The sequence below is a fragment of the Amycolatopsis sp. TNS106 genome, from assembly GCF_019330265.1.
GTDB lineage: Bacteria > Actinomycetota > Actinomycetes > Mycobacteriales > Pseudonocardiaceae > Amycolatopsis > Amycolatopsis lurida.
In genome coordinates this window covers 1,593,096-1,705,551 of record NZ_CP024972.1, presented here as the reverse complement: position 1 = coordinate 1,705,551, position 112,456 = coordinate 1,593,096, and the positions used below count along the sequence as shown (strand labels likewise).

Below are 112,456 nucleotides of genomic sequence, written 5' to 3'. Positions count from 1 at the left end.
AGGAAGGGTCCTGCCGGCTCGGTGGCGAAGAATCGCTCCCCTGCCCCGACCACGACTCCTCGCTCACGCGCAGCGCGGGCGAGGGCGTTCGGATCGCTCCCCGCCGGTAGCCGCACCCACAGGTGCAGGCCACCGGTGGGGAGCCGCGCGATTGTCCACTCAGGACACTTCGCCGCCAGCGCCGCGGCCGCTTTCGCGCACCGCTCCCCCAGCTCGGCACCGAGCCTCCGGACGTGACGTTCCCAGGACGGCGCGCTGAGCAGTTCGAGGGCCGCTTCCTGCAGCGGGCGGGCGACGAAGAAGTCGTCGACCTGCCGGATCGCCTTCATCCGGTCGAGGACCGGCCCGCGTGCGATCAGCGCGCCGATCCGAAGGCTCGGCGCGCTGGCCTTGGTCACCGACGTCAGATGGACGACCGTGCCGTCGCGATCGTCGGTGATCAGTGGACGTGGCGTGGTCGCCCCGTGGGAGAGATGACGGGCGAAGTCGTCCTCCAGGACGAACGCGCCCGCCGCCCGGGCGATGTCCAGTACCCGCGTGCGCCGTTCGGCCGCGAGCACCGTGCCGGTCGGGTTGTGGAATGTGGGCTGGCAGTAAAAAAGCCTGGCGCCCGTCATCGCGAACGCCTCGGCCAGCAGATCGGGACGGACCCCGTCGCCGTCGAGCGGAACCGGCACCGGTCGGAGGCCTGCCGCCCGGGCGGCGGCGAGCGCTCCCGGATAGGTCGGCGATTCGACGAGGACCGGGCTTCCGGGCGCCGCGATCGCCCGGAACGCCATGGACAGCCCACTCTGCCCGCCCGCGGTGATCAGGACGTCGTCCGGCGACGCACCGGCAGGCCCCGCGAACACCGACCTCAGCGCGGTCAGCCCGGCGGCCGGCGCGCGATCCCAGGCGTCCGGGCGGCGGCCCGCCCGCGCCAGCGCCGCGGCCAGGAAGCGAGTCGCCTGCAGGGATCGGTGCGGATAGCCGCCGTCGAGAAGGATCGCGTCCTCCGGGGCGGGACCGAGGGCGCCGGTGAGGGATGTGGTGTCGACACTGCGGTCGGTGAGCGCGACCGTCTGCCACGCCGTGTCGAGCGGCTCGCCCGCCCCCGACGGCTTCTTCGCCACGTACGTCCCGCTCCCGGGGCGGGTCACGACGATGCCTTCCGCCGCCAGCAGGGCGATAGCGCGAGAGACCGTTCCCGGGCCGACCCGATAGCGCTCGATGAGTTCCCGGCTGCTGGGCAACCTCTCCCCCGCGGCCGCCGTGCGGACAAGCGAACGCAGCTGGGCGACGAGCGCGGAAGTGCTACTATCCGACATGAAGCAACATGATAGTGCTACTGACTCTTCGGTGGAATCACTACTGGATGTCCGGGCCCTCCGAGCCGATACCCCGGGCAGCGAGAAGGTCGTCCACTTCAACAACGCGGGCTGCGGGCTGCTGGCGAAGCCGGTACTCGCGACGATGCTCGATCACCTGAATCTCGAAGCCGAAATCGGCGGCTACGAAGCCGCCGCCGCCCGTTCGGCCGAGGTCGAGGGCTTCTATCGTGAAATCGCCGCGCTCATCAACGCGAGGCCCCGCAACATCGCCTTCGCGGCGAGTGCCACCCACGCCTATTCGACGGCGTTGTCGTCGATCCGGTTCGAACCCGGCGACGTCGTGCTCACCACTCGCAACGACTTCATCTCCAACCAGATCGCGTTCCTGTCGCTGCGGAAGCGGTTCGGCGTCGAGGTCGTGCACGCGCCGGACTCGCGGGAAGGCGGTGTGGACGTCGAAGCGATGGCGGCTCTGATGCGCACGAGGAAGCCGAAGCTGGTCGCCGCCACGCATATCCCGACCAACTCGGGCCTCGTCCAGCCGGTCGCCGAGATCGGGCGGCACTGCCGGGAGCTCGGCCTGCTCTACCTGGTCGACGCCTGCCAGTCGATCGGCCAATACCCCGTCGACGTCGAAGAGATCGGCGCCGACATGCTCACCTCGACGTGTCGTAAATTCCTGCGCGGTCCGCGGGGTTCCGGGTTCCTGTTCGTCTCCGACCGGTTCCTCGACGCCGGGCACGAGCCGTTGTTCATCGACATGCACGGTGCCCGCTGGAGCGCGCCCGGCGCGTACGAACCCGCGAAGTCCGCGTCCCGGTTCGAAGAGTGGGAATTCCCGTACGCCACCGTTCTCGGCTGCGCCGCCGCCGCGAGGTACGCCCGTGAGGTCGGCTTGGAGGCGATCTCACGGCGCAGTCCCGCGCTCGCGGCGAGGCTGCGGGACGGACTCGGCGCAATCCCGGGCGTCGAAGTGCTCGACCGGGGCCCGGAATTGGGCGCGTTGGTGACGTTCTCCATCAAAGGCTGGGAAGCGGTGCCCTTCAAGGAGGCGATGGACGCCCACCGGATCAATTCGGCGCTCAGCTACCGGGAGTTCGCGCAGTTCGACTTCGGCGACAAGAACGTCGACTGGTGCCTGCGGCTGAGCCCGCACTACTACAACACCGAACGCGAAGTGGACGACGTGGCCGCGGCCGTCGCCGAACTGGCCGCCTGAGCGCGGTTCCTCCGCCTGGACACCGGGGGTGTCCGGGCGGAGGAACCGTCAGGAGGTCAGGCGCCCGCGAGGCCGCGCCGCTTCAGAAGCGGCTCGATCTCCGGGTCGCGGCCGCGGAACGCGCGGAAGGCCGCCATCGGGTCGACGCTGCCGCCCCGGCCGAGGAGTTCACGGCGGAAGTGGTCGCCGTTCTCCCTGGTGAGCCCGCCGTTCTCGCGGAACCACTGGACGGTGTCGGCGTCGAGGACCTCGCTCCAGATGTAGGAGTAGTACCCGGCGCTGTAGCCACCGCTGAAGATGTGCGCGAAGTACGTGGTCCGGTAGCGCGGCGGCACGGCTTCCAGCGCGACACCGGCCTTGGTCAGGGCCTCGGCCTCGAACCGCTGAACGTCCTCGACCTTGTCCTCGGTTCCCAGCGCGTGCCACGCCTGGTCGAGGAGGGACGCCGCGAGGTACTCGGTGGTCGAGAAGCCTTCGCCGTACTGCTGCGACGCCAGAAGCTTGTCGATCTGCTCCTGCGGCAACGGCTCGCCGGTCACGTGGTGCTTGGCGTAGTTGGCCAGGACCTCGGGCCAGAGCATCCACATCTCGTTGACCTGCGAGGGATATTCGACGAAGTCACGCGGGACGTTGGTGCCCGAGAACATCGGGTACTCGACGTCCGAGAGCAGTGAGTGCAGGGCGTGCCCGAACTCGTGGAACGCGGTGACGACCTCGTCGAAGGTCAGCAGGGTCGGCTCCCCCGCCGGCGGCTTGGCGACGTTGAGCACGTTCACCACGACCGTCTTCGTACCGAGCAGCTTCGTCTGGTCGACGAAGTTGTTCATCCAGGCGCCGCCGCGCTTCGAGTCGCGGGCGTAGTAGTCGAGCAGGAACAGGCCGAGTTCCGAGCCGTCGGCGTCGAAGACCTCGAAGATCCGGACCTCGGGGTGGTACTTCGGCAGGTCTTCCCGCTCCGTGAAGCTCAGGCCGTACAGGTTGGACGCGGCGAAGAAGACGCCGTCGGTCAGCACGCGGTTCAGCTCGAAGTACGGGCGCAGCGCCGCGGTGTTGACCTCGAACCGGTCCTTGCGGACGCGTTCGGCGTAGAACGCCCAGTCCCACGGCCGCAGGACCGCGCCGGGGATGTCGGCTTCGAGGTACCGCTGCAGCTCTTCGGCCTCCGCCTTGGCGTTGGCGACCGCGACGGGCGCGAGCCGCTCCAGGAGGCCGACAGCGGCCTCAGCGGTCTTCGCGGTCTCGTCCTCGATGACGTACGAGGCGTGGTCGGGGAAACCGAGCACGGCGGCCCGTTCGGCGCGCAACCGGACCAGCTGGGCCACGATCTCGTTGTTGTCGAACTCGTTGCCCCGGTTGCCGCGGGAGACCGACGCGGTGAAGATCCGCTCACGCAGCGCGCGATCCTCCAGCGAGGCCAGCGCGGCTTGCGCCGTGGGCAGGGTCAGCTTGAGGACGTACTTGCCCTCCTCGCCCGCGGTTTCGGCGGCCGTCGCGATCTCGTCCTCGCCGAGACCCGCGAGTTGCGCGACGTCGTCGACGACCACGGCCAGTTCGTTGGTGTCCTTGAGCAGGTTCTGCTGGAACCGGGTCGACAGCGTCGAGATCTGCTCGTTCAGCTCACGCAGGCGCTTCTGGTCGGCTTCGGGAAGACCGGCGCCGGCGCGGCGCACATCGGTGTGGTGCCGCTCCAGCAGGCGCAGCGACTCGGTGTCGAGGCCGAGTTCGTCCCTGCGCTCGAACAGGGAGTTGATCCTGGCGAACAGCGCGGGGTTCAGGTTGATGGCGTCGGCGTGCGCGGCCAGTCGCGGTGCTATCTCGGCCTGCACACGCTGGATCTCGTCGTTCGCGTTCGACCCGGCGAGGTTGAAGAACACGCTGGAGACGCGGGACAGCAACCTGCCGGATTTCTCGAGCGCGACGATGGTGTTCTCGAACGTCGCCGGCTCGGCCGAGCCGGCGATTTCCTCGATTTCGGCGGCGTGCTCGGCCAAGCCCGCTTCGAAGGCGGGAAGGAAGTGTTCGTCGGCGATCCGGTCGAACGGCGGAAGGGCGTAGGGCAGCTCACTCGGCGCGGCGAACGGGTTGTCCTGCGAAATCATCGGTGTTGCTCCCGGGTCGTCGAATCTGCTGGTCTGGCCACCTTACGGGCAGCGAGGGGCCGGTGGATGCCGTCCGTGGCGGTGACGCCACCGACGGCGGTGGTCACGCTCCGGTGGTACCGCCCACCACCGCGTCGGAGCTGCGTTTTCCCTTGCCGCGCTTGGCTTTGGCCTTCGGTTCGGGTGGGGCGACACCGGCCAGGTCGCCGCCGTTGTCGTTGACGCGCAACACGAACGGACGAGTCTCGGTGTACCGGACGACCGAAACCGACGCCGGATCGACCACGATCCGCTGGAAGGAGTCGAGATGCTGGCCGAGTGCGTCGGCGAGGATCGCCTTGATCACATCGCCATGACTGCATAAGAGCCACACCGCGTCCTCGCCGTACTTCGCGGTGATCCTCGCGTCGTGCGCGCGAACGGCGGCGACCGCCCGCGCCTGCATCTCGGCGAGCCCTTCCCCACCGGGGAAGACCGCGGCCGAGGGATGCGCCTGCACGACGCGCCACAGGGGTTCCTTGAACAGATCCTTGAGCGCCCGCCCGGTCCATTCGCCGTAGTCCACTTCGGACAAACCGGGCTCTTTCAGCTTGTCCAGACCGCGCGCCTCGGCCAGCTTCGCGACCGTCTGGCGGCAGCGAAGCATCGGCGAGACCACCAGTTCGGCGAGGGGGACCGGCGCCAGGCGCTCGACGAGCGCGGCCGCCTGCGCCCGGCCGGTGTCGTCCAGGCCGACCTTGGGCGTGCGCCCGGCCAGGACGCCCGAACCGTTCGCCGTGGACTTGCCGTGGCGCAGAAGGATCACAGTACTCACGTGGCCCACCCTACGTGTCGTGCTTTGCCCTGCTACGCAATTCGGCACCTGCTTGCGATCGTTGCGTGTGCATCTACCGCAAGCAGGTGCCGAATTGCGTGGGGGTTACAGGTGCGGACCCGCGCCGGGGTCCAGGACACCGGTGAAGATCAGCACGAACAGCAGGACCCCGAGCACGAGCCGGTAGATCACGAACGGCACGAAGCTCTTGGTCTTGATGTAGGACATCAGCCAGGCGATGACGGCGTACCCGACACCGAACGCGACCAGCGTCGCCAGGATCGTCGGCCCCCACTGCGCCGGGGCGCCGTCCTTGCCGATGTCGGTCAGCTTGTACAGCCCCGACCCGAACACCGCCGGCAGCGCCAGGAGGAACGAGTACTCCGCCGCCTCCGCGCGGGTGTAGCCGAGCAGCAGCCCGGCGCTGGTCGTGCCACCCGAGCGGGAGACACCCGGGATCAGCGCCAGCGCCTGGGCGAACCCGAAACCGAGGCCGTGGGGCACGGTCAGGTGGTCGAGGGTGCGCTGCTGCTTCCCGATGCGGTCGGCCACCAGGAGGATCAGGCCGAAAACGATCAGTGTGGTCGCGGTGATCCGCAGGTCACGGAAGGTTTCGTCGATGGCGTCCTGCAGCAGCAGGCCCAGCACCACGATCGGCAGCGAGCCGACGATGATCAGCCAGCCCAGCCGGGCGTCGGGGTCCTGGCGCCAGTCCTTCTTGTAGATGGAGAAGAACCAGGCGCGGAGGATCTTCCCGATCTTGGCCGAGAAGTACAGGATGACCGCGAGTTCGGTACCGATCTGAGTCACCGCGGTGAACGCGGCGCCGGGGTCGTCCCAACCGGCGAGTGCCGCGGTGATCCGCAGGTGCGCGCTGGAGGAGATCGGCAGGAACTCCGTCAGGCCCTGGACGAGACCGAGGACCAGCGCTTCGAACCAGCCCATCAGGCGACACCGGCCGTTTCGATCGCCTCGGCCGCGATCTCGAGGGCGCGTGCGGAACCCTCCTGGTCCGGCATGGCGGGTGCGACGGTCAGCGTCGTGGCGCCGGCCTCGGCGAAGGCCTGCATCCGTTCGGCGATGCGCTCCTTCGGGCCCAGCAGCGACGTCGCGTCGATGAACTCCAGCGGCACGGCCGCCATGGCGCCCTCGTAGTCCCTGCCCAGGTACTTCTGCTGGACGTCGGCCGCTTCGCGCTCGAAGCCCATCCGGCAGGCGAGCTGGTTGTAGAAGTTCTTCTCCCGGCTGCCCATCCCGCCGATGTACAGCGCCGCGTACCCGCGGACGGCGTCGGCGCAGGCCTTCCAGTCTTCGCCGACCACGAGCGGGACGGACGGGACGACGTCGAAGCCGTCGAGCGAACGCCCGGCCTGCTCCGCCCCGGCCTTGATGAGCTTCAGCTGCTCACCGGCGTGTTCTGGCGAGAAGAACACCGGCAGCCAGCCGTTCGCGATCTCGCCGGTCAGTTCGAGGTTCTTCGGGCCGATGGCGGCCAGGTACACGGGGATCTCTTCGCGGACGGGGTGCACGGTCAAGGTCAGCGCCTTGCCGGGCCCGCCGGGCAGGGGCAGCTGGAAGTGGTCGCCGTCGTACCGGACCCGCTCACGGCCCAACGCCTTGCGGACGATCTCGACGTACTCGCGGGTGCGGCCGAGCGGTGACGCGAACTTCACGCCGTGCCAGCCCTCGGAGACCTGCGGACCGGAAACACCCAGGCCGAGGCGGAACCGGCCGCCCGAAAGCGTGTCCAGGGTCGCGGCGGTCATCGCGGTCATCGCCGGCGTCCGCGCGGGGATCTGGAGCACCGCGCTGCCCACATCGATCCTTGAGGTCTGCGCCGCCACCCACGAGAGCACTGTCGGCGCGTCCGACCCGTAGGCCTCCGCGGCCCACACGACCGCGTAGTCCAGTTCGTCCGCCTTCTTCGCCAATGCCAGGTTGGCCGCGTCGTTCCCCGCGCCCCAATAGCCCAAGTTCAGTCCGAGTCGCACGGCGTGAATGTATCCATCGGAGTGTCACTCCTCCGTTCAGGGTGTTGACACGGCGATGACCCGCACGGTGGTACTCGATCACGACACGCTCACCTGCTCCGCGACCCGCACTTGCCTTCCGGCTAGGCTCGCCCGTCGTGGAAAAGCGACAGCTCGGCCGGTCGGGACTTCGGGTCTCGCGGATGGCCCTCGGGACCATGACGTGGGGTGGCGACACCGACTCGGAGGAGGCGGCCAGCCAGCTGGTCGCGTTCGTCGACGCCGGGGGCACCCTGGTCGACACCGCCGACATCTACGGCGAGGGCGAGAGCGAACGCGTCCTCGGGGCGCTGCTCGGCGACCTCGTCCCCCGGGACGACATCGTGCTCGCGACCAAGGCCGTCGCCCGCCGCACCGACGGCCCGTTCGGTGGCGGTGCCTCGCGTGGCGCGCTCTTGAGCGCGCTGGACGGCTCCCTGCGACGGCTCGGCACCGACCACATCGACCTGTGGCAGCTGCACGCGTGGGACACCACCGTGCCGGTCGACGAGACCCTCGCCGCCCTCGAGTACGCCGTGACCAGTGGCAAGGTCCGCTACGTCGGGGTCTCCAACTACTCGGGCTGGCAGCTGGCGACCGCCGCGGCCCGCAGTTCCGCCGTCGCTCCGCTGGTCTCGACGCAGGTCGAGTACTCGCTGCTGGAACGCGGCGTCGATCGCGAGGTCGTCCCGGCCGCGGAGCATCACGGCATCGGGCTCCTGCCGTGGGCACCGCTCGGCCGGGGCGTGCTCACCGGCAAGTACCGCAGCGGGACACCCGCCGATTCGCGTGGCGCTTCGAGTGTTTTCGCCGGCTATGTCGAACATCACCGGACCGATCGCGCGGCCCGGATCGTGCAGGCGGTCGCGACGGCCGCGGACGGCCTCGGGACGTCGCCGCTGGCCGTCGCGCTGGCCTGGGTCCGAGACCGGCCCGGAGTGGTCGCGCCCGTGGTCGGAGCCCGTGACACGGGTCAGCTGACCGGTTCGCTCACGGCCGAGGAGATCACGCTCCCGCCCGCCATCCGTTCGGCGCTCGACGACGTCAGCGCGATCGAGGTCGGATACCCGGAACGCGGCCTGTGAGCCGTCTCGAATACTGGATCAGGTGACTGTTGGGTGACGCGGACGTGACGTGGTGGAGTTCCTGGAGGATGCTGGACAGGTCCGTACAACGAGTAGCAGGTGGAGGCACCAAGGTGGGTCGGCTGTCCGCCGTTTCCCGGATCGCGATCCCGCTCGCCGGTGTCCTGGTGCTCTCGTCCTGCAGTACGGACGACACACCGAACGACACCTTGCAGATCGTGCAGAACCCCGTCGCGGCGACCGCGGCGGTCTCCCCCGCGGTGACGGTCAAACCCGCGGGGTCGGTGTTCGCGACGCCGGGTGTGAAAGCGCTGGTGACCGACGAGGCGAGCAAGACGCTGGTCGTCGCGGTTTCGGAGCCGCCTTCGCTGCGTATCTACGATCTCGCCGCCCTCGACGCCCCCAAGACGACCGTGGCGTTGCCCGGTCCCGCCGAGCGGCTCACCGTCTCCCGTTCCCAGGTGCTCGCCAGCGTCCCCGGCAAGAGCCTGCTGGCGAAGGTCTCGCTGCCCGGCGGCGCGCTGGAGACGGTCCCCGTCGCGGGACAGCCCTCCGCCGGCCTCGCCGACGGTGACGCGACGCTGGTCTCGGTGCGGGACCGCAAGGCCGTGGAGGTGCTGTCGAAGAACGCGGGACCGAGGACCATCACCGGCCAGATCTACAGCGCCGACGACGTGCTGAACACCGGTGACGGCGTGGTCGTGCTCGACAAGCTCCGCACCGCCCTGTTCGCCGTCGACCTCGCCGAAGGAAAGATCGGCGAGGGCCTCCGGGCGGGCGACGGCGCGGCCAACGCCGTCACCGACGATCTCGGACGCGTCTTCGTCACCGACGCGCGGGCGGGCGCGCTGCTGGCTTTCTCCACGACGCCGTTGCTGCTGCGCCAGCGCTATCCCGTTCCCGGCGGGGTGTACGGCATCGCCTACGACCGCACCCGTGGCCTCGCCTGGGTCACGCTCACCGAACGCAACGAGGTCGTCGGTTTCGACGTCCGCGGCGGAGAACCGATCGAGAAGCACCGGTTCCCGACCGTGCGGCAGCCAGATTCGGTCACCGTCGACGAGCAGAGCGGCCGCGTGGTCGTCGGCTCGGCCATCGGAGAAGGGATCCAGGTGATCACGCCATGACAGTGGTGGACGAGGCGGTGGTCGAAGGGGATTGGGAGTACCGGCGGTTGCAGCTTCCGCCCGGTGTTTCCCGGCGTGCGGCGGCGACACAGCTGTCGATCCACGCCGAGTTCGCCGGCTGGGAACTCTCGACCGTCCGGCTCTACTCCGATGGGACCAGGAGGGTGTGGTTGCGCCGCAAGCGCACCGCCACTCCCCTGCCCGGCCTCATCACTTGATGCTCATAGGAGCGGGTCCGCGCGCGCGGGTCGTGAGTGATAAGGCGCGTTAGAACGACACTTACCACTCACGACGCGCCAGGTGCGACGACGAGCCCTTTCGTCACTTGAACACCCGGCCGAGCCACTCGGCCCAGAGCGCGTCCTGTTCCGCGGAGCCGACATCGCCGAACAGGTGATGCATCGCGCATATCGGCCCGGTGAAGCCGCGGACGAACCTCAGTAGCGCGTCCGGCGTCCGGATCCCGACCGTCTGGGCGTTCGCGAAATAGACCTCGCCGTCCACAGTGGACAGCGGTCCGGTTGACAGGCGGACCCGGTCCCCCGCTTGCGGCCGCCCGGCGAGGCCGAGTTCCCGGCCGAGCGTCAGCCACGCACTGTCCCAGTCCTCGATCATCGGCCCGAACACCGTCACCGGCACAGCTTTCCGGCCGGCGAACCGGTTGAGGTACTCGACGAGGGTGCGGAGGAACAGCTCGCCGCCCGCGGTCATCGCCTCGAACTCGTCTTCCCAGTCGTCGCCGGGCAGGAAGCCGCTCGTCACGGTCCGCAGCACGGTACTGCCACCAGAGCGGCCCTCGATGAGGAACTCGTAGGCGACGAAGCGCCCGTCCGGCGCGGGTTCCGTGCCGTAGACGAGCCGTTCCAGCGGGTCCCACGACGTGATCGCCGAGGTGGGTTCGAAGCCGCCGAAAGCGGTCTTCACCGTGCCACCGACACCTCCGTCGACCTCGTTGCGCCCCATGAACCAGGACGTGATCCCCGGCCCGGTCGCGATGGCGTCCCAGACCTGTTCCGGGGTCGCGTCGACCTCGACGCGGTCGGTGATCTCGAATTCGTGGCCCATTCAGCGCTCCTCGGGCTCGGTGCGGACGCTCGGGTGGACGGCGACGACGATCCGGTGATCTCGGCCCTGTTCGGCGCCTTCGTCGTGGTACTTGCTCACCAGGTTCGTGATCGCGACGGTCAGCTCTTCGGCGAACGCGGCCCGGTCCACCGCGGAGGAGAACCGCACCTCGCCGTCGATCGCGAAGGTCGCGACCCGTTTGCGCGCCTTGGTCGCTCCGGTGATCAGGAGGCCGACGTCGCGCACTAGCCTGCCCGCCACGGCGAGCAGCCAGCGTGCGGACAGGCGGTCCGGCGACTGGGCGGGATCGGGCTGCACGGCCGAGAGCGCCGTCGGCGAGATGACGTACGACGACGCCGTCGCGCGCATCATGCGCTCGGTGACGTTGCCCTTCCGCCGTTCCTCGACGAGCTCGACCAGTCCGTGCTTCTCCAGCGCGCGAAGGTGGTAGTTCACCTTCTGTCTCGGCAGGTCCACCCGCGCGGCCAGCATCGTGGCCGACGCCGGTTCGGCGAGTTCGGCGAGCAGCCTGGCCCGGACCGGATCCAGCGACACTTCGGCCGCTTCCGCGTCCTCGATCACCGCAACGGAGAACATGGCGAAACGGTGTCACCGAAAACAGATTTTGTCAAGAAAGTCAGGATTGTCGGCGAGCCTGGTTCGCCAGGGCCAGAAGGCGGGGAATCACCTGCGGGGCCGCCTCGAGGGGCACGACATGCCCGACGCCGGGCAGCACCACAGCCGTGCCGTTCTCCACCGCGCCCGCCAGCTCCTCGACGTCCGCCGTCGGCACGAGCTTGTCGCGCTCCCCCACGATCGCCGTCACTGGCACCGCCCCGACCTGCGACAACGCCGACTCCCGCGTGTAGGCGTCCAGCGCGGGGCGGAACGCGGACACCGTCTGCGGCCAGTTGCCGCGGATCATCCGCACGGTCAGCTCGACGTCGGCGGGCACCGGGTCGTCGCCGAACAGCCACCACCGCAGCCCGGCGGTCACCGCCTTGCTCGTATGCTCCCGCACCAGGCCGATCAGCCTCGTCCCGAAGACGATCTCCAGGTCCCGCCCGAGTTTCCCGAGCGCGTTCGGCCAGATCGCGTCCGGCGTGACGCCGCCCGCCGACATGGCGAGCAACCCGAGTCCCGCCACCCGCGCCGCGAAGACGTCCGGATGGCGCTGGGCGAGCGACAGGATCGCGAGCCCGCCCATGTCATGGCCGACCAGGACCACCTTGCCGTCGGGGACCACCTTGTCCAGGACCTCGGCCAGATCGTCGGCGAGTTTCCCCATGGTCGCCGACGAGGCCCGGACCTCACCGGATTCACCGTGGCCACGCTGGTCGTAGGCCACTACCGCCAGCGGTTCCTCCGGGGACGCCTCGGCCAGCACTGGCGCGATGGCACGCCAGCTTCGCCTGTCGAGGGCGTACCCGTGCAGGAGGACCACGGTCACCGGCGCCGACGGATCACCCCAGCGGTCGAAGTGCAGGGGTGTGCCGTCGGCGGCCAGCAGACCGGGCATCAGGCAGAGCGGAGGAAGCGGTCGAGCACCCGCACGCCGAACTTCAGCGCGTCGACCGGGACCCGCTCGTCGACCCCGTGGAACAGCGCGGAGAAGTCGAGGTCCGCGGGCAGTTTCAGCGGGGCGAACCCGAAGTTGCGGATCCCGAGCGACTGGAACGACTTCGCGTCGGTGCCGCCGGAAAGCATGTACGGGAGCGTGCGGGCGCCCGGGTCCTCGGCGAGGACCGCGTTGGTCATCGCGTCGACCAGTGCGCCGTCGAAGGTCGTCTCGACCGGCGGCAGCTCCATCCACTCCTTCTCGATGTCCGGGCCGAGGATCTCCTCCAGTTCGGCGTTGAACGCTTCGAGCCTGCCGGGAAGGATCCGGCAGTCCACCGAAGCCTCCGCGACGGACGGGATGACGTTCGACTTGTAGCCCGCGGTGAGCATCGTCGGGTTCGCCGTGTCGCGCAGCGTCGCGCCGATCATCCGGGAGATGTTGCCGAGTTTCGCGACGGAACCCTCGATGTCGTCCTCGGGGAAGTCCCAGCCGGTGATCTCGGTGACGCCGTCCAGGAACTCGCGGACGGAGTCGGTCATCACCAGCGGGAAGCGGTGGTTGCCGAGCCTGGCGACGGCCTCGGAGAGCTTGGTGACGGCGTTGTCGCGGTGGATCATCGAGCCGTGACCGGCGGTGCCGCGCACCCGCAGCTTCATCCAGCGGATGCCCTTTTCGGCCGTCTCGATGAGGTACGCGCGGACGTTGTCCTTCAGCGTGATCGAGAAGCCGCCGACCTCGCTGATCGCCTCGGTGACACCCTCGAACAGCTCGGGACGGTTCTCGACCAGCCACTGCGCGCCGTACTTGCCGCCCGCCTCTTCGTCGGCGAGGAACGCGAACACCAGGTCGCGCGGCGGGACGATGCCGTTGATCTTGTAATGGCGGGCCAGCGCGAGCGCCATGCCGCACATGTCCTTCATGTCGACCGCGCCGCGACCCCAGACGTAGTCGTCCTGGATCGCGCCGGAGAACGGGTGCACCGACCACTCCGAGGCGTCGGCGGGAACGGCGTCGAGATGACCGTGGATCAGGAGCGCGCCGCGCGACGGGTCCGCGCCCGCCAGCCGGACGATCACGTTGTGGCGGTCCTTGCCGCCGGACTCGACGTAGGTGATCTCGTAGCCCGCGTCGGTGAGCTTCTCGGCGACGTACTCCGCCGCGGCGCGTTCACCGACCAGCGTGTCCGGGTCACCCGTGTTGGTGGTGTCGATGCGGATCAGTTCACTGGTGAGGGTGACTGCCTCTTCGGCGGCTGCTTCGATCAAATTCGGTTCGGTCACCAGGCATTCCTACCATTGGCGGAGCCTGCCGACCCGCTGCCACCGCGTGGTGGACGGGGTGTGAAGACCCACTTCCCCGTCATCTGTCGTAACTGGGCGGCCACTCGAAGGCATCCTCTCGAGGAACGAGCGCCTCCAGGAACGCACGACAGCTCCCCCTGACGCCGGACTACACGTCGTCGGCGTGCGCGGGCCTCGGTTTGATGTTGTGGTTGCCCGCGAAGACGTTCTCCGGGTCCCAACGGCGCTTGGTTTCGATCAGGCGCTCGGTGTTGACGGGTGCGTAGACGCGGTGCGTGAACGGATCGTCGACCTGGTCACGGAAGTTGCCGTAGCTGCCGCGGCCGGCGCTGATGGCCGACCACTGCTCCTCGATCCGCACGATGTCCTGCGGTCCTGAACCTGGTGGCAGGATGCCGGTGAAGATGACCAGGGCCTCCGTATCGCGCCAGCCGAACGCTGTCGCCGTGGGGGGCACCCGGTTGACGGCTCCGATCATGCTGCGAATGCTCAGGATCGAACCCGGCGCCTGCACGATCAACTCGGCGAGGCTCGCGATCACTCCGTCGTCGAGAACGACGAACGCGTTGTGCTCGTCAGACACGACATCGTCGATGTACGCGTCCGGCTCGGGCGCGTCGACCGAGACGCTTTCCAGGATGTCCTCCAAGGCATCGGGCTCGCCGCCGTCTTCGAGCACCGACACGTAGGGGCGAAAGTCGAAGCTGGTGTGGAGGATTCCGGGGAGTTCCAGCAGCGGGGCGATCGCCGCCCGAGCCTCGTCCTCGTCGTCGCCACCCCAGAGGACGAAGAACTGGCAGTTCGCCGGGGACCGCTCCTCGGGGGGCATGACGAAGACGGTGGAGTTCAACCGCTCATCGGCTGTGTGCAGAACGTCGCGCCATCGGCCGAGCAGCTCGGCCATCCCCGTGGCGGTGGACGGCTTGGCCGTCGTGATCGTGCCGTAGCGGACGGTGCCGGGCAGAGGATGGGCCTGGAACGTGAACCGGGTGACGATCCCGAAGTTGCCACCGCCACCGCGGATCGCCCAGAAGAGATCGGCGTGGTGCTCGGCATCGATGGCGAGAACCTGGCCGGACGCGGTGACGATCTCGGCGGCGACCAGGTTGTCCAAGGCCAGGCCGTGGCGGCGCACGAGCCATCCGACGCCACCGGTGAGCGTGAGTCCACCGACCCCCACCGAGCTGGTGTCCCCAGAACTCAGGGCCAGCCCGTGCGGCCGTAGCGCGTGGGCGACCTGTCCCCAGACCGCGCCACCGCCGACCTCCACCTGGCCGTCGTCGTGGACCCGTACCTCGTCGAGCGCACTGAGCAGGATCAGCAAATCGCCATCGCCGACAGCGAAGGGTCCGTGCCCACCGCCGCGCACGGACACCGGCAGGCCATGCTCGGTGGCAAAGCTGACCGCTCGGCCGACATCACCCGCCGTGGCAGGGCGCACGATCACAGCCGGCGTGGCAACGACCACGTCCTCTGCGACGATCTGGTCGAAGCCGGGGTCCGCGGACACGAGAACGTCCCCCGTGCTCTTGCTCCGCCACGCGGCCAGCTCGGCCGGCGCGAGGGAGGCAGAACGGTTCTTCGTCATGGCGATCGCCCTTTCTGGCTCCGCACGGAGCGCGCGCAAGGTCCATCAGCCAGCCCGAGCATACATTGTAAACAAGCACGTGTCGCGTTACCGTCGGTGATGGTGGTCAGCTTTCGCTGCAGCGCCCACCGGATCCCAGGGCTCGCGACCTCATACCAGGCCGAGTCCCGCGGTCAGGGGCCCGTAGAGCGTCCGCACGTACGAGTCCGTGAGGTGATTGTCCCGGTACACCACGACGTTACCGACGACAGCCGGGCACACGTCGCCGACACAGAGCCAGGGCGTCAGGTCGACGACCGTCGTGCGTGGCACGCGTTCGGCGGCCTCCACCAACGGATCCTTGTCCTGGCCGAACGCGTCACCAAGGGCCGTGTCGCATTCCGCGTGCCGGCCGGGATTGCTTTCCAGGCAGCGCGGGGTGTTCTTGGCCGGCCGGGGCACATCGCGGATCACGCCGGTCCGGATACCAGCGTCCGAGATACGCCGCAACATCGTCTCGTAACCGTCCACGGTCTGCGCACGCGATTCCCAACGCCATTTCAGGTCCTTGTCATAGGACTCAGGGGACATCGCGGAGGTCACCACGAGTTCCGGCTTCATGGCGAGGATTCCGGCGAGTTCGAGTTCGTTCTGGTCGGAGCAGACGGTGAGACCGGCCGGTGCGACGGCGGTGAAGGGGCAGCCGTTGCGCAGCATCATCTTCACCCGCCACTCCGGATGCTCGCGCACGAACCGCGCGAAAACGGTACTGAACATCGCCGCGTGCGAGTCACCGACCAGCACGATCGTCTTCGGCGCGGTCGCCGCGCCGTAGATGCACTTGTCACCGGTGGGCGGCCAGTTCTCGATGTCGTACACGGTGCAGTTGACGGACAGGTCCCTCAGCGGCCAGTCCTGCGTCGCCACTGCCGGGTCAGGAGTCAGCGGGACACCGTCCGGTGTCGCCCTCGGGTTGTCCTTGTCGAGCGCGAGAGCGCCCGGGTGGCCTTCATCGAGTCTGGCGGCCGACGCGAGGCGCTCGAGCTCCGCCGAGGCGTACTGCCACGGTACCGTCGCGGCGACCGCCGTGACCGCGACCAAGGCCGCTCCGAGCAGGTATGCGCTGCGGAGCCGGGGTGTGCGGCGGCGGAAAGGCGTGGTCCTCCCGCCGCGGAAGGCGTCTTCGACCAGGTGTTTGCTCACCATGGCCAGCGCCAGACTGAGCACGAAGACACCCACCGCCTGCCGCCGCGTCAGTTCCGTGCTGCCCGCGAGCTGCAGGACCACCACGATCACCGGCCAGTGCCAGAGGTACAGGCTGTAGGAGATGTCGCCGAGATAGCGCAGCGGCGGGAGCCCCAGCACGACCGAGACTTCCGGGCGCGCCACTCGCTGGTCCGCGGCGACGGTGCCGGCCAGCAACAAGCCGATGGTGCCCAGCGTCGGCAGGAGGGCGAGGTAGCCGGGAAACGCCATCGCGGTGGTCAGCAGGAACGAACCGAGCAGGACCGCGACCATCCCGCCCCAGCCGAAGAGCAGCCGGACCCCGCTCTTGAGCCGGACGCGATGCACGGTCATCGCGGCGAGGCCGCCGAGCCCGAGTTCCCACATCCGGGTGGGCGTCACGAAATAGGCGCGGCCATGGTCGAGCTCGCTGTAAACCACCGAGAACACGAAAGACGCGGCGGTGACGAGGGCGACGGCGATGACGGCCTGACGGGCGGCCTTCGGCCCGGCGCGGTGGGCCAGGCGAGCGCAGACGAGCAGGACCAGGGGGATGAAAAGGTAGAACTGCTCTTCGACGCTGAGCGACCAGAAATGCTGGACCGGTGACGCGGCGGCGGTGGCGTGGGCGTAGTCGGCGGACTGGGCGGCCAGCGCCCAGTTCTGGACGTTCAGCGCGGAGGTCAGGACGTCGCTCATGACGGCAGGCCAGCGTGAGATCGGCAGGATCAGCCAGGTCACGAACACGGTGCTCAGCAAGACGACCGACGCGGCGGGCAAGAGGCGCCGGATGCGGCGAGCGTAGAACTCGCGCAGGCGGATGGTGCCGGTGCGGCGCAGTTCACCGGCGAGGGTGCCGATGATCAGGTAGCCGGAGATGACGAAGAAGACGTCGACGCCGACGAAGCCGCCAGGCAACCATTCCGGGCGGAGGTGGTAGACGATCACCAGACCGACCGCCAGCGCACGCAACCCCTGGATGTCCCGACGCTGGCCACGTGGCCCGGCCGGCGCCGCTCCCCGCGGAACCGCCTGTTCGACCTGCGCGAGCGTCACCGCACCCTCCTGCCCCATCGCTTCGGCCGCGCGGGACGGAGGCGGCCACTCGGCCAAGAGCGTAGATCACCCGATCGACCACCTGTCTTCACCCTCCCGAGTGCAGTGGGTCACCGTTGGCGACACGGGGCGTGGAGATGAACTCGGCCGTTCGGCTGACAAGCGCGTCCGATTCATGATTGTTTGTGCACGCACGTGTTCCAAGAAGAGAACTGGGGCTTCACAAGTGATGAAGAAGATCGCGGCGACCGCCGCTGTCCTTGGCGCGATGGCGTCGACGATCGCGTTCGCGCAGCCTGCCGGCGCGGGTGTCGATCCGAGGTACTACTACGAGTCCAGCTGGTCGACGGAAGGCGACTGCCGGCTCAACGGCCACTCCGGCCAGCAGAGTGGCCGCTGGTCGGCCTACTTCTGCTCCGCGTCGACCTGGTCGTGGGACCTCTACATCAAGCGGTAGCCGATGAAGCCGGGCTCCGGCGGCGCGCATTCGCGCCGCCGGAGCCCGGGTGCGAAACCGAAGCGCGGTCAGTTCACCGTCACGGTCGCGGCCACCGGCGGCTGCTCGTCCGCGGGCAAGGCGCACCACCAGTAGGTGAGCGGCTTGCCGAAGCGGTGGAGCCCGAGGGTGACGGTGCCGGGAGTCGAGAAGGTGACCTGCTGGGTGCCCTCGACGCTGAAGTGACCACCGGTCGGGATCGTGGCCGGGTTGTTCAGCACGTCGATCTTGACCTCGCCGGTGCCCGCCCCTCCCTGTCGCAGGAAGCCGACCAACCGGGCCGACCCCGCCGACAACTCCGAATTCGGCCATGGCTCTACGCCGTCGACCTTGACGAAGACCGGCACAGGCACCCCGCTCGTCGCGGTCGCCGGCGCGGTGATCGTCACGTTCACCGTTCTCGGACCGCTGTATGGGCGGCAGGTCTGGGTCACGGTACCGGCGGAGGCGGTACCCGCCGTCACGCTCAAGCCGAACCCGGTGGCCACCGCGATGGCGACGGCCGCGATCTTTCGACGGAACATGGGGAGTCCTTTCCACTCAAGGCTGCACGGTCACGGTCTCGGCCACGGGCGGATCGGCCTGCCCGCAGTTGTAGTACGGAGGAACGCCGTATCCGTTCGAGGCGAGGGTGCCCGTTCCCGTACTGGTGAAAGTGACTTTCGCCGTCCCCTGCATGATCCACGGATCGCCCGGCTCGAGGACGGTCGGCGAGCTCAGGTAGAAGTTGACAGTGCCGCTGCCGGCGCCGCCCAAGACGAGCCGGCCTGAGGTATAGGGCCTACCTGAACCCGGCCCCGGATAAGGCTGGACGTTTTCGACCTTGACGGAAACGGCAGCCTCCACGTTCTTTTTCACGGTGGCGGGCGCGGTGACAGTCACGTGCACGGTCTGGCTGGCAAGCCTCGGATGACAGGCGAAGGTCTGGGTGACGGTGCCGGCCGCGGCCGAATCCGCCGCCACGGTCAGCCCGAACGCTGTCGCCAGCGCGACGGAGACGGTCGCGATTGTTCGACGAAACACGGGAAAACCCCATTTCCGGTGAGTGCGTGAACGATCACCGTCCCGCAATCGGCCGGAGCGAAGCGTCTTCCTTCGTGCTATCGGACGTGGGGTGGCGTCACCCGTATCGGTGATTCTCGCCGACTTACCATTCGTGGCGTGTGGATCACCGATTCGTGTCACGCGCCCCCCGCTTGCCGTAGCGGAGGCTTAGATTCCACATCGGCCAACCTGGAGCTGGCTACGCACAGTGTCATCGCCCGCGAGGCCCGCCCTGGCGCAAAACACGAAAGACTTACGTGTTTATCGTAGGAAGATTCACGACCCGCCGAGGGCCCAGGAAATCGTTTTTTGACAGCGTGCCAACGTGGTGCAAATCTTCGATCGCTCCTCGCGAGAGCACAACCGAACACGAAATCCGATACAAGGAGCCCCTCAATGCAGATGTTCACCCAGCACGTGCACCACGGCCACGACCTGATCTCGGGTCTGCTCGCGCACCTGGCCCACGTGCTCGGATGGCTGGTCTGACGCTCTAAGCACAGGGTTGACGGGGGCCAATCTGTTGGCGCGGGTCGGCCCCTCGTGTTTGCGACCCGGTAAAGGGACACGACCGTGTCTCTTTACCGGGTTCCGGTTTTTAACCACTGAAAAGGAAAGTGCGTCAATTCTCAAGGGTTCCGGGCGGACGCGGGCCGGACCCCCAGTAACCGGCCCGCGCCCGAGTTCCGCGCCACCCGACCATGGTGCGGCCGGGACCGGTCCCCGCGCATGGGTGCCTGGACCCCATATTCCGCTGAAGACTCCCTCGTCCGTCACTCTCCGGACATCTTCGTGCGTGCGCTGAATGTGGGGGTTCGGCCCCCATGTGCCGGGCCCGGCCGAACTGAAACCATGACCGCCGTGACGCCCCCAGCATCGGCGACGTCCCTGCCGCCGAGGTGGTGGGTACACGGCCAGACCCCGCGCGAACGGACAGCGGACAAGCCCGCATGGGCGGACTTCGCCGAACGCACCATCACCGCGCTTCTGCCGGAGCGTCCCCCAGTCGGTGACTGGCGTGTCGAGTTCGCCGGGGTCTTCAGGTCGTTCGTCCACGCCGCTTCGCGTGAAGCGGTCCCGGACGATCTCCCCCGCGCCGATGCGGAGGCCCTCCGCCGGGGGTTCGCGGCCCAACTCGACCGCCATCTGCTCACCCTCGCGGTCCGCACCTTGGTCCTCGAACTCCACCGCGACCGCAAGGCCGGAAACCTCCGGGGCGAGACGCCCGAAGAGCGCTTCTCCGATTTCGTGCGACGGCTAGCCACTCCGGCCGGGCTCGTCCGGTTGTTCGGCGAGTACCCGGTACTGGCCCGCCTCGTCGCCCAGGCGTGCCTGCACGCCGCCGAAGCCAACGCCGAAACGCTGGCCCGGTTCTCGGCCGACGCCGCCTTACTGCCCTGCTCGGTCGTCGACGGCGAACTCGGCACACTCGTCGAGGTCGCGGGCGGGATCGGTGACTCGCACGCACGCGGGCGCTCGGTCAAACTGCTCCGGTTCTCCAGCGGTGCCAAGGTGATCTACAAACCCCGGCCGCTGATCCTGCACGAACGGTTCACCGACGTCGTCGAGCACCTGAACAAACGGCTGCCCGGGCTCGAACTCCGGACCGCGGACGCGTTGCCGCGTGAGGGCTATGGCTGGCTCCGGTTCGTCGAGCACCGGCCGTGCGCCGACATCGGCGACGTCGACCGCTTCTACCGGCGGCAAGGCATCCTCCTGGCGCTCCTGTACGCGCTCGACGCCACCGACGTCCACTACGAGAACATCATCGCCTGCGGCGACCAGCCGGTGCTGATCGACATCGAGACGCTGTTCCAGCCGTCGCCACCCGATCCGCCGGAGGGCGACCCCGCCGCCGCGATGCTGGCACGATCGGTGCAGCGCACGCTGCTGCTCCCCCAGCTCTTCGCTGGGGAACACGGCGCCGTCGACATCTCCGGCCTCGCCGGCCGCGGCGGCAAGCTGCCCACCGACCGCATCGAGTGGGCCGATCCGGGTACCGACCGCATGCGGCTGGTGCGGGTGCCCGGCGAACTCGCGGGCGGGAACAACCTGCCGCGTCTCGACGGCCGCGACATCCCGCCCACCGAGCACAGTGCCGCGCTGCTGGCCGGATTCCGGCTCGGCTACGACGCGATCTCGACCGGCAGGGACGAACTCGCCGAGCACCTCCGGCGCTGCGCCGAGGATCCCATCCGGGTGCTGATCCGGCCGACGAACTTCTACTTCCGGCTGCTGGACGAGACCACCCATCCCGACCTGCTTCGCGACGCCGCCGACCGCGACCGCGCGTTCGACCTGCTCGAACAGGATTCCGCCGACGAGGAGAAGCTGCTCCGCCTCGTGCCCCACGAGCGGGACGACCTCTGGGCGGGCGACGTGCCGATGTTCACCTCGCACCCCGGCTCGACGTCGCTGCTGGATTCACGGGGCGAGAGCGTCGACGGAGTGGTCGACCGGCCGTCGCTGGCGACCGTGCAGGCGAAGCTCGCCGACATGGATCCGCTCGACCAACGCGACCAGGAATGGCTGATTTCGGCCACGCTCGCCATCAGCACGGTGACCGCGGGCCACCACGGCGGCTCCGAGACCGCGGAGACGGCGGCACCGAACCAGGCACCCGACCCGGAACGACTGCTGGTCACCGCTTGCGGCATCGCCGACCAGATCGTCGCCAACGCCTTCTCCGACGAACACCGCTCCAACTGGCTCGGGATCGAACTCGTCGACGACCGCTACTGGACCGTGCTGCCGATGGGCGCCGGGCTCGGGGAGGGCTACTGCGGTGTCGCGCTGTTCCTCGCCCAGCTCGCCGAACTGACCGGGATCGCGCGATACCGCGACCTGGCCGCGTACGCGATCAGCCCGCTCCCCGGCCTCTTCACCACTCTCCGCGCCGACCGTGAGCTGGCCGCCACCGCCGGCTGCGGCGGCCTTCTCGGGCTCGGCGGCGTCGCGTACACGATCGCGCGGCTCAGCACGCTGGTCGGCCTTCCCGCCGGCGATCTCATCGAGCAGGCCGTCGACCTCATGCCGGACGCGACTCCCGAAACGCCCTCCGGGTTCACGACGGGGCTGGCGGGCGGTGTCGCGTCGATGCGGTCGGTGTATGTCCAAACAGGACTGGACTCGGCACTGGCACGGGCGGACCGGTACGCCGGAGAACTGCTCGGCCGCGAACGTCCGCGAGAAAGATCGTTCGCCCGCGGTTCGGCCGGGATCGACTGGGTACTGCGGGCACACGACCGTTCCGGCGAAGAACCGCCCGGAAAGGCGGACGATCGGGCGGAAAGCACCGTCGGCTGGTGCGACGGTCTCGCGGGCGACGCGCTCGGCCTTGCCGCTCACCTGCCCGATCCCGCGTATGCCAGGGACCTCGCCAGGACGATCAAACGGCTGGCCGACGGGGCACCGCTGAAGGATCTCAGCCTCTGCCACGGCGAGTCCGGAGTACTGGAAGTGTTGTGCGTGCTGGCGGAGAACGGGCACACTGGCGCCGCCGCCGCGGTACGCCGCCGGACCGGTCATCTGCTCGCCGCCATCGACCAGCGCGGTGCCCGCTGCGGGACTCCCGGCGCGGTCCCGTCCCCCGGGCTGCTGAGCGGCCTGGCGGGAATCGGCTACGGCCTGCTGCGGCTGGGATTCGGTGACCGGGTCCCCTCCGCGCTCCTGCTCCGCCCCGACCGGCCGCATCCCGCGGCCACCGTTGTTCCGCCGGTAAATCGAGTATGAGGAGAAAAACCGCATGTACGAAAGAGATCTGCCCGCCACCGAGGACGTCCTCGGCGCCGTGAACCTGCCGCGCGCCCTCGAGGTCGGCTCGCGCAACCACGCGCTGGCGGGCGGCAAGCCGCGGCTGAGCGCCAACCCGCTCGCCACCCTGTCCACGGACCCCGGTTCGCCGTCCGTCGTCAGCGTCTTCACCGGCGGCTGGATCTGAGCGGAGAAGCTCACGAAGGCGGGTTCGCGCCGCCCGCCTTCGTGATCATTTATTGGCCGTGACGGAGGAATCCGCTCGCTATAGTCACGGCGGTGGGAATCCGTTCGTCGCGGGTGATCGGCCGCGACGCCGAACTGGCCGAGCTTTCCGAAGCTCTCGACCGCGCCGTCGCGGGCCGCGGCGGCGCGATCTTTCTCGTGGGCGAAGGCGGCATCGGCAAATCGCGGCTCGCCGTCGAGGCCGCCTCACGAGCGGTCGCCGCCGACATCCCGGTGTTGCAGGGGCGGGCCAGTTCGATCGGCCCGCTCGTCCCGTTCCGGCCGCTGGCCCAGGCACTGTGGTCGCATTTCCGCGGCGGCGGCCCGCCGGCCGCGGCCGAACTGGACCCGTTCATCCCCGTGCTCGCCCAGCTCATCCCCGACTGGGGCCGGGGCGACCGGCCGCGGGATTCGGGTTCCCTGATGGTGCTCGCCGAAGCGGTGTTCCGGCTGCTGGCCGTCACCGGCCGCGACCGCGGCGCGCTCCTCGTCCTCGACGATCTCCAGGACGCCGACGCGGAAACCCTGTTCATTCTCGAATACCTCGTCGACAACCTGTCCGCGGCGCAAGCCCTGTTCGTCGGCACGCTCCGCAACGAACCCTCCGACGCCCTGCGCCTGGCGACCTCCGGTGCGCAGCGGATGAGCTGCGCCGTCGTCGAACTGAGCAGGCTCGGCCTCTCGGACACCCGCGCCCTCGCCGCCGCCTGCCTCGAGACCGAGCCGGGACGGCTTCCGTCGGCCGCGGCGGAACTGTTGTGGCGCAACAGCGCTGGCCTTCCGTTCATCGTCGAGGAACTGCTCCACGGCATGGTGAACGACGGACTGCTGGTCGAGGGCCGCGACGGCTGGCGCGTCATCGGCGAGCTCCGCGCCCGCGTTCCCGCCGCACTGGTGACCAGTATCGGCGTCCGGATGGAGCAACTCGGCGAGCAGGCGGGTGAACTACTGTCGGTCGCGGCGATCATCGGCCGCCGCTTCCCGCTGACGGTGGTCCAGGCGGTCACCGGAACCAACGACCGGACCCTGCACAACCACCTGAGCGCCGCGGTCTCGGCGAACCTGGTGACCACCGACGAGACGACGCCCGGCTGGTACGCCTTTCGTCATCCGCTGACCGCGGAAGCGCTGCTGGCGCGCCAGTCGCCGGCACGGAAGGCGACGCTCGCCCGTCAGGCCGCCGACGCCGTCGAAAAGCTGTACCCGGGGCTGCCGGGCGACCTGTGCGCGCTCGTCGCGTCGCTCCGGCTGACCGCGCTGGACGAACAGGCGGCAGGCCACCTGTTCGCGGAAACCGGTCGCCGTGCCCTCGACGCCGGCGCCGCCGACTCCGCGGTCACGATGCTCACCAAGGCCGTCGACCTGCTCGGCGGGGCCGACGCGGGTGATCGGGCCGAGGTGCTGGAGACGCTGGTGCTCGCGCTCGGGCAGACCGGTCAGTTCGACCGCGCCGTCGAGCTCTCCGCCGCGTTCGGGGAGATCGGCACCCTCGAACGGGCCGCGAAACTGCATACCCAGCTGGCCTGGGCCGCTTACATCGCCGGACGGCACGACGAATGCCTCGGCCAGATCGAACGCGCCCGCGCTCCCCTCGGTTCGGCGATCTCACCGGCTCAGCAGGCCGCGCTCGACGCCGTCGAAGCGAACCTCTGGCTGGACGTTCCCGGCCGGGCGGGCACGGCGGAACGGCTCGCGCGCCAGGCCTGGGAAGTGGCCGAGGCGACCGAGCAGCCGTTCGTCGTCTGCCAGGCGCTGCAGGTGCTCGGCATGCTCGCACTGTCGCGGGACCTCACCGAATCCGAGCACTACATGCAGCTCGCTCGGCGGACCGCCGAGGACAACCATCTCCACCACCTGCGCACCCAGGCGCTGGTCCGGCTGGGCGGGCATCGCGTGCTGATGAACGGCGACGAGCAGACCCTGCTGCTCGCCCGCGCGGACGCTCAGCGCACCGGGTCGATTACCCTGCACTGCGCGGTCGATTCCGTGCGCACCATGCACGCGATCCTGCGCTGCGAATTCGGCACCGCGCACGCGTTGCTGGCCGAGAACCTCGCCGTGCTGGGCAGGCTCCGGTTGACCGCGTTGCTGCAATACGCCCATATGACGAGGGCGATGTCCGCCGGGCACCGGGCGGACCGCCCGGCGATGGAGCAGGCACTCGACGACTTCCGGGACAGCGGCGGCGAGAACGCGCAGGAGATGGTGCTCAGCATCGGGCTGGCGCGGGTCTTCTGTTCGCTGCTCGAGGAGGACTTCGACCGGGCCCGCCGCGAACTCGGCCAGGTCGTCGAGCTGGAGGACCGGCGGCCGAGCCGGTTCCACCTCGCCGGCCAGCACGGGCTCCGGACACTCGTCGACACGCTCGGGGGCGTGCCCTGTCCGGAGGACGGCTCCGCCGTGAGCGGGATGCGCTGGAACCGGCAGTTCGTCGAATTCGCGCACGCGGTCGAGCACGGCAGGCGAGGTGACGCGGCGGCGGCCGCACAGGCGGTGGCCTCGGCGCTGGAGACGTCGGCGCCCTATCCCCTGGCCCGCCATCTCGGGCTCCGGCTGATCGCCGAACCGGCCGCCGCCGACGGCTGGGGTGATCCGGCGGGCTGGCTCAAAGAGGCCGAAGAGTACTTCCATCGCAGGGACATCCCGGCGGTCGCGGCCGCCTGCCGGAGCCTCCTGCGCAAACTCGGCGCACCCGTCCGGCAACGCCGCTCCGGCGTCGACCGGGTACCGGGTGACCTGCGGGCTTCGGGCGTCACCGTGCGCGAGTACGAGGTCCTGGTGCTGCTCGCCGAGCGGATGGGCAACAAGGACATCGGCGCCCGCCTGCACATCTCGCCGCGGACGGTCGAGAAGCATGTCGCGAGCCTGCTCGCCAAGACCGGCCTCGCCGACCGGGCAGCCCTCGCCGAACACGCCGGCGGACCGCGACCTGGCATGCTGTGATCCATGAGCGACCTCACCGTGTACGGCGCCGGTTGGTGCCCCGACGTCAAACGCAGCCGCGCCCTCCTGGACTCGAAGGGCATCGAGTACGACTACATCGACGTCGAAGCGGATTCCGGCGCCGAGGAGACCGTTCGGGCGCTGCAGAACGGTGAGCGACGCATCCCGACCATCGTCTGGCCGGACGGCACCCACCTGGTCGAGCCGAGCGACGACGAGCTCACCGCGCACCTGAACCGATGACCCTTCCGGAGGTGCCCCTCGGCACCAGAGTCGTCGTCCGGTACCGGATCGAGGGCGGGTTCACCGACGCGCTCGGCTACCTCCGCTCCCGTGATGACACCGACTGCACGGTCGAAACCAAACGCGGGCTCGCGACGATCCGGCTGGCGGACATCGTGCTGGCGAAGACGGTCCCGCCGCCACCGCCGCCACGATCCCGCCCGGCCTGACCACCCGTTTCGCCCCGGCGACACCGGGTAAGCCAAGGAATCCCCAGCAGGAGGTTCCCTTGGCTGCCATAGCGAAAGACCCGGACGGTCCCACCGAATTGTCCCGACGATCGTGGTGGGCGGTGCTCAAACGGACGTTCGTCCAGTTCAACCGCGACAACATGCTGGACTGGGCGGCGGCGCTCACCTACTACGGCGTGCTTTCCCTCTTCCCCGGTTTGCTTGTACTGACCGCGATCCTCGGGCTCCTCGGTCCGTCGGCGACCCAGGCACTCGTCGAGAATGTCAGCCGGATAGCACCAGGTCAGGGCCGGGACATCCTGGTCGGCGCCATCGAAGAGCTGTCCAAGACCGGCGGGCTGGCCGGAACGGCGGCGATCCTCGGCACCGCGGGCGCGTTGTGGTCCGCGTCCGGCTACATCGGCGCGTTCATGCGGGCGTCCAACGTCATCTACTCGATGCCCGAAGGCCGCCCGATCTGGAAGACCGTGCCGTTGCGGATCGGGCTCACCATCGCCGTGCTGGTCGTGCTCGCCCTGTGTGCCGCCGGGGTGGTGGCGACCGGCGGGATCGCCCGCTACCTCGGCGACCTGATCGGCCTCGGCTCGACCGGTGTCCTCGTCTGGGACATCGCGAAATGGCCGGTGATCGCGTTGCTGGCGGGGCTGGCGGTCGCGATGCTCTACTGGGTGAGCCCCAACGTGCGGCAGCCGAAATTCCGCTGGCTGACCCCGGGCGGCCTCGTGGCCGTGCTGCTCTGGGCCGCGGCCACGGCTGGGTTCGCCTTCTACGTCGGCAACTTCGGCTCGTACAACAAGGTCTACGGTTCGCTCGCCGGTGTCATCGTGTTCCTGATCTGGATGTGGATCTCGAACATCGCCGTCCTCCTCGGCGCCGAACTGGACGCCGAACTCGCGCGTGGCAAGGAGATCGCATCCGGCTCCCCGGCCGACGACGAACCCTTCCTCCCCCCGCGTGACACCAAGGCGATGGACGACGACGAAGCGGCCGCGGTCGCCGAAGCCGACGACTGACCCGCCGCCGGCGTTCGTCCGTGAAGGCCTCCTTCCCTACTTGCAGGGTGCACCTCCCCGGGTTTGATGGAGGCTCCTCGTGTGAGTGAGGATGTACTGAGCTGCGGGAACGTGCTGTTGCGTTGGTGTTCGAACAGATCGGGCAGTCGACACCCCTACCGGCGACGGACGGCGGGCGGAATGGGCCCTGAACTGAGGAGATGGAGCAAGCCCGCCGGCCCGTTCATCAAGGGCCGCTTTCCGGACGGGGCTTGGGAGGGCTGAGCCGGATCATCCCGTTGTAGGGATTTTCGCCCGGGATTTTGTCGATGGCGGGTGTGGAGTCAGGCATCGCGCGGGGGCACGGATCCGCCTTGCCAGGGAGAGGCGCGCCGAAGTGGTCGCGGTTCGTGTCGAAGTCCGAAGGTAGCGTCGCAGATGCCGATCCATCGATCTCGTGTGGCAAGACGCGGTAGGTCTTCAGCAGATTCACATGCTTGTCTCTTTTGTCCGCCAGAGCATCCTTCCGGAGACCGATGAGGGCCATCAGAACGCCGGTGACCACCAACACACCGAGAAGCACCGGCACCGACAGGTAGCCTTCGTCGTCCTCGGACAACACCCCGGCCGCGACCAGGCCCACCGAAATCGAGGGCATCATCATGCTGTCCCAGAACGCATACTTCCGTCGGAAGTACTCGACGGCGCGCTGATGCTCCGCCTTCGCCTCGGCAGGCAGCGGGTATTTGTAGGGGTAGGGTGGCCCCGACGGGTCAGGAAACTCCTCCACGGGGTCAGGCTACGCGTCGGTGACCACCGTGTACGTGAAACGAGTGGAACTAATACCGAGCACGCGTTTAACCGACCGGGGCGGGGCGAGGTCGTGGCGTTTCCTGGCGGCCGGGCCACATGAGCAAGCGGCGTTCCCATTAGCCCCAGTGCGGTGTGTCCTTCTCCGTTTCCTTTCCTGACGTGAGCGCTCCGTGAGAACTGCGTGACGGCGCACTGAATCGGCCATTGTGGCCATGGCCTGGGGAATCACCGGATCCGGTTCCGTGAGTGGTCTGGGGGGCTCGCTCACCCGCCCGGACGAAGAGCGGTGATTCCGACGAGCGCCGGAATCACCGCTTACGACCCGCCTGACCAGCGGTTATGCGGCTTTGCCGTGCCCCTGACTTTCGGGGGCTTCACGGACCTTCCGCGCCGGCTGGCGGCTGAGGTCTAACTCTTGCTCGACTTGGTGGCCTTCTTCTTGGCGTCCTTGACCTTGCCTTTGACCGTCCCGACCGCGTCCTGCAGCGGCGCGTAGGTGCCGTAAAGCGCCGGATCGGGTTTCGGGGCGGTGCCCGGTCCGCCGAGTGCCTCGGGTTCCATGAGGTACTCGATCCCGTCTTCGCCGAAGCTCCAGCCACCCTTCGGACCGTCCGGACCGTCGGACAGGTGCCAAACGGTGTTGTTGTGGTCCTGGTTCTCCTCGTCGAACAACGCCGTCGGCGCGATGTCGCTTTCCAGGCCGTCGGCCTTGAGTTCCTCGATCGCGGCGAGCCACTGCTTCTGGTGCACCGTGTCCCGCGCGAGGTTGAACTGCAACATCGCCTTCACACCGGGGTCGTCGGTCATGTTGTACAACCGGGCCGTCTGCAAGCGGCCCTGCGCCTCCGCCGCCACGTTCGCCCGGAAATCGGCCAGCAGATTGCCCGACGCCACCACGTAGCGGCCGTTCCAGGGATAGCCCTGGCTGTCGCTCGGCGTGGCACCGCCACCGGAGATGATCGCCTGCTGAGGGTCCATCCCGCCGAGGATCGCCGCGGTGGCCGGATCCTTCGCGGCTTCGGCCACCGTGGTGGCGGGTGCCCCTTCGAGGAGCCGGGCGACCATCGTCGCGAGCATTTCCACGTGACCGATCTCCTCGGTCGCCGTGTCCATGATCAAATCCTTGTACTTGCCCTCGATCCGGCAATTCCAGCCCTGGAACAGGTACTGCATGGTGACAGTCATTTCACCGTAGGCACCGCCGATGAGCTCCTGCAGTTTGCGGGCGTACAAGGCATCCGGCTTTTCCGGCTTGGCCTCGAATTGGAGCGATTTGGTATGACGGAACACTGACTACCTCCAGAGATTTCAGGGGAGAAACGGGCTAGCGAGAGTCGGCGATCGGCGCCTTCGAACCGGAGAACGGAATGAGCCCGAGGGCGATCATCCCGACGGCGAGCCCGAGGTGCAGCCAGTTGTCGGCGGTGTTGACCGGCACGAAATTCGCCGCCGACCCGTGGTCGATCAGCAGGCCGTACAGCCAGAGCACGAGGTAGATCACCCCGCCGCCGACGAGGAACGCCTTCGCGCCGGTCACCGTCCGGGCCAGCAGGATGCCCGCGACGCCGAACGCGAGGTGGACGATGTTGTGCAGGATCGACACCTGGAACACGCCCAGCAGCAACGCGCCGGACTCGTGCCCGGCGCCGCTCAGCTGCTCGTAGTTCGTCGTGATGCCGGGGATGAAGCCGAGAATGCCGACGAGCAGGAAGACCGCGCCCACGCCGAGGGCGATGAGCTGGCGCGGAGCCCGCCGAACCGTGGCCGGCGATGCAGTCATTGGTTTCCTCCGATCCAGGTGGAAGGACTGTCGGACGCCCGATGGGCGAACATCACGCGAGTACCCGGGCGAAAGCCGGTCACACCGGGGGAATCGGCGTTTTCGAATTCGTGGGAATTCCCGTGTAACCCGGCGCACCCGGGGTAGCCCCTGCGAAGCACACACGTCACAAGGAGGGTGGAAATCGTGGCCGAGGAGAAGGCACCGCAGGCAGGGCCGGTCGGCAAGCTTTTCCACGCCGGATTTCATGCACTGGCGGCACTTCGTGGTGCGCGGGCATTCCACCCGAACGGCCTACTGTTCAACGGCGAACTTCAGGCTTTGAGGCGTGACGACCTCGCCCTGCCGGAGGAGCCGGTGGCCGTCACCGTGCGGATGTCCAAGGGCGCCGGTCTCCCGGGGCGCGTACCCGACGCGCTGGGCATGGCGGTGCGGATCCCCGCCGTCGGAGGTCATCCGTGGGATCTCACGTTGACCACTTCGGGCACCGGTCTCGCCGGCCGCGTGCTGCCGCGACCGGAGCGCGCCTGGACCAGCGGCCGGTACAGCACGTTGCTGCCCTATCGCACGAAGGGTGGACTGGTCTGGCTGGCCGCCCGCGCGGAGGCGGCCCGGAACGTCGAAGCGTCGCTGGACGGTTTGCGGCGGCTGGTGGCGGAAGGACCGGTGACCTACCTCGTCGAGACCGTCCGCGCGAACGGCCATCGGAAACCTTGCGCGACGCTGACCCTCCACGAAGTCGACGACGACTCCCCTCAGCCCGCCTTCGATCCGATGCTTAATTTGCCACCGGGCTGGGAGCTGCGGCCCCGCTGGCTCACCGGTCTACGCGAGCGGGCCTACGAAGGCAGTCGGAAAGGGCGCTGAGCCCTCCTCAGCCGAGCGGTATAGTTCGTTATACACGAAGCGACTTTCCCTGAGTACGTGAAGGCCCCCTTCATTGCGTCTAGCGCAGTGAAGGGGGCTTCACGTACTTCAGGCGACGAGCGTTACGGGTAGCTCACCAGGTTGCTCGGCCGTGTGTCCGGCGGCGTCACCGCCCCGGCGTCGTTGATCACGTGGGTGATGGTCCCCTTGTAGTTCAACGAGACCGTCACCATGTTGTGGAACCGCACGCCGGCGCGGTTCGGCACCTCGAACGCGTGATACAGGTTCACCGACGGGTTGTCGTTGAAGAAGCAGTAGCTGCCCAGGCCCCACGCCTCGTGGGAGGTCACGTTGTCCCCCACCTTGTACGCGGCGTACCCGTTGAGCCCATTGGGACTTCTCCAGCCTGCCTGATCCGGGACGTCGTACGGGATCTCGTTCTGGAAGAAGATCGTCCTGCCGTTCTGGCCGTTCCAGATCACCTGGTACTTCTGGTAATGCTCGACGAACAGGCCGGTGGCCAGCACGTTGTCGCCGTTGACGACCACCCCGGTGTCACCGGTGTTGACCGTCCAGCCGTAGGTGCCCGCGTTGCCGTGGTCGGCCCGCCACGCCCAGATGTGGTCGATGATCGTGTCCCGGCTGTTGACGATCAGGCTGTTCGTCGCCCTCCCCGCGATCTGGCCGCCGATCCGGAAGAACACGTCCTGCAGGGTCGTCGGGTTCGCGGAGTGGTTCGCCGTCGAGCCCGCCTGGCCGACCGTGAGCAACGACTGCGAGTTGGTCGTCCCGGCGTCGAACAGGAGGCCCTTGATCCGGACGCCGTCCACGTCGGCGACCTTCATGGCGTCGACACCGTTGTCCGGGACCAGGGTCGGATAGCCGACGCCGAGGACGACGGTGTTCGCCTTCGTCACGTTGAGCGTCTGGTTCAGGTGGTAGACGCCCGGAGTGAAGAACAGGTTGCAGCCCTGGGAGAGCGCGGTGTTGATCGACGCCGCCGTGTCCCCCGCCTTCACCACGTAGAACTGGCTCATCGGCAATGAGCTGCCCGGGGTGCCACCGTTGGCCCAGCTCGGCCCGGAAGCGTTGGTGCGCAACGAAGGCAGGAATACGCGGTACCTGCCGGAGCCGTCGAGGTACAGGTACGGGACGTCGCGGGACACCGGCGTGGTGCCGAGCGTCGTCTCCGGCGGGTTCGGGAAGGTGTTCGCGGGAGCACCACTGGTGCCGGAGAAGACCATGTTCCAGACCCCGCCGTCCCAGCTGCCGTAACTGCTGTCCCGGGTGTACCACTGCTGCTGCGAGATCGACGCGGTCTGCCCGGAAACCTTGCTGTCGGCGGTGTAGCCACCGCTGGCGAACCCGTAGCTGGCCGGGTAGAGCTGGAGCCCGCCGCGGATGTCCATCCGGCGGAACGGCGCCGCCTGCGCGACGGCCCAGCGGGTCGAGCCGCTACTCGGGACCACGGCCAGGTTCTCGGCCGAACGCCAGAAGTTCTGCAGCGCCACCCCCTTGTCCGACTCGTTGAACGCGTCGACGGTCACGTCGCCGTTGATCACGACGTCGCCCGGGTTCTGCCCGAGCCCCGCGACGGAGGTGTAGTAGCCGACGTTGTCGTGGATGCCGTTGTACGCGCCGGGCTTGAACAGGTGCGCGTACCGGCGTTCGGTGAACTGCGCGGTCAGGGTGTCCTTCTGCGCATTGAAGTCCGCGTCGAGCTTGGCCTGGATCGTCGACGCCGACATACCGGGGTCGAAGATCCGCACGTTCGGGCCGAAGTCCGGGACCTCTGCCTGGGCCGGACAGGTCGCCTGTGTCGATCCGATCGTGTAGCTCGCCGACGCCACCGGGGAGTTCGCCGAGCCGGACTTGAGCGCGATCGCCGTGATCGTCGAGGTGGCGGAGACCGTGATCGGCCCGGTGTACACAGTGGACGATGCCGTCGGAGTGGATCCGTCCACGGTGTACCGGATCGTCGCGCCCGCGGTCGCGCTCGACAACGTCACCGAGCGGGCGCTCGGGTAACTGCCACCCGGAGGATCGAACGTCGGTGAGGCGACGGTCGTGCCGCTGCCGCCGTGGGTGTACGTGAAGTGCGGGGTGTCGTACTGCGGCCCGCTCTTCTCGTAGGTGAACCAGTAGTCGAGCACCGTGCCCGCCGACAGCGAACCGACGGTGTGCCGCCAGGTGCCGCCGTTGTCGGTCATGCGGACGTTCTGCTGCCCCACTCCCGGAACGCCGGTGTAGTGGATGTCGACGTACCGCGCGGTGGTCGACGGAGTGAAGGAGAACTGTGCCTGGCTCGCGTTCAGGGAGGCGGCGGTCTGGCTGTAGTCGGCGGCCGCGGCGGTGGCACCGCCCAGCCCGATCGCGATCAGGAGTGCGGAAAGGCCGGCGGCGAGCACGCCACGAACCCCTTTCCGCCGTGGGGACAGCACAAGGATCCGGTTCACGTCGTGACACCTCCGGCGTTGGAAATCCACGGGCGAAACAATTCGTTGCGCGCCACAACAAAGTAGCCGTCCGTGCGATATGTCCAGATCACGCTTCGGTAACACTGGTGGTCCAAACCACTGAGTGCGCCGGACAGCGCAAGGCGACTCGTCCGTTCGGTTTCCTCTGGCGGTGCGAACGGGTGCCGGTCAGCGGTCCGGGACGACGTAGAGCGTCGACGCTTCCCCGCCGTACATGGCGCTCAGACTGGTCCGGCAGGCCAGGAGGACCTCACGGTTCGCGACGGTGTCCGGCGGGACACCGCAGCCGTCGCAGAAGAGCTCGACCGCACCGGGGAAGGTCTCGTCGACCCGGACTTCGACCGTGCGATCGCAGCGGCGGCACCAGCGATGCCCGGTGACGATGAGGACGTGCATGGGGTCGGAAATGCACTGATGCACCCAGCCGCGGTGGACGTAACACGTCGTCCGGACGTGCGCGCTCAGCCCGTGCTCCTCGGCCACGTCCTCCGCGGCGAGGATCGCCGCGAGCCGCCGGTCGGGGATCTCGCCGTACCGGTCACGGCCTCGCGCCGGCGGGCCCGAGTCCGCCGCCGCGAGCAGTCTGAGATGAGCCCTTGAGGGTGGCTGAGTACGTAGCACCATGTCGGTCTCGACCTTTCGGCGTCCACCGGAAGTCTTATCAGCTCGCTTCCGATTTCGCCGGAGTGACACCCGACCGGGCGACAAAGACCCGGGAGAAGTTCGTTTGTACGGCCCTTGTATTCACCCTGCCCATGCTGTCCGGACAACCGAATCCGCTCAGGAGGCAGGAATTGTTGACCAAGGTAGCCGTGCTCGCGACAGCGACCGCGCTCTCCCTCGGCGTGGCCGCCGCACCGGCCGGCGCCGAAGTGACCGCGTTGCCAACGGCCAGCATGGAAGCAGTGCTCAAGGCAGCGCAGATCGACCCGCGCCGGGCCGACAGCGCGCTGACCCCCGGCGCCAAGGACAGCGTGGTGCTGGTGGAGCAGGCGCTGGCCGACAAGGGACTGCTCGCCCAGCAGTACGTCGACGGCCATTTCGGGACGTCGACCATCACGGCGTACTCCAGCTACCAGAAGTCGCTGGGCTACACCGGGCTCGACGCCTCCGGCCTGCCGGGAAAGACGTCGCTCGAGAAGCTGGGCGAGGGCCGGTACACCGTCACCGCGGTGGTCTCGGCGGGTAGCCGCCTGACCTACCACGGCAAGACGATGAACACGCGGACCAAGGCGATGCTGGTGAAGGCCGAGGGCCTGCTCGGCAGGCAGCTCACCATCACGCAGGGCTCGTACAACCCCGGCGGAGTCGGCGCTTCGGCCGGGACGCACGACGGTGGTGGCGCGCTCGACATCGGCGTCGAGGGCATGTCCTCGACCACGCGGACCGACGTCGCCCGGAAGCTGCGGCAGGTGGGCTTCGCGGCTTGGGTCCGGACCCCGGCCCAGGGTTTCGCCTACCACATCCACGCCATCGCACTGTCCGATCCGGACCTGTCGTCGGGCGCGCAGCATCAGGCCGGTGACTACTACCTCGGCTACAACGGCCTCGCCGGCCGGGGTGCCGACGACGGCCCCGCCGTCACGCCGAAGCTCACTTGGGAGGAGTACCAGCGGTCCTGACCCCGCCGGCCGGAGGCCACCCTCGCCGACGTCGATCGTCGCGAAGGTGGCCTTCGGGCTGCCCGGGAAGCCCCGGGTAGGCTTCGGCGCGACGGCAAAACCAGCGGGAAGGGAACATCGCGTGGAGGCTCAACCGGTCGGTCAGTGGCTCGACGAGCTGGCATCGAAGGCCTCGACGCCCGGTGGTGGCGCGGGTGCCGCGATGAACGCCGCGGTCGGTGCCGCCCTGGTCTCCATGGTGTGCAACCTGACCATCGGCAAGCCGAAGTACGCCGAGCACGAGGCCACCATGACCGAGGCGCTCGCCAAGGCCGAGGACCTCCGGACGCGCGCGCTTGGCCTCGCCGCCGACGACGCCGCCGCGTTCGACGCCGTGGTCGCCGCGTACAAGCTCCCCAAGGCCACCGACGAGGAGAAGCAGGCACGCACCGCCGCGATCCAGGCCGCGCTGGTCGGCGCCGCCGAAGTCCCGCTGCGCACGGCCGCCCTCGCCGCCGAGGTCATCGACGTCGCCGCCTCGATCCTCGAAGGCGCCAACACGAACGTCATCTCCGACATCGCGGTCGCGGCTTCGTCCGCCAAGTCCGCGCTCGAATCCGGTGTGGTCAACGTCGAGGTCAACCTCGCTTCCATGGCGGACGAGCAGCTCCGCAAGGAGACCGAGGCCCGCCTCACGGAGTACACCCCCGCCGCCGGGCGCGCCGACGCCCTCATCGCCCAGGTTCGCGAAAGGCTCGCCCGATGACCTTGATCGACGGGCGCGCGATCGCCGCCGCCATCACCGCCGAGGTCACCGAGACCGCCGCCAAGCTCCGCGAATCGGGCACCGCCCCGACGCTCGCCGTGCTCGTGCCGACCGACGACGACGCCACCGCCTGGTACGTGCGCTCGATCGAGCGCGCCGCGAAGAAGGTCGGCGTCGACTGCCGCGTGGTCCAGCTCGAGAAGCCGACCGGCGAGGACGTCACCCGCGAACTCGACAAGCTTTCCGCGGACCCGTCGGTCCACGGCATCATCTGCCAGACCCCGTTGCCCGAAGGTGTCACGCTCGACGACGTCGGCGCGCACATCGATCCGGCCAAGGACGTCGACGGCGCCAACCCGGTCAGCCTCGGCCGTCTCACCGCGGGCCTCCCCACCTACGCGCCCGCCACCGCCGCCGCGGTGCTGGAGATCCTGAAGCGCGAGCAGGTCGCCCTTTCCGGTGCCCAGGTCACCGTCGTGGGCCGCTCGACCATCGTCGGCAAGCCGGCCGCGCTGCTGCTGCTCGGCGAGCACGCGACGGTCACCGTCTGCCATTCCCGCACCAAGGACCTCGCGGCGGTCACCAAGACCGCGGACGTCCTGGTCGTTGCCGTCGGCCGCGCGCACTTCGTCGGCGCGGACCACGTCAAGCCCGGTGCCGTGGTGATCGACGTCGGCACGAACCCGACTCCCGAAGGCGGGCTCGTCGGCGACGTCGACCAGGCCGCAGTCGAGGAGATCGCCGGTTCGATCACGCCGGTCCCCGGTGGTGTCGGCCCGGTCACGACGTCGCTGCTGCTGCGGCACACCGTCACCGCCGCGCAGTCCTGATTTACCGAAAGGGCGGCGAGTCCACTGAGGACTCGCCGCCCTTTCGCTTGCCCGTGATCAGACACGTATCTCGCGTGATTGAAGGCGTATCTCGCGTGATCAGAGGCAGCACACGAAGTTACGTCTCCAATCACGTGAGTTACGCCTTCGATCACGCGAGTTACGTCCCGATCACCGTCTCCACCACCTTCCGCACCTGCGCCGCCTCCGGCGCCGGGGCGGTGCGGTCGGCGTAGAGCAGATGCGTCGCGCCGATAAGCGTGGCCGCGAGGGTTTCGACGTCGGCGTCCGCCGCGATCCTGCCCTGTGCCCGTTCCGCGTCGAGGTAGCCACCGATCATCACGGCGGCCTGGGTCAGCACCGGGACACCGGCAGGCCACTCGCGACGCAACCGGGCACGCAGCTCGTCGCGGAAGATCACGAGCGGGACGATCGCGACCGCGACCGACTCGAACACCGCGGTGAGCGCCGAGGTGAGGTTGTCCACGACCGTTCCGGTACCGATGGCTTCCCGAAGCCCCTTCTCGTCCAGCTTCTCGATCCGGTCCAGCACGAACTCGGCCAGGAATCCGTCGAAGTCGTCGAAATGCCGATGCAGGACGCCTTTCGCGCAGTCCGCCTCCGTGGTCACGGCGCGGCTGGTGAGCCCGCTCGGTCCGTCCCGCAGCAAGACACGCTCCGCCGCGTCGAACAACTGTGCGCGGACGGCGCGCAGGGCTACCCCGGTCGGCATACGACTCCCTTGCGTTGACGAGTGGGCAGGTGCCCACTTAAGGTGGGCGCATGCCCACTCTACCTTTGGGGCAAGAGCCTCACCGCCATCGACAGGCCGCGGAATCCTTCGGCACGGACGTCGAACGCTACGACCGGACCCGGCCCGCCTATCCCCCGGAACTCATCGGTCACCTCCTCGCCGCCGCTCCTGGCCGCGACGTCCTCGACGTGGGCGCCGGCACCGGGATCGAAGCGCGCCAGTTCCAGGCGGCGGGTTGTCACGTCCTCGGCGTCGAACCGGATGCCCGGATGGCCGAGTTCGCCCGCAGGAGCGGCATCGACGTGGAGGTCGCGAAGTTCGAGGACTGGGAGCCCGCCGGGCGCCGGTTCGATCTGCTCGTCTCCGGACAGGCCTGGCATTGGGTCGACCCGGTGGCGGGTGCCGCCAAGGCCGCCGAAGCACTACGGACCGGCGGACTCCTGGCCGCGTTCTGGCACGTACCCGAACCGCCGGAAGAGGTCGCGAACGCCTTGGCGGACGCTTACCGGCGGCTCGTGCCGGATTCCCCGATCGATCTCGACAGCGTGCCGAAACAGCCCTCTGACCCGTACGGGCCACTCATCGTGAAGGTCGCCGACGGTCTGCGCGAAGCGGGCGGGTTCGGCGAACCGGAACGAAGCCGCCACGATTGGGACCGGGTCTACACCCGGGACGAATGGCTCGACCAGCTTCCGACGTTCGGTTCGCTCACCTGGGTCGAATCCACAGTGCGACAAGAGATCCTCGCTGAAGTCGGCGCGGCGATCGACAGGATGGGCGGACGGTTCACCGTGCGCTACGCCACCGTCGCGATCACCGCGGTCCGGGACTGACCCGCCGGTGACGGGGGCCGCGCCGCCCCCGTCACCGGCGTCCGTCAAGGCGTGACGGGGATGTTGGTCAGCCCGTTCACCGCCCTCGACACGGTGTTGGACGCGTGGACGACGTTGGGCCGATCCGAGCATTTCGACGTCGACGAGATCTTGATGGCGTACTGGCCGACTCCGCCGAGATCGGACTTGTTGTCCCGCCATACGTTCCCGCACCCGTTCGGGAACGACGGGGTGGTCGCCGGATTGTGCGTCTCGTACCCGTTCGCGAACGTCCCCGGCGAAGCGAAGGTGCCGGTGTTGCCCTCGATCACGTACCCGGATCCCTTGACGTCGACCCAGGAATCCGCCGAGTTCTGCCCGGAAACCCCTTGGCCGTCGAAGGTGTTGCCCCGGATCACACCGTCCACGGTGCCTTCCTTGACATCGATGGCCTCCGCGGCGACGTACGGTCCGATGTGGTTGTCGAGCACCTGGATCCGATCGCTACGGTCGACCCCGCCGGAGTTGCCGTGGCACGCCCAGTTGGAGTTCGCCGAGCCGAGGTAGACGCCCTCGCCGTAACCCGCCTGCACGAGACCGGTGTGGCTGATCGTCGAATCGCGGATGACACTGTCCGCCGAGGAGCGCCGGAAGTGCACGGCCTCCTCGTCGATCCGGTGCACCCGCACGCCTTCGATCACGGTGTGGTGCGAGTCGTCCGCGACGATTCCCTTCTTCGACTCCTGCACGGTGAAACCCTTGAGGTGCCAGTACGGCGCTCCGTAGAGCCAGAAGCCGTACCCGGAGTCCCAGCCCGCGGTCGGCGCCGGGCAGGACGGCGCCTCGCCGGACGGGCCGTCGTTGACCAGGACCGCCGTCGACGGCCCGGTCACCGTGATCGGCGCGCCTGCCGTGCCGGGTTTCGTGGCCACGAAAGAACCCCGATAGGTTCCGGCCGCCAGCCGGATGGTCCGGCCGGGGCTCGCGGCGGCCAGCGCGGCCCGCAGCTCCGCCGCCGTGCTCACGTCGACCACGTCTCCCGCGGGAACGCTGGTGGTCGTCGTCGGCGGTTCGCTCGTGGTCGTGGTGGTGGGCGGGGTCGTCGTGGTGCTCGGCGCACCTCCCCCGCACGGACTGCCGTTGATCGTGCAGCCGGTCGGCAGGCCGAGCCCCGTGGTGTTGAAACCGAAGGACGCGGTGCCGCCGGGCTTGATCGTGCCGTTGAAGCCGGCGTTGGTGACCTTGTAGTGCCGGCCGGTCCTGGTGAGCGCCGAGCTCCACGACGTCGTGATCGAGGTGCCTTCGGGCAGATCGAATTCGATCGTCCACTGTGTACTGTTCGCGTCGCCCCCGTTGGTCAGCGTGTACTTGCCGCCGTACCCGCTGTCCCACGTCGAACTCTGGGCGAAGGTCGCGGTCAGGCTGGGCGCCGCGGCCTCGGCGGTGACGACGGCGCCGAACAGGCCCGCCGCCGACGCCGTGGCCGCGATCGCGGCGAGCAGTCGTTTCCTCGTCATTCCGTGCCTCCGCATTTCGTTCCGGCGATCGAGCACGCGACCGGGAGTCCCTGACCGGCGGCGTTGAAGCCGAACGTCGCCGTGCCGCCGGGTTTGACGCTGCCGTTGTGGGCCGCGTTCCCGAACCGGTAGTGCTGCCCGGTCCTGGTCAGCACCGAACTCCACGAACCGGTGACCGTCGTCCCGGCGGGCAGATCGAACTCGACCGCCCACGACCCGACGGCGGCCGAACAGGTGTTGGTGACCGTGAAGCCACCTCCGTAGCCGCTGTCCCACACCGACTTGCGGGTGAACGTCGCGGTCAGGCACGCGCTCGGGGTCTGAGTCGTCGTCGAAGACGGTGAAGTCGGCGAGGTCGGTGGAGTGCCGTCGACGGACTTCAGGAAGAGCGACGACGAGGCGTCGGTCTTGGTCGCGTCGACGCCGTGGCCGCCGGTGTAGTCCCGCTGCTCGTTCTTCGCCCAATCGGCGATCGGTGTGCCGCCGATGTCGAGGTGTTTGTACGTGGTGCCGTCCCAGCCGAAGGAGTAGACGCGGTGCCGGTCGGCGTAGAAGTCGTTATACGGGCCGTTGTCCGCGAGCTGCTTGGTCATGGCGTTGTTGAAGAACACGTTGCGGTAGCCGGAAGCGCCCGACCACTTGACCGCCTTCTTGCCCGCGCCCCACCAGATCGGGAACCAGTTCGAGTCGTCGGGACCGCCGCCGCCCTCCTCACCACAGTTCGCCCGGCAGTTCCCGGAGCGGTGCGCGTACGGAACCTTGACCGTGTTGAGTTCGAACAGGTTGTTGCGTTCCCAGCCTCCGTGGAGGTTCAGGTCGGAGTCGAACGAGTTGCCGATCACGACGTTGCCCGCGGCGGACCACTGGAAGGTGAAATGCCGCAGCAGGGTGGAGGTGTTGCCCGCGTACAGCGAATCCCAGACCCGGGAGCCGCGGAAGTAGCCGTTGCCGCCCTTGCCCTTGTTCCACGAGCCGTGGAGTTCGTTGTCGACGATCTGGAGGTTCTTGGCCTCCTCGGTGACGATCGGATGCGATCCGGTCATGTCCGCGCGGATACCGCGGACCCAGGAGTTCGCCGCCCATTTGAAGACGATCCCGTGCATCTCCGCGGCCGGCGCCATGTTCCCGTAGTTGTTGTTCGCCTCCGCGGGGTTCAGGCCAGGCATGTCCTGGGTGAAGCCGAGATTCTCGAACCCGACACCGAGCACCGGGTCGACCAGCGGTGCCGCCTTCGAGTCGTAGGTGGCGCCGTCGATCGGGCTCGAACCGTCGGAAGTGGAGTTCACCGGGACGTCGTACTCGAGCGGTTTGTCCAGGGTGATGGTGCGCGCGGACGTGTCGAGCGCCGTGATCGTGAAGATCTGCTGGCGCATGTGCATGTTCAGTAACGGGAACGTGGTCGGCGTCGCCTGCTGCTGCTCGTAGAACTTCCGCGAGTTCGCCGCCCTGATGTTCACCAGGTTCCCGGCCGCGAGCGACGTCAGCGCGCCGCTGCTCGCCAGGTGGACGACCTTATCCCCCGTCCGCGCGGCGAACGCGGTGTCACCCGGCTTGCCCCGCAGCTTCACCCCGGCCTTCCAATGGACGTTGATCGTGCCCTCGAAGATGTCCTTGCGGTTCGCGGGCGCCGAGGCGTGGTCTCCGGAGTAGGACGTGTGCACTCCCCTGGACTGGACCCGGAACAGCCCGCGACCGGGCCACAACCAGCCACCCTTGCCCGCGCCCGAGGTCATCCCGTCCTCGTCCCAGTCGGAACCGTCCGGGGTGAGGGTGTCGTAGAGGGTGTTCGCGTCGGGTTTGTAGACGAACTTCGTGGCGTCCTTGCCCGCACCCCGCAGGATCAGGTAGTCGGCGTCGACGTGGATCTCGTGCGTGACGTCGAACCGGCCCGCCGGGAACGTGATCGTGCTGAGCTTGATGTAGCTCCCGGAAGACGAGCACGCGCTCTTGATCCCGTCGATCGCCGCCTGGATCCCGTTCGTGTCGTCGGCGCCGTCGTCGGGTGCGACGTTGTACTGGCTCGCCAGTTCGGCCGCGGTGACCTGGCAGGTGGCGTTCGGATTCACTTCGCCGGAGCCGGGCAGCGCGGCACCGGCGCGATACCCGGCCTTGGACCAGTCGTAGAGCCCCGCGACCGGAGCGCGGCGGTTGGCCGCTCCGAGGTCGAGGCCGGGCAGCGCGCCGGGACCCGGCGCCGCGTCCGCCACCTGGGGCGGTACCTGCAGCAGCGCGGCGGTGGCGACCACGGCGGCGACCGCCGGGAGAACGGCTCGGCGAAGAGGACTTTTTCGGGACACCCGAAACCTCCGTGACGGACTGACGGAAGGTGTTGCGGCGTGTACACCCGGACCCCGTCTTTATAGTTCACGTCCCTGTCGGCCGTCAACGGATGTGAATCATGTCCACGTATGTGAATGGCACGATCCACTGCCGGGTTGTTCAGGCCTCGCCCGAACGGAACCGGTCGAGCACGCGGCGCTCCCGCTTCGTCGGGCGTCCCGCGCCCCGCTCCCGCCGCGCGACCGGAATGGCGGCCTCAGGCGGCGGCGCGGGCGTCCGGTCGATGAAGCAGGTCGCGGCGTCGGCGGCACCTACCCGTTTCTGGATCACTCGCGTCACTTCCAGGATCCGCGTCGTGTCGTGTACCCGCGCGCGCACCTCGTCACCCGCCACGACCGTGGTCGCGGGTTTGGCCGGTTTGCCGTTCACGCGGACATGGCCGCCACGGCATGCCGCCGCGGCGTCCGGACGCGTCTTGGTCAGCCGGACGGCCCACAGCCAGCGATCAACTCGAGTGGACTCCACAGCTGTACATAGTGGCCTATCTGCCGGCTTTATTGCCACCCGGCATAGCCGCAGGTATAACTTGTTCTAAATCCCTCAACGGTGAGGAAGATCACGTGAGCGACGAAGCCATGCGGAGTAGCGCTTCCGGACAGTTATCCCGCCGCCTCTTTATTGCAGGAACTGGTTCTATCTTGGGGGCCGCTGCCCTCGGCGGGACCGCTTCCGCGAAAAGTTCGATCGCCGACGCCGCCCGAATCCCGGCCCTCGTCGTCGGTTCCGGATACGGCGGTTGCGTCGCCGCGCTCCGGCTCGCCGAGGCGGGCGTCGACGTCCATCTCGTCGAACTCGGCATGGCCTGGGACACGCCGGGCACGGACGGCAAGATCTTCGCCAACACCACCAAACCCGACTACCGCTCCTTCTGGCTGAGGACGCGGACCAAGCAGCCGTTGAGCAACTTCCTCGGCTTCCCGCTGGACAAGGACGTCCCGCGCCACACCGGGATTCTCGACGCCGAGGACTTCAGCGGCATCACCGTCTACCAGGGACGCGGCGTCGGTGGCGGCTCACTGGTGAACGGCGGCATGGCCGTCACGCCGAAGCGCGAGAACTTCGGATCCGTCCTTCCGACGGTGAACGCCGACGAGATGTACGGCGTCTACTACCCGCGCGCCAACGCGGGTCTCGGCGTCGCCACCATCGACCAGAACTGGTTCGAGACCGCCGAGTGCTACCAGTACGCGCGAGTCGGCCGGAAACACGCGCAGCGATCCGGTTTCCCGTTCCTGTTCGTCCCGGACGTGTACGACTGGGACTACATGAAGAAGGAACAGGCCGGCACGGTTCCGAGGTCAGCGCTGGCCGGGGAGATCCTCTACGGCAACAACGCCGGAAAGAAGTCGTTGCAGCAGACCTATCTTCCGAGGATCAAGGCGACGGGGCGGGTGACGATCTCGGCGCTGCACCGCGTGACCTCCGTGACACCCGCGTCCGGCGGCGGGTACACCGTGGTGATGGAACAGCTCGACACCGGCGGCACCGTGACGGCGACGAAGTCCGTCACCGCGGACAAGGTGTTCTTCGCCGCGGGCAGCGTCGGCACGAGCAAACTGCTGGTCAAGCTCAGGGCCACCGGTGCGCTGCCTGACCTCAGCACCGAGGTCGGCAAGGGCTGGGGCGACAACGGGAACGTCATGTGCGGGCGGGCCAACCACATGTGGGACGCCACCGGGGCGTTGCAGTCCTCCATCCCCACCGCGGGTATCGACAACTGGGCGGCGGGCGGCGCGTTCGCCGAGGTCGCGCCCCTGCCGACCGGCATCGAGACCTACGCGTCGTTCTACCTGTCGATCACCAAGAACCCCCACCGCGCGACCTTCTCCTGGAACCCGAGCGCGAACAGGGTCGACCTCGACTGGCAGACCGCGTGGAAACAGCCGTCGATCGAGATGGCGAAGACGATCTTCGACAAGATCAATGCCAAGGAAGGCACGATCTACCGGACCGACCTCTTCGGCACGTACAAGATCTGGGGCGACCATCTCACGTACCACCCGCTCGGCGGCGCGGTGCTCGGCAAGGCGACCGACAATTACGGCAGACTCCACGGCTATCCGGGCCTTTACGTGATCGACGGCGCACTGATTCCGGGGAACACCTCGGTGAACCCGTTCGTCACCATTACCGCGCTGGCGGAAAGGAACATCGAAAAGATCGTCGCCACCGATCTGTGACGACGATCGAAAAAGGCCGAGGGCGCCGCCCTCGGCCTTTTCTCATAGCTTCGGCAGAACGCAGACGGTGTCGATCCCCAAAACGTGGTTCAAGCGCCCGAAGGCGAGCCAGGAACCGATGCTCATGCTCAGCTCGACGATTTCCTTCTGGCTGTAGTGTTCGGCCATCCGCTTCCAGAATTCGTCGTCGATTCCGTGGTGGTCGAGCGCGTAGCGTTCGGCGTATTCGGCGGCCAGCCGGGTCCGCTCGTCGAACGCGTCGGTGGTCCGCCACTCGGTCACCGCGTCGGCGAACTCCTCCTCGACCTTCACCCCGTCACGCTCGGTCCGCCAGTCCAGGCAGAAGACACAGCCGTTGATCTGCGCGATCCGCAACCGGGCCGCTTCGAACTCGCGGAGCCCCAGCGTGGTGTGCGAGTACACCGCGAGCGAGAGTTGTGACGCCGCGACACCGATCCCGGGCACCATCTCGCCCCATACGTAGCCGATCGGGTCCTTGCCCTCGGGAATGTCGATGTTCATCGCGCGCTCCTTCCGAGCTTGCCGGTCGCCGGTCGCAGGGGGACGTCGAGCGCGTCGTAGAGGCCCGGTTCGGCGTCCACGAGCCAGTCGATGGCGCCGACCAGCCTGCCGACGGCGGTCGCGTTGCCACCGGCGGACCGGTTCTCGCCCTCGTCGGTGGCCTCGACCGACACCTCGATCCTGGGACGGCCCTCGATGATCACCTTGTGCGCCCCGTCGCCGCTGGGCGGCATCGGCCAGTCCGGCGCACACGACGAGTGGATCCGGGTGACGTGCTCGATGACGATCCTGGGCTCGCCGTCCACGATCCCCTGCACTTCGAACCGGACCGCGCCCTGGGTGCCCTCTTCGAAATCGCCCATTGCCCGCGTGGTCACGGTCTTCTCCAGCGGACGGCGGTCGAGTGTCTCGCGGATCTCGTCCAGGTCGACGCCGAGACCGCGGGCGATCAGCCGCACCTGCCCTCCCCACACCATCGTGGGCACCGACGGGGCCAGCATCGGCGGCTCGTAGTCCATCGGCTGCCCCATCCCGACGAGGTAGCGGACGGAATCCGGCTGATCGTAGGTGGCGTAGTCGAAGATCTCCTGACAGCGGACGACGTCCACGGTGGTGCCGAGCCCGCTGATCAGCAACGGCAGGATGTCGTTGCCCCATCCCGGATCCACGCCGGAGACGAAGAGCGAGCCACCGCCCTCCGCGATCGCCGCGAGCACCGGCTCGCGCAGTTCCGCGGGCGCGTTGCGCTGGTCATACAGCGCGTAGAGCGCGGGCGTCACCACCACCGCCCCGGCCCGGATCGCACGGACGATGTCGGCCAGCGCTTCGGCGGGCCGGATGTCGCCGGACGCCGCGTACACCACCGCTCGCGGCCCCGCCGCCAGAACCGCTTCGACGTCATCGGTCGCCGCCACACCCAGTTCGCCGTCGATTCCCGCGAGCGCGGCCGCGTCACGGCCGACCTTCGCGGGATCGTGTACGAGCACACCGGTGAGTTCCAGCGCCGGATGCGCGTCGACGGCCCGGATGGAGGCGCGGCCGATGTTGCCTGTACCCCAGACAACAGTGGGAATCATAGGTCGAGGTTAACCGAATCCGGGTAACGGAACAATGAGGAAAACCGCAGGTCAGAGCGCATTACTCGGGTTCTTTCCGGCGGGCAACGAAAGCGTTCCGGTACGCGGAACGGAGGCTGTTTCAATCGGGTTGAGACGCGACGACGGACGTGTGTAGTGTGCTTCCCGTGACGAGCCCCGAGTCGGACAGAACCCCGCCGCCGGTCATCCGGCGGCGAGTCGTCGTGTCCGGCCGTTAGGCATCGGCCCTCTCGCTTCCCGGTGACCGGAGCGCTGTTCCGTGCGTCCGGCCGGGTTTCCTCCTGTTCCGCGCACGGCTCCTCCTGTTCACTTTTCCCTTGGGAGTCGTCCGTTGCCCCTGTTCGTCTATGTCCTCGGCCTTGCCGTCTTCGCGCAAGGCACCTCCGAATTCATGGCTTCCGGTCTCGTGCCGGGGATCGCCGGTGACCTGTCCGTCCCGGTGGGCGCGGCCGCGGCGCTGACGTCGGCGTACGCCGTCGGAATGATCGTCGGCGCACCCGCCATGGCCGTGCTCAGCGCGCGCTGGCCACGACGCCGGGCCTTGGCCGGGTTCCTGACCGCCTTCGTCGTGGTGCACGTCATCGGCGCCGTGACGACGAGTTTCCCGCTGCTGTTCGGCACCCGGGTCGTCGCGGCGATCGTCAACGCGGGATTCCTCGCCGTGGCCATGCCCGTGGCGGCCGCCCTGGCACCGCGGGGAAAGCAAACGCGGGCGACCGCGGTGCTGTTGGCGGGTATCACGCTGGCGTGTGTCGCGGGAGTGCCGGCGGGCGCCGTACTGGGCGACCTCGCGGGCTGGCGGTCCGCGTTCTGGGCCGTCGCCGCGTTGTGCCTGCCCGCGCTGGTGCTGGTGTTCCGTTCCGCACCCGCCGATGCGGCGGATCCGCGCGAAGTCTCGATCAAGCGCGAAGCACGTGAGCTGAAAGCACCTGCCGTGCGACAGGCGATGCTCCTCGGCGCGTTGGTGAACGGCGCCACCTTCGCGACGTTCGCCTTCCTCGCGGTCATCGCGACCGACGTCGCCCACCTCCCGGCCGGGGCGGTTTCGGGACTGCTGGCGGCGTTCGGCGCCGGCGCGTTCCTCGGCGTCACGGTGGCAGGCCGCACGGGCGACGGTGAGCTCCGGCGCGGTCTCGTGCTCGGGTTGTGCGCCCTGCCGGTGGGCTGGGCGGTGCTGGCGATGGTCGGGACGCAACCGATCGCCCTGTTCGTCGTGACGGCGGTCCAAGGTGGACTGTCGTTCGGCTGCGGTTCCGCGCTCGTCGCCCGGGTCATGCATGTCGCCCCGGGAGCTCCGACGCTGGGCGGCTCGTTCGCGACCGTCGCGCTGAACGCGGGCGCGTTCCTGGGGCCGGTGCTCGCCGGTTTCGTCACGGAGTCGACCGGCGACTACCGCTACGCCATGTGGATCAGCGCGGCGATCACTCTCCTCGCGCGGCCACTCGTCCTGCGAGAGAAGCGCTCGTGAACCGCGCGGGCGGGTGGACGTCGAGCCACCCGCCCGCGCGCTGGGTAGCATCGGCCGCATCATGGAGATGATCACTGTGCCCGCGGGCGAGGTGACGCTGACGGACCGGCGGACACAGCGGAACTGGACCGTCGAGGTCGCGTCTTTTCTGCTCGCCCCGGTGCCGGTCACCCGCGAGCACGGCAGGCTCCCCCTCGTCGAGGTCTCCTGGCAGGACGCCCTCGGGTTCTGCAACACCCTGTCCGAACAGGAAGGCCTCGCTCCCGCCTACCGGCTGGATTCCCTGGCCTGGGACCGGACCGCGAACGGCTATCGGCTGCCCTCGGAAGCGGAATGGGAGTACGCCTGCCGCGCCGGCACGAGCGGTCCGCGCTACGGGCCGCTCGACGAGATCGCCTGGTACCGCGAGAACTCCGCGGAGACCGTGCACGAGGTCGGCGGCAAGGCGCCCAACGCGTGGGGCCTGCACGACATGCTCGGCAATGTCTGGGAATGGTGCTGGGACGTGTACGACGCCGAGGTGTACGGCGAATACCGCGTCCTGAAGGGCGGCGGCTGGTTCGACGAGCAGTGGAGTTGCCGGGCTTCGGTAAGGCGCCGCAGTCACCCGACCTTCCGGGTCGACGACGTGGGCTTCCGTCTCGCCCGGTCACTGTGACCCCGCCTCCGCGACGTGATGATCACGCGATTGAATGACCGCACGGACACCCGGCCAGGGTGTCGGACCCTGGAGGAAACCGTGACCGGAACCGCTCCCCGAGACGTCGAACGCGTCTATTCCACCGCCGACGTCGTCGCGAAACTGCGCCGGCTCGCCGACGCGCTCGAGTCCGAGACCTCTTTCCGCATCCAGATCGCCGGGGAACGGTTCCGCGTCCCCGCCCGCGCGCAGTTCTCGATCGAGCACGAGCGTGGCGACGGCGAGGAAGAGGTCGAGTTCCAGCTGAAGTGGAAGATCGAGGAGACCGACTCGGACGACGACTCCGAGGGCACCGTCGTCTGATCTGTCCATAAAGGACTGGGCGGGCTCGTGCTTCGGCGGTGGGCCCGCCCGCTTTCATGTCGCGAAAGCCACTTTCAGGACGTCAGACGTCGCGAAAGTGGCTTTCGCAACGTGCCCGAGCCTTGGCCCAGGATTGCCACTCAGACGATGCCGCCGTTGGCGCGAAGGACCTGGCCGTTGACCCAGCGGGCCGGGCCGGCGAGGAACGAGACGACCTCGGCGATGTCGGACGGGGTGCCGAGACGTTCGAGCGGGGGCTGCGCCGCCATGCTCGCGACGGTCGCCTCGTCCTTGCCGTCGAGGAACAGTGCCGTGGCGGTCGGACCGGGCGCGACCGCGTTCACGGTGATGTCGCGGCCGCGCAGTTCGCGAGCGAGGACCAGGGTGATCGCCTCGACCGCACCCTTCGAGGCGGCATAGGCGGCGTATCCCGGCAACGCGAGGCCGAGCACCGACGTGGAGAAGTTGATGATCGCGCCACCGTCGCGGACACGGCGGGCAGCCTGCTGGTCGACCACGAAGGTGCCGCGGATGTTGGTGCGGTGCAACCGGTCCAGCCGGTCGAGGTCCAGTTCGGCCACCGGCGCGAGGTACAAGGCACCCGCGGCGTGGACCACGACGTCGACTCCGCCGAAGGTCTTCTCCGCGACGTCGAACACGGCCGCGACGGCCTGCTCGTCGGCGACATCGGCCTGTGCCGCAATCGCCTGACCTCCGCCGGCGGTGATCGCGTCGACCGCGGACTGGGCCTCGTCCTTGTTGCCGCCGTAGCCGACGACGACCGCGAACCCGTCGGACGCCAGCCGCTCGGCCGACTGCCTGCCGATGCCCCGCGAGCCGCCGGTGACGATCGCTACGCGTGCCATGCAAGTACTCCCATCAGGCGTTTTCATTGATAACGGAATCACTGTATCAGTGATATCAAACCAGCGCTAACACGTGAGTGTTATCGTCGATACATGACGTTGACGACGAAAGACCGGTTGATCCGCGCGGCCGCGGAGCTCTTGGAGGAGGGCGGGCGCGAGGCGCTGTCGACGCGCGCGGTCAGCGCCGCCGCCGGTGTGCAGGCGCCGACGCTCTACCGGATTTTCGGCGACAAGGACGGACTTCTCGATGCCGTCGCCACGTACGGCTTCAAGAGCTACCTGGAGGGAAAGCACGCTCTCGGGCAGACCGGCGACCCGGTGCGCGACCTCCGGCGAGGCTGGGACCTGCACGTCGAGTTCGGCCTGCGCCAGCCCGCCTTCTACATGCTCATGTACGGCGAGCCCCGCGTCCGCGAAGCGCGCCAGGACGCCGACGCGATACTCCACCGGATCATCGAACGCATCGCCGAGGCGGGCAGGCTGCGCGTGCCGGTCGAACGAGCCGCGCGGTTGGTGCACGCGACCGGAATGGGGGTGATCCTGTCCTTCCTCGCGAGCCCGCCGGAGCAGCGCGATCCGGATCTGATCAGCGCCGCGCGCGAACACGTGATCGCGGCGATCACCACCGACCGCGCGGACAAGGCTTCGGACATCCCCAGTCGCGCGATCGCGCTCAAAGCCGCGTTGGCGAAGGAACCCGACGACGTCCTGACTCCCGCCGAGCGGGCGATGCTTGACGAATGGCTCGACCGCCTCGCGCGCTGAGCTACCGGCCGACGGCCTTCGCCGCCGCGACCGCCTGCCCGGCATAGGACCGTCCGAAAAGGACGGTATGCACCAGAAGCGGGAACAACTGGTGCGCGCCGATCCGATCGGTCCAGCCGTCGGCGAGCGGGGCGACCTCCTGGTAAGCGGCGAGGACCCGGTCGAGCAACGGGCAGCCGAACAACTGCAGCATCGCCAGATCGGTTTCGCGATGGCCGCCGTGGGCGGCCGGGTCGATGAGCGACGCCTCGACGGCTCCCCACAGCACGTTGCCGTTCCACAGGTCACCATGCAGGCGCGCAGGAGGCTCCGACACTTCGGGAAGCCGTGTGCAAGCCTGCTCGATGACAGCGGCTTCGTCACCGTCCAGCGTGCCTTCGTCGACCGCACGGCGGAGGTAGGGCAGGACCCGATGCTCGGCATACCAGGTCGGCCAGTCCTCGCCCGGCGTGTTCTCCATCGGCGCCAGGCCGATCCACGCGTCAGCGGGCCCGTCCGGCGGCGCCGCGCCGAACGCGGGCGCGCCCGACGCGTGCAGCTCCGCGAGCCCCCTCCCCAGCCGCTCCGCCGCGTGATGCGTCGGCCTTCCGCCGCCGACCAGTTCCGTGACCAGCCATTCGCCGTCGTGGCCGCGAACCTCGGGCACCCGCACCGCACCGGGCTCCCCCAGCCACCGCAGGCCCGCGGCCTCGGCCGGTGTCGCGTTCCTGGCGTGGCCACGTTTGACGACCACCGTGTCGCCGCTGTCGAGCACCACTTCGGTCACCCCGCTCGACAGGCTCCGCTGCTCGGCGACGGCGCGTCCGGTGATCTTCGTGGCAGCCTCGGCAGGCGTCGAAACCTCGGTCATGCCCGCAACCTACCTCCGCCGATCGGGTGAACGCTCGTTGTACGGAGAGGAATCCGCGTGCGTGCGTTTTCGAGAGACGAACGGCCTTCACCGGGGCGAAACGAACAGCCCCGCCGGTTTACCGACCTCGGTCGGGCTGTGTCCGGTCAACACCCGGAACTCTCGGACGAGGTGCGCCTGGTCGCTGTATCCGCTCGAATGCGCGACCTCCGCCCAGGAAAGCGACGACGCCCGGTCCAGCAGCGCCAGCACTCGATTGAGCCGGGCGATACGTCCGACGGTGCGGGGATTCAGCCCGATCTGCTCGCGGAACCGGACGTTGAGGTGCTGTCTGCTCCAGCCGATCTCGTCCGCGAGGACGCCGACGCGGACCGGGCCCGCGCAAAGCCGATCCCACGCATATCGGACAGGCGCGGCCAGCTCTGGGCCGCGAGCGAGCCTCGCCGCCAGGTACGCGTCCAGCAGCCGGAATCTCTCCGGCCAGTCCACCGCTTCGGCCAGCCGTCCGGTCAGCGACCCGGCGGGCAGCAGGTCCGACGCCGCGACGACCGAGTTCGCCAGCTCCCGCAACGGGATCCCGAACAACGCGTACGAACCGAGCGGGGTCAGGGTGACGACGATCCCGCGCGAACACCCGGCCTGCTCGACGCGCAACGGCCGGTCCCGCAAGCCCAGCACCGGAGAGGCGGGAACATCCGGCCCTCTGGCAGGCGCGTCGATGTCGATCACCCAGGTGAGCACGGACAACGGGGTGACCTGCCAGGAGTTCGCGCCCGCGTCGGGAAGATCGTGCGCGACGTAGCTCGACACGTGGGCGGCGAGGGCGGGGTGCGGACGGCCGAGAATCCGCTCGCCCGGCGCGCGGACGATCTGCCGCCGCGGCACCACGAGACCCCACCCGCCCATGGCGTCATCTTACTTTCGTTCAAGACCCGGAAGACGGGTTTGCCTAGCGTTCCGCTCATGGACAAAATCGGAGGTTTCCGAAATCCGGCGGCCGAAAAACGCTATTTCGCCGCCTACGACCGCGCCATGGCCGAATGCCCGGAACCGGGCACGGTCTTCGACGTCGAAACGCGCCACGGCACCACGCGGGTCTACCGCTACGGCGATGGCGGCAACCCGATCGTCCTGCTGCCGGGACTCATGGCGACCTCGGCCTGTTTCGCGGCGCTGATCCCGGCCTTGGCGGAACACCACACCGTCTACGCGATCGACACTCTCGGCGAAGCGGGCCGCAGCGTGCAAAAGGCGCCGTTCAAGAACATCCGCGACCGCACGAGCGCCCTCGACGACGTCTTCGAAAACCTGGGATTGAGGGACGTCCGCCTCGTCGGTGGTTCGACCGGAGGCTGGCACGCGGTCAACCAGGCGATCCACGCACCCGGCAGGCTCGCGTCCCTCACGTTGCTCGACGCGACCACCGTCTCGGCGCCGTTCACCCGGAAAGTCTTCGGGTACGGCTTGGCCGCCGCCGTACTCGACAGCGATCGGCTGTGGCGCCGGTTCTTGACGTGGTCCGCCGGCGAGGACGTCTTCGACCAGCCAGCCGCGCGGCTCGTGCTCGCCGGTATCCGGTGCTATCGCGCCCGGGTGCCGTTCCAGGTCTGCCCGAGCGAGGAGGCGTTGCGGTCCATCGAAGTGCCCACGCTCGCCCTGTTCGGCGGGCGCAGCGTGGTGCACGATTCCGCCGCTGCCGCCGCGCGACTGAAGATCCTGCTCCCCCATGCCGACGTCGAAATCCTGCCGGACGCCGGTCACTACCTCTATCTCCGCCCGCCGGACCGAGACCTGATCATCGACAGGGTCGCTTAGGTCCTGTAAGTGATCGTCAAAGACGACGCCGTTGGCGACCTCGAGTGGATCGTTTCCGTTCGATGGCGAACAAGGCCGGCGCCAGGGGGGATCATGCTGATCTTTTCGAAGCGCAGGCATCGGGCGAGGACCAGGCGGCGACGTTGTCCTGGCGGGAACCGGCTCTGGATGCCACCGGTCGGAATCCGGCCGACGTTCCGGATCACCGAGGGTGCCGTTCAGCGCGCCGTCCACGTTGTTGTAGATGATCGCACCGACCGCGCCCGCCTCGCCGCGGCCGTCTGCTTCTGCACGAACGGGCAGGCACCGTGTTGTACCAGCACGATCTTGCCGGTCACGCCGGAGTAGTCGCCTCGCAGCCCGGGTCGCGTCGCTCGGCACCACGCCGGCGGCGCGGAGCGAGATCCAGCGGTATCGGCTGCGCGAGCAGGCCAGGGCAGAATTGGGACATGACCTTCGAGTCCGAGTACGCCCGGATGTGCGAGCAGACCAACCAGATGCTCCGGGAAGAATCGATAGCGGTCGCCAGGCGGGTACTTATCGCGACCGACCAGCAGTACCTGGCCCGCGGCTACGGTGTTCAAGCCCACGGCTTCCGGCGCCTGCGCGACGCGCTCGCCGACCAGCTTCTCGATCTGCTCACCGCGTCAAGGCGCGCCAGTACCAGTTTTGCCGACACCGACCTGCCTGTGGCGATCAGATCCAACTCTTACGGCGACAGCTGGGTAGACCCGGGTGCCGACGCGATCGGGCAGCTGGCAGCGGCATTGGCCCGCGCGGCCACCATGCTCGTCGGCACCACACCCAGTGACTTCACCGACGAGTCGACCGGAGAGTGGGCCACCGGCGTGCTGAACGCGGTTCGCACGGCCGCGGAGAAGGTGATCAAGGTGGACTAGGCGGTGTCCTGTAAGTCTGTTCGATGGGCTTCGTGATCCAGGTGGTTCCTGGCGGTGCGGGCGGATCGGCCTCGTACCGGGTCGTACTCGGCCGCGTCCGCCCGTGCCGCCAGGGGCCGCCAGGGCGCGAAGACCGCGAACAAGACTTGCAGGACACCGCCTAGGCGGCCCGCGCGCCGGAGCCTCGGCGCGCGGCGGCCAGACTGGCTCGGCAGGCGGCGATCAGTCTGGCCGAGGCGGCGCTTTCGCCGTGACCGCACCGAGGACAGGACATCGTGACGTCGCCGGACAGTTCGTCGACGGAGACGGTCAAAGCGGTGGCGCACGAACGGCACCAGCGATGGCGCGTGATCGGGTTGACGTGCAGCGGGGAAGCCACGCACTGGTGGATCCAGCGGCCGTGCACGTGGCAGGTCAGGCGGTCGTCCGGGGACAGGCGGCCGACGTCTTCGGCGTCGTCCTCCATCGCCAGCAGAACCGGCAAGGTGCGGCTCACCGGGTTCAGCCGCGTGGTCGAGGCCAGTGTCGTGGTGTTCATCGCTTTCTCCTTCCGGCTCTTATCAGGACGTCGAACGGGCAGCGCCAGATACGACACGGCCGGGCAGCCTTTTGCCGAAACCTCCCTCAAGCGGGTGAATTGATCTTGGCCGAATCCGAACCGTTACCCCATTCGGGTTAATCGCGCGTATCTTTCGGATCATGACGGCCGCCCTCGTTTCACTGTCCACATCAGACAGTCGCGAACCCGGCTACCTGCTGTTTCCGCCCGCGGGCGGTACCAGCCGGGCATTCGACGCGCTCGCGGGCGCGGTCGACGCGGACGTCCTGGCCTTCGAATATCCCGGGCACGGGGAACGGCTCGCGGAATCACCGGCGTCCTCCCTCGAAGAGCTCGCCGCACACTTGGCCGCTGTGACACCGAAGGCCTGGTTCTCCCGCTCCGTGACGATCGGATTCGGAATGGGCGCCTTCGTCGCCTTGGAAACCGCTCAACGCCTCGGTGTCGCCCCCGGCGCGCTGGTCGTCGTGGACGCGTGCGCCCCACAGCGGCGCTCGCCGGACAAGAACGCCAAGGCAGGCGCGTCGGCGATGGGGCGGGTGTTCGGCCGCACCGGGCTCACCCCCGTCGCGGGCTATCGCGACTCGCCCGAAAGCTGGGAGTACGCCCTCGACCTGCTGCTCGGCGACCTCCAACTGCTGAACGCCTACCGCGGGCCCGCCAGGACACGGCTCCCGTGCCCGATCGCGGCGATCCGCGGCGCCGACGATCCCGCGTCCGCATCGGGCGACGACGCCACAGGTGGCTGGCGGGTGTGGACGTCCGGTCCGTTCGTGGGACGCGTCGTACCCGGTGGTTATCTGGGCGTTCTCGACCCCGGCAGGGAGGCCGCGTTCTGGGCCCGGATCCGGAGGCTGGAGGCGGCCTTCGTGGCCGCCGAGCCGGAAGTCGCCTAGTACGTGACGTACACCGGTGACGTCGTCCGACGGTCGCCGCGTCAGGAGCCCGCACCCTAATTTCGTCCCCGTACCAGGCGTTTCGCGGGAGGAATCAGGATGCTCAGCAGGAGAAGGTTCGCGCAGGCCGTCGTCGCCGCGACAGCGGGAGCCACCGTGGCGGGCTGCTCGGCCCAGCCCGCGGCCGCCCCCGCGGCGACGCCCGCCACGACCGGCGGGAACACCTCGTTCGGTCCGATCAAGCAGATCGACGCCGGGGACCTGAGCATCGGTTACGCCGAAGCCGGCCCCGTCGGCGGTCCGGTGGTGGTCCTCCTGCACGGCTGGCCCTACGACATCCACAGCTACGTCGACGTCACCCCGCGTCTGGTCGCGGCCGGGTACCGGGTGATCGTGCCGTTCCTGCGTGGCTACGGGCCGACCAGGTTCCTGTCGGAGGACACGTTCCGCAACGGCCAGCAGTCCGCGATCGCCGCCGACATCGTCGCGTTGCTGGACGCCCTCAAGATCGACAAGGCCGTCTTCGGCGGCTTCGACTGGGGCGCCCGAACGGCCGTGATCATCGCCGCGCTGTGGCCCGAACGGTGCAAAGCACTCGTCTCGGTGAGCGGCTACCTGGTGACCAACCGGGAGACGAACAAGCAGCCGCTTTCCCCAGCCGCCGAACTCGGCTGGTGGTATCAGTACTACTTCGCCACCGAGCGCGGCATCCTCGGCTACACGAAGAACCGCCACGACTTCAACAGGCTGATCTGGAAGATCGCGTCGCCGAAGTGGGCCTTCGACGACGCGACCTACGACCGTTCCGCGGCGTGTTTCGACAACCCGGACCACGTCGCCATCGTGATCCACAACTACCGGTGGCGGCTGAGCCTCGCCGACGGCGACCCGAAACTCGACGCGCTGGAAGCGAAACTCGCGCAGGGACCGGCGGTTTCGGTGCCCACCATCACGATCGGCAGCGATTTCGACGGCCCGAACACCGACGGCAAGGCGTATCGGTCGAAGTTCCCCGGCAAGTACGAGCACCGTGTCCTGAACGGGATCGGCCACAACGTCCCGCAGGAGGCGCCGGAGGAGTTCGCCAAGGCCGTCCTCGACGTCGACCGGTTCTAGCGTGCCCCGGTGAGGTGTTCGAGGGCCAGTTGGGACAGGCGGATGAAGCCGTAACCCCGTTCCGCGGCCTTGTCCGGGTCGAAGTCCTCGAACGCCGAGCGGTCCGCCAGCAGATCCGCCGCCGTCTCGCCCTCGCCGAGGGTCGGCGTCGCCAGCTCGGGAACGAGCGCGGTTTCCAGCGCGGCACGCACCTCGGGATCGGCGCGGAACGCGCGGGCGCGTTCGGCGAACAGGAGGTAGCTCGCCATGTTGGCCTCGGCACTGGCCCACACGCCGTCCATGTTCTCCGTGCGCAGCGGCTTGTAGTCGAAATGCCGCGGCCCGTCGTAGCCGCCGTGCTCCAGCAGATCGACCAGGAAGAACGACGACAGCACGTCGCCGTGCCCGAACACGAGGTCCTGATCGAACCGCGGGCCGCGCTGGCCGTTGAGATCGATGTGGAACAGCTTGCCCTGCCACAGGGCCTGCCCGATGCCGTGGACGATGTTGAGCCCGGCCATCTGCTCGTGCCCGACCTCCGGGTTCACGCCGACGATCTCGTGGTTGTCCAGCGTGGAGATGAACGCCAGCGCGTGCCCGATGGTCGGCAGCAGGATGTCGCCGCGTGGTTCGTTCGGCTTCGGTTCGAGCGCGAGCCGGAGGCCGTAGCGCTGGTCGAGGACGTACTGGGCGAGGAAATCGATACCCTCGCGGTAGCGGTCCATCGCCGCGCGGACGTCCTTCGCGGCGTCGGTCTCGCTGCCTTCACGGCCACCCCAGAGCACGAACGTCGACGCGCCGAGCTCGGCGGCGAGATCGAGGTTCCGGAGCACCTTCCGCAGCGCGTAGCGGCGGACATCGCGGTCGTTGCTGGTCAGGCCGCCGTCTTTGAAAACGGGGTGGCTGAACAGGTTCGTGGTGACCATCGGGACGACGAGACCGGTCTCGGCGAGCGCGCCCTGGAAGCGCTTGAGGTGCCGCGCGCGGTCCGCGTCGGCCGAGCCGAACGGGACGAGGTCGTCGTCGTGGAAGGTGATCCCCCAGGCACCGAGATCCGAGAGACGGTGCACGGCTTCGACCGGGTCGAGCGGAGGACGGCTCGCCGGGCCGAACATGTCGTTCGCCTGCCAGCCCACGGTCCACAGCCCGAAGCTGAACTTGTCCTCACGCGTCGGTGCCTGAGCCATCTCGCCTCCCAATTAGTTTGATGCCTGAACTTATCGACGTCACTCCGGCGGGTCAAGGCTTTCGTTCAGGCATCGAACGAATACAATCGCGCGATGATCGGCACGCGTCCGGCGGGACAGCACACCGTGCGGCAGCACAACGCCGCCCTCGTCCTCGGCGCGATCGCGGACGGGCCGGGCACTTCGCGGGCAGGCCTCGCCGCCGCCACCGGACTCACGAAGGCCACCGTGTCGACCGTGGTCGACCGCCTGATCGCGGCGGATCTCGTGGCCGAAGGCGAGCCAGAACAACGCTCCGGCCCCGGACGGCGCGGCACCGTCGTGTCGCTCTCCCCCACCGGCCCGCACGGGCTCGGGATCGAAATCGGCGTCGACTACCTGGCGTCCTGTCTCGTCGATCTGACCGGCACCGTCCGGGCGCAGGAAGTCCGGTACGCGGACAACCGGACCCCGCGCGTCTTCCAGCGCGTCTCGGCGTTCCTGCGCAAAGCGCGGAAGCAGGCTGACGCGCTGGGTGTTCCCGTCGGCGGCGTCGGTATCGCGGTCCCGGGCCTGGTCGAATCCGGGCTCGTGCGGCTGGCGCCCAACCTGGGCTGGCGCGACGTCGACCTGGCCGACCGGCTCGGCGAGACCTTCACCGTCGCCAACGAAGCGAACTTCGCGGCACTCGCCGAGCTCTGGCACGGCTCGGCGTTGCCGGATTTCGTCCACGTGTCCGGTGAGATCGGGATCGGCGCGGGCATCGTGCTGGATCGCGCCCTGTTCGAGGGCGTCCGCGGTGCGGGCGGCGAGATCGGTCACCTGCCGGTGGCGCCCGACGGCCCGCCGTGTTCCTGCGGCGCGAACGGTTGCCTGGAACGGATGGCGGGCCAGGAGGAGATCCTGCGGCTCGCGGGCGCGAAAACGGTGGACGATCTGGTCTCCGCGCTGGAATCCGGCGAGGACGCGGCGACTGCCGCGGTGACCACGGCGGCGGGACATCTCGGCGTCGGACTGTCCACTGTGGTCAATCTGATGGACGTTCCGGCGGTGGTGCTAGGCGGAACCTACGCGCGGCTGGAACCATGGCTGCGTGAGCCACTCCTCGCCGAGTTGGAGCGCCGTGTGCCCAGCACGGCGTGGTCGCCGGTCCGGGTCGTCCGCTCGGCGCTCGGCACTGGAGCCGCCGTACGGGGCGCCGCCGCCTCGGTGATCCGCGGCGTTCTCGCAGACCCCGAGCACTATCTCACGACTCACTGGCCATCCGATCAGGACGCTCAGGGCCACTGACCTCCGGCAGCAACGGCTCGATGGCCTGCGCCCGGCGTTCGATGTCGGGCCTCCCGGCCCGCCGCGCGTAGTCGATGAGGGCGTCCCGGTCGTCCTGGGGAAGCCAGCCCTGCTCGCTCCCGGTCTCCAACCGCACGAGGTACCGCACCAGCTCAACCGACTCGGCGCCGAACTCCCGCATCCGGCGCGTCAGCAGCTCCGCCGCCGCGAGATAGCCGTTGTTCCACGCGTGGACCGCCAGCAACTGCGCCGTCGCGGCGAGGATGTCGCCGAGGTGGAACCCGCCCTCCGCCGCGAGATGCCCAGCGAGGCGGAAACTCCGTCTGCCCTCGCCGACCGGCCCCTCCTCGCGAATCGCTTCGAGCAGCGCCCCGATCTGCCGCGTCAGGTAGTCCTGACCCGCGCCCTCCACCTTCACCGCATTCCTCCACCCAGTCGCCGCGATCGTAGGAAGGTGTCAATGGGGAGTACGTCAGATACAGCGAATGCCGAACCGTTATCACCCGAATGGGGTGTTCGGCGGTGCGTTTCGGTCAGCAAGGTGCCACGGCTCCGGTCTCGCCCGCGGCGCACCAACCCGGATGACGGCGGAGCCACTCGTCGCGCTGCTTCTCGATGTCGCGCTGCGTCATTACCCGTCCGGCGTTGACGCAACCGCCGGTCCGGCACTTGATGTTCGTCCCCGGTTCGGCGCACTGATCCTCGTCCTCGCGGCAGGCCGCCTGTGCTTTCGTCTTGGCGGGAGCCTTGCTCATGGCGGGCGCGGCTGTTGTCGAGGTGGTCACGACCGTCGTGGTCACCTCAGTGGTCGTGACCGTGACGGGTGGGCGCGCCGGCGGTGCCTGCTTCGCGCAGGCGACCGCCACGAAGCACGACACGGCTACCGACAGCAGGAGCAGGACCCGCGCCATGATTCCTCCGCCTCCGCCATCGAACCCGCCTGTATTCGGCGAGAAGGCGAGGAGCGTTACACGTGGGATGCACGTGGCGATTCCGAAGTCCGTGAAGGCCTCCTTGAAGGACTCTAGGTCCCTCAAGGAGGCCTTCACGGACCACGCCACGCACCTCCCTGCCGGTCCCGACTCATGCAGGCATTACCACTCACGAGGGGCGACGCCCGGTTGTTCCTCGAAGATCAGCCAAGTCCGCGTCGACCGCACGCCGTCCAGCGCCTGCAACCGTTCCAGTACGACGTCCCGCAGCGAAGCGTTGTCCGGTGTCCGTACCAGCAGCAGGATGTCGAAGTCGCCGCCGACGAGCGAAACGTGCTCGACGAACGGGATCTGCCGCAGCTCGGCCGACATCGTCCGCCATGACGTCTGCTCGACGGTGATCAGGATGTACGCGCTCGTCCCGAGCCCGGCACGCCGCGGGTCGATCCTGGCACCGAAGCCGGTGATGACGCCTTCGGACATCAGCCGGTCCAATCGCGCGTAGGCGTTGGTGCGGGAAATGTGCAGCCGTTCCGCCAGCGCGCGGACGGCGAGCCTGCCGTCCGCGGTCAGCTCGGCGAGAATCGCGCGATCGATGTCGTCGAGGGCAAGGACCGTTCGTCCCGGATCCCGGCCGTGAGCCACGCCACTACTGGACGGTTGGCCGGACTGAACCGATTCCGAGGACAGTTTGTCGCTCATTTCGCGTACCTCTTGAACACTGAGACCCCGGAAACCACCATCTCAGCATCATATGTCTGCGAAAGGTGGTGCTGCGCCATGTCGCGGGAGACCCCTGCCGCCGCGTTGCTGCCGTCCGAAGTCCCGGTGCGCTTCCTCGCCGAGGACGGCACCCGCGTCGACGAGCACGACGGCTACTCGGCGCCTCCGTCCGAACGGCTCGTCGAGGCCTACCGGCTGATGGTGCTCGGCCGCCGGTTCGACGCACAGGCGACCGCGCTGACCAAACAGGGCCGGCTCGCGGTCTACCCGTCGAGTGCCGGCCAGGAGGCCTGCCAGGTCGCGAGCGCGCTGGCCCTCACCGACGCCGACTGGCTCTTCCCCACCTACCGCGACTCGGTGGCGCTCGTCGCCCGCGGGCTCGAACCGGGCGAGATCCTGACGCTGCTTCGCGGCGACGCGCACTGCGGCTACGACCCCGTCAAGACCCGTGTCGCTCCCCAGTGCACCCCGCTGGCGACGCAGACCCTCCACGCGGCCGGGCTCGCCCACGCGATGCAGCGGCGCGGCGAGGACAGCGTCGCGTTCGCGCTCATCGGTGACGGCGCCACCAGCGAGGGCGACTTCCACGAGGCGCTCAACTTCGCGGCCGTGTTCAAGGCTCCCGTGGTGTTCTTCGTGCAGAACAACGGGTTCGCGATCTCCGTGCCGTTCGAGAAGCAGAGCGCCGCCCCCGCATTGGCGTACAAGGGCGTCGGCTACGGCGTCCGCTCCGAGCAGGTCGACGGCAACGACGCCGTCGCGGTCCTTTCGGTGCTGGACGACGCCGTAGCGCACGCGCGGTCCGGTCGTGGACCGGTCCTGGTCGAAGCACACACCTACCGGATCGACGCGCACACGAACGCCGACGACGCCACTCGTTACCGCGACCAGGCCGAGGTCGAGAAATGGCGCGCGGCCGACCCGGTGCGCCGTCTCGAAACGTATCTGACCACCGAGAACCTGTTGTCCGACAACGACATCGAGCGATTCCGCGTCGAAGCGGAGACATTCGCCGCCGGGGTGCGCGACACGCTCAACGCCGATGTCGAGCCGGATCCGATGTCGCTGTTCGAGCACGTGTACGCCGTTCCGACCCGCCAACTGGCCGCCCAGCGCGCGCTGGTCGCCGCCGAACTGGAGGCCTGATGACCGAGATCTCGATGGCGCAGGCGCTCAACGCCGCTCTGCGCGACGCGGTCAAGGACGACGATCGCGTGCTCATCTTCGGCGAGGATGTCGGCCCGCTCGGCGGCGTGTTCCGGGTGACCGACGGCATCACCGCCGACTTCGGCGAGGACCGGTGTTTCGACACGCCACTGGCCGAGTCCGGCATCGTCGGCTTCGCGGTCGGGATGGCGATGGGCGGGTTCCGCCCGGTGGTCGAAATGCAGTTCGACGCCTTCGCCTACCCCGCCTTCGAACAGATCACCTCGCACGTCGCGAAACTCCGCAACCGCACCCGCGGCGCGCTGTCACTGCCGATGGTCATCCGCATCCCCTACGCGGGCGGAATCGGCGGTGTCGAGCACCACTGCGATTCGAGCGAGGCCTACTACACCCACACACCCGGCCTTCGCGTCGTCACGCCTGGCACCCCGCAGGACGCCTATGACCTCCTGCGCGACGCGATCGACTCACCGGATCCGGTGATCTTCCTCGAACCCAAATGCCGCTATTGGTCGAAGGAGCCCGTGTCCTTCACCCGGGACGGCGCGGCCATGGACCGCGCGGTCGTACGCCGCCAGGGCAAGGACGTCACGCTCATCGCGTACGGCCCGATGGTCGCCACCGCGCTGGAGACCGCGGAGGCCGCGACCGCCGAAGGCTGGGACGTCGAGGTCGTCGACCTCCGGTCGCTCAGCCCGTTCGACGACGAGACGGTGACCGCTTCGGTGCGCCGCACCGGACGCGCGGTCGTCGTCCACGAGGCCGCCGGGTTCGGCGGCTACGGCGCCGAGGTGGTCGCCAGGGTCACCGAGCAGTGCTTCCATCAGCTGCACGCGCCGGTCCTGCGGGTCACCGGCCTCGACATCCCTTACCCGCCACCGAAACTGGAGCGGCATCAGCTTCCGGACGTCGACCGGATCCTGGACACCGTGGCCCGGTTGCAGTGGAACGACGAACCGGTGGTGGCCGGTGCCTGACTTCCTGCTCCCGGACCTCGGTGAGGGGCTGACCGAAGGCACCATCGTCACCTGGCTCGTCGCGGAGGGCGACACGGTCGGGGTCGACCAGCCCGTCGTCGAAGTGGAGACCGCGAAGGCCGCGGTCGAGGTGCCGGTGCCGTTCGCCGGCGTCGTCACCCGCCTCCACGGCGAGCCCGGCCAGTCCCTGCCGGTCGGCGCTCCCCTGCTCACCATCGGACCCGGTTTCAGCGAGCCCGGCGTGACGACCGCGAGCGAGGGCAGCGGCAACGTCCTCATCGGCTACGGCACGACCACCACGACGAGGCGACGCCGGACGCGCACTGTCGTCGCTACTCCCGAAAAGCCGTCGAAAGCGCCCGGTGTGATCTCGCCGTTCGTCCGCAAGATGGCCGCGGACAACAAGATCGACCTGACGAAGCTGGCCGGTAGCGGCCCGGGCGGCATCATCCGGCGCGCCGACGTCGAAGCCGCGCTCACCGTCCCCGAGCAGAGGGACGGGGAAACGCGGATCCCGCTGACCGGCGTGCGCAAGGCGGTCGCCGACAAGCTGACGACTTCGCGCCGTCAGATCCCCGAAGCGACGGTCTGGGTCGACGTCGACGCGACCGGACTCGTCGCGGCGCGCAAGTCGCTCAACGCCTCGGCACCGGATCGCCCGGTGAGTCTTTTGGGCCTCGTCGCCCGGTTCGCCGTGGCGGGCTTGCGGAAGTACCCGGAGCTGAACTCGCGGGTCGAGGGCGACGAAATCGTCCAGCTGCGGGACATCAACCTCGGTTTCGCCGCGCAGACCGACCGCGGTCTCGTCGTTCCGGTGGTCCGCGACGCGGGCTCACTGTCCACAAGGGAGCTTTCGGCCGCGATCGGAGAGCGGACCACACAGGCCAGGGAAGGGAAACTCGGCCCGGCGGGCCTCACCGGCGGGACCTTCACGGTCAACAACTACGGCGTGTTCGGGGTCGACGGCTCGGCCGCGATCATCAATCACCCGGAAGCGGCGATCCTCGGCATCGGCCGGATCATCGACCGCGCCTGGGTGGTCGACGGCGCGCTCGTGGCACGCAAGATCTGCGAGCTGACCCTGGCGTTCGACCACCGGGTGTGCGACGGCGGAACGGCCGGCGGATTCCTGCGGTTCGTCGCCGACTGCGTCGAGTCTCCGGTCACCGTGCTCGGGGACCTCTGAGCGGGTCGCACAACCCGCGGTTGTGAACCGCCAACGACTCGTTGTTCGACTTCGAGGTCCCGGCTTGCTTGGATCTCGCGAGTGGGTGGGAGATCGCTGGGGCGACGGTTCGGCTGGCTTTGGGCGGCGTACGCGGCGAGCGCGTTCGGCACGAGGTTCGCGTTCGACGCGTTCAGCCTGATCGCCATCGTGGCGCTGGGCGCGGGCACCACGGAGGTTTCGCTGCTGGCGTCCGCCGGGCTCGTCGTGGGCGCCGTGGTCGCGCTGCCGCTCGGCCCCTGGGTCGAGTTCCGCCGCAAACGCCCGGTGATGATCGCGATGGATCTGATCCGGTGTGCGGCGCTGCTGACCGTCCCGGTGGCGTACGCGTTCGGGTTGCTCGGCTTCGGTCAGCTTCTCGCCGTGTCCGTCATCGTCGCGGCCGCCGACATCACGTTCCTGGCGGCCAGTGGGGCGTTCCTGAAAACCCTGCTGCCGCCGGAAGATCTGCTGGTCGCGAACGCCCGGTTCGAATCGACGACCTGGACGGCGACCGTGCTCGGACCGCCGCTCGGCGGTTTCGCCGTCGGCCTCTTCGGGCCGGTGATCACGATCGCCGCCGACGCGGTCAGCTATCTGCTCTCGGCGCTCGGGGTCCGCGCGGTCGGTGGTTCGGAGCCGCTACCCTCGAAACGGGAGGGCCCGCGGCTGACCGGCCGCGACCTGCGGGAAGGCTGGCGGTTCATCCTCACCCACCCGTTGCTGCGCCCGCTGTTCGTCAACACGATCGTGGTCAACGGCTTGATCATGGCGACCGCGCCGCTGATGGCCGTCCTGATGCTCGGGCAGCTCGGCTTCGCTCCGTGGGAGTACGCGGTCGCCTTCGCCGTGCCGTGTCTCGGCGGGTTGATCGGAGCGAGGCTCTCCCGGACCGTGGTCGCCCGGTACGGCCGGGACAGGGTCCTCTTCGTCGCCGGTTGGTTGCGCGTCTGCTGGCCCGTCGGGCTGGTCTTCATCCAGCCCGGTGTTCCCGGGTTGATCCTGGTCATCGTCGTCGAGTTCTGCCTGATCACCTGCATCGGCGTGTTCAACCCCGTGCTCGCCACCAGCAGGCTCGAACAGGTTCCCCTCGACCGCGCGGCGCGCACGCTGTCGGCCTGGTCGATCGCAGGCAAGCTCACCACCGCCTCGCTGACCGCGCTGTGGGGCCTGCTCGCGGCGTTCACCGGACCGCGCGCGGCGGTCGGCATCGCCGGAGCGCTCATGCTCGCGACCCCGCTCCTGCTCCCCCGAAACCGTCGGAGGGCTGTGCCAGTATCGGCGCATGGCGATCAAGAGAGTGGTAGCCGACCTCGAGACCAAGTCCCTTGAGCAGGCGAGAACCTTCTACGAGCGGGTGCTCGGTTTCGAAGTGGTGATGGATCACGGCTGGATCGTGACCTTGGCCGATCCGGATCGGCCGGAGGTGCAGCTGAGCCTCATGACCCACGACGAGACGGCACCCGTCGTCCCCGCCGTCTCGATCCAGGTGGACGACGTCGACGCGGCGTACGAGGAAGCGAAGGCGTCCGGCGCCGAGATCGTGCACGAACTGACCGACGAACCGTGGGGCGTCCGGCGGTTCTTCGTCCGTGATCCCGGTGGTCACGTGGTCAACGTGCTCGCGCACCGCTGAGGGGGTTTCATCGAAATTTCATGACCCGTCCCTAGCGTTCGAACACGCACCGTAGTCGAACGAAAGGGACGTGAATGTGAAGAAGCTCAGGGGGGTCCTGGCGGCGGCCGCGCTGGCCGCCGGCCTGATCGGCGTCACGGCGCCGGCTGCCCAGGCCGACCAGGCGCGCTACTACATCCTCATCGGCGGCACCTGCGACGGGGCCGCGACCGTCTACAACGACGCCTGGTTGCGGGGCGGGATCAAGAAGGTGGTCCACTACCCGGCGGGGGCCGCCGGAGCACCGAACTGCGACCAGACACCGATGGACCAGAGCGTCGCGCGCGGGCACGAAGAAGCCCGTCGTGTCGCCCAAAGCTCGTTCGACGAAAACCCCGGCGCGGAATTCATCGTCGTCGGCTACTCGCAGGGCGCACTGGTCGCGAACCTGGTGCTGAACGACATCGCCGACGGGAAGCTGGCGGTGGACAAGTCCCGGTTCAGGGCGAAGATCTTCGCCGACCCGATGCAGCCCGTCGGTCCGCCGGGACGCGGGATCAGCGCGGTGCTCCCGCCGGGCACCGGGGCGCCGTCGCCGTTCGGCGGCTACGTGTCCTTCGGTCCCGGCCGCACCGATTTCGGCGGTATCCCGTACATCCGCTACTGCATCGAAACCGACGGTGTCTGCCACTTCGACACCCTCGAAGCGCCGGGCGGGTACTTCGCCCAGCACCTGTGTTACCAGTGGGCCCGTCCCACGGATCACCGCTCGATCATGGAGGACACGATCGCGGACGGCGTGTACACCAACGGATCGCACGCGTTGCCGCGGCAGAACTGCCGTCCGCCGTGGCCGGTGGCGTGACGGGCTGAAGACGGCTGGCGCCCGGCGCCCGATCGCCGGGTGACAGCGGTTCGGGCGATGGCCCGCCCACAGTGTCGTGGGCGGGCCATCGTCGAGCTAGCGGGCCGATTCCACCGGCGCCGGGGCGTGGCCGGTCGGCCGGGCCGTGAACGTGCCCCGGCCCTGGGTCCGGCTGCGCAGTCGCGTCGCGTAGCCGAACAGTTCGGCCAGCGGCACGGTCGCGGTGACCACGGTCGTTCCCGCGCGCGACGACGATCCCAGCACCCGGCCTCGCCGCGCGGCGAGGTCACCGAGCACCACGCCGACGGCGCTTTCGGGCACGGTGACGGTCACTTCGGCGACCGGCTCCAGCAGTGTGATCGTGCCGGCGGCCAAGGCCGCCCGGAGCGCGAACCGCCCGGCCGTCCGGAACGCCATCTCCGACGAGTCCTTCACATGGGTGGCCCCGTCGGTCAGCGTGACCCGCACACCGGTCACCGGATGCCCGCCGAGCGGACCTTCCGCCAGCGCGTCACGGCAACCGGCTTCGACGGCGCGGACGTATTCCCGCGGCACCCGGCCACCGACCACAGTGGACTCGAACTCGAATTCCCCTTCCTCCCAAGGTTCCGTGTCGATGACGACGTGGGCGAATTGCCCGGCGCCGCCGTCCTGCTTGACATGCCGGTAGACGAAACCGGACACGCCGCGGGCCACTGTCTCGCGGTAGGCGACGCGCGGCCGCCCGACGCCGACGTCGAGCCCGTGGTCGCGCCGGATCTTCTCCACCGCCACCTCCAGATGCAGCTCGCCCATTCCCGAAAGCAGGGTCTGACCGGTCTCCCGATCGGTCCGGAGTACGAGCGACGGATCCTCCTCGACCAGCCGCGCCAGCGCGGTCGTCAGCCGCTCGGTGTCGGTTCCCGTTCGCGCCTCGACAGCCACCGACACCACCGGATCGGCCACGACGGGCGGCTCGAGCAGGAGCGGCTCCGACGGCGTGCACAGCGTCGCGCCGGCCCTCGCCGTCTTCAGCCCGACCACCGCGACGATGTCACCCGCGACGGCACTGTCCACCCTGGTGTGCCGGTCCGCCTGGACCCGCAGGATGCGGCCGACGCGCTCGATACGACCGCTGCCCACGTCCATCACCGCCTCCGAGGTCCGGATCGTGCCCGAGTAGACCCGCAGGTACGTCAACCGCCCGGTGGCGGTCGAGGTCACCTTGAACACCAGTGCCGCGAACGGCGCCGAGGGATCGGCGGGTCGTTCGCGGGGCGTTCCTTCGTACTCGCCCCGGACCGGCGGGACGTCCGACGGAGAGGGCAGATACGCCACCACGGCGTCCAGCAACGGCTCCACACCGCGGTTGCGGTAGGCCGAACCGCACAGCACCACGACGCCTTCCCCGGTGCGGGTCAGTTCGCGCAGCGCCGAGGTCAGCGTCTCCGTCGAAACCGCCGAAGACTCGCAGAACTCGTCCAGCGCGGCCGGATGGAGTTCCGCGACGGTCTCTTCGAGCACACGGCGACGCCGGTTCGCTTCGTCCACAAGGGACTCCGGAACCGGTCCCTCCTCGGCCCTCTCGGTGCCGTCGGCCCAGACGAGCGACCGCATCCGCAGCAGGTCGACGACACCCGTGAAACCTTCTTCCGCCCCGATCGGCAGCTGGACCACCAGCGGACGAGGATGCAGCCGCTCCCGGATGGACTCCACGGCCGCGTCCAGGTCGGCGCCCGCGCGGTCGAGTTTGTTGACGAACGCGATCCGCGGTACCCCGTGCCGGTCGGCCTGGCGCCACACCGATTCGCTCTGCGGTTCGACCCCGGCGACGCCGTCGAACACCGCGATCGCGCCGTCGAGGACCCGGAGCGACCGTTCGACCTCGTCGGAGAAGTCGACGTGGCCGGGGGTGTCGATCAGGTTGACCGGATGACCGTCCCACGAACAACTGACCGCGGCGGCGAAGATGGTGATACCACGGTCTCGCTCCTGGGAATCGAAGTCGGTCACGGTCGTGCCGTCATGGACCTCACCGCGTTTGTAGGTGGTGCCCGTGACGTACAGGATTCGTTCGGTGAGGGTGGTCTTGCCCGCGTCGACATGGGCGAGGATGCCCAGATTGCGGACGGCGGACAGGGGGACGGTGCGCATGGCGCGGGCCTTTCGCAAGTGATCTCCGGAGCTCGGACGGCGCGATTCGGGCGAACGCGGACAGGCGCCCTCGCCGTCGCGAGGCGACGGGAAGGAGGGCGCGAGGGCGTCAGGCGTTCGTCAACGGGCCGGTGCTAGCCGCGCGGCAGGCACCGGACGCGCGGAGACACGAGGATCACCTCGTAGCGGGCCGAGGGGACGACGACGGCGTGGTGATGACGCACTGTCCTGTCCTTCCTCGCCGGGATGATTCGCGGGGAGTGTAGCCACCGGGCACGCGGGCCGGGAACCGATTTTCCGCGGAATCGGCGGGAACCGACCAGTTTCCGGTGACGGCGGTGTCCATCCTTTCGAGGGACACCACAGGAGAAAGGAACGGGTATGGGGGCGGACGAGCTGCTGAGTTCGGCGAAGACCGGTGACGGCGAGGCGTTCCGTGATCTCGTCGCGCCGTACCGCCGCGAGCTGCAGGTGCACTGCTACCGCATCCTGGGCTCCGTACAGGACGCCGAGGATCTGCTGCAGGAGACGTTGCTGGCCGCGTGGCGCGGGATCGACGCGTACGAAGAACGCGCGTCCGTGCGGACCTGGCTGTACCGGATCGCGACCAACCGCTGCCTCAACGCGCTGCGCGCGGGCGACCGCCGGCCGCACGACCACGCGGCCTACCGACCGGAGGTCCCGTTGCCCGAGCCGTCGCGCCGCCGCCCGGAGCCCAGCTGGCTGGAGCCCTTCCCCGACGTCCTGCTCGACGGGATCGCCGACCGGATGCCCGGCCCGGAGGCGCGTTACGAGACCAGGGAGTCGATCTCGCTCGCGTTCCTGGCGGCGCTCCAGCAACTTCCGCCGCGACAACGGGCCGTCTTGGTGCTGCGGGACGTCCTCGGGTTCCGTGCCGCCGAGGTGGCGGGGATCCTCGACACCACGGAGAACGCCGTGACCAGCGCGCTCAACCGGGCGCGTTCGGCGATGGCCAAGGAAATGCCGGACGGCGGCCGCGAGAACGCTCCCCTGCCGGATTCGCCTCGGGAACGCCGGATCGTCGACGAGTTCACCCGAGCCTTCGAGACCGGCGACGTCGAGGCCATCGTGGCGCTGCTGACCGACGACGCGTGGCTCACGATGCCCCCGCTTCCGTGGGAGTACCAGGGCCCCGACGCCGTCGGGCACTTCCTGGCCACCGTCGCGCTCTGCGACGGCCGCCGGTACTCGCTGATCCCGACCCGCGCGAACGGCCAACCCGCGTTCGGCTGCTACCTCCGTGATCCGAGGACCCCGATCGGGCACGCGCACGGGGTGCTCGTGCTGGAACTGGCCGGTGACCGGATCACCGCGGTGACCCGCTTCCTCGACAACTCACTGCTCGGCGCGTTCGGCCTCCCCCGCTCGCTGCGCGGCTGATCCTCCGCTCTTCCGCGACCACGCCCGCCGGGCGTGTGTCCCGTCATGCCCGAAACAAGGAGAAACCTTGACTCCCAAACAGGCGTGGGTTCTGGGCCTCGCCTCGTCGGCGTCGTTCATGATGGCGCTGGACAGTCAGATCGTGACGACGGCGCTGGGCACGATCCGCCGGGATCTGTCCGCGCCGATCGAGCAGCTCGAATGGACCGTCAACGCCTACAACCTCAGCTTCGCCGTCTTGCTGCTCACCGGAGCGGCGCTCGGCGACCGGTTCGGCCGCCGCCGGATGTTCGTCACCGGCCTCGCGGTGTTCACCCTCGCCTCGGTGGGCTGCGCGGTGTCCACCGACATCGGCACGCTGATCGTCGCGCGGACCGCGCAGGGCGTCGGTGCCGCGATGGTGCTGCCGCTGTCGCTCACCCTGATCAGCGCGATCTTCCCGCCCGAACAGCGCGGCAAGGCGATGGGGCTCTATCTGGGACTCACCGGGCTGGCGACGTTCAGCGGCCCGTTCATCGGCGGTGCCATCGCCGAAGGGCTGGCCTGGCAGGGGATCTTCTGGCTCAACCTGCCGGTCGGCGTCGTCGCCGTCCTGCTCACGCTCCGGCGCGTCGACGAAAGCACCGGTCCGACCACGCGGTTCGACCTGGGCGGCGTCGTCCTGGTGACGCTGGGATCGCTGGGCATCGTCTGGGGCCTGGTCCGGGGAAACCTCGCGGGCTGGGACAGTGCCGAGGTCCTGGGCTCGCTGGCACTCGGCGTCGTGCTGGTGGTCGCGTTCGTGTTCTGGGAAAGGCACAGCGAAGCGCCGATGCTGCCGATGCGGTTCTTCCGGCTGAGAGCCTTCTCCACGGCCAACGCGGCGAACTTCTGTGTCTTCGCTTCGCTGTACGGCACGTTGTTCTTCCTGCCGCAGTACTTCCAGACAGCGCAAGGACTCGGGCCGTTCGAGGCGGGACTGCGCATGATGCCGTGGACCGCGACCCTGATGATCTGCGCGCCCATCGCGGGCAAACTGGCCGACAAGTACAGCGCGCGCACGTTCGTCGCCGCCGGGCTGCTACTCCAGACCGCCGGCATGAGCTGGATCGCCCTGGCCGCCGCACCCGGCACGAGCTACGCCACCCTGCTGCCGGGGTTGATCGTCAGCGGTGTCGGCCTCACTTCGGCCATGCCCGCCGCGCAGCGTTCGGTCGTCGGGGCCGTCCGGCCGCCCGAGATCGGGCAGGCGTCGGGCGCGTTCATGATGTTGCGGATCTTCGGCGGGGTGTTCGGCGTCGCGGTGACGGTCGCCGTCTTCGCGGGCGCCGGAGCTCATGGGTCGCCGGAGGAATTCGGCGACGGTTTCACCGCGGCGATGGGCACCGTCGTCGCGTTCGCCTTCGCGGGCATGCTGGTCGCCCTGGGGATACCGGGCACGCGACCGGCCGGAACACCGCGGGCACCCGCCCTGTCCGGTACCGATCGAGGAGGAAACCGATGACCGGCCTGAACACTCGCGCCGAAACGCTCCGTGCCCTGCACAGCGGGGAAATGCTCGTCCTGCCGAACGTCTGGGACGCGGCGAGCGCCGAAGTCGTGGCGGAGGCGGGATTCCCCGCGATCGCCACCGCCAGTGCCGCCGTGTCGGCGATGCTCGGCTACCCCGACGGCGAAGGCGCGCCGTGGCGGGAGATGTTCGCGGCGGCGAGCCGGGTCGCCCGCGCGGTGTCGTTGCCGGTCACCGTGGACACGGAAGCCGGTTATGGCCTGGGGCCGCGGGAATTCGTGGACCGGCTGCTGGAGAGCGGCGCCGTCGGCTGCAACCTGGAGGACACCGATCACCGGACCGGCAAGCTGGTCGACGCCAACGAGCACGCCCAACGGCTCGCGGACATCCGCTCGGCCGCGACCGAGGCGGGCGTCCCGATCGTCGTCAACGCCCGGGTGGACACGTTCCTGGGCGACCGCGGGATCCCCGCGCCGGAAAGGCTTGCCGAGGCCGTCCGGCGGGGCCGGCTCTACCGGGAGGCCGGCGCCGATTGCGTGTATCCGATCGGCGTGCGACGCCGCGCCGACCTGGCCGCGCTCGTCACCGACCTCGCGTGCCCGGTGAACGGGAACGTCGGCGAGGAACTGGATCTGACCGCGCTCCGGGAACTCGGCGTGGCACGGGTGTCGTACGGCCCGCGCTTCTATTTCGCGGCTCTGGAGGGTTTCCGGGCGGCCATCGAAAAGCTGTAGACCTGAAGCCCGCTGAGGACTCGGAGCGGGGGGGTCGTGAGTGATAAAGAGCGTTAGAACGACACTTGTCACTCACGACCACCTGCACCCGTCACTTGCAGAACGCGGTGTCCACAGTGGCCATGACCGCCTTGGCGTCCTTGTCCCCGTCGCCGAAGGTGCCCGGCATGGCGGTCACCGCGAGCGCGACCGTGCGGCCGTCTTCCGTGGCGCCACCGCGGGTTTCGAAGCCGTGGATGTCCCCGCCGTGTCCCCAGTACACACCGCCGCAGCTGAGCGGATTGCTCATCAGGCCCAGGCCGTACTTCGTGCCGGGGAAGAGGGGCGCGTCAACCGTCTTCCGCATTTCGGCCAGCTGCGCGGCGGGAAGCAGCCTGCCTTCGAGCAACACCTTGAAGAACTTGCCGAGGTCACTGGGTGTCGAGATCAGCTGGCCTGCCGCGCCGCCCCACGACGGATCGAGCTCCGTCACGTCGATCACCTTTCCGGTGGCGGCGTTGCCGATGGCGTACCCCTGCGGATGCCGTCCCTGGATGGTCTGGTCGCCGACCTGCGGCCAGTAGGTGTGCTTCAGGCCCGCCTTCTTGATCACGCGTTCGGTGATCTGCTCCTGGATCGGACGTCCGGTCACCTTCTCGATCAGCATGCCCGCCAGCAGATAACCGGTGTTGCTGTACTCCCATTTGGTACCGGGCGCGAACTTCGCCGGGTGACTCAAGGCCGCCGCGAGCAGTTCGTGGTTCGGGACGTACCGGTGCCGCACCTGCTCGAAGTTCTCCAGCCCGAGGTACTCGGTGTAGTTCGGCAGCCCGCTGGTGTGCTGCAGCAGCTGCCGGACGGTGATCTTGGTGGCGTCGATGCCCTCACCGCGCACGATGCCGGGAAGGTACTTCTCGATCGGCGCGTCCAGCTCCACCTTGCCCTCGGCCACCAGCTGCAGGACCGCCACCGCCGTGAACGTCTTGGTGTTGCTGCCCGCCCGGACCGTGCCGTCCCGGGGAACGGGCACCTGACGATCGATTCGCGAGGACCCCGCGACCAGCGACGACGCACGCCTTCCGTCTGCCACATAGGCGAGCGCGGCCGGGAACTTCTCCTGACGCACCAACGAGTCCAGCCCCTTCTGCAGGTCGGCTCCCTTGGCCGGGGCCGCGTCCGCCGCCGTGGTCCACGCGGCGCCCATCAGGCCCGCCACCGTCAAGACCACGACACCCTTGCGTACCGTCATGCGCACTCCTTGCTCGAACGGATCGACACCTACGACTCTGGCCGGATCGGGCGCGAAGATCAGGAGTGCTGACTGCCGAATCAGGGGTAGCGCTGGCACCACCTCCGAAAATTTTCGGACCGGAATTCGTCCCACCATTGTCCGCGCGGGTCGCGGCTGACTAAGGTCAGTTCGGAAAGTGGACTAGACCACCCGAGGCCGGGAGGCGACGATGCCCCTCGACGAACAGCAGACCTGGGCAATGCTGCGAGAGCTGGACGAACCCGGCCACTGGGAGGTGCCGCACGACTTCGACGGACCGGCCGAACGCGCCCGGTTCGAGCGGCTGGCCGAACGGCTCGACCGCCGCTTCGGCTGCACCTGCGAAGTCGACCGCCACGTCCAGGACGCCAGCCACCTCGGCAGGATCGTGATCCCGGCGAGCGCGACCTCCGCGGGCGACCAGGTGACCGTCACGGTCAGCAACTTCGGCGGCCTCGTCGCGGTGACACTGGGGAATCCGGGCAGCTACGACGAAGACGAGGAACGGGAGTTCTTCCCGGCATCGGTCCGAAGACAGGTCGAAGACGAGCTGGAAGCGCTCGGCTACCTGCCCGTCCCCGAACATCCGTTGTGGACCAGGTACACCGGGATCAGCGGGTTCGACACCCTCTATCCCCCGGACCGGCCGCCTTCGTGGTGGGACCGGTTCTTCGACTACCTCTAGGCGTTGCTCGGCGCGAGCACGCCGGCGAGTTCCGCCGCGTCCGGCACGCTGACCAGTACCTCGTCGAACGGGAGCCCGGCGACCCCGCGATCGATCTCGATCCGCAGCCCCGGCACACCCCTGCGGACCGACACCAACTGGCGGGTCCCCGTACCCAACCCCCAGTAACCCACCTTCAGCACCCCGCTGATCAGCGCCCCGGCCCGTCCCCCGCGCGTCCGCCGCAAGGGCGCGTCGACATGCTCGACGACCTTGATCGCCGCCCGCGGCACGACCACTTCGTCGCGCCACACGGCCAGCCGCTCCCAGCCCGAAAACCCGACCCGCACTCCACCCTCGGTGATGTCCATCGTCGCCATCGCGATCGCCTTCCCTCCAGAGCTACCTGATGTAGTTGTTATAGCAACTGTATAGCAGATATCCTTGCGAGGTGTTGCTGACTCTCGACCTCGACAGCGAGGTTCCGATCTACCAGCAGATCCGCGACCGGATCGTCGAAGCCGTCGCCGACGGCGTGCTGGCCGAGGGCAGCGCCCTGCCCTCCACCCGGCAACTCGGCGCCGATCTCGGGATCAACTTCCACACCGTCAACAAGGCCTATGACCTGCTGCGGACGCAGGGCTTCATCCGGATCAACCGCAAGACCGGTGCGGTCGTCCGGCGGGACGCGTCCTCCGGTCCGGCGGAAGACGGCTACGCGGACGAGTGGCAGGAGCGCCTGCGCACTTTGCTGGCCGAAGCCGTCGCCCTGGGCCTGGGCCCGCGCGAAGTGACCAGCCGGTGCGAGTCCGTGTTGGACTCCTTCGCCGTGAGCGCCCGCCGATGACCGGACCGCTCTGGCTGAACCTGGCCCTGATCGCGTTCACCGCGGCCACCTTCGTCTCGGCACCCGCGCTGGCGCGGCCGACCCTTCCCTTCGGCGTCCGGGTCCCGGCACGGCGCACCGGAGAGGCCGTCATCCTCCGCGCGCGGCGTCGCTACAACCAAGGAATCGCGGCAGGCGCGGTCGTCGCCTGCGCCGTCGTTCTCCTCGACCGGCTCGACCCCGAGGTCGTCCTGGTCGGCCTCGTCGCGACCTATTCGCTGCTCGGCGGCCTGGCCAGTCGCTCGATCGCCTCCGCGAAACGCCGGGAGGGCTGGTACGCCGGGACCCGGCAGGCGGTCACCGCCGACACCTCCCTGCGCTCCGACCCGGTCCGTCCACAGTGGATTCTGCTGGCGCCGGCGGTGCTGCTGACCGTCGTCACGGCGACGATCGGCCTGGCCGTGGGCACGGCGAACTTCTCGACGGTCCTCACGCAGATCCTAGTCGTCGTGCTGATCCCGCCCCTGACCATCGCGATTTCCCGGGCCCGGCCCGAGCTCGACGCCGCACAGCCGTCTGCGTCGGCTTCGCGGTACAGGGAATACCTGCACGGGGTGCTCAGCCTGCTGCTGATCTCCGCGGGTTGCGTCACCGCGACCATGCTCGTCGTTTCGCTCCAGCTGTGGGAGGTCGTCGAGACGACGGTGCCGACGACGGTCGTGGGCTATCTTCCCCTCCTCGCCGCCTTCATCGCGTGGATCGTCTTCTCCGTCCGGGCAGGCGATGCCGGACACCGGTTGTCACCGACCGGCGACGAACCGGAGACCCGATACGAACAACGCGACGACGACCGCTACTGGCACGCCGCCGGGATGGTCTACCTGAACCGGAACGACCCCGCGCTCCTGGTACACCGGCGGGTCGGGACGTACTGGACGCTCAACCTCGGGCATCCGATCGCCTGGGTCGTCCTCGCCGCGGTCGCCGTGGCCGGAGTGCTCGCCGGGCTCGGCATCGTCACGCTGCCCGAGAAGGGCGCCTGATCACAGGGCGTTACCCTGAGGCAATGACGTCGCAGAAAACCCCTCAAACGATGAAGCCCGCGACAGCGGCGAAGAAGCTGGGTGTGTACCTCGAGGCCACCCCGGCGGAGTTCCAGGAGGGTGTCGTCTCCCGCGACGAACTGAACGCGCTGCAGGCCGAGCCGCCCGAGTGGCTGCGGGAACTGCGCCGCAACGGGCCGCACCCGCGTCCGGTCATCGCGGCGAAGCTGGGCGTCTCCATCAGCGGTCTGGCGCGCGGGGGGATCACGGGCACCCTCACCACCGAGGAGATCGACGCGATCAAGAACGAGAATCCCGACTGGCTGAAGCGGGAGCGCGAGACGCTGGCCGAGGTCCGCAAGGAGGAGGCGCGCCTCAAGGCCGCCCGCGGCGAAAGCTGACCGCGACGACAGTGCTTGCCGCGCCGGAGGCGTGGCGAAAGCCACTTTCGCAACGTTGAGGGTTGCGAAAGTGGCTTTCGCAACCCTGCCCGAGAGCCTGACCGTGCGCGGCTAACCGCGACGACGGGGCTTGCCGCGTTTCCCGCCTTGAGGAGCGCGGCGATTCCCGGCCTGCGGCTTCCGGCCGGCGGCCTGCGGGCGTTTGCCCTTCACCGGAGTCTTCTTCTCGGGCGGCTGCTTTTCCGGAGCCTGCTGCCGCCCGCGCGTGCTGTTCACCGTGCGGCCGCGCACGATCCCGATGAACTGCTCCATCAGGTCGGAGGTCTCTTCGTCCGGCCAGGACAACGCGACCCCGGATTCGGGCGGGCCGGAAATCGGGCGGTAGGTCAGGTCACGCCGGTGGTACAGCCGCGCGAGTGACTGCGGGACGACCAGGAGCCCGACACCTGCGGCGACCAGTTCGATGGCGTCCGCCGTGGTGGCGGGGCGCTCCAGCGCGGGTTTCCCCGGTGGCGCGTCCCAGTCCAGCGTGTCGTCGAGCGGGTGCAGCACGATTTCGTCGGCGATGTCGTCGACGGTGACCTCGTCCGCGGCGGCGACCAGGTGGTCCTTGGGCACGATCACGACGGTCGTCTCGGTGTAGAGCGGGATCGCGTGCAGCCCCTCGCGATCGATGGGAAGCCTCAGCAGGACGGCGTCCACCTCGCGCTCCCGGACCAGCGCGGCGGCCTCGGCCGCGGTCGTCTGGACGAGTTCTAGGGGGACGTCGGGCGACCGCTCGTTCCAGATCCGGACCCACTTCGAGGGCGTGACGCCGGGGACGTACGCGAGCTTGAAGGAGGTGGGTGTGTCCGGGCCGGTCATGAGCCCAAGGTTACCGGGAGTATCGACGGAGGGCTCCAGGGCCGGCGATGACTACCTTCGCGGCACCCTGTCCCAGGACGCGGCCGCGGGAGCGCGATGCTCGACCACGGTCTCTTAGGGTCTTTCGACCTGTTTTCGGAGCTCGAGGTAACGGGGGCCGCGGACGGCTCGACTCGTGGTGCAGGGCGTCCACGGGGACGCTGGAACGAAATGAGCGATTCCCATGAGCCTTCCTCCCACGATGCCGCCCGTTCCGGAATCTCCGAAGAAGCGGAAGAAATGGCCTTGGATCACCGGCGCCGTCGTCACGGTCCTGTTGATCATCGCGATCGCCGATGGCGGCAAGACCGATGACCCCGGGCGCGCTGCGATCAGTGGTTCGACCTTGACCAGCCCACCCATCGTGACCACCTCGGATCCCGCTGTCGCGGCATCGGTGAGCTCCGCGGCCGAAGCGGCCCGCGAGTCCGTCTCACGGTCGTTCGCCGAGTCGGCCAGCCGCTCGTCCGAAGTGGAACGGAAGTCCTCCGAAGCCGCGATCGCGCAGCGAAAAGCGGACGAAGAAGAGGCGAGCAAAGCCCGGAAGATCACTTACAGCGTGACCACCACGGGATCGGGCATCTCGTCCGTCACTTACCTGAAGCCAGGCTTCAACATTTCCCAGGAAACGAACGTCAGAGGCAAGAAGTGGTCCACGACCATCGAGTCCGACGAATCGGCTCTTGGCATCAACATGAACGCACAGAACGCGGGCGGAGGCACCATCACCTGCCGGATCAGCAGGGGTGATGGCACGACTATCGCCGAGAACAGTAGCTCCGGTGCTTACGCCGTGGTGAGCTGCGGCTGATCACCGGCTCCGCAGCCGAGCCGGTGTCCCCAATGTCGCATCAGGGACACTGAGCGTCTCGAATGCGACATTGGGAACCCGGCGCACCCGCCGGCACGAGCCCGGCTACGGAGCCCAAGCCGCGGAGACCGCCCAGGTCACGTCCTGGTCGTACGAGACCGGATTGTCGAACAGGTGGCCACTGCCGCTGGCGGCGACGTAGACCTCCTCGGCGTAGCGCCGCATGTTCGTGCCCAGTTCGTTCACCGACGCCAGCCGGACTCCGCCGGCCCCGGGCTGGGCGCAGAACGTCGCGTCCTTCCGGAAGAGGTCGGTGTTGTCGTTCCCGCCCAGCCGCACCCGGAAGTCCGCGTGCCGCAGGAACTGGCCCGGATAGTTCCGCGCCTCCAGCGAGTAGCACGACGGATCCGCGAGGCCGCGCCGCACGACGAACGTCGCGTCCGCCTTCAGCAACGCCGCGCTCCCCCCGTTCACCACGTCCGTCCGCGCGAGACCGTCACGGTGCCGCAAGAACCGGTCGGTGAAGCCGGGTGTGGTCACCTTGAACGATCGCGCCTGGTCCAGCGGCAGATCCGCGCCGCTGCGCCAAAGCGGGACCGACGCCGCCCACGACGTGTCCGCCGCGAAGCTCGACGGCGTGTCCCATGGGTTCGCCCCGCCGCTGCGCGCGAGATAGACGGTCGCGGCGTAGTGCCGGAGATAAGCGCCACGCTGGTTGAAGGACTCCAAAGCCGTTCCGCCCGCGCCTTCCCTCGCGCAGAAGGTCGCGTCCCCGGCGAACAGCGCCGATCCGTCGTTCGCGTCCTTGCGGATCCGTGATGACGAATGCCGCAGGAAGTGCCCGGGGTAGTTCCGCGACTCGAACGACAGGCACGACGCGTCGGCCAGCCCCTGACGAGCCCAGAACGTCGCGTCCTTCTTGGCGAGGTCCGCACTGCCCTCACCAAGGACGTCGGTCCGCGCGAAATCGTCCTGGTGCCGGAGATAGCGATCCGTGTACCCCGCCGTGGTGACCCGCAACGACACGAGTTCACCCCTGCCCACCTCGGTGCCCTTGGCGATGGCGAGCACCCTTTGGTTGATCTCGCGGACTCGCGCCTCGGTCATCTTCAGCACGCGGCGGTCGTAGGTGTAGAAGCCGTTGACCTCGTTCTCGACGTCGTACGGCTCGGTGTAGACCGACGCGGAGAGCCCGCGGCCGTGCACGAACCGCCCGACCTGCTTGGTGATCTCCACGTACCGGTTCGTCAGCGACGTCTCGTCCGGATACAGCGCGCCGTACGCGAACCCCCTGCCCGGCTCCCATTCGTGTCCGGCGATGCGCCTGCCGAGGCCGCCGTACTCACCCAGCACGGCGATCCGGCGCGCGTCAGGTTGTCTCGTTCCGGTGGAGACCTGGTACGCGTGATCGTCGATCACGTCACCGTTGCCCGGATCCGGATCGGACACACAGCAATTGGATCCGGAGTTGTGGTTGATCAGCCGGGTGTCGTCGATCGAGCGGACCAGGTCCACGATGCGCCCGGCCTCGTATTCCCCCCAGCCTTCGTTGAACGGGACCCACTGCACGATCGAGGTGATGCTCTTGTGCTGCTCGATCATCCGCCGCAGTTCGGACTCGAAGTTCGCGTGCCCGTTCGGGACCTCGTCGACCGAGTCGAGCGACGGCATGTCCTGCCAGACCATCAGCCCGAGCCGGTCCGCGTGGTAGAACCACCGCGCCGGCTCGACCTTGATGTGCTTGCGGACCATGGTGAAGCCCAGCGCCTTCTGCCGTTCGAGATCGAACCGCAGCGCCTCGTCGGTCGGCGCGGTGTAGATGCCGTCCGGCCAGTATCCCTGGTCCAGCGTGCCCAGCTGGAAGACGAACTTCCCGTTGAGCAGCGGCCGCATCACGCCGCCGACCATCGCCTTGCCCAGCGACCGCATGCCGAAGTACCCGGTGACGACGTCGCCTCCCGGCAGTCGGACACGCAGGTCGTAGAGGAACGGGTCGTCCGGCGACCACAGCCGCGCGTTCGGTACCGGAATCCGCAGGCGGGAACCGACGGCACCGGTGGCGGTCCCGATCACTTGACCACCCGAAAGGACTTCGGCGGTCGCTTGCTGCCCGGCGGTCCCTTGGACGACGAGGTCGAGCGCGCCGCCGGGAACATCGGGGGTGGTGTCGAGCCGCGTGATGTGTTCGGCACGCACGGGTTCCAGCCAGACGGTCTGCCAGATCCCCGACGCGGCCGTGTAGAAGATGCCGTCGGGGGTCTTCCGCTGCTTCCCCACCGGGTACCGGCTTCCGTCCACAGGCGACGCGACGCCGACGACGATCTCGTTCTCCCCCGCCTTGAGCGCCGGGGTGATGTCGAACGAGAAGGCGTCGAAACCGCCGGTGTGGCTTCCGACGGACGTCCCGTTGACCCAGACTCGGGTCTCCCAGGTGACGGCACCGAAGTTGAGCTTCACGCGTCGACCGTCCCAAGTGGACGGAACCGCGAAGGTCCGGCGGTAGAACATGTTGTCCTCGTGCCGTTTGATCCCCGACAGCATCGACTCGATCGGATAAGGCACGAGGACGTTCTCGCCCAGCGGCCTGCCGATCGGCGGCGAGTTCAGGTTCGGCGCGCCGGTGAAACCCCAGGTCCCGTTGAGGTTGAGCCACTCCGAGCGCACCAGTTGCGGGCGCGGGTACTCGGGGAGCGCGTTCGACGGGGAGACCTGGTCCGTCCACGGGGTCGGGAGCGGGACGGGGGCGGCTTGGGCGACCGGGACGAGTGTCGTCGCGGCGGCCAGCAGACCGGCCACGACGCTCAGTGCGCGCGCGGTTCTTCGGTGCATGCGATCTCCCTATCTCCGGGCGGTCGTACGGGCCAATGACCGTTGCAGCACAACGACCACCAAGAGGAACGCGCCGCTGACCACCGACTGGTAGTTGCTGTCGAGAGTTCCTATCTGGTTGATGACGTTCTGGATGACCGTTCGGATGCCCACACCGATGACGGTTCCGAGAATCGTGCCCATTCCGCCGGTCAGCAGGGTGCCCCCGATGACGACGACGGAGATGGCGTCCAGTTCGAGGCCGACCCCGATCACCGTGACGCCGGATTGGAGGTACGCCGCGGTGAGCGCGCCCGCCAGCCCGGACAGGACGCCGCTCATCACGTAGACGGTGACCTTGGTGCGGGCCACCGGCAGCCCCATCAGTCTCGCGGACTGCTCCGATCCGCCGGTCGCGAACACCGACTGCCCGAACCGGGTCCGCCGCAACAGCAGCCCGCCGACCAGGCAGAGCGCCGCCGCGATGAACACCGGATAGCCGAACCCGAACAGCGTGCCGCGCCCGAGTTCGACGAACGCCTCGCCTTCCGGGATCTTGTACGTCGTCGCGCCCTCGCTGGTGATCGCGAGCAGCAGCCCGCGGGCGAACAGCAGGGACGCCAGCGTGACGATGAACGGTGCCATCCCGGTCTTCGCGACCAAAAGCCCGTTGATCAGGCCGATCAGCCCGCACACCGCCAGTGGCAGCAGCAGAGCCACGAGGAATCCCCATTGTGACCCGTAGGCGGCGAGGACCCCGCCGAGCGCGTAGACCGATCCCACCGACAGGTCGATGCCGCCGGTGATGATCACGAACGTCATCCCGAGCGCGATGATGGCGAGGAACGAGCTCTGCAACGCGATGTCGCGCAGATTGTCCAGGCTGCCGAAGCGCGGGAACAGCAGCCACGCGACGGCGACCATGAGCACCAGCGCGATCGCCGCGCCCTGTTTCTGCAGCACTCCGGTCATCAGCTCGCGCCGCGTGGAGTCCTGGGCGGCCATCGTGGGCGCCGCGGTCATCGGCTGCTCCGTTCCCGTGCGACGTACACCGCGCCGACGATGATCGCGGCCTGGATCATCTGCGCGGTCGAATCCGGCAGGTTGTGCTTGATGAGCGTGGCGCGGACGAGTTGCATGAGCAGGACCCCCATCACCGTGCCGAGGATGCGGACCCGGCCGCCGGTCAGCGGGGTGCCGCCGACCACGACCGCGGTGATCGCGGACAGTTCCATCAGCAATCCGGCGTCAGCGGGGTCGCCCGCGCCGAGCCGGGCGGTGGAGAGCACCCCCGCCAGTGCCGCGAGCAACCCGCAGATCGCGTAGACACCGATGAGGACGCGAGTGACCGGAAGCCCGGCGAGCACGCTGGCCCGCCGGTTGCCACCGATCGCGACCAGCCGCCTGCCGAACGCCGTCTTCCCGACCAGCGCCGCCATCAGCACGGCCAGGACGGCCGCGATGAGCACGCTCACCGGGATCCCGAGCACCTCGCCGGTGCCGAGCGCGAGGAAATCCGGATCGTGCAGCTGGATCAGCCGGCCGTCGGCGAGGACGAGCGCGAGCCCGCGGCCGCCGACGAGCAACGCCAGGGTCGCCACGATGGGTTGGATCCCGACTCTGGCCACGAGAACGCCGTTGAACGCCCCCGCCGCCAGCCCCGCGGCGAGCGCGATGGCGACCGCGGGCAGCGTTCCATAGCCGAGGTAGAGCGGGACGAGCGCGGCCGACAGCGCCATCACCGCGCCGACCGACAGATCGACGCCCTCGGTGCCGATCACCAGTGCCATCCCGAGCGCGACCACCAGTACCGGCGCGGCCTGGATGAGCTGGGTGCGGAAGTTGCCGACGGTCAGGAAGTTCGCCGTGAACGCGATGTTGAACAGGACGAGCGCGACGACGGCGACATACACGCCGTACTCCTGCAGCCATCGTGCCGCCCGGGTCCGGTCCACCGTTTTCGCCGTCTCCGCCATGGTGGGCCCCGGTTCCTCCGTTCTCCGCTGGGTGCTGGTCATTCCGCGCCGCCCGAGGCGATCGCCGCCAGCACGTGGTCCTGCGTCAGCTGCTCCCCCGCCAGTTCCCCGACCACCGCGCCGTCCTTGAGCACGATCAGCCGGTCGGCGCCGTCGAGGAGTTCGTCCATCTCCGACGAGATCAGCAGGACGGCGAGCCCTTCTTTCGCGAGTTCGTCGATGAGCGCCTGCACCTCCGCCTTAGCGCCGACGTCGATCCCCCGGGTCGGCTCGTCGAGCAGCAGCACCTTCGGTTCGGTACAGAGCCAGCGGGCCAGCAGCACCTTCTGCTGATTGCCACCGGAAAGCTCCGCGACCTTCTGATCCGGGCTGGACACCTTGATCCGCAGGCGTTTCACGAACGTGTCGACGATCCTGTCCTGCCGGGCACGGCTGACCAAGCCGAACCGGGACAGCTTCGGCAGCGCGGCGAGCACGATGTTCTCCCGTACCGAGAGATGCGGGATGATTCCCTCGGTCTTGCGGTCTTCGGCGAGCATGCTGACCCCCGCGCGCATCGCGGCGGCCACGTTCCCTTGCGGGACCTGCTTCCCCCCGACGAGGACGGTGCCACCGGAGAGCGGCAGGTCGCCGACGATCGCACGCGCGGTCTCGGTCCTTCCGGAGCCGAGCAGCCCCGCGAGGCCGACGATCTCGCCGGGTTTGATCTCCACCGAGACTCCGCCCAGCCGGTTGCCGCTGGTGAGGCTCTCCGCGCGCAGCACCGGTTCCCGGCCGGCCTCGTGGTCGCCCTCGAACGCCGTCGCGCCGTGCGAACGGATGTCACCGACGCTGCGGCCGAGCATCATCGACACCAGTTCCAGCCGCGGCAGGCCGGCGAGCGGTCCGGTGTGGACCCGCTTGCCGTCCCGCAGCACCGTCACCCGTTCGCAGATCCGGTACAGCTCGTCCATGCGGTGGCTGACGTACACGATCGCGATCCCGCGTTCGTGCAGCCTGCCGATGACCTCGAACAGCGTCTCGACCTCACGCGGCTCCAACGAGGACGTCGGCTCGTCCATGATCACGACGTCGGCTTCGACCGACACCGCGCGGGCCAGCGCGACCATCTGCTGCGCGCCGACACCGAGTGTCCCGAGTGGACGCCGGACGTCGGTGTCGATGCCGTAGTCCTTCAGCAGCGCCGCCGCGTCGGCGTTCATCCGCGCCCAGTCCACCAGCCCGAACCGCTTCCGCGGCTCGCGGCCGAGGTACACGTTGCTCGCCACGCTCATCAGCGGGATGAGATTGACCTCCTGGTAGATCGTGGAGATCGCGCCCCGCGCGTGGATCGTGCCGGAATCCGGCTTGTGCACACCGGTGAGCACCTTGATCAGCGTCGACTTCCCGGCGCCGTTCTCGCCCACCAGCGCGTGCACCTCGCCCGGCCACAGCGCGAACGACACGTCGTCGAGCGCGCGAACCCCGGCGAACGTCTTCGTCACGCCTTCGACCTCGAGAACCGGTTCCATCGTCAGTACGCGTTCCCGATCTTCTGGGCCGCGTTCGCCGAGTCGTACTGGTCGTCGGAGATCACCACGGTCGGCGGGATCTCCTTGCCGGCGGCGAAGTCCTGCAGCGTCGAGAAGGCGAGCGGGCCGAAGCGCGGATTGGACTCGATCACCGCGTTGTAGCTGCCGTCGGCGATGAGCTGGACGGCGTTGCGGGTGCCGTCGATCGAGACGATCTTGACGTCCTTGCCCGGTGTCTTGCCCGCGGCCTTGAGCGCGGTGACCGCGCCGATGCCCATCTCGTCGTTCTCGGCGTAGACGGCGGTGATCTCCGGATTGCTCTGGATGAGCTGCTCCATGACCGCCTGGCCCTTGGACCGGTCGAACTCGCCGGTCTGCTCGGCGACGATCTGGATCCCCGTCGTCGAAGCGATCTCGTCCTTGAAACCCTTGGTGCGGTCGGTGGTCACGTTGTTGCCCGACGCGCCGAGCAGGATCGCGACCTTGCCGGTGCCGCCGGTCGCCTTCACCATCTCCTGCGCGGCGCGCTTGCCCTGCTCGACGAAATCGGAGCCGATGAAGGTCAGGTAGTCCGTGCACGGCTGCGAGGTCACCTTGCGGTCGATCGTGATGACCGGGACCTTCTTGGCCTTCGCCGCGTCGAGGGCGGGCTGGAGACCGTCGGAGTTCAGCGGCGCGACGATGAGCAGCTGCGCGCCCCGGTCCAGCAGCGACTTGATGTCGCTGACCTGCTTGTTGAGATCACTCTGCGCGTTGGTGATCAGGAGCTTGTCCGCCGGGACACCGAGTTTCGTCGCTTCGTCCTTGATGGACTGGGTCTCGGCGATGCGGAACGGGTTCGCCTCCTTCTCCGACTGGGAGAAGCCGATGACCGCGTTCTTCACGTCCACCTGCGGGTAGCCGGTCTTCTCGCGGGCGCATCCCGGCCCCGCGGCCTGGTTCGGCGCCGCGGAAGCGGCGGGTCCCGCCCCCGACGGGGCGGATTGCTGGGTCTCGCGGCTGGTGCAGGCCGTCAGCGCGAGCGCGAGGCCGGTCACCAGGAGCAGGGTGCGGCGGATGGGCAGGGACATCGATCGCTCCTCGGGGAAGTCGAGCACACGGATCTGCGGTGACCCATGTCACTCATCAGGACGATGCCAGATTTACATCGTTGGTACAACGTTGTAAATCCGCCGTTCGCGCGGCTAGGCTGTGCCGGATCTGTGCCGGAGCACTGCAGAGGGGAGCGAGGGTGGCCACGCTCAAGGACGTCGCCAAGCTGGCGGGCGTCTCGGTCAAGACCGTGTCGAACGTGGTCAACGGCTACGACTTCGTCAAGCCGGAGAACCGCAAACGCGTCGAGGAGGCCTTGGCGTCGACCGGGTACCGGCCCAACCTGGGCGCCCGCAACCTCCGCCGCGGCCGCACCGGCTTCCTCGGGCTGATGCTGCCCGAGCTGAGCATCCCGTACTTCGGCGAACTGGCGGGCCTGGTGCTGCAGGCGGCGCAGGAACACGAGTGGAACGTCCTGATCGAACAGACCCTCGGCACCAGGGAACGCGAGCGCAACGCGCTGTCCGCGCTCGGCCCGCATCTGATCGACGGCGCGATCATCAGCCCGGAAGCGTTGCACACCAACGACTTCGAGGATCTGGCGCCGGGCGTGCCGCTGGTGATGCTCGGCGAGCACGTCGTCGACGTCCCGATAGACCACGTCGGCATCGACAACGTCCAGGCCGCCAGGATCGCGGTGCGGCACCTGATCTCGCTCGGCCGCCGCCGGATCGCCGCGATCGGCGCGCATCCGCAACGCCACACCGCCGCGCAACGGCTGGAGGGCTACCACTCCGCGCTCGAAGAGGCCGGGATCGTGCCCATCCCGGACCTGGTCCTGCCCGCCCTGCGCTACCACCGCGCCAACGGTGCCGAAGCGATGGCGCACCTCCTCGCGCTGCCCGAACCGCCCGACGCGGTCTTCTGCTTCAACGACCTTCTCGCGATCGGCGCCCTGCGCGCCGCGGCCGAACGCGGCGTCCAGGTGCCGTCGGACATGGCGATCGTCGGCTTCGACAACAACGAAGAGAGCGCGTACAGCCTGCCTTCGCTCACGACGATCGCGCCGGACAAGGCGGCGATCGCGCGGGCCGCGGTCGACCTGCTGCGGCGGCGTATCGCGGGCGGTAGCGACCTGGAACCGGAAGACGTCCAGACGCCGTTCTCGCTGGAGATCCGGAACAGCACCATCGCTTGACCCCCGCATTTCGTCCTCTGAATGCGGTAGTTGCGTGTGCAAGGATCGCATTCAGAGGACTAAACGCGGGACTCGTGGCATTGTGTGTCCGTGAACCGGGCCCTGGCAGTGCTGACGCTCGTCGCGTACGTGACGTTGCCGCTCGGCTCGGCCAAATACGAGACGCTCGTACTGCCGACGCTTCTCGCCGGACTGGTCTACGCGGCGATCGCGATCGCCGGCTTCCCCTGGGCGCAGGAACACGGGCGCGCTTGGGCGATCGCGTACGTCTGCGTTCAGCTGCCGCTCGGCTTCACCCTGTTCTCGCTTTCGGGCGCCGCCGTCGGCTCCGTCCTGCTTCTCGTGGTCCTCGTCTGCCACACCGTGTTGCTGCTGCCGCTGCCGGTGGCTTTCGGGGTCGCCGTCCTGATCCCGTTGATCCACCTGCCGATGGCGCCGCTGGACGGGCTCCGCGAGGGCCTCGGGACCCTCGCGGTCATGGTCTTCGCCGCCGTGGTGACCGAGTTGGTCGTCCGGGAGAAGCGTGCGCGAGAGGAACTGGCCGAGGCCCACGAACGTCTTCGCGACCAGGCCGCGCAGGCCGAAAAGCTCGCCACGATCCAGGAACGCAACCGTCTCGCGCGCGACATCCACGACGGGCTCGGTCACCATCTCACCGTCGTCCAGATGATGTTGCAGGCCGCCCGCGCGGTGATCGGCACCGGCGACGCGGACCGGGCCGATGGGATGCTCGCCAAGGCACAGGACCAGTCGCGCGAGGCGTTGGCGGAGGTCCGCCGATCGGTCTCGGCGTTGCGGGAGCCGCGTTCCGAACCGCTCGCGGACGCGGTGCGGACCCTGACGGAGGAGACTTCCGCGGCGGGCGTGCCGACCGGGTTCGAGGTCAAGGGCACCGCGCGGGACGCTCGCGCCGACGTGGAGGAGTCGCTGTTCCGGGCGGCCCAGGAGGGATTGACCAACGTGCGCAAGCACGCGCGGGCCACCGCCGCGACCGTCGTGCTCGACTACGCCGTCGCCGATCGAGTCCGGCTCGAAGTCCGCGACGACGGGCTCGGATTCGCCGGGGATCCCCCGCCGGACAAGGGTTTCGGTCTCGTAGGACTGCGGGAGCGGGTCACCGGGCTCGGTGGCAGCATCTCTGTCGACTCCGAAGAAGGGCACGGGTTGACGCTCACCGTGGAGGTGCCGGGATGAGCGTCCGGGTGCTGATCGTCGACGACCAGGCGTTGTTCCGTGAAGCGTTGGCGACCCTGCTGGAGGTCCAGCCGGAGATCGATGTCGTCGGCGAGGCCGCGAACGGCGAGGAGGCCGTCCGGCTCTGCGCCGAACTCCGCCCCGACGTCGCGCTGATGGACCTGCGGATGCCGGTGCTGGACGGGATCGCGGCCACCGCGCGGCTTCGGGCCGAACAACGGGACGTGCGCGTCCTGGCGCTGACGACGTTCGACGACGACGAGGACGTGTTCGCCGCGTTGCGGGCGGGCGCCGTCGGCTATCTGCTCAAGGACGTCTCGTCGACGCGGCTGGTCGAAGCGCTGGTCGCGGCCCAGCGGGGTGAATCGGTGCTGCAACCGTCGGTCGCGGCGAAACTCGTCGCGAGGGTGGCGCGGCTGCCTGCCGAGGCGCCACAGCCGTTGGCGACCCCGCTTTCGGAGCGTGAACTCGAGGTCGTCCGGCTCCTGGCGGGCGGCCGCAGCAACCGCGAGATCGCCAAGACGCTGTTCCTCGCCGAGGGCACGGTGAAGAACCTCGTGACGAGTGTCCTGTCCAAGCTCCAGGTGCGGGATCGCACCCAGGCGGCCCTGCGCGCGAAGGAGCTCGGCCTGTTCTAAGCGGGTGTTCGGTTTTTTCGCGTGATCAGAGGGACGACACACGTGATCAGAGGGACGACACGCGTGTCCAGGCGGACGTCACATGACCTCGTACATGACTTCCGGCACCTGCTCCCATGCCCCGCCTCGGCCGAACATTGCTCCCATCGCAACGACCGAGGGAGCAGCAATGAAGCACACGACAGAACCGAGGACCCGTAAGCAGGCCGTCCTGCACTTCGTCCGCCACGCCGTGGAGATGCTGGTCGCGATGGTGGCAGGCATGATCGTCCTGGAGCCGGTCTGGTCGTTCCTGTGGCCGGGCCTTCCCGGGAACGTGACCGCGAACGCCTTGGTGATGGCCACGAACATGTCGATCGGCATGGCGTTGTGGATGCGGATCCGGCGTCACGACTGGGCTTCGATCGCCGAGATGTCGGCCGCGATGTACGTGCCCTATCTGCTGTTCCTGCCGTTCTTCTGGACCGGCCTGATCTCGGGATCGGCAGTGATGACGGCCGGGCACGTGCTGATGGTGCCCGCGATGCTCGGCGCCATGTTCCGTCGCCGCGCCGAGTACGGGCTCTGACCATGCGATTCCTCACCGTTCTGGCGTTCACCGTCGCCGCGCTGGCACTGCCGGTCACTCTCGGCGCGGTCACCCTGAGCGCCAGTTTCGAGAACCGCTACACGCAGAGAAGCGATGGGATCGCGCCGCGCCCGGCCCACCGGCCGCACGATCCCGCGAAGCCCACCGCGGTGGTCGTCGTGGGGAACGAGGGTGCCGTCGTCTCCGACGCGCTCGCGCCCTACGAGGTCCTGGCGGCGGCCGGCGCGTTCAACGTCTACACCGTCGCGCCGGAGGCCCGGCCGGTCACGCTGACCGGCGGTCTCGACCTGATCCCCGACCTGGATTTCGCCGATCTCGACAGGCTGCTTTCCTCCGCCGCGCCGGACGTCGTGGTGGTGCCGGCGCTGCCGGATCTCGGCGAGCCGACCACGCGGCCGGTCACCGACTGGGTGAAGCAGCAGTCGGCGCGGGGCTCGCTGCTCATGAGCGTCTGCAACGGTTCGGGCGTCCTCGCCACGGCCGGGCTCCTCGACGGGCGGAAGGCCACCGCGCACTGGATCCGCATCGGTGGCTTCGAAGACGAATTCCCCACTGTGGACTGGGTTCGCGGCACGCGCTACGTCGACGACGGGAACATCCTGACCACGGCCGGGATCCTCTCCGGGATCGACGGGGCACTTCGCCTCACCGAGCGCTTCGCCGGTACAGAGGCCGCGCGGAGGGCGGCGGAAGCCGTCGGCTGGGGCCACTACTCCCCCGGTTCCAGTCCGCCGATGACGCAGAACACCTTCGAAGCCGCGGACACCGTGGTCGGGTTCAACACCGCCTTCCGGTGGGACAAGCCGATGCTGGGTGTGCTGCTGACGAACGGGATCCGGGAACTGGAACTCGCCGCGGTGTTCGACACCTACGGCCAGTCGCTGGCGGTCGGGACGACGGCGATCGGTCTCGACGGCACGCCGATCCGGTCCCGGCACGGACTGACCTTCGCGCCGCGCGGCACGCCGGCGACCGCCGAACTCGACCGGTTGATCGTGCCCGGCGCCGACGCGGCCGCGAGCCAAGCCGCCGATCGGTACTCCGTGCTCTCGCCGGTGTATCTGCACTCGGCGCCGGGGTTCCCGTTCGACGCCGTACTCGAAGACCTCGTCCGCACCACGGACAGCGCGACCACGCGGTGGACGGCCAGAACACTGGAGTACCGGACCGGCCACCTCGCGCTCGACGGTGAAGCGTGGCCGTGGACGGTCACGCTCCGGCCGTTCGGGTCGGCCGTCCTCGGTCTGCTCGCGGCATTCGGGATACGAGCCCTCTATCGCCGGATCCGGATGACCTCACCGACCGGGCGGCGAGGTGTCGGGGAACCCGGGAAGCCGTAGCCGAGGCGGAAAATGGCCTGCGGGTGTTCGCTTTCGCCGAGCAGGGACCGGAGTACGGCGCGAGCGGACGGGATTTCCAAGGGCTGCGAATAGAACGACGCGCTCAGACCGAGCGAAGTCGCCGTCAGCAACGTCCGTTGCATCGCCTGCCCGGCCCGGATCTGGGCGAGCGGTCCGTCGGTCGGCGTCGTCAGTACCGCGACGACCGGGTCGCGTTCGAATTCCCGCAACCGGTCGCTCTCCCCGTGGTGGCGGACCGGCAACAACCCTCCGGCGGGACGGGGCCCGCCCGCGTAGGCCGGAACTCCGTCGCGGTTCTCGCCTCCCCTGGTCCACCTCCGGAGCTCGGCCTGGAAGCGTTCGTCGAGCGTCTGCAGGTGATCCGCCCGGCGGATGAGCCCGGCGACGGCCTCCAGCAGACCCACTTCGTCGAGCAGGACGAGTTTCGCTCCCCCTTCGCCGGCGGCCCGGCGCACCGCGTGCCGGACACCGGCCGGAACCGGTGTCGAGGCGAACGGCCGTCGGTTGCTGTACCTCACGCGGATCGCCGCCGCCAGGCGGCCCTCCGCCGCCGTCGCCCGGTGCCGGGGCCCGATCCGGACCCTGGCCAGCAGTTCCGGCCGGTCCTTCTCCGGCAGGAACTCCACGTCGCAGGACCGCCCGGCGACAGCGAGCGAGAGTTCGAGATTCAGCAACGCCGCGCCGCAGGACAACCGCGCCTCACGCCGATCCGGATCACAGACGTCCAGCACCCGGTCCTCGTCGAGGACGACGTCGATGACGTCCGCTCCGACTTCGAAGAGCCACGGCTGGGTGTTGTGGGGTGACGGCGCCCGAACGGCGGCCTCCAGCGAGGTGGTGACGACCGGTGTTTCGGTGAGGATCATCGCGGCTCCCTAGCCGGAAGGTGTCCTCCCAGTCTGTCGGGCGGCAGCCGGCACCGTGAGTGGCCGTGGTCCTTTTCGGATCGGGACCTTCGGCCCTGGGTCAGTCACCGGTCCGCGGGCCGGGGCCGGTCTCCCGGACGACGCGGTAGCGGGGATTCGCGCTCACCAGCGACTCGACTTCACCGGGCAGGCCGTCGAGCGCGGCTTGGATGGCCGCGAGCCGTCCTGCGGCGTCCGACGTCTCCTCGAAATGCCGGTAGTCCGCCTCGCTCGCCCAGCTGACGACGTTGACGACACGCGTACCGTCCACGCTCGCGTGGAAGCGGGCCGAGACGTACCCCGGGTAGAACCGGACCCAGCGCTCCTGGATCTCCGCGAAGGCCTCGACCAACGCCGCCTGGGTCTCCGGCCCGTCGACCGCGTACTCGATGATCGAGTAGAAGCCCTTGTCCTCACTCATGTTCACTCCTCGAAGCAGATGGTGAACCCGAGCCTTCACCCTCGACCTCGGTGGAGATCAAGAGTGACCTGCCCGACAGGTTCCTCCGGCCGGGTCTGGTGGACGGACGCCCACTCGACAAGGATCGGCCGATGCGCGAGAGCAAGACGTTCGACCTGATCGCCCGAGGCGGGCTCATCTGCTACGCGGTCGTGCACCTGCTCGTCGCCTGGCTCGCGGCTCAGGTCGCGCTCGGCGACAAGGCGAAGGCGGACAAGGCGGGAGCGCTGCAGATGGTGGTCGCCGAGGGCGGCGCGTGGCTGCTGTGGCTGATCGCGGCCGGTCTCGGCGTCCTGGCGTTGTGGCAGCTCAGCGAGGCGATCACCGGGCACCGGCACGTCAAGGCGCGGCGGCGGACCGTGCGCCGGATAGTCAGCGCCATCGAGGTCGTGCTGTACGGCCTCGTGTCCTACAGCGCGGTGAAGACCGCCGTCGCGGGCGCCGACGACGGGCAAGGCTCGCTCGTCGCCGGGATCCTCGCGGAGTCCTACGGCCAGGCCCTGGTCACGACCGCCGGGATCGCCGTCGTCGCGGTGGCGGTGTTCCTCGCCCAGCGCGGCTTCCGGAAGACCTTCGTGCGGGAACTCGACTTCGGCGGCGCGTCCGGGCCGACCCGCACCACGACGATCCGGCTCGGGCAGATCGGCTGGATCGCGCTCTCCGCCGCGTACGGCACCATCGGTGTGCTGACGGTCGTCGCCGCGGTCACCTTCGACCCCGCCAAGGCGAGCGGACTCGACGTGGCCCTGAAGACGCTCGCCGCTCAGCCCTACGGCGTTCCGATGCTCCTCACACTCGCGGCGGGAATCGCCGCGTTCGGCGCCTTCGCGCTGCTGGACGCGCGTTTCCGGAAGATCTGACCTGCCCGGCGAACCGACCTGTGGCACCGTGAACGACGTCGGGAGGTCGTGATGACAGGTGTGGTCGGACTGATCCGCGAGCAGGGCGAGCACGAACGTCAGACGCGGATCGTCGAAGTGCTGGTGGAGGCCTTCGAGGACCTCATGCGCGCGGACGCCGACGCGTTCCGCCGCAAGTTCCGCAAGATGGCCGCCGCCCCGTTCGCCTTCTATCGGGGCTCGGCGTGCCTCTTCTACGCGGACATGGCGCACGAGGACGATCCGTGGGCGAACGCCGAAACCAGCCGCGTGTGGATCCAGGGCGACCTGCACGCCGAGAACTTCGGCAGCTACATGGATTCTTCGGGGACGCTGGTGTTCGACGTCAACGACTTCGACGAGGCGTATCTCGGCTGCTTCACCTGGGACCTCAAACGACTCGCCGCCAGTGTCGCGCTGCTGGCGTGGAGCAAGGCGATTTCGGACGACGACATCGAGACGCTGATCGGCACCTACCTCCGCGCCTACGTCAAACAGGTCCGCGAGTACGCCGAGCGACCCGGTGATGAACTCGTCCGCCTCCAGCTGGACAGCACCGAGGGCGTCCTGCACCAGGTCCTCCTGCGAGCCCGGCTCAAGACCCGGATCGACCTGCTCGACGAACTGACCACTGTGGAGGACTACGACCGCCGGTTCCGGCACGGGCCCGGTGTCCGGGTCCTCGAGAAGGCCGAGCACGAGATCGCGACCAAGGCCTTCGAGTCCTATTTGGACACCATTCCGGAGAACAAGCGGTTCGGCAGCATCACCTACCGGGTCAAGGACATCGTCGGCCGGACCGGATTCGGCATCGGCTCCGCCGGGCTGCCCGCGTACAACATCCTCGTCGAAGGCCGTACCCAGGCACTCGAGAACGACGTCGTCCTCTCCATGAAGCAGGGGAACGTCGCCGCGCCGAGCCGCATCGTGTCCGAAGAGAGCATCCGCGGCTACTTCACCAACGAAGGGCACCGGACCGCCGTCTCCCAGCGCGCGTTGCAGGCGCACGCGGATCCCTGGCTGGGGTACACGGAGATCGACGGGACCGGGTTCGTCGTCTCGGAGCTCTCGCCTTACGTCGACGACCTGGACTGGTCGGATCTGACCGAGCCGTCCGAGATGGGGCCGGTCCTCGACTACCTCGGCCGGGCCACCGCGAAGATGCACTGTGTGTCCGATTCGGACTCCGAGCAGACCCTCGTCGATTTCCAGAGCGAAGCGGCCATCGCCGCGGTGATCGGCGACCGCGAGGAGGAGTTCGTCCGCACGCTGACCGAGTTCGGGATGGCCTACGCCGAACAGTCACGGAACGACCACCGGTTGTTCGTGGACGCCTTCCGCGGCGGGAAGATCCCCGCCGTCCGGCCCGCCGCGGAGGGCTGACCGGACGACGGGGAACGCGCTACTCGCGGAGGCCGATCGCTTCGATCGGCTTCGACCGCAGGGCCACGCGGGTGGCGAGACCGAGCGACAGGACGCCGAGCAGGATCGCCCCGGCGATGACCCCGCCGAAGACGGTGATCGTGCCGGACGGCAGCGGCGTGCCGCGCAGGCCGAGGTTCAGCAGTACCAGCGGAACCCCCGCCACCACGGTCCCCAGCAGCGCCGCGACACCGACCGTCGTCAGCGCTTCGAAGCGCATCATCCGCACGACCTGGCGTTTCGTCGTGCCGATCAGGCGCAGGAGCGCGAACTCCCGGGAACGCTGTGCCGTGCTCATCACCAGGGTGTTCGCCACGGAGATCACGACGTAGCCGAGGATCACGCCGACCGCGACCAGGTTCACGTAGAACTGGGCCTGCTGCTGCCCGCCGGCGGGCGCGGCCACCGCCGACCCCGGTGTCACGGCGAGCCCCGGGTAGCGGGTCGCGAGATCGTTCAGCGCGGCGGTCACGGTGGCGGCGTCCGCGTCGGGCTGCTGCCGCACCAGCACCGCGTCGTCCAGCCGATCGCCGGTGTGCGCCCTGGCGAGGTCCGCGGGCAGCACGTAGCGGCCGAAAGCCTGGTCGCGGGTGTAGGTGGCGACCAGCCGCAGTTTGGCCGGAGCGCCGTCACCGAAGTAGAACTCGACCTCGTCGCCGATCTTCTTCTCGTACCAGCCTGCTTCCGATTCGCTCATGGCGACGGTGTTCCCGGTCAGGTCGGTGATCTTGCCCGACACCACGCCCAGCTCGAGGTTCCCGCGGATCTGCGCGCCGTCCAGTCCTTGCGCCGCGTACCGCTCGACGCGCAGGCTGTCCTGTTCCTGCACCGTGTTGATCACCTCGGTGCGGACGACCGGGGTCGCGGCCGCGACGCCGGGGATCCGCCGCGCCGCCTCGGCGACCTCCGGCGAGAGCCCGCCCGTGCCACTGGCGAGCACGTGGTCCGCGGTGGTCGATGCGACGGTCTCCTCCTGGCGCGCGGCGGCCCCGGAGGTCTGGCTGTAGAACATCGTCAACGCGAACGAGACCGCCAGCATCACCGGGGTGACCGCAGCGGCGAGGCGCCGCGCGTTGGCCTGGTTGTTCGCCGCGGCCAGGTAGCCGCTGATCCGCGACGTCCGGTTGAGCACCGGCGCGATCAGCCGCGTCATCACCGCGACCACCTTCGGGCCGAGCACGGCCAGCCCGATCACGATGATCAGTGACGAACTCCCCGAAGCCGCGAGACCCGCGTCGCCGCTGAGGAAGATCGGGACCATCGATCCGCCGAGACCGGCCACCACCAGCGCACAGCCGATGAGGACACGGACGCGCCCGAGTTCGCGCCGCTCCACCGCGGCCTCGCCGAGCGCCTCCACCGGGCGGATCGACGACGGGCGCCGCGACGCCGACCAGGCGGCCAGGCGCGCCGTGCCGAGGCCGAGCGCCAGTGCGGCGACGAGCGGGATCGGGCTGATCGCCAGTTCGAAGTCCGGCGGGATCACGCCGATGGCCCCGAACGCGTTCCGCAGCCCGAATCCGACGGCCACACCGAGGCCGCTGCCCAGCACCCCGGCGACCATCGCGACGATCATCGTCTCGGCGCCGATGAGCTTGCGGATCTGCTGGGGGGTCGCCGCGATCGCCCGCAGCAACGCGAACTCCCGGCGACGCTGGTTGATGACCAGCGCCAGCGTGCTGGCCACGACGAACACCGCGATGAGAAGCGCGAAGCCGCCGAACGAGCCGGCCAGCGCCATCAGCAGCATCCGCGTCTGGCTGACGTCGAGGAACTCGACCGTGCTGCGCTCGACCCCCGTCGTCACCGTCACCTTGTCGGTACCGATCGTGTCGCGGATCCGGTCGGCGAGGTCGCCCGGCGTGACACCCGGGTCCGCCAGTACACCGATCGCGTGCGCCTGTCCGGGTGTCCCGGCGAGTTCGGCGGCCTTCTCCGGCGAGAAGAACACCGCGGATTGCCGGGCGAGGCCGTCGCCCGACTTCGGGGCGGCGATACCGGAGACCCGGAACTCCACCGGCGCCGAGCGGACGGCGATCTTCACCCGCTGACCGGCCGACACCCCGCTCCGCGACGCCAGGTCCGCGTCCAGGACGACCTCGTCGGCGCCCGCGGGCGCCCGGCCGTCACGCAGCGAAAACGGCGCCAGCGCCGCGGCGTCCCAGTTGTGGCCCAGCGACTGGCCGCCTTCGGGACCGTTCAGCGTCCGGCCGTCGGCCGTCACCACGGTCGCCGGGAAGCTCTGCTCAGCCACCACGCCGCGGACCCCCGGCACCGCGGAGATCGCCCCGGCGAGGCTCACCGGCACCGAAGCCTGCTCGGCGACCTGCTGGGTCTCGAGCGGACCGGCGCCAGGCGGGTCGACCTTCTGCTGGCCGCCGACGACGACCGCCGCGTCCGCGTACCGCTGTGTCGGGACACCCGCGCGCAAGCCGGATTCCATCAGGATGCCGCAACCGGCGACCAGCGCCGTCCCGCAGAGGATCGCGACGAACGCGCCGACGAAACCACTCAAGCGGGTCTTGATCGTCTGCCAAGCCAAATCCCACATGACGTCACCACTCCCCGAGGTGGGTCATGCGCTCGGCGACCCGTTCCGGGGTCGGCTGCGGGAGGTGGCCCGCCAGCTTGCCGTCGGCGAGGAACAGCACGCCGTGCGCGGCCGACGCCGCGACCGGATCGTGGGTGACCATCAGCACGGTCTGGCCCATGCTGTCCACAATGGAGCGGAGCAGGTCGAGGACCTGGCGCGCGGTGCGCGTGTCCAGTGCCCCGGTCGGTTCGTCCGCGAGGACGACCTCGGGCCGGGTGATCAGCGCGCGGGCGATCGCGACCCGCTGCTGCTGGCCGCCGGAGAGCTCCGACGGGCGGTGTTCGAGCCGCTTCGCGATCCCGACTCCTTCGACGATCTCGCGCAGCCACTGCGGATCCGGCTTCTTCCCGGCCAGCCGCATCGGCAGCGTGATGTTCTGCAGCACGTTCAACGACGGCAACAGGTTGTAGGCCTGGAAGATGAACCCGATCCGGGTCCTCCGCAGCTCGGTGAGCGCTTTCTCACGCAGCCTGTTCAGCTCCGTGTCCCCCAGCAGCACCCGGCCGGAACTCGGCTTGTCCAGTCCCGCGGCGCAGTGCAGGAAGGTGCTCTTGCCCGATCCCGACGGTCCCATCACCGCGGTGAACGAGCCCTTGCGCACCTCGACGGTCACCCCGTTCAAGGCCGTGACCGCGCCGTCACCGGATCCGTAGACCTTGCTCACGGATTCCAGCGCCAAGGCGCGTGTGCCCCCTGAATTCATCATTTCCCCTTAACCGGTGGTGATCTCTCTCGATGAAACCTACGGCCGGGCAGGGCTCGGATCGATCCCGCGTGAGGGAAGACTCGTGGTGGTGCTGGCACCACCATGACGCCGGTCACGTCGGCGGGATCGACGGACGGCGAGCGGTGTGCCCGTTCGCCTTCTCCAGCGCGTGCGCGATCCCGAGCGCGCGCAGGTCGGCGTGCCGCGCCGTGACCACCTGCACCCCGACCGGCAGCCCCTCGCCGGTGAAGCCCGCCGGGACGGCGGTCGCCGGGCATTCCGTGGCGGAGATCAGGTAAGCCGCCCGCATCCAGTGCAGGTAATCCTCCACTTCGGACCCGCCCACCGTCTTCGGGTACTCCAGTTCCGCGTCGAACGGAAGCGCCTGGCTGGCGGGAAGAACGACGGCGTCCACAGTGGTGAAATAGGCGCGGACCCGGTGGAAGAGTTCGGTGCGCAGCCGGATGGCCGTGGCGACGTCCGCTCCGGTGAGCGCCCGTCCTTTCGCGACATTCCAGTGGATGGCCTGCTTCACCTTGTCCGGTTCGCCGTCGACGAGGTCACCGACCCCTTGCGCGTAGTTCAGGGCGCGGAAGGTCTGGAAGACCTCCTCGGCCCCGGTCAGGTCGGGACAGCCGGAGACGACTTCGGCACCGAGGCAGCGCAGGACGTCCACCTGGGCTTCCACGATCGCCGCGACTTCGGCGTCGACAGGGACCCGGCCGTCCAGGTCGGGTGAGACCGCGATCCGCAGGCCGTCCAGCCGGGTCGGCAATCCGGCCGCGAAGACGGCGCCGGATTCGGGCAACGACAGCGGTGCGCGCTCGTCCGGGCCCGCCTGTACGGACAGCAGAAGGGCCGCGTCGGCGACCGTGCGCCCCATCGGGCCTTGGACGCCGAGGGTGAACCAGGCATCCTTCGCAGGCCATGCCGGGACCCGCCCCGGACTCGGGCGATGGCCGACGACGTTGCAGAACGAGGCCGGATTCCGCAGCGATCCGCCCATGTCGCTGCCGTCGGCCAGCGACGTCAGCCCCGCCGCGAGCGCGGCCGCGGCGCCGCCGCTCGAACCACCCGCGGAGCGGTCCGGCGCGTACGGATTGCGGGTCAGGCCGAACACCGGGTTGAAGGTGTGCGAACCCGCGCCGAACTCGGGAACGTTCGTCTTGCCGAAGACGATCGCTCCCGCCGCCCGCATCCGGGCGACGACGAGTTCGTCGGCGTCGGGCACGTTGTCCTCGAACGCGGGCGAGCCGAAGGTGGTGCGCATCCCGGCGGTCGCGTGGAGATCCTTCACGGCGAGCGGAAGCCCGTGCAGGGGCCCGAGCGGCCGCCCGGCAGCCTGTGCTTCGTCGGCCGCCGCCGCGGCGGCCCGCGCCTTGTCCTCGTCGATGCTGACGACGGCGTTCAGTACCGGGTTCAGCGCCGCCACGCGGTCGAGAGTGGCGTCGAGCAGTTCCCTCGCCGACAACTCGCCGGAGGCGAGCATCCGGGCCTGGGTGGTGGCGGGCAGATCGTTGATCGCGCTCACGCGCGGACCTCCTCGATATCGGTGGCTCGGTAGGGAAAACCTTCAGTCCGGCAGCGGGTTCCTCCACTAGGCGCGGCACGTGGAGCTTCCTACGTTGGGACGAACGTTGCCGGGGAGGGGCGCAACGCCGACCGTCCGTCACCGTTCAAGGAAGAGCGCATGACAGCATCCACCGCTCCATCCAAGACCACCTCCGCCCAGACCCGCAGGCTCGCGATCGGCGCGGGCGCCGGAACCTCGCTGGAGTTCTTCGACTTCTCGATCTACACGGTCGCTTCCGCGCTGGTCTTCCCCAAGGTGTTCTTCTCCGGCGACACCGACCCCTGGTTCGCCTCGTTCATGAGCCTGACGACCTACACGATCGGCTACGTCGTCGCACCGCTCGGCGCGATCGTGATGGGCTGGGTGGGCGACCGCTACGGCCGCCGCCGCGCCATGCTCATCACCTTCTACCTCATGGGCGCGGCCACCGTCCTGATGGGACTCCTGCCCGGCTACGCCACCCTCGGGGTGGCCGCACCGCTGCTGCTCGTCCTGTTGCGACTGGTGCACGGCTTCTCGCGCGGCGGTGAACTGGGCGGGGCCTCGGTGCTCGCCGTGGAGCACGCGCCACCGGCGCGGCGGGCGGCGTTCGGCGCGTTCGTCGCACTGGGCTCACCGCTGGGCGCGCTCCTGGCGAACCTCGCGTTCGTGTTGATCTTCTACTTGCCGCAGGGCGTCATCACCAGCTGGGGCTGGCGGATCCCGTTCATCGCCGGCGCGGTCGTCCTGGCCATCGGTGTCTGGGCGCGGCGTGCCCTCGAGGAATCGCCCGTGTTCCACGAACTCGCGGCCAGCAAACTGGACAAGAAGATCGTCAAACTGCCGATCTGGAACGTCATCCGCGACAACTGGGGCAAACTGCTGCTCGCGGCGGGCGCGAACACCGGGCTCAACGGTGTCATGTTCGTCCTGGCCGGATTCATGCTCTCCTATGCCGCCGGTCCGGCGCCGAAGGGCCTCGGCCTGGACATCCAGGACGTGCTGTGGTGCACCTTGCCCGGCCTCGCGCTCCACGCGGTCACGGTCGTGCTCGGCGCCCGGCTCTCCGACAGGCTGGGCCGCAAACCCGTGATGCTCGCGTCGGCCGTCGCGGTGCTCGCCTACATGTTCCTGCTGTTCCCGATCGCGCGGATCGGCACGCTGGCCGCCTGGACGCTCGCCATCGCCGTCGGTTTCGCCCTCACCGGGTTCCTGTTCGGCCCGCTGATCACCTACTTGACGGAACTGTTCACGCCCGAGCAACGGCAGTCCGGCGCCGGGCTGGCCTACCAGCTCGGTGCGGTGCTCGGCGGCGGCCTCGCGCCGTCGATGGCGAACCGGCTCATCGAATGGACCGGCACCTCGGCGTCCGTCGGCCATTACCTCGCGGGCGGGATGGCACTGACCGTCGTCTGCCTGCTGGCCCTTCCCGAAACCGCACCAGTGAGGACCCGCCGATGAAGGACGAACTCGCCGAATTGCGTCACCGCGTCGAGGTGCTGGAGGCCGAAGCCGAGATCCGCCGGATCCAGGCCCGCTACATGTTCCTCTGCGACACGCCGTGCCCGGAATACGGCGTCACCGGTGACGACCACCGCATCGAACTGATCCTCGAGCTGTACGCGGAGGACGCCGTCTGGGAGGGCGTCGGCGAGCACTACGACGGGCAGTTCGGCCGGGCGGTGGGCAAGGACCGGATCCGGGCGCATTTCGAACGGTTCTGGGATGAGAAGCGGGATCCGGCGCTGGTCCTCAACGCCCACTACCTGACGTCGGAGCAGATCCACGTCGACGGGGACCGGGCGGAAGGGCAATGGATCCACGTGCAGCCGTGGCTGTACGCCGACGGCACCGGCCTGCTGCGATCGAGCAGGCTCAACAACGCCTTCCGGCGCCACGACGGCCGCTGGCTCATCACCCGCACGCGGACCGAGAACGTCTTCATCGCCCCGCTGCCCGGCGGTTTCGCCTCGGACTTCCCGGCGGCGTCGGTGCTGATGGCGCCGGGCTCCGCTGAGGGTTCGTGATCGAGAGCGTAACTCGCGTGATTGGAGGCGTAACTCGCGTGATCAGACGCGTATCTCCGAGTTACGCCTTCAATCACGCGAGTTACGCCCTCAAACACGAGAATCGCGCCTAGACGGTGACCTGGTGCTGGAGGACGTCGCGCACCAAGGTGCCGAGGCTGTCCGACTCGGTTTTGGCCTTGATCCGGGCCCGGTGCACATCGACGGTCTTCACGCTGGTGCCCAGCCGGCGCGCGATCAGCTGGCTGGGCAGACCGTCGATCACCAGCCGGAGCACCTCCCGCTCACGCGGGGTCAGAGTCCCGATCCGCTCGGTGACGGCTTTGCGGCATGCGGCCGCCGAGAAACGTTCCGCCGCGACGACCAGCTGCGCTTGCACGACCTCCAGCATCCGCTGCGGCTCGTACGGCTTCTCGAGGAAGTCGACGGCGCCCAGCCGGAGCGCCCGCACCGACATCGGGATGTCTCCGTGCGCGGAGCAGAAGATCACCGGTGCCGGGAATTCGCGCGCGACGAGTTTCTCCTGCAGTTGCAGTCCGCTGAGCCCCGGCATCCGGACATCGACGATCAGGACGCTCGGCTCGTCGGGGTCGAACTCCTCCAGGAACGTCGGCCCGTCCGGGTAGACGAGCGCCTGGATGCCGACGCTCTCCAGCAGGAACACCAGGGATTGGCGGATGGCCTCGTCGTCGTCGACGATGTAGACCACCGGCGACGTCTCGCCGCCGGATGCGGAATCGGTGGTGACCATGGAGTGCTCCCTATCATGAATCCCCGGCGAGCACCCGCTCCGCCCAGCAGGCGTGCCCGAGCAGTGCGGCGTCGCCGCCATGACGACCGACCAGCTGCAGCCCGAGCGGCAGGCCCGCCGCGTCGGTGAACCCGGGCAGCGCGACGGCGGGCAGGCCGAGCGCCTGCCAGCCCCGGCTCAGCACGGGATTCCCCGTCGCGTCCAGCCCTCGTGGCGCCGCGCCGGGCGCGGCCGGGCCGAGCACGACGTCGTAGGAGTCGAACACCTCGGTGAGCCGAAGCGCGCCGTCGGCGATGGTCGCGCGGGCGCTTTCGTACTCGTCGGACGAAGTCGCGGCGCCGGTCCGCAGCAGATGCGCCAAGGGAGCGCTCAACCGCTCGGCCACGGCGAGCTCGGCGGCTCTTTCGCGGGCCGCCTCGTAGGCCATCACCACCGGATGCGCATCGGTGAGGTCGGCCATTAGTCGCTCGCCGAGGAAAGCCGAGACCGCCGCCCCCGCTTCCCGCAGACGCTTCGCCGCTTGTGTCACAGCGTGCCGCATCGGCGCTTCGACGACGTCGAGCGCGTCGGCCGACCACACCAGGATCCGCGGCGGCCGAACGTGAACGGGTTCGCCGGTCAGCGCGGACCAGGCGATCGCGAGGTCGGAGGCAGTGGCCGCGAAGACGCCGTGGCTGTCCAGGCTGGGGCTCAGTCCCGTCACCCCGGTGACCGGATACCGGCCATGGCTCATGACCAGCGAGGCGACCCCGCAGTACGACGCCGGTCGGGTGACCGATCCGGCGGTTTGCGAGCCCAACGCCAGCGGAACCTGCCCGGACGCGACGGCGGCGGCCGATCCGCTCGACGAGCCGCCCGGGGTGTGACCGGGGGCCGCGGGATTGCGGGTCGGGCCGGGGGCGAAGAACGCGAACTCGGTGGTGACTGTCTTTCCGAGCGGCACGGCGCCGGCCGCGCGCCACGCGGACACGATCGTCGCGTCCGAGGCCGCCGGAGCCGCCTCCGCGCGCAGCGCCGAACCGCACCGGGTGGGCACCCCTGCCAGATCGATGATGTCCTTGACCCCGAGTGGCACGCCCGCGCCCGGCAGGAAGCCCGCCCGATCGACCCAGGCGCGCAGATCCGCGTCCGTCTCGGCGATCCGGCCCAGTGCGCGCTGGTAAGCATCCTCCGGAGTGGTCCGCCCCTCCCGCAGATCCCGGACGAGTTCCCGCAGCGACCACGGGCGCGCGAGCCTCACCGCTCCACCCACGCGGCATCCGCTTCCCAGTAGTCCATGCCGCCGGCGCTCACCCCGTGCCGCCACTCCGAGGTACGCCTCAACAGGGGCTCGACCCGCGCGGTCACCTCGTCGGCGGCGTCGGGACCGTCGGCCGGGACCTGCCAGTGGACCCACTCCAGTTCGCGGCCCTCGGCGTCGTGCACGAACAGGTCCACGTGGCGCCACCCGTACCCGTGGTTGTCGTTGTAACACATCAATGTGGTGCGCTCGCTCATGGCGCGATCCGGTGGAATTCGCGCCGGAAGTAGGCGAGCCCGCCGGCGTCCTCGTTCACGAAGACGTCCTCGATCTCGACGAAGAGCACGGTGTGCGTGCCCTGGGTGAACTCGGCGCCGACCCCGCCGATGAGGACGGCGGCCGCGTCGCGGACGACGGGGATGCGGAACCGGTCGTGCTCCCAGACTTCGAACCGGAACCGGTCGAGCATCGGCACGTCCGTCGCACCGGCGAACTGCAGGGCCAGTTCCTTGTGCTGGGGCGCCAGGACATTGATGGCCATCCGGCCGTTGGTCCGGAAGATGTCGTGCGTGTAGCTCGACTGGTTGACGCAGACCAGCAGGGTCGGCGGCGTGTCGGTGACCGAGCAGACCGCGCTCACCGTGATGCCGGCGCGGCCGCTGACGCCGTCGGTGGTGACGATGTTGACAGCCGTCGAAAGGTTCGCCATCGCCGCGCGAAACCTGCGCTGGGTGGTGGTCAGCTCATCGGGCATACCTCGACGCTAGAGCCGTGGCCGAAACCGGCGATATCCCGAGTTCCACCGCGCCGCCTGAGGATTTCCCTTACGTGGCCAGCGGCAGGGCGAACCCGAACCGGGAGCCACCGCCTTCACGCCGCTCGGCCCAGATGCTTCCGTGTTGCCGGGTGATGATGCGATGGCTCAGCGCCAGCCCGATACCGCTGCCGCCGGGTTTGCTGGTGAACGACTCGGCGAACGGGTCCCTGGCGATACCGCGGCCGTGATCGTCGACGGTGAGGACGCCGACGCCCTCCTTGGCGCGGGTGCCCACCGTGATCCGCCGTCGCACGGGTTCGCATTCCGCGGTCTCGTCGATCGCGTTGAGGCACAGGTTCATCACCACCTGACCGGTGAGGACGCGTTCGCACCGCACCGGCACGGGCGCCGGATCGAGCCGTAGCTGGACGTCCACGGCGTGCGGCGAGGCGCTCAGCTCGATGAAGTACAGGCACTCCCGGACGATCTCGTTCAGGTCGACCATCTGCTCGACCTGTTCCAGATGCCCGACGAAGGACCGCAGTGAACCGACGATCTCCTTCGCCCGGTCGATCTGGCGGGCGACGCTGTCCAGGCCGTAGCCCATCTGCTCCCGGACGTCGCCGCCGGTCGCCATCGTGGCGGCACGCGCGCGGATTCCCGCGATGAAGTTCGCGGCGGCGGCCAGCGGCTGGCCGAGTTCGTGCGCGATGGCCATCGCCATGTCCCCCATGGCGTTGTAGCGTGCCAGGTAGTTCTCGTGCCGCAGTTCCAGCTCACGCCGCACTTCGCCGCGCACCCGCTCGGAAACGTCGTGCAGGATCATCAGATACGCGTCGACCTCGGACTCCGACAGCCGCTCCAGGCTCCCCTCCAGCCAGGTCGCGTTCTCGCCCGGCAACTCCAGCTGCACCGGCCCGACCGGATCCGCGCCCGCGACCACCTCGGTCCAGCGCACCGGCCTGCCGCCCAGATACAGCCGCGCGTACGCGGTCAGCGGCTCTCCGGCCGGCCGATCGTCGTCGCCGGTCAGGCCGAGGAAGGTCAGCGCGCTGTCCGTGGCGAACCGCACCGCTCCGGCCGCGTCGAGCATGAACGCCACGGTCGAGGTGTGCCGCGCGAGCGCGTCGACGTACGACGTCGTCAGCTTCAGCTCCCGTTCGACCTCCTCGGCGCGCTGGATGTCGCGGAACTGGACCATCACCGCGGGTCCCCGCTCCAGCTCGACCCGGATGGCCACCGCGTCGGTGGGGATGACGCGGCCGGATTTGCTCCGGTAGTGCCACACGATGCGGCTCGAACCGTGGTCCACCGCGGCCTGGAGCCAGGCACGCCCGATGACGCGGTCGTACTGCTGCGCGGAACTGCTCATGTGGTCGGCCTTGAGCGGGCGCAGCTCCGAAAGGCTGAACTCGAGCATCTCGCACGCGGCGGGATTGGCCCACAGGATGTTCTTGGTCGCCGCGTCGTGGACGAGTACGCACACCTTCGAGGCGTTCATCATCGCCACGAAGTCGCCGGTGGCCGGCTCGGGCGCGATCGGATCGACCTGCACGGCCTCAGCATAGGAGTTCGCCGCCGGACCCCCGGGTAAGGATTTCCCCTACCGCCCTGCGTGGGAATCCCCCGCCGCCGGCAGGCAATGACCAATGGCCACGCGCGGCGGTGATCCCTAGCGTCGGAGACATCTTCCCTACGACGCGAGGAGCGCCAGATGGCCCAGATCCAGGAGAGCCCGGCCACGACGCTCGAGGATGTCCTGGCCGAACTCCTCGACCGCCGTCAGGAGTTCCGCGACCAGCGGTATGTGTCCCGTGACTTCGTCTCCCGGCTCAAGGAAGCGGGCATCTATCGCTCCGCGACACCCGAACGGTTCGGCGGTGCGCCTCTTCCCCCTGCCGACTTCCTCCGGATCGTGGAGCGGATCTCCGTCGTCGACGGCTCCACCGGCTGGGTGGCCAGCTTCGGTTCCGCGCTGGTCTATCTCGCGGCGTTGCCCGTCGAGACGCAGGCCGAGCTGTACGCCGACGGGCCGGACGTGTGCTTCGCCGGCGGTCTCTTCCCCGTGCAGCGGGCCGAACCCACCGCGTCCGGCTTTCTCGTCGACGGCCGCTGGAAGTTCGCGAGCGGCTGCATGGGCGCGGACGTCCTGGGCGTCGGGATCCCCGGGGACGACACGACCGCCGGAAAGCCGCGCACCGCGCTCCTGCGGCCCGAGCAGGTCGAGATCATCCAGGAGTGGGACGTCGTCGGGATGAAGGGCACCGGTTCCTTCGACCTGGTCGTCGACAAGATCGAGGTTCCCCGCGAGTGGACGTTCATCCGCGGCGGTGAGCCCACGATCGACGAGCCGCTGTACCGCTACCCCACCCTCGCCTACGCCTCCCAGGTCCTGGCGGTCGTGGGCGCGGGGGTCGCGCGCGCGGCGCTCGACTTCGCGACCGAGGTCGGCAGCGGCCGTTCGGGTGTCACGGGCGCGCCGAAACTCGCCGACCGCGCCTACTACCGGACGGGCCTTGCCGAGGCCGAGGCGACGATGCGTTCGGCGCGCGCGTACTTCTACGAGGTCACCGACAAAGCGTGGCAGACCGTGCTGGACGGCGACCCCGTGACGCCGGAGCAGAACGCGCATCTCCGCCTCGCCTCGACGCACCTCGCCAAGACCGCCGCGGAGACCGTCAACCGGGTCATCGGCCTGTCCGGTACCGGCGCCATCGCCACCGGCCACCCGCTGCAGTGGCTGCTCGGCGACGCCCTCGTCCCGCAACAGCACGCCTTCCTGGGTCCGGCCATGTACGACGCCGCGGGTGCCGTGCTGATGGGGCATCCGCCCACCGTTCCCGGCTTCCAGTGACCACCACCGACCGACGAGGAGTTGGACCACCACCATGAGCGATACCCCGCTGCGCGTGCTGTTCTGCATCGGTATCAACCAGAACTTCTTCGACCTGCCCGAAGGCGGCGTCGCCGCGGGCGACGTCTGGACCGCTTTCGTCGCGCTGATGGACGGCATCAAGGGCCTGCCCGGCGTGGACTTCATCGGCGACATCGACGACGACTCGCATATGGTCGGCCCGTCCGACGGCTGGCCGTGGACGTGTTACCTGCTCTGCGACGTCGACACGCAGGAAACCGTCAAGCAGGCATGCGACTTCCTGCGCAGCACACCGGTCGGTGACAGCCCGTGGAAGCTGTGGAAGTACGCCAAGATCGAAGCGCGTATCGGCCGCGCCCTCACTCCGCGCGAATACCGGGGCTGATCGCGATGGCCACCGAGAGCACAGCGTTCACCGCAGCGACCGTGCACGACCTGCCGCCCGCGGACCTCGTCCTCGGCGACCGCGTCGCCGGCCGGATGTACACCGATCCGGCGATCTTCGACCAGGAGATGACGAAGATCTTCGAGCGGTCCTGGATCTGGGTCGCGCACGAATCGGAACTGCCCAAGGCGGGCAGCTTCAAATCGACCCACGTCGGACGGCATCCGGTCATCGTGACCAAGGACCGCAAGGGCGAGATCCGCACGCTCGTGAACCGATGCCGCCACCGGGGTGCGTCGCTCTGCGAGAAGAAAACGGGCCACGCCAACGGATTCACCTGTCCGTACCACGCCTGGTCCTACGGCCTGGACGGCAAACTGCGCGGCATCCCGTACCCCGACGGGTACGAGGGCGTCATGGACAAGGCCGATCTCGGGCTGAAGACCCTGCGCACCGAGTCGTACGGCGGGATGATCTTCGCGACCCTGAACGCCGAGGCCGATCCGCTGGCCGACTTCCTCGGTGACGTCAAACTGTGGATCGATCGCTTCATGGCGCAGGGCGGCGGTTACCCGGTGAAGGTGCTCGGCACCCACCGGTTCACCTACCGGGGCAACTGGAAGATCCAGCTGGAGAACACCACCGACGGGTACCACTTCCCCATCGTGCACCGTTCCTGGATGGCCTCGGTCGACGCCGAAACCGCCGAGATGATGTCGTTCATGACCGATCCGACGGCGGTCACCCACGACCTGGGCAACGGCCACTCGGTGATGCAGATGGTCCCCGAGCACTCCGATCTCGAGGCGGACGACGGCAGCGAGCCGCTCCAGCCCCGGTTCGACGGACTGGTCGCTCAACTGGAAGCCGCCGGAGCGGACGAAGCCGAAGTCCGGAAGCTCGTCCGTGCCGTGCACGGGACCGGGTTCAACCTCAACCTGTTCCCCAACGTGTCGATGTCGATCTCGTTCTTCCGGGTACTGCGGCCGATCAGCGTCGACGAGACCGTCATCGAACACGTCGCGCTCGGCAGTGACGGCCCACCCGAGATCGTCGGCCCGGTCAACCGGGAGCGGCTGCGCGCACACGAGCATTTCCAGGGTCCGTTCGGTTTCGGCACGCCGGACGACTCCGAGGGCTGGGACCGGGTCCAGCGCGGCGCCCAGGGCGCGCCCGAGATGCCGATCATGGTCAACCGCGGTCTCGGCCGCGAAAAGCCCTCCGCCGAAGGCTGGCCGACCAGCCACGTCACCGACGAGACCGGAATGCGGGCGGCGTACGCCCAATGGAAGCGGATGATGAGCGATGACTGAGACCCTCACCGATCCGCGGGTGGTCCGCGCGATCGAGCTGGCCTGGCGTGAGGCCGCGTTGCTGGACGCCAAGGACTACGAGTCCTGGCAACGGCTTTACGCCGACGACGGGATGTACATCATCCCGATCGAGCGCGACGCCGAGGACTTCGACGACGTCCTCAACATGGTCCACGACGACGCCCGGATGCGAGGGCTGCGCGTGCGGCGGATGACCGAAGGCTACGCGCTCGCCGCGGTCGACTCGGCGATCACCGTGCGGACCGTCTCGCGCTTCGTCCCCGCCGAGGTCGACGACCGGTCGGTCACGCTCAAGGCCGCCCAGATCATCGTGGCGTACAAGCGCGGCCGCCACGACCTCTGGGCCGCGGACGTCGATTACGTCGTCCGCCTCGGCGCCAGCGGCGATGAGGATCGCTTCGCCCGCAAGGTAGTCCGGCTGGTCGACGCCGAGGAAGCCGTTCCCGCCGCGGGATTCCTGCTGTGAGCGGGCCCGCGCCGGTCGCCGTGATCACCGGCGGGGCGACCGGGCTCGGCGAGCAGATCGTCCGGCGGCTGCACGGCGGCGGCCACCGGGTGGCGATCGCCGACCTCGACGAAGCGGCCGCGAAGCGACTCGCGACCGAACTGGACCGGACCGGGGCGCACGCTCAGAGTTATCGCGTCGACGTCGCCAGCCGCCCCGACATCGACCAGTTGCTCGCGTCGGTGCTCGGTGACTTCGGCGGGGTCCAGGTTCTGGTGAACAACGCCGCCCGCACGCAGGCGCGGCCGTTGCTGGAGATCACACCGCAGGAACTCGACGAGGTGATGACGGCGAACTTCAACGGCACCTTCCACGCCTGTCAGCTGTTCGGCGCGCATATGGCCGAGACCGGGTACGGCCGGATCGTGAACATGGCCTCCCTGGCGGGGCAGAACGGCGGCACCACGACCGGCGGGCACTACGCGTCGTCCAAAGGCGCGGTCCTGACGGCGACCAAGGTGTTCGCCCGCGAGCTCGCCGCCAAGGGTGTCACCGTGAACGCGGTGTCCCCCGGCCCGCAGGACAGCCCCATGGTCCATCGTCTTGTCGGCGAGGAGAACCTCGACCGGCTGAAGGCCGGGATCCCGGTGGGCCGGCTGGGCAGCATGACGTTCATCGCCGAAATGGTGGCGTTGCTCGCCTCCCCCGAAGCCGCCTCCGTCACCGGCGCCTGCTGGGACGCGAACGGCGGCCTGTTCATGCGCTGACCAGGAGGCTCCCAGATGACGAACGTTCTCTTCCGCGTCGTCGAAATCACCGAAGAGACGCCGGAAATCCGTACTCTGCGCCTGGTCCGGCAAGACGACGAGCCACTTCGGGTCCGGTACCGGGCGGGGGCGCACGTCGACGTGGTCGGGCCGACGGGGGTGCTGCGGCAGTATTCGCTGTGCGGCACCCCCGACGACCCGCGTTCGATCCTCATCGCCGTCAAACGGGAACCGGACTCGCGCGGCGGATCCTTGGCCCTGCACGAGGTTTCGGTCGGTGATCACCTGAAGATCGGTAAACCACGCAATCTGCTGAAGGTCGCCGAAGACGCGGACCGGCACGTCCTCGTCGCAGGCGGTATCGGCATCACTCCGCTGCTGTCGATGGCCTACGAGCTCCACGGCCGGGGCAGTGAATTCGAGCTGCACTATTTCGCCCGCTCCCGCGAAACCGCGGCATTCGTGCGGTTGCTGGAAGAACAGGTGGAGTTCGCCGACCGGGTGCGGACTCATTTCGGCGTTCCCCGCGCCGGGCATCCCGCCGTCCTGCGGGCGATCGCCGAAGACCTGACGCCGTCGGTCCACGTCTACACCTGTGGCCCGGACGGTTTCATGCGGCAGGTCGGCGACGTGCTCGGTCCGGTCGTCGGCGCGGACCACGTGCACGTCGAGCATTTCGAAGCCACCGAGGTGGACACGTCGGCCGACCGCCCGCTCACCGTCGAACTCGACACCGGTGAGGAATTCGAGGTACCGGCCGGGAAATCCATCCTGTCGGTCCTCGAGGACAACGGCATCGAGGTCTTCAAGTCCTGCGAGGAGGGCATTTGCGGCTCGTGCGTGTCCGGCGTGCTGGAGGGCACCCCGGACCATCGGGACAACTGCCTGACCGCCGCCGATCGCGAAAGCCAGATGGCGCTTTGCGTCTCGCGCGCGCTCACCGACAGGCTCGTCATCGAGCTGTACTGAGCGCAACTCGTCACCGAATGGCGAATAGCCGGGCGACCGCTCCGCTGGCAGGGTGGATTCGGTCCGCTCCGCCGAGAAAGGGTGATCCCCGGTGACGCGTCCCCTGGTGCTGGATCCGCACGGCCACGACATCCACGCCGAGAACGAGCGCTTGCGCGAGCGTGGCCCGATCACCCGGGTGGAGTTACCGGGCGGCGTGGTGGCCTGGTCGGTCACGAGTCATGAACTGCTGCGCGACCTGCTCAGCGACCCGCGCGTGTCCAAAGACGCGCGTCAGCACTGGCCGGCGCTGGCCGAGGTCAGCGCGGACTGGCCGTTGCTGGTGTGGGTCTCGGTGCGGAACATGTTCACCGCCTACGGCACCGACCACAAAAGGCTGCGTTCGCTCGTCACACAGGCTTTCACGGCCCGCCGGATCGCCACGCTGGAACCGTGGATCACCCGGATCGTCGATGGCCTGCTGACCGGCCTCGAAGCCCTGCCCGAAGGCGAACCCGTTGACCTGCGGGAGAATTTCGCCTACCCGGTGCCCATAGAAGTGATCTGCCACCTGTTCGGCGTACCGGACTCCGCGCGCGGCAGACTGCGCCATTCCGTCGACGTCTTCTTCCGCACCTCGGCGAGCCAAGAGGCGATGCTGGCCGCCTACCAGGACATCCACTCGATCTTCACCGAACTCGTCGCCGAGAAGCGGACGAACCCCGGCGAGGACCTCACCACCGCACTCATCGCCGCGCACACCCAGGACGACGGCGCCCGGCTGGACGAAACGGAACTCCTCGACACCCTGATCCTGTTCATTTCGGCGGGCCACGAAACCACCGTCAATCTCCTCGACCAGGCCATCACGGCCCTGCTGACCCATCCCGGCCAGCTCGCCATGATCCGCGACGGCAAGGTCTCCTGGGCTGACGCCATCGAGGAAACGCTGCGCTGGCAAGCCCCCGTGGCCAATCTGCCGCTGCGCTACGCCGTCGAGGACATCACCGTCGCCGATGTCGTCATCCGGCAGGGCGACGCGATTCTGGCGGGTTACGCCGCCGCCGGACGCGACCCGGCGGTGCACGGGGACGACGCCGACGCGTTCGACGTCACCCGCGCCGACAAAGCGCACGTCGCGTTCGGCTACGGCGCGCATTACTGCATCGGCGCTCCGCTGGCCCGGCTGGAGGCCGCGATCGCCCTTCCGGCCTTGTTCGCGCGCTTCCCGGACCTGACCCTCGCGACCTCTCCCGACGCGATGCGGCACCTCGACTCGTTCATCTCCAACGGGCATCGTGCGCTGCCGGTGATGCTGAACCGCCGGGTGGCCGCGCCGTAGCTCAGTCCTGGTGCTCGTGTCGCGAAAGCCACTTTCGGGACATCAGACGTCGCGAAAGTGGCTTTCGCAACCCACCCGCGAAACCGCCAGGGAGCTCAGCGCCGCCGGAACCGTGCGGCCAGCGCGGCCACTGGCGACCGTCGCTCCCGCACCGGCAACCTGCCGGACGTGATGTCCTCCAGCAGGGTCGCCACGGTCTCCCGCGCACAAGTGCGGTTCGCGCCGATACCACCCGAGGGACCGCGTTTGATCCAGCCGACCACGTAGGCGCCGCTCAGTCCGTCGACCCGGCCGGCGGTGTTCGGGATCGTGCCTCGGGTGTCGTCGAACGGAAGACCCGGCACCGGCACGCCTCGATAGCCGACCGCGCGCACGACCTGACCCGCCGCGATTTCGACCGATTCGTCCGGGCCCGTGACGCGCAGGCCCCGCACCTGGGTGTCGCCGATGATCCCGGTGGGCGCGGAGTGGAAGCGCAGGACGATCCGGCGTCCGTCCGAGCCCGGCGGCGCCGTCCAGTCGACGGTCTCACGGCCGAGTTCGCGCAGCAGCGCCGCCTTTCCGGCGCCCGCGTCGATCGCGGTCGTGGTGCGCGGGTCCGCGGCGTCGACGACGAGCGGCACGTCGGCGCGCCCCGCCAGCGCCAGCAGCTCCGGTGAGGTGTAGGCGGCGTCCTCCGGCCCGCGCCGGGCGAGCAGCACGACTTCCCGGATCTTGCTGCCGCGCAACCGTTCCAGCGCGTGCGGGGCGATCGTGGTCCCGGCGAGGTCGCCGGGGTCCGCGGTCAGGATCCGGGCGACGTCGAGCGCGACGTTCCCGGTGCCGACCAGCACGACCCGTTCCGCGGACAGGTCCACCGCGTTCGCGGGCACGTCCGGATGACCGTTGTACCAGGCGACGACGGTGGTCGCGGCGATGCTGCCGGGCAGTTCTTCGCCCTCGAGACCGAGACCGCGGGCGGACGAGGCACCCACCGCGTAAACGACCGCGTCGTGGCGCTCGGCGAGCTCGTCCACGGACACGTCACGGCCGACCTCGGTGCCCAGGCGCATCCGCAGCCGCGGATGCTCGTGGAGACGCGAGAACGTCTCGCCGATCCGCTTCGTGGCGGGGTGGTCCGGGGCGACGCCGTAGCGGACGAGGCCGCCCGCGACCGGCAGCCGGTCGATCAGGGTGACTCGCGCGTTCGTGTGGAGGAGCAGGTCCTCGACGGCGTACATGCCGGCCGGGC

At 69.0% G+C, this 112,456-nt stretch carries 107 protein-coding genes and 1 pseudogene (2 of these 108 only partly in view); 56 read left to right on the top strand and 52 right to left on the bottom strand.

What is annotated here, in order from left to right:
- A protein-coding gene (locus CVV72_RS07665) for a PLP-dependent aminotransferase family protein (RefSeq protein WP_219151706.1) crosses the window boundary here: on the bottom strand, positions 1 to 1,307 show its 5' portion. Its footprint begins 76 nt before the window's first position; the window shows 1,307 of its 1,383 coding nt (coding positions 1-1,307); its start codon is at positions 1,305 to 1,307; the stop codon falls past the left edge of the window.
- Positions 1,308 to 1,338: 31 nt separating this feature from the next.
- Between CVV72_RS07665 and CVV72_RS07660 the strand changes: the two genes are divergently transcribed.
- Positions 1,339 to 2,529: an aminotransferase class V-fold PLP-dependent enzyme gene (locus tag CVV72_RS07660; RefSeq protein WP_255632573.1), complete on the top strand. Its 1,191-nt coding sequence runs from the start codon at positions 1,339 to 1,341 to the stop codon at positions 2,527 to 2,529.
- 56 nt (positions 2,530 to 2,585) lie between these two features.
- Here the strand turns inward: CVV72_RS07660 and CVV72_RS07655 are convergent, their stop codons facing one another.
- The 4 genes from CVV72_RS07655 to CVV72_RS07640 all read right to left on the bottom strand — a co-directional run bounded on the left by CVV72_RS07655 (position 2,586) and on the right by CVV72_RS07640 (position 7,433).
- On the bottom strand, positions 2,586 to 4,628 hold the full coding sequence (locus tag CVV72_RS07655) for a M3 family metallopeptidase (RefSeq protein ID WP_219151704.1): 2,043 nt from the start codon (positions 4,626 to 4,628) through the stop codon (positions 2,586 to 2,588).
- Between the two features lie 103 nt (positions 4,629 to 4,731).
- Positions 4,732 to 5,442, bottom strand: coding sequence for a histidine phosphatase family protein (locus CVV72_RS07650; protein WP_219151703.1), 711 nt, complete (start codon positions 5,440 to 5,442; stop codon positions 4,732 to 4,734).
- A 105-nt stretch (positions 5,443 to 5,547) separates the two neighbouring features.
- Complete coding sequence (locus CVV72_RS07645) at positions 5,548 to 6,387, bottom strand: undecaprenyl-diphosphate phosphatase (protein WP_219151702.1); 840 nt, start codon at positions 6,385 to 6,387, stop codon at positions 5,548 to 5,550.
- Complete coding sequence (locus tag CVV72_RS07640) at positions 6,387 to 7,433, bottom strand: LLM class F420-dependent oxidoreductase (protein ID WP_219151701.1); 1,047 nt, start codon at positions 7,431 to 7,433, stop codon at positions 6,387 to 6,389. The genes CVV72_RS07645 and CVV72_RS07640 overlap by 1 nt, the downstream gene beginning before the upstream one ends.
- 137 nt (positions 7,434 to 7,570) lie before the next feature.
- Here CVV72_RS07640 and CVV72_RS07635 point away from each other — a divergent pair, with 137 nt between their 5' ends.
- The 3 genes from CVV72_RS07635 to CVV72_RS07625 all read left to right on the top strand — a co-directional run bounded on the left by CVV72_RS07635 (position 7,571) and on the right by CVV72_RS07625 (position 9,881).
- Positions 7,571 to 8,536 carry an aldo/keto reductase gene (locus tag CVV72_RS07635; RefSeq protein ID WP_219151700.1) on the top strand — a complete coding sequence of 322 codons (966 nt, stop codon included), beginning with the start codon at positions 7,571 to 7,573 and terminating at the stop codon, positions 8,534 to 8,536.
- A gap of 113 nt (positions 8,537 to 8,649) precedes the next feature.
- Positions 8,650 to 9,663 carry a YncE family protein gene (locus CVV72_RS07630; protein WP_219151699.1) on the top strand — a complete coding sequence of 338 codons (1,014 nt, stop codon included), beginning with the start codon at positions 8,650 to 8,652 and terminating at the stop codon, positions 9,661 to 9,663.
- Positions 9,660 to 9,881 carry a DUF5703 family protein gene (locus CVV72_RS07625; protein ID WP_016334446.1) on the top strand — a complete coding sequence of 74 codons (222 nt, stop codon included), beginning with the start codon at positions 9,660 to 9,662 and terminating at the stop codon, positions 9,879 to 9,881. Before CVV72_RS07630 ends, CVV72_RS07625 begins: the two co-directional genes overlap by 4 nt.
- A 103-nt stretch (positions 9,882 to 9,984) precedes the next feature.
- On the opposite strand, the gene CVV72_RS07620 is transcribed toward CVV72_RS07625, so the two are convergent.
- From CVV72_RS07620 to CVV72_RS07595, 6 genes are all read right to left on the bottom strand, one after another.
- Positions 9,985 to 10,728 carry an SRPBCC domain-containing protein gene (locus CVV72_RS07620; protein WP_219151698.1) on the bottom strand — a complete coding sequence of 248 codons (744 nt, stop codon included), beginning with the start codon at positions 10,726 to 10,728 and terminating at the stop codon, positions 9,985 to 9,987.
- Positions 10,729 to 11,325 carry a helix-turn-helix domain-containing protein gene (locus CVV72_RS07615; protein WP_219151697.1) on the bottom strand — a complete coding sequence of 199 codons (597 nt, stop codon included), beginning with the start codon at positions 11,323 to 11,325 and terminating at the stop codon, positions 10,729 to 10,731.
- Positions 11,326 to 11,365: 40 nt separating this feature from the next.
- Complete coding sequence (locus CVV72_RS07610; protein ID WP_219151696.1) at positions 11,366 to 12,247, bottom strand: alpha/beta fold hydrolase; 882 nt, start codon at positions 12,245 to 12,247, stop codon at positions 11,366 to 11,368.
- The gene (locus tag CVV72_RS07605; protein WP_219151695.1) at positions 12,247 to 13,569 is read right to left on the bottom strand and encodes a M20/M25/M40 family metallo-hydrolase; all 1,323 of its coding nucleotides are present in this window, start codon (positions 13,567 to 13,569) and stop codon (positions 12,247 to 12,249) included. Before CVV72_RS07605 ends, CVV72_RS07610 begins: the two co-directional genes overlap by 1 nt.
- Before the next feature lie 169 nt (positions 13,570 to 13,738).
- Positions 13,739 to 15,217: an FAD-binding oxidoreductase gene (locus tag CVV72_RS07600; protein ID WP_219151694.1), complete on the bottom strand. Its 1,479-nt coding sequence runs from the start codon at positions 15,215 to 15,217 to the stop codon at positions 13,739 to 13,741.
- Positions 15,218 to 15,328: 111 nt separating this feature from the next.
- The gene (locus tag CVV72_RS07595) at positions 15,329 to 17,437 is read right to left on the bottom strand and encodes an acyltransferase family protein (protein ID WP_219151693.1); all 2,109 of its coding nucleotides are present in this window, start codon (positions 17,435 to 17,437) and stop codon (positions 15,329 to 15,331) included.
- A 229-nt stretch (positions 17,438 to 17,666) separates the two neighbouring features.
- On the opposite strand from CVV72_RS07595, the gene CVV72_RS07590 reads away from it, so the two are divergent.
- Positions 17,667 to 17,894 carry a hypothetical protein gene (locus CVV72_RS07590; protein ID WP_219151692.1) on the top strand — a complete coding sequence of 76 codons (228 nt, stop codon included), beginning with the start codon at positions 17,667 to 17,669 and terminating at the stop codon, positions 17,892 to 17,894.
- A gap of 68 nt (positions 17,895 to 17,962) precedes the next feature.
- Here CVV72_RS07590 and CVV72_RS07585 read toward each other — a convergent pair whose 3' ends face one another.
- Together CVV72_RS07585 and CVV72_RS07580 are read right to left on the bottom strand one after the other, a co-directional pair.
- Complete coding sequence (locus CVV72_RS07585) at positions 17,963 to 18,457, bottom strand: hypothetical protein (RefSeq protein ID WP_219151691.1); 495 nt, start codon at positions 18,455 to 18,457, stop codon at positions 17,963 to 17,965.
- 16 nt (positions 18,458 to 18,473) lie between these two features.
- Complete coding sequence (locus tag CVV72_RS07580; RefSeq protein WP_034318595.1) at positions 18,474 to 18,956, bottom strand: hypothetical protein; 483 nt, start codon at positions 18,954 to 18,956, stop codon at positions 18,474 to 18,476.
- A gap of 873 nt (positions 18,957 to 19,829) precedes the next feature.
- On the opposite strand from CVV72_RS07580, the gene CVV72_RS07575 reads away from it, so the two are divergent.
- From CVV72_RS07575 to CVV72_RS07550, 6 genes are all read left to right on the top strand, one after another.
- Positions 19,830 to 22,709, top strand: coding sequence for a type 2 lanthipeptide synthetase LanM family protein (locus CVV72_RS07575; RefSeq protein ID WP_255632572.1), 2,880 nt, complete (start codon positions 19,830 to 19,832; stop codon positions 22,707 to 22,709).
- 13 nt (positions 22,710 to 22,722) lie between these two features.
- Entirely contained in the window at positions 22,723 to 22,917 is a 195-nt protein-coding gene (locus tag CVV72_RS07570; RefSeq protein ID WP_034318598.1) for a hypothetical protein, read from the top strand.
- A gap of 92 nt (positions 22,918 to 23,009) precedes the next feature.
- On the top strand, positions 23,010 to 25,898 hold the full coding sequence (locus CVV72_RS07565) for a helix-turn-helix transcriptional regulator (RefSeq protein WP_219151689.1): 2,889 nt from the start codon (positions 23,010 to 23,012) through the stop codon (positions 25,896 to 25,898).
- 3 nt (positions 25,899 to 25,901) lie between these two features.
- Entirely contained in the window at positions 25,902 to 26,141 is a 240-nt protein-coding gene (locus CVV72_RS07560; protein WP_125677434.1) for a glutaredoxin domain-containing protein, read from the top strand.
- On the top strand, positions 26,138 to 26,350 hold the full coding sequence (locus CVV72_RS07555; protein ID WP_219151688.1) for a ferrous iron transport protein A: 213 nt from the start codon (positions 26,138 to 26,140) through the stop codon (positions 26,348 to 26,350). The genes CVV72_RS07560 and CVV72_RS07555 overlap by 4 nt, the downstream gene beginning before the upstream one ends.
- A gap of 59 nt (positions 26,351 to 26,409) precedes the next feature.
- The gene (locus CVV72_RS07550; protein WP_255632571.1) at positions 26,410 to 27,384 is read left to right on the top strand and encodes a YihY/virulence factor BrkB family protein; all 975 of its coding nucleotides are present in this window, start codon (positions 26,410 to 26,412) and stop codon (positions 27,382 to 27,384) included.
- Between the two features lie 226 nt (positions 27,385 to 27,610).
- Here the strand turns inward: CVV72_RS07550 and CVV72_RS07545 are convergent, their stop codons facing one another.
- The 3 genes from CVV72_RS07545 to CVV72_RS07535 form a co-directional block, all read right to left on the bottom strand.
- On the bottom strand, positions 27,611 to 28,153 hold the full coding sequence (locus CVV72_RS07545) for a hypothetical protein (RefSeq protein WP_219151687.1): 543 nt from the start codon (positions 28,151 to 28,153) through the stop codon (positions 27,611 to 27,613).
- A gap of 431 nt (positions 28,154 to 28,584) precedes the next feature.
- A complete protein-coding gene (locus tag CVV72_RS07540; protein ID WP_219151686.1) occupies positions 28,585 to 29,466 on the bottom strand; it encodes a manganese catalase family protein in 882 nt (293 codons plus the stop codon).
- Positions 29,467 to 29,500: 34 nt separating this feature from the next.
- Positions 29,501 to 29,956, bottom strand: a complete 456-nt coding sequence (locus CVV72_RS07535) for a DUF4383 domain-containing protein (RefSeq protein ID WP_219151685.1) — start codon at positions 29,954 to 29,956, stop codon at positions 29,501 to 29,503.
- Between the two features lie 186 nt (positions 29,957 to 30,142).
- Between CVV72_RS07535 and CVV72_RS07530 the strand changes: the two genes are divergently transcribed.
- Entirely contained in the window at positions 30,143 to 30,823 is a 681-nt protein-coding gene (locus CVV72_RS07530) for a hypothetical protein (protein ID WP_219151684.1), read from the top strand.
- A 122-nt stretch (positions 30,824 to 30,945) separates the two neighbouring features.
- Here the strand turns inward: CVV72_RS07530 and CVV72_RS07525 are convergent, their stop codons facing one another.
- Together CVV72_RS07525 and CVV72_RS07520 are read right to left on the bottom strand one after the other, a co-directional pair.
- A complete protein-coding gene (locus tag CVV72_RS07525) occupies positions 30,946 to 33,279 on the bottom strand; it encodes a chitobiase/beta-hexosaminidase C-terminal domain-containing protein (protein WP_219151683.1) in 2,334 nt (777 codons plus the stop codon).
- 189 nt (positions 33,280 to 33,468) lie between these two features.
- Entirely contained in the window at positions 33,469 to 33,924 is a 456-nt protein-coding gene (locus CVV72_RS07520) for a hypothetical protein (RefSeq protein WP_219151682.1), read from the bottom strand.
- Between the two features lie 170 nt (positions 33,925 to 34,094).
- On the opposite strand from CVV72_RS07520, the gene CVV72_RS07515 reads away from it, so the two are divergent.
- The 3 genes from CVV72_RS07515 (at position 34,095) to CVV72_RS07505 (ending at position 36,497) form a co-directional block, all read left to right on the top strand.
- A complete protein-coding gene (locus CVV72_RS07515) occupies positions 34,095 to 34,922 on the top strand; it encodes a peptidoglycan-binding protein (RefSeq protein ID WP_219151681.1) in 828 nt (275 codons plus the stop codon).
- Between the two features lie 121 nt (positions 34,923 to 35,043).
- Complete coding sequence (locus CVV72_RS07510; RefSeq protein ID WP_034318628.1) at positions 35,044 to 35,667, top strand: cyclodeaminase/cyclohydrolase family protein; 624 nt, start codon at positions 35,044 to 35,046, stop codon at positions 35,665 to 35,667.
- Positions 35,664 to 36,497 (top strand): bifunctional 5,10-methylenetetrahydrofolate dehydrogenase/5,10-methenyltetrahydrofolate cyclohydrolase, encoded by an 834-nt coding sequence (locus CVV72_RS07505; RefSeq protein ID WP_219151680.1) that lies wholly within the window; start codon positions 35,664 to 35,666, stop codon positions 36,495 to 36,497. The genes CVV72_RS07510 and CVV72_RS07505 overlap by 4 nt, the downstream gene beginning before the upstream one ends.
- Positions 36,498 to 36,657: 160 nt before the next feature.
- Here the strand turns inward: CVV72_RS07505 and CVV72_RS07500 are convergent, their stop codons facing one another.
- Entirely contained in the window at positions 36,658 to 37,230 is a 573-nt protein-coding gene (locus CVV72_RS07500; RefSeq protein WP_219151679.1) for a TetR/AcrR family transcriptional regulator, read from the bottom strand.
- A gap of 50 nt (positions 37,231 to 37,280) precedes the next feature.
- Here CVV72_RS07500 and CVV72_RS07495 point away from each other — a divergent pair, with 50 nt between their 5' ends.
- Positions 37,281 to 38,084 carry a bifunctional 2-polyprenyl-6-hydroxyphenol methylase/3-demethylubiquinol 3-O-methyltransferase UbiG gene (locus tag CVV72_RS07495; protein WP_219151678.1) on the top strand — a complete coding sequence of 268 codons (804 nt, stop codon included), beginning with the start codon at positions 37,281 to 37,283 and terminating at the stop codon, positions 38,082 to 38,084.
- Positions 38,085 to 38,128: 44 nt separating this feature from the next.
- Here CVV72_RS07495 and CVV72_RS07490 read toward each other — a convergent pair whose 3' ends face one another.
- The 3 genes from CVV72_RS07490 to CVV72_RS07480 all read right to left on the bottom strand — a co-directional run bounded on the left by CVV72_RS07490 (position 38,129) and on the right by CVV72_RS07480 (position 42,385).
- Positions 38,129 to 39,580, bottom strand: a complete 1,452-nt coding sequence (locus CVV72_RS07490; RefSeq protein ID WP_219151677.1) for a cellulose binding domain-containing protein — start codon at positions 39,578 to 39,580, stop codon at positions 38,129 to 38,131.
- Positions 39,577 to 41,877, bottom strand: coding sequence for a cellulose binding domain-containing protein (locus tag CVV72_RS07485; protein ID WP_255632570.1), 2,301 nt, complete (start codon positions 41,875 to 41,877; stop codon positions 39,577 to 39,579). The genes CVV72_RS07490 and CVV72_RS07485 overlap by 4 nt, the downstream gene beginning before the upstream one ends.
- 142 nt (positions 41,878 to 42,019) lie before the next feature.
- Positions 42,020 to 42,385 (bottom strand): RNA-binding S4 domain-containing protein, encoded by a 366-nt coding sequence (locus CVV72_RS07480; RefSeq protein WP_219151676.1) that lies wholly within the window; start codon positions 42,383 to 42,385, stop codon positions 42,020 to 42,022.
- Positions 42,386 to 42,558: 173 nt separating this feature from the next.
- Here CVV72_RS07480 and CVV72_RS07475 point away from each other — a divergent pair, with 173 nt between their 5' ends.
- Positions 42,559 to 44,100 (top strand): GMC oxidoreductase, encoded by a 1,542-nt coding sequence (locus tag CVV72_RS07475; protein ID WP_219151675.1) that lies wholly within the window; start codon positions 42,559 to 42,561, stop codon positions 44,098 to 44,100.
- Positions 44,101 to 44,142: 42 nt separating this feature from the next.
- Here CVV72_RS07475 and CVV72_RS07470 read toward each other — a convergent pair whose 3' ends face one another.
- Both CVV72_RS07470 and CVV72_RS07465 read right to left on the bottom strand, forming a co-directional pair.
- The gene (locus tag CVV72_RS07470) at positions 44,143 to 44,622 is read right to left on the bottom strand and encodes a carboxymuconolactone decarboxylase family protein (RefSeq protein WP_034318653.1); all 480 of its coding nucleotides are present in this window, start codon (positions 44,620 to 44,622) and stop codon (positions 44,143 to 44,145) included.
- Positions 44,619 to 45,698 carry a dihydrodipicolinate reductase gene (locus CVV72_RS07465; RefSeq protein ID WP_219151674.1) on the bottom strand — a complete coding sequence of 360 codons (1,080 nt, stop codon included), beginning with the start codon at positions 45,696 to 45,698 and terminating at the stop codon, positions 44,619 to 44,621. Before CVV72_RS07465 ends, CVV72_RS07470 begins: the two co-directional genes overlap by 4 nt.
- A 352-nt stretch (positions 45,699 to 46,050) precedes the next feature.
- On the opposite strand from CVV72_RS07465, the gene CVV72_RS07460 reads away from it, so the two are divergent.
- From CVV72_RS07460 to CVV72_RS07450, 3 genes are all read left to right on the top strand, one after another.
- Entirely contained in the window at positions 46,051 to 47,187 is a 1,137-nt protein-coding gene (locus tag CVV72_RS07460; RefSeq protein WP_219151673.1) for a Cmx/CmrA family chloramphenicol efflux MFS transporter, read from the top strand.
- A 61-nt stretch (positions 47,188 to 47,248) separates the two neighbouring features.
- Entirely contained in the window at positions 47,249 to 47,845 is a 597-nt protein-coding gene (locus tag CVV72_RS07455) for an SUMF1/EgtB/PvdO family nonheme iron enzyme (RefSeq protein WP_219151672.1), read from the top strand.
- Between the two features lie 81 nt (positions 47,846 to 47,926).
- Positions 47,927 to 48,190: an amphi-Trp domain-containing protein gene (locus CVV72_RS07450; protein ID WP_125677397.1), complete on the top strand. Its 264-nt coding sequence runs from the start codon at positions 47,927 to 47,929 to the stop codon at positions 48,188 to 48,190.
- A 140-nt stretch (positions 48,191 to 48,330) separates the two neighbouring features.
- On the opposite strand, the gene CVV72_RS07445 is transcribed toward CVV72_RS07450, so the two are convergent.
- The gene (locus CVV72_RS07445) at positions 48,331 to 49,056 is read right to left on the bottom strand and encodes an SDR family oxidoreductase (RefSeq protein WP_219151671.1); all 726 of its coding nucleotides are present in this window, start codon (positions 49,054 to 49,056) and stop codon (positions 48,331 to 48,333) included.
- A gap of 93 nt (positions 49,057 to 49,149) precedes the next feature.
- Here CVV72_RS07445 and CVV72_RS07440 point away from each other — a divergent pair, with 93 nt between their 5' ends.
- Positions 49,150 to 49,824 carry a TetR/AcrR family transcriptional regulator gene (locus CVV72_RS07440; protein ID WP_219151670.1) on the top strand — a complete coding sequence of 225 codons (675 nt, stop codon included), beginning with the start codon at positions 49,150 to 49,152 and terminating at the stop codon, positions 49,822 to 49,824.
- 1 nt (position 49,825) lies between these two features.
- Here the strand turns inward: CVV72_RS07440 and CVV72_RS07435 are convergent, their stop codons facing one another.
- Both CVV72_RS07435 and CVV72_RS07430 read right to left on the bottom strand, forming a co-directional pair.
- Entirely contained in the window at positions 49,826 to 50,674 is an 849-nt protein-coding gene (locus CVV72_RS07435) for a fructosamine kinase family protein (protein WP_219151669.1), read from the bottom strand.
- A gap of 87 nt (positions 50,675 to 50,761) precedes the next feature.
- A complete protein-coding gene (locus tag CVV72_RS07430; RefSeq protein ID WP_219151668.1) occupies positions 50,762 to 51,580 on the bottom strand; it encodes a helix-turn-helix domain-containing protein in 819 nt (272 codons plus the stop codon).
- A gap of 57 nt (positions 51,581 to 51,637) precedes the next feature.
- Here CVV72_RS07430 and CVV72_RS07425 point away from each other — a divergent pair, with 57 nt between their 5' ends.
- Both CVV72_RS07425 and CVV72_RS07420 read left to right on the top strand, forming a co-directional pair.
- Positions 51,638 to 52,489: an alpha/beta fold hydrolase gene (locus CVV72_RS07425; RefSeq protein WP_219151667.1), complete on the top strand. Its 852-nt coding sequence runs from the start codon at positions 51,638 to 51,640 to the stop codon at positions 52,487 to 52,489.
- A 449-nt stretch (positions 52,490 to 52,938) separates the two neighbouring features.
- Complete coding sequence (locus CVV72_RS07420; protein WP_219151666.1) at positions 52,939 to 53,388, top strand: hypothetical protein; 450 nt, start codon at positions 52,939 to 52,941, stop codon at positions 53,386 to 53,388.
- Positions 53,389 to 53,548: 160 nt separating this feature from the next.
- Here the strand turns inward: CVV72_RS07420 and CVV72_RS07415 are convergent, their stop codons facing one another.
- A complete protein-coding gene (locus CVV72_RS07415) occupies positions 53,549 to 53,926 on the bottom strand; it encodes a hypothetical protein (protein ID WP_219151665.1) in 378 nt (125 codons plus the stop codon).
- Between the two features lie 161 nt (positions 53,927 to 54,087).
- Here CVV72_RS07415 and CVV72_RS07410 point away from each other — a divergent pair, with 161 nt between their 5' ends.
- Positions 54,088 to 54,843: a thioesterase II family protein gene (locus tag CVV72_RS07410; protein WP_219151664.1), complete on the top strand. Its 756-nt coding sequence runs from the start codon at positions 54,088 to 54,090 to the stop codon at positions 54,841 to 54,843.
- A gap of 99 nt (positions 54,844 to 54,942) precedes the next feature.
- Positions 54,943 to 55,959: an alpha/beta fold hydrolase gene (locus tag CVV72_RS07405; protein ID WP_219151663.1), complete on the top strand. Its 1,017-nt coding sequence runs from the start codon at positions 54,943 to 54,945 to the stop codon at positions 55,957 to 55,959.
- Here CVV72_RS07405 and xylA read toward each other — a convergent pair.
- On the bottom strand, positions 55,956 to 57,125 hold the full coding sequence (xylA, locus tag CVV72_RS07400; RefSeq protein WP_219151662.1) for a xylose isomerase: 1,170 nt from the start codon (positions 57,123 to 57,125) through the stop codon (positions 55,956 to 55,958). The two genes, CVV72_RS07405 and xylA, sit on opposite strands and share 4 nt — an antisense overlap.
- A gap of 93 nt (positions 57,126 to 57,218) precedes the next feature.
- Here xylA and CVV72_RS07395 point away from each other — a divergent pair, with 93 nt between their 5' ends.
- The gene (locus CVV72_RS07395; protein ID WP_219151661.1) at positions 57,219 to 58,394 is read left to right on the top strand and encodes an ROK family transcriptional regulator; all 1,176 of its coding nucleotides are present in this window, start codon (positions 57,219 to 57,221) and stop codon (positions 58,392 to 58,394) included.
- On the opposite strand, the gene CVV72_RS07390 is transcribed toward CVV72_RS07395, so the two are convergent.
- From CVV72_RS07390 to CVV72_RS07380, 3 genes are all read right to left on the bottom strand, one after another.
- Positions 58,351 to 58,812, bottom strand: coding sequence for a hypothetical protein (locus CVV72_RS07390; protein WP_219151660.1), 462 nt, complete (start codon positions 58,810 to 58,812; stop codon positions 58,351 to 58,353). The two genes, CVV72_RS07395 and CVV72_RS07390, sit on opposite strands and share 44 nt — an antisense overlap.
- A gap of 115 nt (positions 58,813 to 58,927) precedes the next feature.
- Complete coding sequence (locus tag CVV72_RS07385; RefSeq protein ID WP_219151659.1) at positions 58,928 to 59,305, bottom strand: hypothetical protein; 378 nt, start codon at positions 59,303 to 59,305, stop codon at positions 58,928 to 58,930.
- Between the two features lie 183 nt (positions 59,306 to 59,488).
- Positions 59,489 to 60,028, bottom strand: coding sequence for an Lrp/AsnC family transcriptional regulator (locus tag CVV72_RS07380; protein ID WP_370641872.1), 540 nt, complete (start codon positions 60,026 to 60,028; stop codon positions 59,489 to 59,491).
- Between the two features lie 78 nt (positions 60,029 to 60,106).
- On the opposite strand from CVV72_RS07380, the gene pdhA reads away from it, so the two are divergent.
- From pdhA to CVV72_RS07350, 6 genes and pseudogenes are all read left to right on the top strand, one after another.
- Complete coding sequence (gene pdhA / locus CVV72_RS07375; RefSeq protein ID WP_219151658.1) at positions 60,107 to 61,195, top strand: pyruvate dehydrogenase (acetyl-transferring) E1 component subunit alpha; 1,089 nt, start codon at positions 60,107 to 60,109, stop codon at positions 61,193 to 61,195.
- Positions 61,195 to 62,193, top strand: coding sequence for an alpha-ketoacid dehydrogenase subunit beta (locus CVV72_RS07370; protein ID WP_219151657.1), 999 nt, complete (start codon positions 61,195 to 61,197; stop codon positions 62,191 to 62,193). Before pdhA ends, CVV72_RS07370 begins: the two co-directional genes overlap by 1 nt.
- A complete protein-coding gene (locus CVV72_RS07365; RefSeq protein WP_219151656.1) occupies positions 62,186 to 63,379 on the top strand; it encodes a dihydrolipoamide acetyltransferase family protein in 1,194 nt (397 codons plus the stop codon). The genes CVV72_RS07370 and CVV72_RS07365 overlap by 8 nt, the downstream gene beginning before the upstream one ends.
- Positions 63,380 to 63,460: 81 nt before the next feature.
- Positions 63,461 to 64,846 (top strand): annotated as a pseudogene (locus CVV72_RS07360) (MFS transporter); the annotation flags it as partial.
- Complete coding sequence (locus CVV72_RS07355; protein WP_370641871.1) at positions 64,755 to 65,033, top strand: VOC family protein; 279 nt, start codon at positions 64,755 to 64,757, stop codon at positions 65,031 to 65,033. The pseudogene CVV72_RS07360 and the gene CVV72_RS07355, both read left to right, overlap by 92 nt.
- Before the next feature lie 76 nt (positions 65,034 to 65,109).
- A complete protein-coding gene (locus tag CVV72_RS07350; RefSeq protein WP_255632567.1) occupies positions 65,110 to 65,877 on the top strand; it encodes a PE-PPE domain-containing protein in 768 nt (255 codons plus the stop codon).
- A gap of 96 nt (positions 65,878 to 65,973) precedes the next feature.
- Here CVV72_RS07350 and fusA read toward each other — a convergent pair whose 3' ends face one another.
- Positions 65,974 to 68,010: an elongation factor G gene (gene fusA / locus CVV72_RS07345; RefSeq protein WP_219151653.1), complete on the bottom strand. Its 2,037-nt coding sequence runs from the start codon at positions 68,008 to 68,010 to the stop codon at positions 65,974 to 65,976.
- A 381-nt stretch (positions 68,011 to 68,391) separates the two neighbouring features.
- On the opposite strand from fusA, the gene CVV72_RS07340 reads away from it, so the two are divergent.
- From CVV72_RS07340 to CVV72_RS07330, 3 genes are all read left to right on the top strand, one after another.
- A complete protein-coding gene (locus CVV72_RS07340; protein ID WP_219151652.1) occupies positions 68,392 to 69,411 on the top strand; it encodes a sigma-70 family RNA polymerase sigma factor in 1,020 nt (339 codons plus the stop codon).
- 67 nt (positions 69,412 to 69,478) lie between these two features.
- Positions 69,479 to 70,894: an MFS transporter gene (locus tag CVV72_RS07335; protein WP_219151651.1), complete on the top strand. Its 1,416-nt coding sequence runs from the start codon at positions 69,479 to 69,481 to the stop codon at positions 70,892 to 70,894.
- Positions 70,891 to 71,634: an isocitrate lyase/phosphoenolpyruvate mutase family protein gene (locus CVV72_RS07330; RefSeq protein ID WP_219151650.1), complete on the top strand. Its 744-nt coding sequence runs from the start codon at positions 70,891 to 70,893 to the stop codon at positions 71,632 to 71,634. Before CVV72_RS07335 ends, CVV72_RS07330 begins: the two co-directional genes overlap by 4 nt.
- 91 nt (positions 71,635 to 71,725) lie before the next feature.
- On the opposite strand, the gene CVV72_RS07325 is transcribed toward CVV72_RS07330, so the two are convergent.
- Positions 71,726 to 72,862, bottom strand: coding sequence for a serine hydrolase (locus tag CVV72_RS07325; RefSeq protein WP_219151649.1), 1,137 nt, complete (start codon positions 72,860 to 72,862; stop codon positions 71,726 to 71,728).
- A 211-nt stretch (positions 72,863 to 73,073) separates the two neighbouring features.
- Here CVV72_RS07325 and CVV72_RS07320 point away from each other — a divergent pair, with 211 nt between their 5' ends.
- Positions 73,074 to 73,568 (top strand): hypothetical protein, encoded by a 495-nt coding sequence (locus CVV72_RS07320; RefSeq protein ID WP_219151648.1) that lies wholly within the window; start codon positions 73,074 to 73,076, stop codon positions 73,566 to 73,568.
- Here the strand turns inward: CVV72_RS07320 and CVV72_RS07315 are convergent.
- Positions 73,565 to 73,927 carry a hypothetical protein gene (locus tag CVV72_RS07315; protein ID WP_219151647.1) on the bottom strand — a complete coding sequence of 121 codons (363 nt, stop codon included), beginning with the start codon at positions 73,925 to 73,927 and terminating at the stop codon, positions 73,565 to 73,567. The two genes, CVV72_RS07320 and CVV72_RS07315, sit on opposite strands and share 4 nt — an antisense overlap.
- A 71-nt stretch (positions 73,928 to 73,998) precedes the next feature.
- On the opposite strand from CVV72_RS07315, the gene CVV72_RS07310 reads away from it, so the two are divergent.
- Genes CVV72_RS07310 through CVV72_RS07300 form a run of 3 tightly spaced genes read left to right on the top strand, consistent with a single transcriptional unit; the run spans position 73,999 to position 75,817 of the window.
- Positions 73,999 to 74,394: a GntR family transcriptional regulator gene (locus CVV72_RS07310; RefSeq protein WP_126735097.1), complete on the top strand. Its 396-nt coding sequence runs from the start codon at positions 73,999 to 74,001 to the stop codon at positions 74,392 to 74,394.
- Positions 74,391 to 75,416, top strand: coding sequence for a DUF1648 domain-containing protein (locus CVV72_RS07305; RefSeq protein ID WP_219151646.1), 1,026 nt, complete (start codon positions 74,391 to 74,393; stop codon positions 75,414 to 75,416). The genes CVV72_RS07310 and CVV72_RS07305 overlap by 4 nt, the downstream gene beginning before the upstream one ends.
- A 50-nt stretch (positions 75,417 to 75,466) precedes the next feature.
- Positions 75,467 to 75,817, top strand: coding sequence for a DUF5997 family protein (locus tag CVV72_RS07300; RefSeq protein ID WP_219153856.1), 351 nt, complete (start codon positions 75,467 to 75,469; stop codon positions 75,815 to 75,817).
- A gap of 111 nt (positions 75,818 to 75,928) precedes the next feature.
- Here the strand turns inward: CVV72_RS07300 and CVV72_RS07295 are convergent, their stop codons facing one another.
- Positions 75,929 to 76,681, bottom strand: coding sequence for a LysR family substrate-binding domain-containing protein (locus tag CVV72_RS07295; protein ID WP_219151645.1), 753 nt, complete (start codon positions 76,679 to 76,681; stop codon positions 75,929 to 75,931).
- Positions 76,682 to 76,922: 241 nt separating this feature from the next.
- Here CVV72_RS07295 and CVV72_RS07290 point away from each other — a divergent pair, with 241 nt between their 5' ends.
- Positions 76,923 to 77,531, top strand: coding sequence for an MmpS family transport accessory protein (locus CVV72_RS07290; protein WP_219151644.1), 609 nt, complete (start codon positions 76,923 to 76,925; stop codon positions 77,529 to 77,531).
- A 105-nt stretch (positions 77,532 to 77,636) separates the two neighbouring features.
- On the opposite strand, the gene CVV72_RS07285 is transcribed toward CVV72_RS07290, so the two are convergent.
- From CVV72_RS07285 to CVV72_RS07265, 5 genes are read right to left on the bottom strand one after another with little or no spacing between them, the layout of a single operon-like run.
- Complete coding sequence (locus CVV72_RS07285) at positions 77,637 to 80,360, bottom strand: AbfB domain-containing protein (RefSeq protein WP_219151643.1); 2,724 nt, start codon at positions 80,358 to 80,360, stop codon at positions 77,637 to 77,639.
- 9 nt (positions 80,361 to 80,369) lie between these two features.
- Positions 80,370 to 81,362: an ABC transporter permease gene (locus CVV72_RS07280; RefSeq protein ID WP_219151642.1), complete on the bottom strand. Its 993-nt coding sequence runs from the start codon at positions 81,360 to 81,362 to the stop codon at positions 80,370 to 80,372.
- Positions 81,359 to 82,315 carry an ABC transporter permease gene (locus tag CVV72_RS07275; protein ID WP_219153855.1) on the bottom strand — a complete coding sequence of 319 codons (957 nt, stop codon included), beginning with the start codon at positions 82,313 to 82,315 and terminating at the stop codon, positions 81,359 to 81,361. The genes CVV72_RS07280 and CVV72_RS07275 overlap by 4 nt, the downstream gene beginning before the upstream one ends.
- 38 nt (positions 82,316 to 82,353) lie before the next feature.
- Positions 82,354 to 83,826: a sugar ABC transporter ATP-binding protein gene (locus tag CVV72_RS07270; RefSeq protein ID WP_219151641.1), complete on the bottom strand. Its 1,473-nt coding sequence runs from the start codon at positions 83,824 to 83,826 to the stop codon at positions 82,354 to 82,356.
- A gap of 2 nt (positions 83,827 to 83,828) precedes the next feature.
- Positions 83,829 to 84,896: an ABC transporter substrate-binding protein gene (locus tag CVV72_RS07265; RefSeq protein ID WP_219151640.1), complete on the bottom strand. Its 1,068-nt coding sequence runs from the start codon at positions 84,894 to 84,896 to the stop codon at positions 83,829 to 83,831.
- A gap of 161 nt (positions 84,897 to 85,057) precedes the next feature.
- Between CVV72_RS07265 and CVV72_RS07260 the strand changes: the two genes are divergently transcribed.
- From CVV72_RS07260 to CVV72_RS07240, 5 genes are all read left to right on the top strand, one after another.
- Positions 85,058 to 86,056 (top strand): LacI family DNA-binding transcriptional regulator, encoded by a 999-nt coding sequence (locus CVV72_RS07260; RefSeq protein ID WP_219151639.1) that lies wholly within the window; start codon positions 85,058 to 85,060, stop codon positions 86,054 to 86,056.
- Positions 86,057 to 86,146: 90 nt separating this feature from the next.
- Positions 86,147 to 87,250 carry a sensor histidine kinase gene (locus tag CVV72_RS07255; protein ID WP_255632563.1) on the top strand — a complete coding sequence of 368 codons (1,104 nt, stop codon included), beginning with the start codon at positions 86,147 to 86,149 and terminating at the stop codon, positions 87,248 to 87,250.
- The gene (locus CVV72_RS07250; RefSeq protein ID WP_219151637.1) at positions 87,247 to 87,888 is read left to right on the top strand and encodes a response regulator transcription factor; all 642 of its coding nucleotides are present in this window, start codon (positions 87,247 to 87,249) and stop codon (positions 87,886 to 87,888) included. Before CVV72_RS07255 ends, CVV72_RS07250 begins: the two co-directional genes overlap by 4 nt.
- A 169-nt stretch (positions 87,889 to 88,057) precedes the next feature.
- Positions 88,058 to 88,456, top strand: coding sequence for a hypothetical protein (locus CVV72_RS07245; RefSeq protein WP_219151636.1), 399 nt, complete (start codon positions 88,058 to 88,060; stop codon positions 88,454 to 88,456).
- 2 nt (positions 88,457 to 88,458) lie between these two features.
- Entirely contained in the window at positions 88,459 to 89,817 is a 1,359-nt protein-coding gene (locus CVV72_RS07240) for a DJ-1/PfpI family protein (protein WP_219151635.1), read from the top strand.
- Here CVV72_RS07240 and CVV72_RS07235 read toward each other — a convergent pair.
- Together CVV72_RS07235 and CVV72_RS07230 are read right to left on the bottom strand one after the other, a co-directional pair.
- On the bottom strand, positions 89,751 to 90,704 hold the full coding sequence (locus CVV72_RS07235) for a nitroreductase family protein (RefSeq protein ID WP_219151634.1): 954 nt from the start codon (positions 90,702 to 90,704) through the stop codon (positions 89,751 to 89,753). The two genes, CVV72_RS07240 and CVV72_RS07235, sit on opposite strands and share 67 nt — an antisense overlap.
- 100 nt (positions 90,705 to 90,804) lie before the next feature.
- On the bottom strand, positions 90,805 to 91,164 hold the full coding sequence (locus CVV72_RS07230; RefSeq protein ID WP_219151633.1) for an antibiotic biosynthesis monooxygenase: 360 nt from the start codon (positions 91,162 to 91,164) through the stop codon (positions 90,805 to 90,807).
- Positions 91,165 to 91,214: 50 nt separating this feature from the next.
- Between CVV72_RS07230 and CVV72_RS07225 the strand changes: the two genes are divergently transcribed.
- Both CVV72_RS07225 and CVV72_RS07220 read left to right on the top strand, forming a co-directional pair.
- Positions 91,215 to 92,063, top strand: coding sequence for a DUF1206 domain-containing protein (locus tag CVV72_RS07225; protein WP_219151632.1), 849 nt, complete (start codon positions 91,215 to 91,217; stop codon positions 92,061 to 92,063).
- A gap of 51 nt (positions 92,064 to 92,114) precedes the next feature.
- Complete coding sequence (locus CVV72_RS07220; protein ID WP_219151631.1) at positions 92,115 to 93,464, top strand: DUF2252 domain-containing protein; 1,350 nt, start codon at positions 92,115 to 92,117, stop codon at positions 93,462 to 93,464.
- Between the two features lie 19 nt (positions 93,465 to 93,483).
- Here the strand turns inward: CVV72_RS07220 and CVV72_RS07215 are convergent, their stop codons facing one another.
- The 3 genes from CVV72_RS07215 to CVV72_RS07205 form a co-directional block, all read right to left on the bottom strand.
- Complete coding sequence (locus CVV72_RS07215; protein WP_219151630.1) at positions 93,484 to 96,054, bottom strand: FtsX-like permease family protein; 2,571 nt, start codon at positions 96,052 to 96,054, stop codon at positions 93,484 to 93,486.
- A 4-nt stretch (positions 96,055 to 96,058) separates the two neighbouring features.
- Positions 96,059 to 96,799, bottom strand: a complete 741-nt coding sequence (locus tag CVV72_RS07210; protein ID WP_034319075.1) for an ABC transporter ATP-binding protein — start codon at positions 96,797 to 96,799, stop codon at positions 96,059 to 96,061.
- A gap of 115 nt (positions 96,800 to 96,914) precedes the next feature.
- The gene (locus tag CVV72_RS07205) at positions 96,915 to 98,333 is read right to left on the bottom strand and encodes an amidase (RefSeq protein ID WP_219151629.1); all 1,419 of its coding nucleotides are present in this window, start codon (positions 98,331 to 98,333) and stop codon (positions 96,915 to 96,917) included.
- A 159-nt stretch (positions 98,334 to 98,492) separates the two neighbouring features.
- Between CVV72_RS07205 and CVV72_RS07200 the strand changes: the two genes are divergently transcribed.
- Together CVV72_RS07200 and CVV72_RS07195 are read left to right on the top strand one after the other, a co-directional pair.
- Positions 98,493 to 99,815, top strand: a complete 1,323-nt coding sequence (locus CVV72_RS07200) for an MFS transporter (protein ID WP_219151628.1) — start codon at positions 98,493 to 98,495, stop codon at positions 99,813 to 99,815.
- Positions 99,812 to 100,381: a nuclear transport factor 2 family protein gene (locus CVV72_RS07195; protein WP_219151627.1), complete on the top strand. Its 570-nt coding sequence runs from the start codon at positions 99,812 to 99,814 to the stop codon at positions 100,379 to 100,381. The genes CVV72_RS07200 and CVV72_RS07195 overlap by 4 nt, the downstream gene beginning before the upstream one ends.
- Before the next feature lie 109 nt (positions 100,382 to 100,490).
- Here the strand turns inward: CVV72_RS07195 and CVV72_RS07190 are convergent, their stop codons facing one another.
- From CVV72_RS07190 to CVV72_RS07170, 5 genes are all read right to left on the bottom strand, one after another.
- A complete protein-coding gene (locus CVV72_RS07190) occupies positions 100,491 to 101,132 on the bottom strand; it encodes a response regulator transcription factor (RefSeq protein ID WP_219151626.1) in 642 nt (213 codons plus the stop codon).
- 13 nt (positions 101,133 to 101,145) lie between these two features.
- A complete protein-coding gene (locus CVV72_RS07185) occupies positions 101,146 to 102,372 on the bottom strand; it encodes an amidase (protein ID WP_219151625.1) in 1,227 nt (408 codons plus the stop codon).
- Entirely contained in the window at positions 102,369 to 102,629 is a 261-nt protein-coding gene (locus CVV72_RS07180) for a hypothetical protein (RefSeq protein ID WP_219151624.1), read from the bottom strand. The genes CVV72_RS07185 and CVV72_RS07180 overlap by 4 nt, the downstream gene beginning before the upstream one ends.
- Positions 102,626 to 103,126, bottom strand: a complete 501-nt coding sequence (locus CVV72_RS07175) for a flavin reductase (RefSeq protein ID WP_219151623.1) — start codon at positions 103,124 to 103,126, stop codon at positions 102,626 to 102,628. The genes CVV72_RS07180 and CVV72_RS07175 overlap by 4 nt, the downstream gene beginning before the upstream one ends.
- A gap of 70 nt (positions 103,127 to 103,196) precedes the next feature.
- Entirely contained in the window at positions 103,197 to 104,684 is a 1,488-nt protein-coding gene (locus tag CVV72_RS07170) for a PAS domain-containing sensor histidine kinase (RefSeq protein WP_219151622.1), read from the bottom strand.
- Between the two features lie 159 nt (positions 104,685 to 104,843).
- On the opposite strand from CVV72_RS07170, the gene CVV72_RS07165 reads away from it, so the two are divergent.
- The 7 genes from CVV72_RS07165 to CVV72_RS07135 all read left to right on the top strand — a co-directional run bounded on the left by CVV72_RS07165 (position 104,844) and on the right by CVV72_RS07135 (position 111,225).
- Complete coding sequence (locus tag CVV72_RS07165; protein ID WP_219151621.1) at positions 104,844 to 105,983, top strand: acyl-CoA dehydrogenase family protein; 1,140 nt, start codon at positions 104,844 to 104,846, stop codon at positions 105,981 to 105,983.
- 34 nt (positions 105,984 to 106,017) lie between these two features.
- Positions 106,018 to 106,389 (top strand): hypothetical protein, encoded by a 372-nt coding sequence (locus tag CVV72_RS07160; RefSeq protein ID WP_219151620.1) that lies wholly within the window; start codon positions 106,018 to 106,020, stop codon positions 106,387 to 106,389.
- 5 nt (positions 106,390 to 106,394) lie between these two features.
- A complete protein-coding gene (locus tag CVV72_RS07155; protein ID WP_219151619.1) occupies positions 106,395 to 107,702 on the top strand; it encodes a Rieske 2Fe-2S domain-containing protein in 1,308 nt (435 codons plus the stop codon).
- On the top strand, positions 107,695 to 108,189 hold the full coding sequence (locus CVV72_RS07150) for an aromatic-ring-hydroxylating dioxygenase subunit beta (RefSeq protein ID WP_219151618.1): 495 nt from the start codon (positions 107,695 to 107,697) through the stop codon (positions 108,187 to 108,189). Before CVV72_RS07155 ends, CVV72_RS07150 begins: the two co-directional genes overlap by 8 nt.
- Positions 108,186 to 108,935, top strand: coding sequence for an SDR family NAD(P)-dependent oxidoreductase (locus CVV72_RS07145; RefSeq protein WP_219151617.1), 750 nt, complete (start codon positions 108,186 to 108,188; stop codon positions 108,933 to 108,935). Before CVV72_RS07150 ends, CVV72_RS07145 begins: the two co-directional genes overlap by 4 nt.
- 15 nt (positions 108,936 to 108,950) lie before the next feature.
- Complete coding sequence (locus tag CVV72_RS07140) at positions 108,951 to 109,904, top strand: PDR/VanB family oxidoreductase (RefSeq protein ID WP_219151616.1); 954 nt, start codon at positions 108,951 to 108,953, stop codon at positions 109,902 to 109,904.
- A gap of 91 nt (positions 109,905 to 109,995) precedes the next feature.
- A complete protein-coding gene (locus tag CVV72_RS07135; protein WP_219151615.1) occupies positions 109,996 to 111,225 on the top strand; it encodes a cytochrome P450 in 1,230 nt (409 codons plus the stop codon).
- Positions 111,226 to 111,320: 95 nt separating this feature from the next.
- Here CVV72_RS07135 and CVV72_RS07130 read toward each other — a convergent pair whose 3' ends face one another.
- Positions 111,321 to 112,456 carry the 3' portion of an FAD-dependent oxidoreductase gene (locus tag CVV72_RS07130; RefSeq protein ID WP_219151614.1) on the bottom strand. It continues 370 nt past the right edge of the window, so 1,136 of the gene's 1,506 nt are visible here — the last part of the coding sequence; the start codon falls outside the window, past its right edge — the gene reads right to left on this strand; it ends in the stop codon at positions 111,321 to 111,323.

Excerpts from the sequence above, each read along its gene's own strand:
- CVV72_RS07655 (WP_219151704.1), bottom strand. The coding sequence starts at position 4,628 with ATGATTTCGCAGGACAACCCGTTCGCCGCGCCGAGTGAGCTGCCCTAC.
- CVV72_RS07645 (WP_219151702.1), bottom strand. The coding sequence starts at position 6,387 with ATGGGCTGGTTCGAAGCGCTGGTCCTCGGTCTCGTCCAGGGCCTGACG.
- CVV72_RS07625 (WP_016334446.1), top strand. The coding sequence starts at position 9,660 with ATGACAGTGGTGGACGAGGCGGTGGTCGAAGGGGATTGGGAGTACCGG.
- CVV72_RS07620 (WP_219151698.1), bottom strand. The coding sequence starts at position 10,728 with ATGGGCCACGAATTCGAGATCACCGACCGCGTCGAGGTCGACGCGACC.
- CVV72_RS07615 (WP_219151697.1), bottom strand. The coding sequence starts at position 11,325 with ATGTTCTCCGTTGCGGTGATCGAGGACGCGGAAGCGGCCGAAGTGTCG.
- CVV72_RS07610 (WP_219151696.1), bottom strand. The coding sequence starts at position 12,247 with ATGCCCGGTCTGCTGGCCGCCGACGGCACACCCCTGCACTTCGACCGC.
- CVV72_RS07590 (WP_219151692.1), top strand. The coding sequence starts at position 17,667 with ATGAAGAAGATCGCGGCGACCGCCGCTGTCCTTGGCGCGATGGCGTCG.
- CVV72_RS07585 (WP_219151691.1), bottom strand. The coding sequence starts at position 18,457 with ATGTTCCGTCGAAAGATCGCGGCCGTCGCCATCGCGGTGGCCACCGGG.
- CVV72_RS07575 (WP_255632572.1), top strand. The coding sequence starts at position 19,830 with ATGACCGCCGTGACGCCCCCAGCATCGGCGACGTCCCTGCCGCCGAGG.
- CVV72_RS07570 (WP_034318598.1), top strand. The coding sequence starts at position 22,723 with ATGTACGAAAGAGATCTGCCCGCCACCGAGGACGTCCTCGGCGCCGTG.
- CVV72_RS07560 (WP_125677434.1), top strand. The coding sequence starts at position 25,902 with ATGAGCGACCTCACCGTGTACGGCGCCGGTTGGTGCCCCGACGTCAAA.
- CVV72_RS07555 (WP_219151688.1), top strand. The coding sequence starts at position 26,138 with ATGACCCTTCCGGAGGTGCCCCTCGGCACCAGAGTCGTCGTCCGGTAC.
- CVV72_RS07535 (WP_219151685.1), bottom strand. The coding sequence starts at position 29,956 with ATGACTGCATCGCCGGCCACGGTTCGGCGGGCTCCGCGCCAGCTCATC.
- CVV72_RS07520 (WP_219151682.1), bottom strand. The coding sequence starts at position 33,924 with ATGGTGCTACGTACTCAGCCACCCTCAAGGGCTCATCTCAGACTGCTC.
- CVV72_RS07505 (WP_219151680.1), top strand. The coding sequence starts at position 35,664 with ATGACCTTGATCGACGGGCGCGCGATCGCCGCCGCCATCACCGCCGAG.
- CVV72_RS07500 (WP_219151679.1), bottom strand. The coding sequence starts at position 37,230 with ATGCCGACCGGGGTAGCCCTGCGCGCCGTCCGCGCACAGTTGTTCGAC.
- CVV72_RS07495 (WP_219151678.1), top strand. The coding sequence starts at position 37,281 with ATGCCCACTCTACCTTTGGGGCAAGAGCCTCACCGCCATCGACAGGCC.
- CVV72_RS07490 (WP_219151677.1), bottom strand. The coding sequence starts at position 39,580 with ATGACGAGGAAACGACTGCTCGCCGCGATCGCGGCCACGGCGTCGGCG.
- CVV72_RS07470 (WP_034318653.1), bottom strand. The coding sequence starts at position 44,622 with ATGAACATCGACATTCCCGAGGGCAAGGACCCGATCGGCTACGTATGG.
- CVV72_RS07465 (WP_219151674.1), bottom strand. The coding sequence starts at position 45,698 with ATGATTCCCACTGTTGTCTGGGGTACAGGCAACATCGGCCGCGCCTCC.
- CVV72_RS07455 (WP_219151672.1), top strand. The coding sequence starts at position 47,249 with ATGGAGATGATCACTGTGCCCGCGGGCGAGGTGACGCTGACGGACCGG.
- CVV72_RS07445 (WP_219151671.1), bottom strand. The coding sequence starts at position 49,056 with ATGGCACGCGTAGCGATCGTCACCGGCGGCTCGCGGGGCATCGGCAGG.
- CVV72_RS07440 (WP_219151670.1), top strand. The coding sequence starts at position 49,150 with ATGACGTTGACGACGAAAGACCGGTTGATCCGCGCGGCCGCGGAGCTC.
- CVV72_RS07435 (WP_219151669.1), bottom strand. The coding sequence starts at position 50,674 with ATGACCGAGGTTTCGACGCCTGCCGAGGCTGCCACGAAGATCACCGGA.
- CVV72_RS07430 (WP_219151668.1), bottom strand. The coding sequence starts at position 51,580 with ATGGGCGGGTGGGGTCTCGTGGTGCCGCGGCGGCAGATCGTCCGCGCG.
- CVV72_RS07425 (WP_219151667.1), top strand. The coding sequence starts at position 51,638 with ATGGACAAAATCGGAGGTTTCCGAAATCCGGCGGCCGAAAAACGCTAT.
- CVV72_RS07420 (WP_219151666.1), top strand. The coding sequence starts at position 52,939 with ATGACCTTCGAGTCCGAGTACGCCCGGATGTGCGAGCAGACCAACCAG.
- CVV72_RS07415 (WP_219151665.1), bottom strand. The coding sequence starts at position 53,926 with ATGAACACCACGACACTGGCCTCGACCACGCGGCTGAACCCGGTGAGC.
- CVV72_RS07410 (WP_219151664.1), top strand. The coding sequence starts at position 54,088 with ATGACGGCCGCCCTCGTTTCACTGTCCACATCAGACAGTCGCGAACCC.
- CVV72_RS07405 (WP_219151663.1), top strand. The coding sequence starts at position 54,943 with ATGCTCAGCAGGAGAAGGTTCGCGCAGGCCGTCGTCGCCGCGACAGCG.
- xylA (WP_219151662.1), bottom strand. The coding sequence starts at position 57,125 with ATGGCTCAGGCACCGACGCGTGAGGACAAGTTCAGCTTCGGGCTGTGG.
- CVV72_RS07395 (WP_219151661.1), top strand. The coding sequence starts at position 57,219 with ATGATCGGCACGCGTCCGGCGGGACAGCACACCGTGCGGCAGCACAAC.
- CVV72_RS07385 (WP_219151659.1), bottom strand. The coding sequence starts at position 59,305 with ATGGCGCGGGTCCTGCTCCTGCTGTCGGTAGCCGTGTCGTGCTTCGTG.
- CVV72_RS07380 (WP_370641872.1), bottom strand. The coding sequence starts at position 60,028 with ATGAGCGACAAACTGTCCTCGGAATCGGTTCAGTCCGGCCAACCGTCC.
- pdhA (WP_219151658.1), top strand. The coding sequence starts at position 60,107 with ATGTCGCGGGAGACCCCTGCCGCCGCGTTGCTGCCGTCCGAAGTCCCG.
- CVV72_RS07370 (WP_219151657.1), top strand. The coding sequence starts at position 61,195 with ATGACCGAGATCTCGATGGCGCAGGCGCTCAACGCCGCTCTGCGCGAC.
- fusA (WP_219151653.1), bottom strand. The coding sequence starts at position 68,010 with ATGCGCACCGTCCCCCTGTCCGCCGTCCGCAATCTGGGCATCCTCGCC.
- CVV72_RS07340 (WP_219151652.1), top strand. The coding sequence starts at position 68,392 with ATGGGGGCGGACGAGCTGCTGAGTTCGGCGAAGACCGGTGACGGCGAG.
- CVV72_RS07330 (WP_219151650.1), top strand. The coding sequence starts at position 70,891 with ATGACCGGCCTGAACACTCGCGCCGAAACGCTCCGTGCCCTGCACAGC.
- CVV72_RS07325 (WP_219151649.1), bottom strand. The coding sequence starts at position 72,862 with ATGACGGTACGCAAGGGTGTCGTGGTCTTGACGGTGGCGGGCCTGATG.
- CVV72_RS07320 (WP_219151648.1), top strand. The coding sequence starts at position 73,074 with ATGCCCCTCGACGAACAGCAGACCTGGGCAATGCTGCGAGAGCTGGAC.
- CVV72_RS07315 (WP_219151647.1), bottom strand. The coding sequence starts at position 73,927 with ATGGCGACGATGGACATCACCGAGGGTGGAGTGCGGGTCGGGTTTTCG.
- CVV72_RS07305 (WP_219151646.1), top strand. The coding sequence starts at position 74,391 with ATGACCGGACCGCTCTGGCTGAACCTGGCCCTGATCGCGTTCACCGCG.
- CVV72_RS07300 (WP_219153856.1), top strand. The coding sequence starts at position 75,467 with ATGAAGCCCGCGACAGCGGCGAAGAAGCTGGGTGTGTACCTCGAGGCC.
- CVV72_RS07295 (WP_219151645.1), bottom strand. The coding sequence starts at position 76,681 with ATGACCGGCCCGGACACACCCACCTCCTTCAAGCTCGCGTACGTCCCC.
- CVV72_RS07290 (WP_219151644.1), top strand. The coding sequence starts at position 76,923 with ATGCCGCCCGTTCCGGAATCTCCGAAGAAGCGGAAGAAATGGCCTTGG.
- CVV72_RS07285 (WP_219151643.1), bottom strand. The coding sequence starts at position 80,360 with ATGCACCGAAGAACCGCGCGCGCACTGAGCGTCGTGGCCGGTCTGCTG.
- CVV72_RS07280 (WP_219151642.1), bottom strand. The coding sequence starts at position 81,362 with ATGACCGCGGCGCCCACGATGGCCGCCCAGGACTCCACGCGGCGCGAG.
- CVV72_RS07275 (WP_219153855.1), bottom strand. The coding sequence starts at position 82,315 with ATGGCGGAGACGGCGAAAACGGTGGACCGGACCCGGGCGGCACGATGG.
- CVV72_RS07270 (WP_219151641.1), bottom strand. The coding sequence starts at position 83,826 with ATGGAACCGGTTCTCGAGGTCGAAGGCGTGACGAAGACGTTCGCCGGG.
- CVV72_RS07265 (WP_219151640.1), bottom strand. The coding sequence starts at position 84,896 with ATGTCCCTGCCCATCCGCCGCACCCTGCTCCTGGTGACCGGCCTCGCG.
- CVV72_RS07250 (WP_219151637.1), top strand. The coding sequence starts at position 87,247 with ATGAGCGTCCGGGTGCTGATCGTCGACGACCAGGCGTTGTTCCGTGAA.
- CVV72_RS07245 (WP_219151636.1), top strand. The coding sequence starts at position 88,058 with ATGAAGCACACGACAGAACCGAGGACCCGTAAGCAGGCCGTCCTGCAC.
- CVV72_RS07240 (WP_219151635.1), top strand. The coding sequence starts at position 88,459 with ATGCGATTCCTCACCGTTCTGGCGTTCACCGTCGCCGCGCTGGCACTG.
- CVV72_RS07235 (WP_219151634.1), bottom strand. The coding sequence starts at position 90,704 with ATGATCCTCACCGAAACACCGGTCGTCACCACCTCGCTGGAGGCCGCC.
- CVV72_RS07230 (WP_219151633.1), bottom strand. The coding sequence starts at position 91,164 with ATGAGTGAGGACAAGGGCTTCTACTCGATCATCGAGTACGCGGTCGAC.
- CVV72_RS07220 (WP_219151631.1), top strand. The coding sequence starts at position 92,115 with ATGACAGGTGTGGTCGGACTGATCCGCGAGCAGGGCGAGCACGAACGT.
- CVV72_RS07215 (WP_219151630.1), bottom strand. The coding sequence starts at position 96,054 with ATGTGGGATTTGGCTTGGCAGACGATCAAGACCCGCTTGAGTGGTTTC.
- CVV72_RS07210 (WP_034319075.1), bottom strand. The coding sequence starts at position 96,799 with ATGAATTCAGGGGGCACACGCGCCTTGGCGCTGGAATCCGTGAGCAAG.
- CVV72_RS07200 (WP_219151628.1), top strand. The coding sequence starts at position 98,493 with ATGACAGCATCCACCGCTCCATCCAAGACCACCTCCGCCCAGACCCGC.
- CVV72_RS07195 (WP_219151627.1), top strand. The coding sequence starts at position 99,812 with ATGAAGGACGAACTCGCCGAATTGCGTCACCGCGTCGAGGTGCTGGAG.
- CVV72_RS07190 (WP_219151626.1), bottom strand. The coding sequence starts at position 101,132 with ATGGTCACCACCGATTCCGCATCCGGCGGCGAGACGTCGCCGGTGGTC.
- CVV72_RS07180 (WP_219151624.1), bottom strand. The coding sequence starts at position 102,629 with ATGAGCGAGCGCACCACATTGATGTGTTACAACGACAACCACGGGTAC.
- CVV72_RS07175 (WP_219151623.1), bottom strand. The coding sequence starts at position 103,126 with ATGCCCGATGAGCTGACCACCACCCAGCGCAGGTTTCGCGCGGCGATG.
- CVV72_RS07165 (WP_219151621.1), top strand. The coding sequence starts at position 104,844 with ATGGCCCAGATCCAGGAGAGCCCGGCCACGACGCTCGAGGATGTCCTG.
- CVV72_RS07160 (WP_219151620.1), top strand. The coding sequence starts at position 106,018 with ATGAGCGATACCCCGCTGCGCGTGCTGTTCTGCATCGGTATCAACCAG.
- CVV72_RS07155 (WP_219151619.1), top strand. The coding sequence starts at position 106,395 with ATGGCCACCGAGAGCACAGCGTTCACCGCAGCGACCGTGCACGACCTG.
- CVV72_RS07150 (WP_219151618.1), top strand. The coding sequence starts at position 107,695 with ATGACTGAGACCCTCACCGATCCGCGGGTGGTCCGCGCGATCGAGCTG.
- CVV72_RS07140 (WP_219151616.1), top strand. The coding sequence starts at position 108,951 with ATGACGAACGTTCTCTTCCGCGTCGTCGAAATCACCGAAGAGACGCCG.